The organism is Vibrio sp. A1-1, assembly GCF_021728175.1.
In the GTDB taxonomy this organism is placed as follows: Bacteria; Pseudomonadota; Gammaproteobacteria; order Enterobacterales; family Vibrionaceae; genus Vibrio; species Vibrio diabolicus.
Genome location: NZ_JAKKCL010000007.1, coordinates 1 through 115,343 on the forward strand (window position 1 = coordinate 1; position 115,343 = coordinate 115,343).

The 115,343-nt window shown below is 44.9% G+C and carries 106 protein-coding genes and 3 pseudogenes (1 of these 109 running past the window's edge); 48 read left to right on the plus strand and 61 right to left on the minus strand.

Annotated elements, in window-relative coordinates; genetic code table 11:
* Window positions 1–345 precede the first annotated feature (345 nt).
* Complete coding sequence (locus L3V30_RS11730) at window positions 346–594, plus strand: hypothetical protein (protein WP_046873682.1); 249 nt, start codon at window positions 346–348, stop codon at window positions 592–594.
* Between the two features lie 139 nt (window positions 595–733).
* On the opposite strand, the gene L3V30_RS11735 is transcribed toward L3V30_RS11730, so the two are convergent.
* Together L3V30_RS11735 and L3V30_RS11740 are read right to left on the minus strand one after the other, a co-directional pair.
* Entirely contained in the window at window positions 734–979 is a 246-nt protein-coding gene (locus L3V30_RS11735; protein WP_237308978.1) for a hypothetical protein, read from the minus strand.
* Between the two features lie 40 nt (window positions 980–1,019).
* A complete protein-coding gene (locus L3V30_RS11740; protein WP_005375557.1) occupies window positions 1,020–1,235 on the minus strand; it encodes a DUF3820 family protein in 216 nt (71 codons plus the stop codon).
* Between the two features lie 143 nt (window positions 1,236–1,378).
* On the opposite strand from L3V30_RS11740, the gene L3V30_RS11745 reads away from it, so the two are divergent.
* Entirely contained in the window at window positions 1,379–1,687 is a 309-nt protein-coding gene (locus L3V30_RS11745) for a cysteine-rich CWC family protein (RefSeq protein ID WP_082244968.1), read from the plus strand.
* Window positions 1,688–1,725: 38 nt separating this feature from the next.
* Here L3V30_RS11745 and L3V30_RS11750 read toward each other — a convergent pair whose 3' ends face one another.
* Complete coding sequence (locus L3V30_RS11750) at window positions 1,726–2,070, minus strand: HopJ type III effector protein (protein ID WP_046873686.1); 345 nt, start codon at window positions 2,068–2,070, stop codon at window positions 1,726–1,728.
* A gap of 199 nt (window positions 2,071–2,269) precedes the next feature.
* Here L3V30_RS11750 and L3V30_RS11755 point away from each other — a divergent pair, with 199 nt between their 5' ends.
* Window positions 2,270–4,039 (plus strand): choice-of-anchor I family protein, encoded by a 1,770-nt coding sequence (locus tag L3V30_RS11755; RefSeq protein ID WP_237308979.1) that lies wholly within the window; start codon window positions 2,270–2,272, stop codon window positions 4,037–4,039.
* Between the two features lie 71 nt (window positions 4,040–4,110).
* On the opposite strand, the gene L3V30_RS11760 is transcribed toward L3V30_RS11755, so the two are convergent.
* Window positions 4,111–4,449 carry a 4a-hydroxytetrahydrobiopterin dehydratase gene (locus tag L3V30_RS11760; protein WP_005375563.1) on the minus strand — a complete coding sequence of 113 codons (339 nt, stop codon included), beginning with the start codon at window positions 4,447–4,449 and terminating at the stop codon, window positions 4,111–4,113.
* The gene (gene phhA / locus L3V30_RS11765; protein ID WP_053807799.1) at window positions 4,439–5,233 is read right to left on the minus strand and encodes a phenylalanine 4-monooxygenase; all 795 of its coding nucleotides are present in this window, start codon (window positions 5,231–5,233) and stop codon (window positions 4,439–4,441) included. The genes L3V30_RS11760 and phhA overlap by 11 nt, the downstream gene beginning before the upstream one ends.
* A gap of 222 nt (window positions 5,234–5,455) precedes the next feature.
* On the opposite strand from phhA, the gene L3V30_RS11770 reads away from it, so the two are divergent.
* The gene (locus L3V30_RS11770; protein ID WP_237308980.1) at window positions 5,456–7,429 is read left to right on the plus strand and encodes an acetoacetate--CoA ligase; all 1,974 of its coding nucleotides are present in this window, start codon (window positions 5,456–5,458) and stop codon (window positions 7,427–7,429) included.
* Between the two features lie 155 nt (window positions 7,430–7,584).
* Here L3V30_RS11770 and L3V30_RS11775 read toward each other — a convergent pair whose 3' ends face one another.
* Window positions 7,585–8,160: a class I SAM-dependent methyltransferase gene (locus L3V30_RS11775; RefSeq protein ID WP_006742039.1), complete on the minus strand. Its 576-nt coding sequence runs from the start codon at window positions 8,158–8,160 to the stop codon at window positions 7,585–7,587.
* A 171-nt stretch (window positions 8,161–8,331) separates the two neighbouring features.
* On the opposite strand from L3V30_RS11775, the gene L3V30_RS11780 reads away from it, so the two are divergent.
* Both L3V30_RS11780 and L3V30_RS11785 read left to right on the plus strand, forming a co-directional pair.
* Window positions 8,332–9,210, plus strand: coding sequence for a LysR family transcriptional regulator (locus tag L3V30_RS11780; protein WP_006742040.1), 879 nt, complete (start codon window positions 8,332–8,334; stop codon window positions 9,208–9,210).
* 176 nt (window positions 9,211–9,386) lie between these two features.
* Window positions 9,387–10,283 carry a cation diffusion facilitator family transporter gene (locus L3V30_RS11785; RefSeq protein WP_046873689.1) on the plus strand — a complete coding sequence of 299 codons (897 nt, stop codon included), beginning with the start codon at window positions 9,387–9,389 and terminating at the stop codon, window positions 10,281–10,283.
* A 112-nt stretch (window positions 10,284–10,395) separates the two neighbouring features.
* Here L3V30_RS11785 and L3V30_RS11790 read toward each other — a convergent pair whose 3' ends face one another.
* From L3V30_RS11790 to yddG, 3 genes are all read right to left on the minus strand, one after another.
* Window positions 10,396–10,725, minus strand: a complete 330-nt coding sequence (locus L3V30_RS11790; protein ID WP_237308981.1) for a hypothetical protein — start codon at window positions 10,723–10,725, stop codon at window positions 10,396–10,398.
* 24 nt (window positions 10,726–10,749) lie between these two features.
* Window positions 10,750–11,079, minus strand: coding sequence for a hypothetical protein (locus L3V30_RS11795; RefSeq protein ID WP_080936685.1), 330 nt, complete (start codon window positions 11,077–11,079; stop codon window positions 10,750–10,752).
* Between the two features lie 777 nt (window positions 11,080–11,856).
* A complete protein-coding gene (gene yddG / locus L3V30_RS11800) occupies window positions 11,857–12,759 on the minus strand; it encodes an aromatic amino acid DMT transporter YddG (protein WP_237308982.1) in 903 nt (300 codons plus the stop codon).
* 120 nt (window positions 12,760–12,879) lie between these two features.
* Here yddG and L3V30_RS11805 point away from each other — a divergent pair, with 120 nt between their 5' ends.
* The 5 genes from L3V30_RS11805 (at window position 12,880) to L3V30_RS11825 (ending at window position 17,152) form a co-directional block, all read left to right on the plus strand.
* Window positions 12,880–13,029: a hypothetical protein gene (locus L3V30_RS11805; RefSeq protein WP_006742043.1), complete on the plus strand. Its 150-nt coding sequence runs from the start codon at window positions 12,880–12,882 to the stop codon at window positions 13,027–13,029.
* A 12-nt stretch (window positions 13,030–13,041) separates the two neighbouring features.
* Window positions 13,042–13,692 (plus strand): isoprenoid biosynthesis glyoxalase ElbB, encoded by a 651-nt coding sequence (gene elbB, locus L3V30_RS11810; protein ID WP_104972772.1) that lies wholly within the window; start codon window positions 13,042–13,044, stop codon window positions 13,690–13,692.
* Between the two features lie 333 nt (window positions 13,693–14,025).
* Window positions 14,026–15,174, plus strand: a complete 1,149-nt coding sequence (gene yiaY, locus L3V30_RS11815; RefSeq protein ID WP_237308983.1) for an L-threonine dehydrogenase — start codon at window positions 14,026–14,028, stop codon at window positions 15,172–15,174.
* A 138-nt stretch (window positions 15,175–15,312) separates the two neighbouring features.
* Window positions 15,313–16,389 (plus strand): PQQ-dependent sugar dehydrogenase, encoded by a 1,077-nt coding sequence (locus L3V30_RS11820; RefSeq protein WP_237308984.1) that lies wholly within the window; start codon window positions 15,313–15,315, stop codon window positions 16,387–16,389.
* Between the two features lie 142 nt (window positions 16,390–16,531).
* Window positions 16,532–17,152, plus strand: a complete 621-nt coding sequence (locus tag L3V30_RS11825; RefSeq protein ID WP_237308985.1) for an HAD-IA family hydrolase — start codon at window positions 16,532–16,534, stop codon at window positions 17,150–17,152.
* 99 nt (window positions 17,153–17,251) lie between these two features.
* On the opposite strand, the gene L3V30_RS11830 is transcribed toward L3V30_RS11825, so the two are convergent.
* The 9 genes and pseudogenes from L3V30_RS11830 to L3V30_RS24010 form a co-directional block, all read right to left on the minus strand.
* Window positions 17,252–17,731, minus strand: coding sequence for a Dps family protein (locus L3V30_RS11830; RefSeq protein ID WP_237308986.1), 480 nt, complete (start codon window positions 17,729–17,731; stop codon window positions 17,252–17,254).
* Window positions 17,732–18,031: 300 nt separating this feature from the next.
* A complete protein-coding gene (locus L3V30_RS11835; RefSeq protein WP_237308987.1) occupies window positions 18,032–20,032 on the minus strand; it encodes a methyl-accepting chemotaxis protein in 2,001 nt (666 codons plus the stop codon).
* 144 nt (window positions 20,033–20,176) lie between these two features.
* Window positions 20,177–21,385, minus strand: a complete 1,209-nt coding sequence (locus L3V30_RS11840) for a hypothetical protein (RefSeq protein ID WP_237308988.1) — start codon at window positions 21,383–21,385, stop codon at window positions 20,177–20,179.
* The gene (locus L3V30_RS11845; protein WP_237308989.1) at window positions 21,375–22,091 is read right to left on the minus strand and encodes an ABC transporter ATP-binding protein; all 717 of its coding nucleotides are present in this window, start codon (window positions 22,089–22,091) and stop codon (window positions 21,375–21,377) included. Before L3V30_RS11845 ends, L3V30_RS11840 begins: the two co-directional genes overlap by 11 nt.
* Window positions 22,091–23,326 carry an FtsX-like permease family protein gene (locus L3V30_RS11850; protein ID WP_237308990.1) on the minus strand — a complete coding sequence of 412 codons (1,236 nt, stop codon included), beginning with the start codon at window positions 23,324–23,326 and terminating at the stop codon, window positions 22,091–22,093. The genes L3V30_RS11845 and L3V30_RS11850 overlap by 1 nt, the downstream gene beginning before the upstream one ends.
* Window positions 23,316–24,545, minus strand: a complete 1,230-nt coding sequence (locus tag L3V30_RS11855; RefSeq protein WP_237308991.1) for an FtsX-like permease family protein — start codon at window positions 24,543–24,545, stop codon at window positions 23,316–23,318. The genes L3V30_RS11850 and L3V30_RS11855 overlap by 11 nt, the downstream gene beginning before the upstream one ends.
* A gap of 34 nt (window positions 24,546–24,579) precedes the next feature.
* Window positions 24,580–25,326 carry an outer membrane lipoprotein-sorting protein gene (locus L3V30_RS11860; protein ID WP_203342812.1) on the minus strand — a complete coding sequence of 249 codons (747 nt, stop codon included), beginning with the start codon at window positions 25,324–25,326 and terminating at the stop codon, window positions 24,580–24,582.
* Between the two features lie 117 nt (window positions 25,327–25,443).
* Window positions 25,444–26,886, minus strand: a complete 1,443-nt coding sequence (locus L3V30_RS11865) for a sensor domain-containing diguanylate cyclase (RefSeq protein WP_237308992.1) — start codon at window positions 26,884–26,886, stop codon at window positions 25,444–25,446.
* Window positions 26,887–27,028: 142 nt separating this feature from the next.
* A pseudogene (locus L3V30_RS24010) lies at window positions 27,029–27,369 on the minus strand (ribosome alternative rescue factor ArfA).
* Between the two features lie 365 nt (window positions 27,370–27,734).
* Between L3V30_RS24010 and L3V30_RS11875 the strand changes: the two are divergent.
* The 4 genes from L3V30_RS11875 (at window position 27,735) to L3V30_RS11890 (ending at window position 29,581) form a co-directional block, all read left to right on the plus strand.
* The gene (locus tag L3V30_RS11875; protein ID WP_005375625.1) at window positions 27,735–27,944 is read left to right on the plus strand and encodes a cold-shock protein; all 210 of its coding nucleotides are present in this window, start codon (window positions 27,735–27,737) and stop codon (window positions 27,942–27,944) included.
* Between the two features lie 91 nt (window positions 27,945–28,035).
* On the plus strand, window positions 28,036–28,581 hold the full coding sequence (locus L3V30_RS11880; RefSeq protein WP_150917911.1) for a YaeQ family protein: 546 nt from the start codon (window positions 28,036–28,038) through the stop codon (window positions 28,579–28,581).
* On the plus strand, window positions 28,568–29,110 hold the full coding sequence (locus tag L3V30_RS11885; protein WP_046873701.1) for a hypothetical protein: 543 nt from the start codon (window positions 28,568–28,570) through the stop codon (window positions 29,108–29,110). Before L3V30_RS11880 ends, L3V30_RS11885 begins: the two co-directional genes overlap by 14 nt.
* A 111-nt stretch (window positions 29,111–29,221) precedes the next feature.
* Complete coding sequence (locus L3V30_RS11890; protein ID WP_053809555.1) at window positions 29,222–29,581, plus strand: glutaredoxin; 360 nt, start codon at window positions 29,222–29,224, stop codon at window positions 29,579–29,581.
* Between the two features lie 192 nt (window positions 29,582–29,773).
* Here the strand turns inward: L3V30_RS11890 and L3V30_RS11895 are convergent, their stop codons facing one another.
* Window positions 29,774–30,400, minus strand: coding sequence for an OmpA family protein (locus L3V30_RS11895; RefSeq protein ID WP_150917908.1), 627 nt, complete (start codon window positions 30,398–30,400; stop codon window positions 29,774–29,776).
* 278 nt (window positions 30,401–30,678) lie between these two features.
* Between L3V30_RS11895 and L3V30_RS11900 the strand changes: the two genes are divergently transcribed.
* Both L3V30_RS11900 and L3V30_RS11905 read left to right on the plus strand, forming a co-directional pair.
* Window positions 30,679–31,311: a thiol:disulfide interchange protein DsbA/DsbL gene (locus L3V30_RS11900; protein WP_150917905.1), complete on the plus strand. Its 633-nt coding sequence runs from the start codon at window positions 30,679–30,681 to the stop codon at window positions 31,309–31,311.
* Window positions 31,312–31,324: 13 nt separating this feature from the next.
* The gene (locus tag L3V30_RS11905; RefSeq protein ID WP_005391162.1) at window positions 31,325–31,798 is read left to right on the plus strand and encodes an FKBP-type peptidyl-prolyl cis-trans isomerase; all 474 of its coding nucleotides are present in this window, start codon (window positions 31,325–31,327) and stop codon (window positions 31,796–31,798) included.
* Window positions 31,799–31,879: 81 nt separating this feature from the next.
* On the opposite strand, the gene cyoE is transcribed toward L3V30_RS11905, so the two are convergent.
* The 4 genes from cyoE to L3V30_RS11925 are packed head-to-tail and all read right to left on the minus strand — an operon-like array spanning window position 31,880 to window position 35,172.
* Window positions 31,880–32,779, minus strand: a complete 900-nt coding sequence (gene cyoE, locus L3V30_RS11910) for a heme o synthase (RefSeq protein WP_150917902.1) — start codon at window positions 32,777–32,779, stop codon at window positions 31,880–31,882.
* Window positions 32,772–33,791 carry a COX15/CtaA family protein gene (locus tag L3V30_RS11915; RefSeq protein ID WP_046873705.1) on the minus strand — a complete coding sequence of 340 codons (1,020 nt, stop codon included), beginning with the start codon at window positions 33,789–33,791 and terminating at the stop codon, window positions 32,772–32,774. Before L3V30_RS11915 ends, cyoE begins: the two co-directional genes overlap by 8 nt.
* Window positions 33,792–33,803: 12 nt before the next feature.
* On the minus strand, window positions 33,804–34,340 hold the full coding sequence (locus L3V30_RS11920; protein WP_237308994.1) for a cytochrome oxidase biogenesis cluster protein: 537 nt from the start codon (window positions 34,338–34,340) through the stop codon (window positions 33,804–33,806).
* Window positions 34,330–35,172: an SURF1 family protein gene (locus tag L3V30_RS11925; protein WP_237308995.1), complete on the minus strand. Its 843-nt coding sequence runs from the start codon at window positions 35,170–35,172 to the stop codon at window positions 34,330–34,332. The genes L3V30_RS11920 and L3V30_RS11925 overlap by 11 nt, the downstream gene beginning before the upstream one ends.
* Between L3V30_RS11925 and L3V30_RS11930 the strand changes: the two genes are divergently transcribed.
* The gene (locus tag L3V30_RS11930; RefSeq protein ID WP_237308996.1) at window positions 35,120–35,356 is read left to right on the plus strand and encodes a DUF2909 family protein; all 237 of its coding nucleotides are present in this window, start codon (window positions 35,120–35,122) and stop codon (window positions 35,354–35,356) included. The genes L3V30_RS11925 and L3V30_RS11930 overlap by 53 nt on opposite strands.
* Before the next feature lie 13 nt (window positions 35,357–35,369).
* Here L3V30_RS11930 and L3V30_RS11935 read toward each other — a convergent pair whose 3' ends face one another.
* The 4 genes from L3V30_RS11935 to coxB are packed head-to-tail and all read right to left on the minus strand — an operon-like array spanning window position 35,370 to window position 39,657.
* Complete coding sequence (locus L3V30_RS11935) at window positions 35,370–36,254, minus strand: cytochrome c oxidase subunit 3 (protein WP_005391171.1); 885 nt, start codon at window positions 36,252–36,254, stop codon at window positions 35,370–35,372.
* A gap of 51 nt (window positions 36,255–36,305) precedes the next feature.
* Window positions 36,306–36,845, minus strand: a complete 540-nt coding sequence (locus L3V30_RS11940; RefSeq protein WP_005391173.1) for a cytochrome c oxidase assembly protein — start codon at window positions 36,843–36,845, stop codon at window positions 36,306–36,308.
* A gap of 20 nt (window positions 36,846–36,865) precedes the next feature.
* A complete protein-coding gene (ctaD, locus tag L3V30_RS11945; RefSeq protein ID WP_005391175.1) occupies window positions 36,866–38,497 on the minus strand; it encodes a cytochrome c oxidase subunit I in 1,632 nt (543 codons plus the stop codon).
* Complete coding sequence (gene coxB, locus L3V30_RS11950; protein ID WP_006742066.1) at window positions 38,494–39,657, minus strand: cytochrome c oxidase subunit II; 1,164 nt, start codon at window positions 39,655–39,657, stop codon at window positions 38,494–38,496. The genes ctaD and coxB overlap by 4 nt, the downstream gene beginning before the upstream one ends.
* Window positions 39,658–39,987: 330 nt before the next feature.
* Between coxB and L3V30_RS11955 the strand changes: the two genes are divergently transcribed.
* Window positions 39,988–41,682 carry a phospho-sugar mutase gene (locus L3V30_RS11955; protein ID WP_047008374.1) on the plus strand — a complete coding sequence of 565 codons (1,695 nt, stop codon included), beginning with the start codon at window positions 39,988–39,990 and terminating at the stop codon, window positions 41,680–41,682.
* Between the two features lie 100 nt (window positions 41,683–41,782).
* On the opposite strand, the gene L3V30_RS11960 is transcribed toward L3V30_RS11955, so the two are convergent.
* Both L3V30_RS11960 and L3V30_RS11965 read right to left on the minus strand, forming a co-directional pair.
* Complete coding sequence (locus tag L3V30_RS11960; RefSeq protein WP_237308997.1) at window positions 41,783–42,205, minus strand: GNAT family N-acetyltransferase; 423 nt, start codon at window positions 42,203–42,205, stop codon at window positions 41,783–41,785.
* 79 nt (window positions 42,206–42,284) lie between these two features.
* Window positions 42,285–42,917, minus strand: a complete 633-nt coding sequence (locus L3V30_RS11965; RefSeq protein ID WP_053809567.1) for a LysE family translocator — start codon at window positions 42,915–42,917, stop codon at window positions 42,285–42,287.
* A gap of 230 nt (window positions 42,918–43,147) precedes the next feature.
* Here L3V30_RS11965 and L3V30_RS11970 point away from each other — a divergent pair, with 230 nt between their 5' ends.
* The 3 genes from L3V30_RS11970 (at window position 43,148) to L3V30_RS11980 (ending at window position 45,076) form a co-directional block, all read left to right on the plus strand.
* A complete protein-coding gene (locus tag L3V30_RS11970; RefSeq protein ID WP_006742070.1) occupies window positions 43,148–43,975 on the plus strand; it encodes an AraC family transcriptional regulator in 828 nt (275 codons plus the stop codon).
* Between the two features lie 79 nt (window positions 43,976–44,054).
* A complete protein-coding gene (locus L3V30_RS11975) occupies window positions 44,055–44,765 on the plus strand; it encodes an AzlC family ABC transporter permease (RefSeq protein ID WP_046873712.1) in 711 nt (236 codons plus the stop codon).
* Window positions 44,765–45,076, plus strand: coding sequence for an AzlD domain-containing protein (locus L3V30_RS11980; RefSeq protein ID WP_006742072.1), 312 nt, complete (start codon window positions 44,765–44,767; stop codon window positions 45,074–45,076). The genes L3V30_RS11975 and L3V30_RS11980 overlap by 1 nt, the downstream gene beginning before the upstream one ends.
* On the opposite strand, the gene L3V30_RS11985 is transcribed toward L3V30_RS11980, so the two are convergent.
* Together L3V30_RS11985 and L3V30_RS11990 are read right to left on the minus strand one after the other, a co-directional pair.
* Window positions 45,073–45,687 (minus strand): fumarylacetoacetate hydrolase family protein, encoded by a 615-nt coding sequence (locus L3V30_RS11985; RefSeq protein WP_005391187.1) that lies wholly within the window; start codon window positions 45,685–45,687, stop codon window positions 45,073–45,075. The two genes, L3V30_RS11980 and L3V30_RS11985, sit on opposite strands and share 4 nt — an antisense overlap.
* 221 nt (window positions 45,688–45,908) lie before the next feature.
* Window positions 45,909–46,967, minus strand: a complete 1,059-nt coding sequence (locus L3V30_RS11990) for a porin (RefSeq protein ID WP_237308998.1) — start codon at window positions 46,965–46,967, stop codon at window positions 45,909–45,911.
* Between the two features lie 610 nt (window positions 46,968–47,577).
* On the opposite strand from L3V30_RS11990, the gene L3V30_RS11995 reads away from it, so the two are divergent.
* The 3 genes from L3V30_RS11995 (at window position 47,578) to L3V30_RS12005 (ending at window position 50,537) form a co-directional block, all read left to right on the plus strand.
* Window positions 47,578–48,555, plus strand: coding sequence for a porin (locus tag L3V30_RS11995; protein WP_046873714.1), 978 nt, complete (start codon window positions 47,578–47,580; stop codon window positions 48,553–48,555).
* A gap of 465 nt (window positions 48,556–49,020) precedes the next feature.
* Complete coding sequence (locus L3V30_RS12000; protein WP_237308999.1) at window positions 49,021–49,878, plus strand: DMT family transporter; 858 nt, start codon at window positions 49,021–49,023, stop codon at window positions 49,876–49,878.
* Window positions 49,879–49,922: 44 nt separating this feature from the next.
* Window positions 49,923–50,537, plus strand: coding sequence for a glutaredoxin (locus tag L3V30_RS12005; RefSeq protein ID WP_053809571.1), 615 nt, complete (start codon window positions 49,923–49,925; stop codon window positions 50,535–50,537).
* Window positions 50,538–50,663: 126 nt separating this feature from the next.
* Here the strand turns inward: L3V30_RS12005 and L3V30_RS23960 are convergent, their stop codons facing one another.
* The 3 genes from L3V30_RS23960 to L3V30_RS12015 form a co-directional block, all read right to left on the minus strand.
* Window positions 50,664–50,798, minus strand: coding sequence for a hypothetical protein (locus L3V30_RS23960; protein WP_005391196.1), 135 nt, complete (start codon window positions 50,796–50,798; stop codon window positions 50,664–50,666).
* Between the two features lie 133 nt (window positions 50,799–50,931).
* Complete coding sequence (locus L3V30_RS12010) at window positions 50,932–51,279, minus strand: hypothetical protein (protein WP_005391198.1); 348 nt, start codon at window positions 51,277–51,279, stop codon at window positions 50,932–50,934.
* Between the two features lie 177 nt (window positions 51,280–51,456).
* Window positions 51,457–52,650 (minus strand): multidrug effflux MFS transporter, encoded by a 1,194-nt coding sequence (locus L3V30_RS12015; RefSeq protein WP_085344335.1) that lies wholly within the window; start codon window positions 52,648–52,650, stop codon window positions 51,457–51,459.
* Window positions 52,651–52,755: 105 nt separating this feature from the next.
* On the opposite strand from L3V30_RS12015, the gene L3V30_RS12020 reads away from it, so the two are divergent.
* Complete coding sequence (locus tag L3V30_RS12020; protein WP_005391202.1) at window positions 52,756–53,643, plus strand: LysR family transcriptional regulator; 888 nt, start codon at window positions 52,756–52,758, stop codon at window positions 53,641–53,643.
* Window positions 53,644–53,826: 183 nt separating this feature from the next.
* Complete coding sequence (locus tag L3V30_RS12025; protein WP_074189912.1) at window positions 53,827–55,647, plus strand: GGDEF domain-containing phosphodiesterase; 1,821 nt, start codon at window positions 53,827–53,829, stop codon at window positions 55,645–55,647.
* Between the two features lie 107 nt (window positions 55,648–55,754).
* On the opposite strand, the gene L3V30_RS12030 is transcribed toward L3V30_RS12025, so the two are convergent.
* Window positions 55,755–57,038: a peptidoglycan DD-metalloendopeptidase family protein gene (locus L3V30_RS12030; RefSeq protein ID WP_031780190.1), complete on the minus strand. Its 1,284-nt coding sequence runs from the start codon at window positions 57,036–57,038 to the stop codon at window positions 55,755–55,757.
* A 124-nt stretch (window positions 57,039–57,162) separates the two neighbouring features.
* Complete coding sequence (locus tag L3V30_RS12035; RefSeq protein WP_237309000.1) at window positions 57,163–57,792, minus strand: hypothetical protein; 630 nt, start codon at window positions 57,790–57,792, stop codon at window positions 57,163–57,165.
* 203 nt (window positions 57,793–57,995) lie between these two features.
* On the opposite strand from L3V30_RS12035, the gene L3V30_RS12040 reads away from it, so the two are divergent.
* From L3V30_RS12040 to L3V30_RS12055, 4 genes are all read left to right on the plus strand, one after another.
* Window positions 57,996–58,397 carry a GFA family protein gene (locus L3V30_RS12040; protein ID WP_012842460.1) on the plus strand — a complete coding sequence of 134 codons (402 nt, stop codon included), beginning with the start codon at window positions 57,996–57,998 and terminating at the stop codon, window positions 58,395–58,397.
* A gap of 152 nt (window positions 58,398–58,549) precedes the next feature.
* Window positions 58,550–59,221, plus strand: a complete 672-nt coding sequence (locus L3V30_RS12045) for a YoaK family protein (protein ID WP_006742080.1) — start codon at window positions 58,550–58,552, stop codon at window positions 59,219–59,221.
* 455 nt (window positions 59,222–59,676) lie between these two features.
* A complete protein-coding gene (locus L3V30_RS12050; RefSeq protein WP_041853121.1) occupies window positions 59,677–61,041 on the plus strand; it encodes a YjiH family protein in 1,365 nt (454 codons plus the stop codon).
* 447 nt (window positions 61,042–61,488) lie between these two features.
* Window positions 61,489–63,360 carry a methyl-accepting chemotaxis protein gene (locus L3V30_RS12055; protein ID WP_048625268.1) on the plus strand — a complete coding sequence of 624 codons (1,872 nt, stop codon included), beginning with the start codon at window positions 61,489–61,491 and terminating at the stop codon, window positions 63,358–63,360.
* A gap of 153 nt (window positions 63,361–63,513) precedes the next feature.
* Here the strand turns inward: L3V30_RS12055 and L3V30_RS12060 are convergent, their stop codons facing one another.
* The 3 genes from L3V30_RS12060 to L3V30_RS12070 form a co-directional block, all read right to left on the minus strand.
* Window positions 63,514–63,867: a hypothetical protein gene (locus L3V30_RS12060; protein ID WP_237309001.1), complete on the minus strand. Its 354-nt coding sequence runs from the start codon at window positions 63,865–63,867 to the stop codon at window positions 63,514–63,516.
* 235 nt (window positions 63,868–64,102) lie between these two features.
* Window positions 64,103–65,260 (minus strand): aromatic amino acid transport family protein, encoded by a 1,158-nt coding sequence (locus tag L3V30_RS12065; RefSeq protein WP_237309002.1) that lies wholly within the window; start codon window positions 65,258–65,260, stop codon window positions 64,103–64,105.
* A 696-nt stretch (window positions 65,261–65,956) separates the two neighbouring features.
* Entirely contained in the window at window positions 65,957–66,268 is a 312-nt protein-coding gene (locus L3V30_RS12070) for a hypothetical protein (RefSeq protein WP_048625269.1), read from the minus strand.
* A gap of 141 nt (window positions 66,269–66,409) precedes the next feature.
* Here L3V30_RS12070 and L3V30_RS12075 point away from each other — a divergent pair, with 141 nt between their 5' ends.
* The gene (locus L3V30_RS12075) at window positions 66,410–66,745 is read left to right on the plus strand and encodes a helix-turn-helix transcriptional regulator (RefSeq protein WP_005391220.1); all 336 of its coding nucleotides are present in this window, start codon (window positions 66,410–66,412) and stop codon (window positions 66,743–66,745) included.
* 215 nt (window positions 66,746–66,960) lie between these two features.
* On the opposite strand, the gene L3V30_RS12080 is transcribed toward L3V30_RS12075, so the two are convergent.
* From L3V30_RS12080 to L3V30_RS12110, 7 genes are all read right to left on the minus strand, one after another.
* Window positions 66,961–67,707 (minus strand): phosphatase, encoded by a 747-nt coding sequence (locus tag L3V30_RS12080; RefSeq protein ID WP_237309003.1) that lies wholly within the window; start codon window positions 67,705–67,707, stop codon window positions 66,961–66,963.
* 25 nt (window positions 67,708–67,732) lie between these two features.
* On the minus strand, window positions 67,733–68,467 hold the full coding sequence (locus tag L3V30_RS12085; protein WP_005391222.1) for a nucleoside/nucleotide kinase family protein: 735 nt from the start codon (window positions 68,465–68,467) through the stop codon (window positions 67,733–67,735).
* Window positions 68,468–68,476: 9 nt separating this feature from the next.
* A complete protein-coding gene (locus L3V30_RS12090) occupies window positions 68,477–68,995 on the minus strand; it encodes an MltR family transcriptional regulator (protein ID WP_104972797.1) in 519 nt (172 codons plus the stop codon).
* Window positions 68,996–69,054: 59 nt separating this feature from the next.
* Window positions 69,055–70,326: a zinc-binding dehydrogenase gene (locus tag L3V30_RS12095; RefSeq protein ID WP_237309004.1), complete on the minus strand. Its 1,272-nt coding sequence runs from the start codon at window positions 70,324–70,326 to the stop codon at window positions 69,055–69,057.
* Between the two features lie 47 nt (window positions 70,327–70,373).
* Complete coding sequence (locus L3V30_RS12100) at window positions 70,374–71,798, minus strand: PTS mannitol transporter subunit IICB (RefSeq protein WP_081442488.1); 1,425 nt, start codon at window positions 71,796–71,798, stop codon at window positions 70,374–70,376.
* A gap of 12 nt (window positions 71,799–71,810) precedes the next feature.
* The gene (locus tag L3V30_RS12105) at window positions 71,811–72,254 is read right to left on the minus strand and encodes a PTS sugar transporter subunit IIA (protein ID WP_104973848.1); all 444 of its coding nucleotides are present in this window, start codon (window positions 72,252–72,254) and stop codon (window positions 71,811–71,813) included.
* A 431-nt stretch (window positions 72,255–72,685) separates the two neighbouring features.
* Entirely contained in the window at window positions 72,686–74,443 is a 1,758-nt protein-coding gene (locus L3V30_RS12110) for an SgrR family transcriptional regulator (RefSeq protein ID WP_237309005.1), read from the minus strand.
* 394 nt (window positions 74,444–74,837) lie between these two features.
* Here L3V30_RS12110 and L3V30_RS12115 point away from each other — a divergent pair, with 394 nt between their 5' ends.
* Together L3V30_RS12115 and arsB are read left to right on the plus strand one after the other, a co-directional pair.
* Window positions 74,838–75,179: a winged helix-turn-helix domain-containing protein gene (locus L3V30_RS12115; protein ID WP_005391232.1), complete on the plus strand. Its 342-nt coding sequence runs from the start codon at window positions 74,838–74,840 to the stop codon at window positions 75,177–75,179.
* An 84-nt stretch (window positions 75,180–75,263) separates the two neighbouring features.
* Window positions 75,264–76,319 (plus strand): ACR3 family arsenite efflux transporter, encoded by a 1,056-nt coding sequence (gene arsB / locus L3V30_RS12120; protein WP_237309006.1) that lies wholly within the window; start codon window positions 75,264–75,266, stop codon window positions 76,317–76,319.
* Between the two features lie 42 nt (window positions 76,320–76,361).
* Here the strand turns inward: arsB and L3V30_RS12125 are convergent, their stop codons facing one another.
* Together L3V30_RS12125 and L3V30_RS12130 are read right to left on the minus strand one after the other, a co-directional pair.
* Entirely contained in the window at window positions 76,362–77,141 is a 780-nt protein-coding gene (locus tag L3V30_RS12125) for a helix-turn-helix transcriptional regulator (RefSeq protein WP_015312999.1), read from the minus strand.
* Window positions 77,142–77,162: 21 nt separating this feature from the next.
* Window positions 77,163–77,696: a YbhB/YbcL family Raf kinase inhibitor-like protein gene (locus tag L3V30_RS12130; RefSeq protein WP_078558056.1), complete on the minus strand. Its 534-nt coding sequence runs from the start codon at window positions 77,694–77,696 to the stop codon at window positions 77,163–77,165.
* A 188-nt stretch (window positions 77,697–77,884) separates the two neighbouring features.
* Here L3V30_RS12130 and L3V30_RS12135 point away from each other — a divergent pair, with 188 nt between their 5' ends.
* The gene (locus tag L3V30_RS12135) at window positions 77,885–78,676 is read left to right on the plus strand and encodes a PhzF family phenazine biosynthesis protein (RefSeq protein WP_062852206.1); all 792 of its coding nucleotides are present in this window, start codon (window positions 77,885–77,887) and stop codon (window positions 78,674–78,676) included.
* A 92-nt stretch (window positions 78,677–78,768) separates the two neighbouring features.
* Here the strand turns inward: L3V30_RS12135 and L3V30_RS12140 are convergent, their stop codons facing one another.
* Window positions 78,769–79,797 carry a lactonase family protein gene (locus tag L3V30_RS12140; protein WP_237309007.1) on the minus strand — a complete coding sequence of 343 codons (1,029 nt, stop codon included), beginning with the start codon at window positions 79,795–79,797 and terminating at the stop codon, window positions 78,769–78,771.
* A 406-nt stretch (window positions 79,798–80,203) separates the two neighbouring features.
* Between L3V30_RS12140 and L3V30_RS12145 the strand changes: the two genes are divergently transcribed.
* From L3V30_RS12145 to L3V30_RS12155, 3 genes are read left to right on the plus strand one after another with little or no spacing between them, the layout of a single operon-like run.
* A complete protein-coding gene (locus L3V30_RS12145; RefSeq protein WP_005462020.1) occupies window positions 80,204–81,151 on the plus strand; it encodes an HlyD family efflux transporter periplasmic adaptor subunit in 948 nt (315 codons plus the stop codon).
* A gap of 4 nt (window positions 81,152–81,155) precedes the next feature.
* Window positions 81,156–82,082, plus strand: a complete 927-nt coding sequence (locus L3V30_RS12150) for an ABC transporter ATP-binding protein (protein ID WP_015312993.1) — start codon at window positions 81,156–81,158, stop codon at window positions 82,080–82,082.
* Window positions 82,082–83,179, plus strand: coding sequence for an ABC transporter permease (locus tag L3V30_RS12155; RefSeq protein WP_237309052.1), 1,098 nt, complete (start codon window positions 82,082–82,084; stop codon window positions 83,177–83,179). Before L3V30_RS12150 ends, L3V30_RS12155 begins: the two co-directional genes overlap by 1 nt.
* Window positions 83,180–83,289: 110 nt before the next feature.
* Here L3V30_RS12155 and L3V30_RS12160 read toward each other — a convergent pair whose 3' ends face one another.
* The 3 genes and pseudogenes from L3V30_RS12160 to fdhF form a co-directional block, all read right to left on the minus strand.
* Entirely contained in the window at window positions 83,290–83,661 is a 372-nt protein-coding gene (locus L3V30_RS12160; protein WP_005487881.1) for a hypothetical protein, read from the minus strand.
* Between the two features lie 176 nt (window positions 83,662–83,837).
* Window positions 83,838–84,779, minus strand: a pseudogene (locus L3V30_RS12165) (endonuclease/exonuclease/phosphatase family protein).
* Window positions 84,780–84,857: 78 nt separating this feature from the next.
* Window positions 84,858–89,134: pseudogene (fdhF, locus tag L3V30_RS12170) on the minus strand (formate dehydrogenase subunit alpha).
* 244 nt (window positions 89,135–89,378) lie between these two features.
* On the opposite strand from fdhF, the gene L3V30_RS12175 reads away from it, so the two are divergent.
* The 5 genes from L3V30_RS12175 to L3V30_RS12195 all read left to right on the plus strand — a co-directional run bounded on the left by L3V30_RS12175 (window position 89,379) and on the right by L3V30_RS12195 (window position 97,044).
* Window positions 89,379–89,798: a hypothetical protein gene (locus L3V30_RS12175; RefSeq protein WP_237309008.1), complete on the plus strand. Its 420-nt coding sequence runs from the start codon at window positions 89,379–89,381 to the stop codon at window positions 89,796–89,798.
* Window positions 89,799–90,016: 218 nt separating this feature from the next.
* Window positions 90,017–91,438 carry a TolC family protein gene (locus tag L3V30_RS12180; RefSeq protein ID WP_237309009.1) on the plus strand — a complete coding sequence of 474 codons (1,422 nt, stop codon included), beginning with the start codon at window positions 90,017–90,019 and terminating at the stop codon, window positions 91,436–91,438.
* Between the two features lie 102 nt (window positions 91,439–91,540).
* On the plus strand, window positions 91,541–93,256 hold the full coding sequence (locus tag L3V30_RS12185) for an efflux RND transporter periplasmic adaptor subunit (RefSeq protein WP_237309010.1): 1,716 nt from the start codon (window positions 91,541–91,543) through the stop codon (window positions 93,254–93,256).
* 2 nt (window positions 93,257–93,258) lie between these two features.
* The gene (locus L3V30_RS12190; protein ID WP_237309011.1) at window positions 93,259–96,399 is read left to right on the plus strand and encodes an efflux RND transporter permease subunit; all 3,141 of its coding nucleotides are present in this window, start codon (window positions 93,259–93,261) and stop codon (window positions 96,397–96,399) included.
* Window positions 96,400–96,462: 63 nt separating this feature from the next.
* Window positions 96,463–97,044, plus strand: coding sequence for a cupredoxin family protein (locus L3V30_RS12195; RefSeq protein WP_237309012.1), 582 nt, complete (start codon window positions 96,463–96,465; stop codon window positions 97,042–97,044).
* A gap of 96 nt (window positions 97,045–97,140) precedes the next feature.
* Here L3V30_RS12195 and L3V30_RS12200 read toward each other — a convergent pair whose 3' ends face one another.
* Window positions 97,141–98,490, minus strand: a complete 1,350-nt coding sequence (locus tag L3V30_RS12200) for a ferric reductase-like transmembrane domain-containing protein (protein WP_237309013.1) — start codon at window positions 98,488–98,490, stop codon at window positions 97,141–97,143.
* A 239-nt stretch (window positions 98,491–98,729) separates the two neighbouring features.
* Between L3V30_RS12200 and L3V30_RS12205 the strand changes: the two genes are divergently transcribed.
* Window positions 98,730–99,581 (plus strand): carbenicillin-hydrolyzing class A beta-lactamase CARB-57, encoded by an 852-nt coding sequence (locus L3V30_RS12205; RefSeq protein WP_005391263.1) that lies wholly within the window; start codon window positions 98,730–98,732, stop codon window positions 99,579–99,581.
* A 339-nt stretch (window positions 99,582–99,920) separates the two neighbouring features.
* Entirely contained in the window at window positions 99,921–100,922 is a 1,002-nt protein-coding gene (locus L3V30_RS12210; protein ID WP_226977544.1) for a sensor domain-containing diguanylate cyclase, read from the plus strand.
* A 118-nt stretch (window positions 100,923–101,040) separates the two neighbouring features.
* Here L3V30_RS12210 and L3V30_RS12215 read toward each other — a convergent pair whose 3' ends face one another.
* Window positions 101,041–101,193: a hypothetical protein gene (locus L3V30_RS12215; RefSeq protein WP_005375418.1), complete on the minus strand. Its 153-nt coding sequence runs from the start codon at window positions 101,191–101,193 to the stop codon at window positions 101,041–101,043.
* Window positions 101,194–101,438: 245 nt separating this feature from the next.
* On the opposite strand from L3V30_RS12215, the gene speG reads away from it, so the two are divergent.
* On the plus strand, window positions 101,439–101,978 hold the full coding sequence (gene speG, locus L3V30_RS12220; protein ID WP_041853120.1) for a spermidine N1-acetyltransferase: 540 nt from the start codon (window positions 101,439–101,441) through the stop codon (window positions 101,976–101,978).
* 48 nt (window positions 101,979–102,026) lie between these two features.
* On the opposite strand, the gene L3V30_RS12225 is transcribed toward speG, so the two are convergent.
* From L3V30_RS12225 to L3V30_RS12255, 7 genes are all read right to left on the minus strand, one after another.
* Complete coding sequence (locus L3V30_RS12225) at window positions 102,027–102,824, minus strand: hypothetical protein (protein ID WP_237309014.1); 798 nt, start codon at window positions 102,822–102,824, stop codon at window positions 102,027–102,029.
* A gap of 175 nt (window positions 102,825–102,999) precedes the next feature.
* Window positions 103,000–104,100, minus strand: a complete 1,101-nt coding sequence (locus L3V30_RS12230; protein ID WP_237309015.1) for an outer membrane protein transport protein — start codon at window positions 104,098–104,100, stop codon at window positions 103,000–103,002.
* Between the two features lie 120 nt (window positions 104,101–104,220).
* Complete coding sequence (gene vmeQ, locus L3V30_RS12235; RefSeq protein ID WP_237309016.1) at window positions 104,221–107,361, minus strand: efflux RND transporter permease subunit VmeQ; 3,141 nt, start codon at window positions 107,359–107,361, stop codon at window positions 104,221–104,223.
* Between the two features lie 10 nt (window positions 107,362–107,371).
* Window positions 107,372–108,514 carry an efflux RND transporter periplasmic adaptor subunit VmeP gene (gene vmeP / locus L3V30_RS12240; RefSeq protein ID WP_046873740.1) on the minus strand — a complete coding sequence of 381 codons (1,143 nt, stop codon included), beginning with the start codon at window positions 108,512–108,514 and terminating at the stop codon, window positions 107,372–107,374.
* Between the two features lie 90 nt (window positions 108,515–108,604).
* Window positions 108,605–109,396: a hypothetical protein gene (locus L3V30_RS12245; protein WP_237309017.1), complete on the minus strand. Its 792-nt coding sequence runs from the start codon at window positions 109,394–109,396 to the stop codon at window positions 108,605–108,607.
* 530 nt (window positions 109,397–109,926) lie between these two features.
* Window positions 109,927–112,086: a prolyl oligopeptidase family serine peptidase gene (locus tag L3V30_RS12250; RefSeq protein WP_237309018.1), complete on the minus strand. Its 2,160-nt coding sequence runs from the start codon at window positions 112,084–112,086 to the stop codon at window positions 109,927–109,929.
* 206 nt (window positions 112,087–112,292) lie between these two features.
* Window positions 112,293–113,864: an ATP-binding cassette domain-containing protein gene (locus L3V30_RS12255; protein WP_237309019.1), complete on the minus strand. Its 1,572-nt coding sequence runs from the start codon at window positions 113,862–113,864 to the stop codon at window positions 112,293–112,295.
* 392 nt (window positions 113,865–114,256) lie between these two features.
* Here L3V30_RS12255 and L3V30_RS12260 point away from each other — a divergent pair, with 392 nt between their 5' ends.
* Complete coding sequence (locus tag L3V30_RS12260; protein WP_005392539.1) at window positions 114,257–114,682, plus strand: universal stress protein; 426 nt, start codon at window positions 114,257–114,259, stop codon at window positions 114,680–114,682.
* 167 nt (window positions 114,683–114,849) lie between these two features.
* On the plus strand, window positions 114,850–115,343 hold the 5' portion of the coding sequence (locus L3V30_RS12265) for an NAD(P)H-dependent oxidoreductase (protein WP_005392538.1). 124 nt of this gene lie beyond the right edge of the window; 494 of the gene's 618 nt are visible here — the first part of the coding sequence; the start codon lies at window positions 114,850–114,852; its stop codon lies beyond the right edge, outside the window.

Below are 115,343 nucleotides of genomic sequence, written 5' to 3' on the forward strand. Positions count from 1 at the left end.
CTCACTGCTTTATAAGTTGCTGGGTGCCATCAGGTGCCTTTGTGAAGGCTTGAGCTTAGTGCGGTGAAAGTTGCACGCTGGGTTCTTAGAGGGACGACACTTGGTAACAGGTGTCGTCTACTCGACAAAAACGTTACAAACCATACAGACACGCCACTGATATAAGTGTTCTAGTCCTTTTCTATTAAATTATTAATAACTAAGTATATTGTAAAGAGAGTTGTGGTCAGTTAGCACGAGCAGTAGGCTTGTGCTAGCCAGGGCGCCTGACATTGGGAGAGCACTAAACATAAACCTTGGATTCTGCTACCGTAAAGCCCATATTTAATTTGAGAGAGATGGATAATGAACGACAGTTGGGCTAACTTCTTTCCGTACTTTGCTGGAGCTTTTAAGCTTATTGTACTAGGTATTGGAGCCTACTTAGCTATTAAATGGCATTTTGATGAAGAGCGAAGAGTAAGGGAGGCCGAAGGCGTGGTATTCGATAAACCAAGCTTCAAGAAAAAGTTCGCAATGATGCTAACCTTCCCATTCCTTCTAGGTCTTCTAGTCCTTCTCGTTATTTATGCAACTAACTGGTTTCTCTACTGACGGAATTTATTGATACGATCAATGTTTAAGCTCTCAACGGGTTTGGAGCAAAAAAGAGTCAGCCTAACGGTCTGGCTCTTTTGATGAAAACACATGGTATCGTGGAATAACTAGGGAAGCTGTGGCAGGTTACACTCACTTACTCCTTAGGCAGGTGAGCAGTTTCCTTCGCAAGCTTTTGCATCGCCTCGGCAAACGTTGTTGTCCCGCCTTTAGCTTTAACCTGTATTACCTTATACCCCATTTTTTCCAACGCTTGGCGCTCTGCCAAAACAGCTTTGTCATCTTGCTGGCTACCTTGAGCTGGCTGATGAATGTAACATCCCTCTAATTTACCATCTTCGACCAATTGGTGGTGTTTCAGTGCATCGATATCAAAATTCATAATAAGTCTTTTCATTAAAAGTGGGAGTTTCTGTGGCTAGTTACATACGCTTCAAAGGCTTCACGACACTATCTAAGCCTTCAATTTTGAGCGCTAAACACAGCTTGAGCAAATCCCCTAGTTCGCCGCTTGGCCAGCCCTTTTTATCGAACCACAGTAAGTATTCTTCAGGTAGGTCGATTAACACTCGCCCTGCATATTTCCCAAATGGCATTTGCATTCTAGCGAGTTTAATGAGGTTTTCTTTTTCTAACATAAGTGACAAAGATTTTAGGTAACTCGTCCAAGAATATCACTGCCGTCCTCTCCTCACCAGCAAATCGCACTCACGTTTATTTTGGCGGCTTTGACTCGCTTTGTGCTAGAGTACGCGGCATAAAAAATGAGAACGAGAAAGCAATGAAGTCACCTTGTCGAGCAGCATGTAAAAATAACGCCGGAATATGCTCTGGTTGTCACCGAACGATGGATGAAATCATCCAATGGAAAGACAAAACCGATCTCCAACGAGATACGATTATCGAACAAATCGCAGGGGAAGATTCAACGCACAATTGTCCTGAGTGCGGGACTCAAGCCCATTGTGATATCGCCGCAGGCAAAGAAACCTGTTGGTGCTTTACTATTGAAACCCGTGATTTACCCAAGCCAAGCGCCAACCAGCTGTGTTTGTGCCGAAAATGTCTAGAAAAAAAGCCAGTCGCATAATACGACTGGCTTACTGTTCTGCGTTTTCTGACTGGTGTTTATTTAGCGGTTAAAGCGGGTGCTTCAAACTTAATACCATCCCACCCTGTTACCATAAAATTACGAATATTCTGGTGATCGCTATTCTCTGGATGCTGCAATACATCTTCACGATAAAAACGGCCAAAGCAGGCTAGCGTCGCTTCTTTGTCTAGGTTATTTAGCAAGCCGAAAGCGAAGATCTTACACGAACCGTTGTTCTCACCCGCGTTGTTTTGCGTCTCACCATTAACAAAAGCGGTTGGCTCAAACGTATAGTTTTCTTCGATCACCGCCATCGTTGCTTCAAATTCGACCTGCTCTGGTGAAGCTGCCAACAAATCTAAAAACGATTTTAATTCCATTATTCCTCTATCCCTACTTCATCATTTTGATGACACATTAGTTTCATAAAAAGCCAATATAAGAGTCATCAATCATACATATATTCAGAGCCTTACCAAATCACACGTCATTCAGCGTTCCATCATTCCAATTGCGGAAATGGACAGAAGCATAAACCCCATGCTGATTGACAACGTATCGGATTGATAAGGAGATATCATGATCACCCCTTTAAAGGCAATCGGTGCACTCGCATTGTCATCACTTGCCATCGCGTGTTCATCACAACCCGAAGATACCGTGGCTTCATTCGCTACACAATGCAAACCTACCACTGCGCCCGTTGCTGGGGAAACTTCAATTCAAGGGTTAACGTTTATCGGGACATCCGTTGCTGATGCCCCATTCGACACATCGGCAGCTGAAATCGTCAGTTATGACGCCTGTACGGATAAGCTCTATGTGATCAATGCTGAAGCAAAACGTGTCGATGTACTTTCTATGGATGACAACGGCGTACCAACGCAAACCGCATTCATTGATCTCAACAGCGCTGGCGAAGCAGCTGGCGTTGAAATTGGCGCTGCAAACAGTGTCGCTGTATTCAATGGTTTGGTCGCGGTTGCGATTGAAAACAGTAATAAACAAGCGAATGGTATTGTTGGTTTGTACCGCTCCGACGATTTGTCATTAGTCACGACGTTCCCAACAGGCGCATTGCCAGACATGGTGGGCTTCTCGAAAGATGGCCGATACATCGCAACCGCTAATGAGGGCGAACCAAACAGCGATTACAGCGTCGATCCTGAAGGTAGCGTCACTTTGATCGATCTGAACCTTGGCGTTACTCAAGCAGAAGTGACACAAATTGGCTTTAATGAGTTTGATGGTTCACGAAAAGCAGAGCTCCCAATGAATGTGCGTATTTCGGGGCCAAACGCCACTATCGCTCAAGATCTAGAGCCTGAATACCTCACTTTTGCAGATAACGGTAAAATCTATGTCGCGCTACAAGAAAATAACGCCATGGCAATCGTCAATCCAGTGAGCAAATCGGTAGAAAAAATTGTTGGCTTAGGTGAGAAGTCTTGGTCGGACGCTAAACTCGATGCATCTAACAAAGACAAAATTATTGGAAACTTGAAAAGCTACCCACAACTGGTTGGCTTATTTATGCCTGACACCATCGACAGCTACTCAGTGAATGGGAGTACTTACATCGTATCCGCAAATGAAGGCGACGGGCGTGAGTACGGATTCAAAACCACTCAAGAACTGTGCGACAAAGCTGGCTTTATGTGGGATGAAGACGATTACCTTGGTACAGATGAATACACATCTGAGCAAGGGAGCTGTTTAAGCCATATTGATGAAGTGCGCGGTAAGAAGCTGAAAGTAGCAGCAGAACACCCATTGGCAGAGGCACTAAAAGACAACAAACAACTCGCGCGTTTAAAAGTGATTAAGCCGGCACAAACGCTTTCTGCACAAGATAAGGTTCAAGCATTTGGCGCACGTTCATTCTCGATTTGGGATGAAAACGGCAAGTTGGTGTTCGATAGTGGTGACGATTTCGCGACCATCGCGCTGCTGAATGAAGGTAAAAACTTCAACAGTACCAACGATAACAATCACAGTGGCGATGACCGAAGTGATGATAAAGGCATTGAGCCAGAGGCGATTGAAGTAGCACAAATTAACGGTCGCCATTACGTGTTCATCGGCTTAGAGCGCCAAGGCGGTATTATGATTTATGACATTACCGATCCGAAACAAGTGCAGTTCCTACATTACGTAAACCGTCGTGATTACAATCAGCCAGTGTGTACACAAGTGGAAGATGGAGAATGCACCAACGACACATACAATCCAAAAGCAGGCGATTTAGGCCCAGAATCCATTAATTACTTTATCCGTAATGGTAGTCATTTTATCGCCGTTGGTAATGAGGTATCGGGCACGACTTCCGTCTTCCGAATCAATCTATAAAGCAATGTAAAAGTCATACAGAAACACAACGCCCGGCATAAAGCCGGGCGTTTTTTGTGTGAGGTAATGTCCTACTCTGCCGATGCTAGTGCGTCACACTTTGATGCGCAGATAAAATCGTTTTTATGCAGACCTTTGATCGAGTGACTCCACCACGTTACGGTGACCTTACCCCACTCCAACAAAATAGAAGGATGGTGGAACTCATCTTCTGCCAGTTCCGCGATTTTGTTACTGAAAGCCCATGCTTGTTTGAAGTTCTTAAATTTATACACCTTTTCTAGTTGAGGTATGTCTTCTCTTTCAATGATCTGCCAATCAGACAATTGCAGCAACAGAGATTGTTGTTCTTCTTTGCTTAGTGCAATAGCATCGATACTACAAGCTTCGCATTTTTGTTCATTCAACATGAGCAGGTTCCTTTGGTTCAAAAAGTGGAGGAAGCAGTCCAGCTTCAATCGCTAGATCAGCTTGTTTCAATAAATTTAACTGACTGATTTTAAAGAGCTGAGAAAAGTCATCAATCACGTAGTACTTCGGTTGCATGATGTCGATACGATAAGGCGTTCTCAACACAGTTTGTAATTCAAATGGGTCGCGAATTGCTACATCACTCTCTAATGCGTAGAGGGTTTCGCCAGGAGATGAGAGAATACCACCACCGTAAATTTTGGTTTTGTCCCCTTCTTTCACCAAGCCAAACTCTACGGTAAACCAGTAGAGACGAGCGAGATAGGCTCTTTGTTTTGGTGTAGCGGCTTGCCCTAGTTGACCATAATGTTCGGTAAATGCAGCAAAATCTGGGTTGGTTAACATCGCACAATGACCAAATATTTCATGGAAGAAATCCGGCTCCTGTAAGTAATCGAACTCATCTCTTGTACGCAAGAATGTGGCGACTGGAAAGCGCTTATTACCGAGTAGATTAAAAAATCGGTCGAAATCAATAAGCGCGGGAACGGGCTCCACTTGCCAACCTGTTGTCTCCATCAAGACACGATTAATTTCTGGCAATTGAGGAACGCGGTCTTGAGGTAAATCAAGCAGCGTTAAACCGTGTAAGTAAGCCTTACAAGCTCTGTTTTGGATCACACCCATTTGTCGTGTTACCAAATCTCGCCAAATGGCGTCTTCTTCACGGCTCCATTCAACCCTGCCTTCCTGGTTTACGGGTTTAGAACGATACTGAGTCATGGCACATCTCCATTAACAAATCCTTTACATTAAGCCTATCTGCAGTCTTAAGAGCTTCCAATCCCCACACGATTTTCTCAGTATCAACCCGATGTAACATATTGTTTACAACACGTCGTAACTGCATGATTTTTATGACACGATATAATATCTAGCTTGTTTGACTTTATCGTGTATTCCTCTCAAACTAAAATCTGTTACCACTTTGTTATAGAGGGACCTATGCGCGAGAGCAGCAAAGTATGGCAACCGAGCGAAAGTCGTATCGAAGAAGCCAACATCACACAGTTTATTGAACACATTAATCGACAAGGAAATACCATTGAAAACTTCGCCGATCTGCATCAATGGTCGCTCGATCATGTGGAAAAATTTTGGCAAGAAGTCTGGTTATTCTGCGACGTCATTGGTACTCAAGGAGAGACCGTAAAGGAGCAAGCAGAAAGTCGCTGGCAGCAACCCGTCGAAAATAGAGACATAAAATGGTTCCCAAGCGCACAAATTAACTACGCCGAAAACTTGCTAACCTACGCGTGTCACCAACCCGATGATCTCGCGATTTGGTTTGAAAATGAACGTGAAGAAAAGCAAACCTACACATGGAAACAACTGTGTGAAGAAGTTTCGAGTGTCCAGCAATGGTTGAAAGAATGTGGAATCAAGCAAGGTGATGTCGTCGCTGGCTATTTGCCTCACTTACCTCAAACGGTGATAGCCATGTTAGCAACCACCAGTTTAGGGGCAACCTGGACTTCTACCTCACCTGATTTTGGCGTTGAAAGCGTTTTAGAGCGCTTTGGTCAAGTGAAACCTAAAATCCTGTTTACTTGTGATGGCTATACATTCAATGGCAAAACTTTCGATATGTCTGAGAAAAACCAGCATATTGCGGATCATCTTGATGGTCTTAAACAGGTTTGCCAAATTAGCTACCTTAAACCACACATTTTTGAATGCGACGTCTGCACTCAAGATTGGCAAAACGTCCTGAATCAATACACACCCGAAGCGCTAACTTTTACTCGTGTTAATTTTAACGATCCGCTATTTGTGCTCTATTCTTCAGGCACGACAGGCAAACCGAAATGCATCGTTCATTCCGTCGGTGGAACAGTGCTTAACCATTTAAAAGAGCACCAACTGCATTGCGACATTCAACCTAACGACAGAGTGTTTTATTACACGACCTGCGGTTGGATGATGTGGAACTGGCACGTTTCTTCACTCGCGAGCGGCGCATGTTTAGTAATTTTTGATGGTAGCCCTGTTTATCCCGCTCATAACGTGCTTTGGGACCTCGCTGAACAAGCCGAAGTGACGCTGTTTGGAACTTCGGCGAAATACCTAGAGGCATTGGAAAAAGTTTCTTTTTCTCCGCCGAAAAATGATGCATTTCCAAGTCTGAAAACCATTTGTTCAACGGGCTCGGTTCTGTATCCAGAACAGTTTGATTATGTCTATCAGCACATTAAAGAAGATGTACACCTCGCCTCTATTTCAGGCGGGACAGACATTTGTGGCTGCTTTGTGTTAGGCAACCCTATTTCTCCCGTTTATCGAGGAGAGTGCCAATCAGCAGGGTTAGGGGTCGATGTCAGAGTCTTTAACCCGCAAGGTAATAGCGTAATCGGAGAGCGCGGTGAGTTGGTTTGTGCCAATTCATTGCCCAACTTTCCTGCTGGCTTTTGGAACGACACCGGGGAAAGATATCATCGTGCTTATTGGGATAAGTTCGACAATATTTGGCACCACGGCGACGATGTTGAACAGACCAGCGTTGGTGGATACGTGTTTTATGGTCGAAGTGATACCACGTTGAATCCCGGTGGCGTAAGAATCGGCACGGCCGAAATCTATCAGCAAGTGAACAGTATAGACGGTATTCTAGATTCCATCGCAGTAGGAAAAGAAGTCGATCGCAACGAACAAATATGGCTGTTTGTCCAATTAATGAAAGGGATAGAGCTCAACGACGAGATGATCGCCTCCATCAAAGCACAGCTAAAGTCTGCATGTTCTCCAAGGCATGTACCTAGTGCGATTTACGCAATAAGCGATATTCCTAAGACCCGTTCGGGAAAACTGGTTGAGTTAGCCGTTAAGCAAGTCGTTAACAACCGGAGCGTAGAAAATTTAGGTGCAATAGCCAATCCTGAAGTGTTGGAGGAGATACGCAGGATAGTCGCCCCAAAATAACTTCAGAACACTTGGTTGTTAGGGAACCACTTTGCTTACACACGCAGCGACAGGTTGAAGAACAAGTGAGATTAACTTGGGTACATACCCTCAACCGATAAGAAAAAAGCGAGCTAGGTAGCTCGCTTTTATCATGTGGTGTTCTTTATTCAGTCTTAACGGCGACCAAGCCCCATTAATACCGACATCGTTTTACCGTCAGATGTAATGTCAAAAACGTGTTGTGATTCCACTTCAGTAAAACCTGCATCTTTCAAAGCACGTTTAGACTTCGCAAGGGTAAAACCGTCTTGTTCAGATTCTGCAATCCAATCAAAATGAACAAAGTAACCGCCGTGGTTAAGTAAAGAATGCGAGATTTTTAATGACGCGTCTAAGTCTTCCACAAACGCTAAAACTGACGATGCAACTACTAGGTCAAACTGTCCACGAAACGCTGGATGCTGAGCGACCAAGCCGCGAGACAATGCATCTACGACAGGTTCTACATTGGCAAGCTCTTTTTTATCGAGTTCTTCAATCATGGCTTCCGATGCGTCTAATGCTACGATGTCTTTAACCATCGGTGACAATCGTTGACTTAACTGCCCTGTTCCGCATCCAAAATCTAGTACTTTAATGCCATCAAGCTGAGTTAGCTGTTGTAACTGCTCAAACACCGACTGCGCAAATTGCTCTGTTGCTGGATTTGATTCCCAGTTTTTTGCTAAGCCGTCCCAATCTTGTGCCATCGTGGCCTCCATGTTCACTTTTTGTAACCCACATAGATTACCGCAAAACCGTTAAAAGACCATAGACTTATCTGGCGGATTCGCGTTTTTTTCGATAATCTTTCACGGCTTTGGGAGCACATCTGCATAATACCCAAATTATTTGAATTCATTTATTGGTTGTGTCAAATCATGAACTTAACTCAAGTAGAAGCCTTCTGCACCATCGCTGAGTGTGGTTCTGTTTCTGAAGCAGCAAGGCAACTCGATTGTAATCGCACCAAACTCAGTATGTCGATTAAGGCTTTAGAGAAAGATCTCAACGTTGAGTTGTTTACCCGAACTGGCAACCAGCTTACCCTCTCTGAAGCTGGGAAAGCCATTTACAAAGATTGCGAACACCTACTTATCATCGCACAGCGGATAAGAAAAACCTGTGCTCAAATCTCGGAAGGTTTTAACGCGGAAGTTTGGGTAGCACGTGACGACTCCTTACCTGATGATCTCTGGCAAGAGCTTTCTCATACATTGAATAACCGCTTCCCTTCCACTACCTTCAACTTAATCCTGGCATCCAGTGGCGACTTGGCCAACTTAGTCAGTACCCACCAAGTGGATTTTGCCTTTGGTGTTGATTATGAGCGCGTCGACGATCCTCGTATCGTGTATAACCCGCTAGGCAAGATACGTATGATGTCAGTATGCAGTGCAGAACATCGCCTAAGTAAGATGCGCCGAGTCTCAGACGAAGATCTACGCAGTCAGATGCAAGCGTTGATGGTGTACCTAAATGAGAAAGATAACCCTGAACTGCAGCCTTTCTCGACTCGATACATTGGCTTTTCGAGTTTTGACTACATGCTCAACACCATCTTAGAAGAAGACGCTTGGGGTGTACTGCCAGAACCATTAATCCGCCATTACCTTCGCCAGCAAAAGCTCGCCGTTATCAAGCATACATACGGATTGACACAAGAAGACTACTGTATGTTTTCACCTAACGGTCAAACTGAGCACCCAGCAATGACATGGTTAGCGGATAAATTGAGCGAGTATTTATTTGACTTCTAAACATTTTATCAGTGAGCGCCAATTTTATTGGCACCAAGATCATACAGCAAGTCATTGTTTTATAAGAGTATAAATAAAAACGCAACTTTTTAGATTAGAACCTGCTCACTTAGTGGTTGCCTAAATTACCTTATGCGAGAAGAATAGTAAGGTATTAAAATTTAAAGGCATCTTTTATGTGTGACAGGACAAGCAAAAACGAAAACCGTATTCTAACCATTTCAGCCCTTTTAGCATCTGGGTTCGCTGCTGGTGGTATGGTACTTGGCTTGCTTGTAGGATCAATTGTCATCGTTTTTGACGGTGTTTACTCTTTGGTCAGCTTACTGTTAACTTTATTGTCACTGGCCGCTTCCTACTATATTAACAAGCCCTCAAAATCTGTATTCCCATTTGGAAAAGCGGTCTTAGAGCCAATAGTTATTGCAATAAAAGCGGCTGTTATTTTAGTGGTTGTAAGCTTTTCTCTTTACTCTGCAATTTCAGCATTGATGTCCGGAGGCCGTGAAGTCGATGCTTCTATTGCCACTCTATTCGGCATCGTAAACGTCATCGGTTGTGGTTACGCTTGGTGGTTTATGGCTAAACGCAGCCGTCGCTTCTCATCAGGCTTGATTGAAGCAGAGAAAAAACAGTGGCAGATGGATACGCTATTAAGTGTGGCAGTGACGGTAGGATTTGTTGCAGCTTGGGCTGTATCACTAACGCCATTCGCTGAATATGCGGTTTATGCCGATCCTATGATGATGGTGCTAATGGGCTTCTACTTTCTGAAAGTTCCTTTTGATATGTTGGTTGGTGCACTACGTGAGCTACTAATGATGACACCAAGCAAAGAGCTATGTCAGGTCGTTGGCAATGATGTACTAGAGATAGAAAAAACATCTGACCACCAGCTAAAGTTAGCAGGTATCACTAAAGTGGGCCAAGAACTTCGCATTAACATCGATTTGCACGTCGATGACGACACCATTGCATTGGATAAGTTGGAACAAACTCGTACTCAGTTAACAAAACGTCTGTCGAAGCACAGATTTAAACTGCAACTCCATTTAAACGTCGCAAACTGTTAGAACACGAAAGAAAAAACCAAGTATGTTTCTATCTCAAAAGCACCTAAATTGAATGTTCAGTCTTTACTAAAATGAAAAAACCGCCGATTACGACGGTTTTTTTATATCTGGATTAAACTATACCTTTGAAGTCTACTCGGCCAATTACGCGATTTACGTATTGGAAAATTTGGATTGGAGCCGAAGCTTGTTCTAGGTGGATTGGAATGTTGGCAGCTCGATAACTTACATCATTCTTAAAACCATACTTTTCAACTAACTCGTTATCGATAAGCCGATGAATGAGAGCCGTTGCAGAGTGAATATTTAACCCTGTTTTCTTGGAAATATCATCTGCATTGAGCCCAAAGTGCTTACCCTCGTATATCCGGCCACGAACCAATTCGTGATATAGAGCGATCGTCGTGTTCTTCAAAGTCTTTGTGTCTAATAAGCCAAGCATGTATAACCTTATCTAGTATTCGGATTAAGTTAGACCTTTGAAGTCTACTCGGGCAATTGCTCGTTTTACGTATTGTAAAATGCTGTTTGGAGAAGATGTTTCATCTAAATAAATCGGGACATTAACAGCTCGATAGCAAACCACATCCAAAAAATCATATTCTTCGACCAATCCGCTTGCGACAAGCCGATGAATGAGGCTGCGCGATGAGAACAAGTTGAGTCCTGTCTTTTCTGATATATCATCTGCGCTGAGTCCGTAATGCGTTCCCTCATGTATGCGTCCACGTACCAATTCTTGATATAGATTCGTCGCTATATTCTTTAAAGCTTTTCTTTTGAAGAAGCCAAACATATCCACCTCTTGCGTTGTTGCATCAAAACTTTAAGGACTGCGATTGTCCACACAATTGCATATCCAATCCTTGCAGTTCGTCACTATTTGCAATTGGTCGCAATAGAAAATAATGATCCTCGGGAATAGCAATTTTAGTTGCGTTTTAAGGGGAGTAAGTCGGTATTATTTTTTGATAATCTGGATTCAATGAGGTGAAAAAATCTTGAACTGAATCACTGTTTTAAAAGCCGAAATTGTGAAAAATCCCGCTCCGTCAGTTGGCCGTTGTAGGAATGCCACCCATCCGAAACAACGCTAACAATAATAAAAACTGACTCCCGCTTCTCGTAGGCAATACTGGCTGTATGAAATATTTTCAAAAAGTTTCACGGCATGAGCAAAAAGATAGCGGGAGTTAGCACCCCACCAGCAAAACCCACTGATTTCATTAAAGTAGTAGAGCTAATCGAAAAGTTAGATCCAATTAAGTATGGGTTTGATAACCGTGGTAATAGTTAGCAGTGTTAAACCACCAGAGCGGTGGATTTTTTGTGCCTAATTTTTTGCTAACCTAACATCATAAATCAGTTACACCTCAGAACGGCCGGAGCGTTTTCAGTTGCAGATGCGACTTCCCCTAAGACAGCTATCTCACCTTGGTAACTGATGCTTACTTTAGGAAAATGGCTGGATGCCCGTCTGATAACAACATGAAGGTTCAATCAGTCCAGCCGGGAGGCATCTATCAAAGCCTTCAAGAGCAGTAAGAGCATTAATCACTCAGATAATTTTGGTTTAACCTGCAGCTTCACGCTTCTCCTTGGTGACTACCCAACAAAGCAAAGAGCCCACCGTAACCATCACAACCCCCTGCCAAAAGCTCGGGCTCAACGTCACACCAAGGATAAGCGACGAAAACAGCGCAGAGAAAATCGGCGTGAAGTAAGACAAAGTCGCCAAAAAGACCATGTTTCCGCCAACAATCGCGATGTTCCACAAACCATAACCACCAGCCATCAGTGCCGCAGAAGCCAAAAGGTAGCCCATTGCTTCCCATGAAAAAGTCATCTCTGGCTCATCGGCAAACGCATATTTCACCCATAACGAAACAGCAGTAGCAATGAAAAACAACGTAATCGCGTTATGTTTGGATTGCTGCCTCTGGGTTAAATTACAATAAAAAGCCCATATAACTGCTCCTGCGAAAGCCATAAAGTAAACCAAAGGGTTACTACTGACATTGAACATAATCTGAGTAACGGATAAGCCATTTTCACCACTCACCGTCCACGCGACTCCGATAAACGCCAGCGCAACCGCTGGATAAAGCAGCCAGTTTGTTTTTTTGTTACTGCCTAAAACCGCAAACAAAACGGTGAGTGCTGGCCAAAGGTAATTGACAATCGACACCTCAATAGCCTGCGCACGCGAGTTGGAATATCCCAGAGATAAAGCGAGAAATATTTCATAACAAACGAACATCGCGCCACCAAGCACGAGATATTTTGGAGAAAAGTACGATAACTTCGGAATGCCAACTACGATAAGAAGGAAAATAGAACTGAGAGAGTACAACATGGCTGCCCCGCCCACGGGACCTAGGCTCTCGGTTACCAACCTGGCAATGCCAAGTAAGCAACTCCAAGAGAGGATCGCAATACAACCATAAAGTGTGAAACGAAATTGCACTGATTTCATGTGACCTACCACTCACGAATGCCAAAGGAAACATCAGCTTAACTCAAAAATGATCAGGTTCAACGTACTGTTTTATAAAAATCAGTATAAAAATCACTCCATTACGCAGTTGGAGTCGATATGAAACATTTTCTGCCCTCGAGTGTTATGCTTACACCTTTTGTTGTGCGCTACTATGATGAAGAAGACGACGATAGCGAAATCGCCGAAACTGATTCGAGCACTCAACATCTAAAAGAAACAGAGCAACAAACGGAAACCTCAGACTAAAGGAATTCTCAAATGAAAAAAGTCGCAGTTATCTTCAGTGGTTCAGGTGTTTACGATGGCACAGAACTACATGAAGCCGTATTAGCACTCCATGCCATTGAAAAAGAAGGTGCATCATGGCATTGCTTTGCTCCTAACATCGATCAATTACACGTGATTAATCATCTAACTGGCGAAGAGATGGACGAAACACGAAATGTGTTGGTGGAATCTGCACGCCTTGCACGTGGCAATATTGATGATGTTGCAAGATTGAATCCAGATGAGTTTGATGCCCTACTCTTACCTGGCGGTTTTGGTGCCGCTAAAAATCTCACTGACTTCGCAGTATCAGGGGCTGAGTGCTCGATTAATACACACGTAGCTCAAGCATGTCGCGCATTCGCTCATGCCAAAAAGCCAGCAGGTTATCTGTGTATTTCTCCTGTCATTATTCCGATGATTTATGAGCATGGCGTGAAAGGCACCGTAGGCAACGATGAAGCGATCTCGATAGCATTTAATCAAATGGGCGGTGAACACATCACTTGCTCTGTCGAGGATATCGTTTTTGATGAAACACACCTCGTTCTATCAACCCCAGCTTATATGTTGGCAGAGAATATCTCTCAAGCGGCATCAGGTATCGAAAAGTTAGTATCAAAGCTGATTGAAATTGCCTAATTATTGATAGATAACTTATACACCTACCTCCCATCCCCATTGATAGTTAAGTTATTAATGGGGATTTTTTATACTTTAGTCTAATTTAGAGGTATATCCGTATTAGATATCAATTTTTGCCAATCGATTGCGTCACTGGTTTCATATTTGTTCTACTTTATATCTGTGTTGCACCTATACGCTGTGCAACAAGATCACTGTCACAGTTTTTCTCTTGCAAATACCTCTAAATAGGTAAACTTGCTTCAGATCAACTTCAATCTGGAAACGAGTGTGCGACAGTAAATGGCAAATTAAGAAAGATTATTAAAAATAACGACGGAGCTATCCAATATGACAAGTGCATTTTTTATCCCTACGGTAAACCTAATGGGCGCTGGTTGTTTAAAAGACGCAGCAGACAGCATCCAATCTCAAGGCTTTAAAAAAGGTTTGATCGTTACGGATAAGATCCTTAACCAAATCGGTGTAGTCAAACAAGTTCAAGACCTTCTCACTGAACGCGACGTAGCAACCGTTGTGTACGATGGCACTCAACCAAACCCTACTATCACCAACGTTAATGATGGCTTAGCTTTACTAAAAGAAAACGAATGTGACTTCGTTATCTCACTCGGAGGCGGCTCACCGCACGATTGTGCAAAAGGTATCGCTTTAGTGGCGTCAAACGGCGGCAAGATCGGCGATTACGAAGGCGTTGACCAATCCGCAAAACCAATGCTGCCTCTCGTATCAATCAACACAACGGCTGGTACTGCTTCTGAAATGACGCGTTTCTGCATCATCACAGATGAAGAGCGCCACATTAAGATGGCGATTGTGGACAAACACACAACACCATTGATGTCAGTGAATGATCCTGAATTGATGCTTGCTAAACCTGCGTCTCTTACTGCCGCAACAGGTATGGATGCGCTAACACATGCGATTGAAGCTTACGTATCTATCGCTGCGACACCAATCACTGACGCGGTAGCAATCAAAGCAATTGAACTGATTCAAGCTCACCTTCGCACAGCAGTGAAAAACGGTGAAAACCTTGAAGCTCGAGAGCAAATGGCATACGCACAGTTCATGGCAGGTATGGCATTCAACAACGCATCTCTTGGTTACGTTCACGCAATGGCGCACCAACTAGGCGGCTTCTACGACCTACCACACGGTGTATGTAACGCAATTCTTCTACCTCACGTACAACGTTACAATGCGCAAGTATGTCCAGAGCGTTTACGTGACGTTGCTAAAGCAATGGGTATTGATATTGAAGGTATGTCAGCAGAGCAAGGTGCTGCGGCGGCCATTGATGCTATCGTTGAGCTTGCTAAAGATGTCGGCATCCCATCAGGCATTAAAGAGCTTGGTGCGAAGCTAGAAGATATCCCAACCTTAGCGGACAACGCGCTAAAAGACGCTTGTGGTTTCACTAACCCGAAACAAGCAACACACGAAGAGATCTCTAAGATCTTCGAAGAAGCGATGTAGGCTCGCTAAGTAAACAATTCTCTAGTCTTAATTCAATCCCCGATCTCGTATTGGGGATTTTTTATATTCGCATACCCTGCCAAACGTCCTCTTTTAGTGTTAGCTTTTAAGTATCTTGGATTCATATTGGAAGGAACCATGAGAACTATCACTGCGACCCTACTCGCTTGCCTAGCTTTTTCTATCGATGCTGCGGACTATCGTGCCAATGAGGTTGCCAATGGGTTTCAAATCCCATGGGGAATTGAATTTCTCGATAAGCAACAAATGATCGTGAATGAAAAAAACGGCACCGTTTCATTACTTAATATTGCGTCGGGAAAACAGCAAACCCTCTTCAAAGTACCGAATGTGAACACCAGTGGGCAAGCTGGTTTATTAGATGTAGCTCTAGTGCCGAATACCGCTCCACAAAATCCACAACTTTTCTTTACTTACAGCAAACGTACCGATAAAGGAAATACTGTGGCCTTAGCGACCGCACAATTGAAAAACAATCAACTTGTGGATTGGAAAGACGTCTTTGTCGCCGACGCCATCACGGACACCAGTCGTCATTACGGCAGCCGTATTGCGTTTGTCGATGACAAGGTTTACTTCTCAATTGGGGACCGTGGCGCACGTGATAATGGGCAAGACACTCAAACCCATGCAGGCACTATTCTTCGCCTCAACCTTGATGGCTCGGTACCACAAGATAATCCATTCAAGACTTCTGAGGCTCGCCCTGAAATATGGAGTTACGGGCACCGTAACCCACAAGGCATGTTTTACGACGAAGCAACGAAACAGCTGTGGTCGATTGAGCATGGCCCTCGTGGTGGTGATGAAATCAACCTGATTAGGAAAGGTGCAAACTACGGCTGGGCAAAAGTCTCTCAGGGTAAAGAGTATTGGGGACCGTTAGACGTTGGAGAAGCGAAAAGCTTACCGAATATGGAAGACCCAAAGTTGGTTTATATTCCGTCTATCGCGCCAAGCAATATGGTGGTGTATCGTGGTGATAAGTACCCAGAGTTGGATGGAAAAATCCTCGCCGGTGCCTTGAAGCTGGCGCACATCAACGTGGTTTCTATTGAGAATGGCAAGCTCACCGAATCAAAAAGATTGATGGAGAATCTTGGCGAGCGAGTCAGAGATATCACCATCAGTCCGGATGGCTATGTCTATTTTTCAACAGATACAGGCAAAATTTTCCGTCTTGAAGAGAAGTAATCAAACACCAACATTATTGAGACTATTTAATTTGTGACGTATCAGTGATTTATTTTCGTACAAGTAACACGTTTGAATCTAAAATTAACAATAACCTTTTGTTTTTAGAAAGATAGCTTGGTTTAAGTCGTACGAGGTCATCATGGTTCCTTTTCCATTAAAACTTGAAAGAGTCAAAGCCGTTATTTTCGACTTAGACAATACGCTCGTCAGCTCCGATATGAACTTCAAAGATCTTCGTCAGCAACTAGGCTGTCCACAAAACGAAGATTTATTGGATTTTGTTGATAAGCTTGACCATCCACATCAGAGAGAGCATGCCCATAATGTTATCTTTGATCATGAAATTTCTGATGCTGAGCAGTCATCTCCGATGCTGAGTTGCCACGAGCTTTTGGCATACTTACATCAGCATAAAGTTAAAACCGCGATAGTAACGCGCAACTGTTTGATCGCTACGCAGCGTAAGTTAGAACATAACCGAATCAATGTTGAACATGTCCTCACTCGTGAATGCTACCCAGCAAAACCTGATCCTTTATCACTCCAAGTCCTCGCCAAAGAGTGGCGATTAATGCCAGATGAAGTACTTTATGTCGGCGATTTCCTTTATGACCTACAAGCCGCATACAACGCCCAAATGCCATCCTGCTTGGTTCACCACAATACGACTGCACAATTCCACGACTCCGCCTCTCTTGCTGTAACAGAACTGACCGATTTACTCGAACATTTTCAGTCTTTTAAGCACATTCACGACTAACTAGGTACTTTCATAAACAAAAGGAGCACTCGCGTGCTCCTTTGACTTATTCCCGATTTATTTATGCGTCCCCAAGTGAGTGCTTGGGTGATGCGTCGCTTAGCCTTGTAGGTAAGCGTTAAGCATCCACATTAATTTTTCTTGCTCACGGATGTAGTCACCCATCAATGCCGCGGTACCTTCATCGCCTGCTTCACCCGCGTTTTGTAGAATCTCACGCTGTTTTAGAAGTAGAACGCTAAAGCTTTGGACCAGACCTTGTACACACTCCTCACCAGAAGTCGCGTTTTGATGTTCTTTAATTTCACTTGCTTCCAAGTAGTTGCTGAATGCGTGCGCTGGTGTATGACCCAAGGTTAGAATCCGCTCTGCAAGCTCATCGATTTTTGTTTGTAGATCCGTGTAGATCTCTTCAAATTTTACGTGCAGTTCGAAGAATTGCGCACCTTTGATGTTCCAGTGGTAACCGCGAGAGTTCATGTACAACACTTGGTAATGCGCTAGCAGTTGATTTAGCTGTTGAGCTAGTTGTGCTGATTGTTCGCTGTCTAGACCAATTAGGCTTACTTGTTTGTTCATAATCTTGCTCCTAGAAGGATGATACCAATCGTAGTAACGAACGATTCTCTTACCGGGATTGGTATAAAGTTTAAAAATTCTTTTGCAGTATTTGCTGCCGATGGAGTCATATTACGACTCCGGCTCGGTGAAGAAAATTTGGTTTTAGCTATGATTTAAATAGCTAAATCCAATGAGCAAGTAGACAAATATCGGCGTATCATCCAACAAAAAGCCCCAACCCTTTTTGTGTGAAAAAGATTGGGGCTTTTTTACTATTTGGTTAACAATCAAAAGTTGATGAAAAGATGCAAACCTTATCTACGCCATCTTGAAGGTCGCCATCTGTTGATTCAGCTCGGTAACTTGCTCTTTTACTTGCAATGATGTCTCTGATGCACGTTGGCTGTTATTCGAAACTTCGTCCACTGATTGTGTAATATCAGACATCAATCCAGTGATCGAATTGGTCGCATGCGATTGCTGCTCTGCCGCTGCCGCAAGTTCTGCCATTTGCTCATTCAAAGAACCGATTTGCTCAGTAGTAGCGAGCAAACGAGTTACCGCTTTTTCAATGTGCTCTGCGCCCTGCTCTGCAAGTGATTGGCTGTGTTCAATTTCCTCAACCACTGAATTAGTCGAACGTTGAATGGCATTGATGATGCCGTTGATTTCTGTCGTCGACTGAGTAGTGCGAGTCGCCAACATACGCACTTCGTCCGCCACAACCGCAAAGCCTCGCCCTTGATCACCCGCACGCGCTGCTTCTATTGCCGCATTCAATGCCAGTAAGTTGGTTTGCTCTGCCAAGCCTTCAATCACTTCAGTCACTCGACCAATGGCTTCGCTCTCTTTGCTTAACTGCGTCACTTGTGTACTCGCGGTTTCAATGCTGCCATGCAAGCTTTCCATGGTAACTTTGTTTTGCTCTAAAGCATCACGACCTTGTTCAATCTCGCCTTTTGAATCAGAAAGCTTCTGCACCGATTGATTGGCTTGATCTAAGGTGTTACGCGCGGCTAAAGCGATTTCATCCAATTGGCTTCCCATTTCAACAATGCTGGTCTGTTGCTGTTCCACATTCGATGAGGTGACTTGCGCCGATTCCAACAAAGCCCCCATACTGGTATCCACTTGGTGCGCTTTCTCACTCACCCCTGCCACAATGCTCGCTAACGATTGGTTCATGCGGTTAATCGAATCGGTAAGGTCTGCCAATTCATCTTTCCCAACAACAGTGAGCGGAGGTTGAGAAACGTCCCCTGAAGCGATCGTCTTTGCTCGTTCCGATAAGTTTTTCAATCGGCGACCAATGGTGTTGCCCATGTATTTTGAAATCGCTACTGCGGCAAACAAGACCAATGCCGCTGCAATCAACATAGTGGTGAGTACGTTCTTGATCGACTGATTGATACCCTGTCCGCTTTGATCAGCACGACTTTGTTGAGCCAATACGATCGTTTCTAAACTTTGGTCTAGGGCATCCGCTGCTGGCAACAGTTCGTTCGCCATCAGCAAGTTTGATTCGTTCCACTCTGGCGACTGACGCAATGCAATCACCTGCTCTGCTAAAGGAAAGTACAGTTGCTGCATTTCTTTAAACAGTGACCACAGTGATTGGTCGTTATCAGTAAGTCTGTCGAGTTTGCTGTCGATTTCCGCCACAGACTGATTGTGGTACTTAATCAAGTCATGGTATTTGTCTAGGTGATCTTGCTGCCCGTACAACAGGAAATCTCGCAAGGCGGACAGAGCATTGGCGAGCGAGGTATAGCTGTCGGCGTAAACTTTAAACAGACGTTTTCTGTCTCCACCAAATGGGTTTCCTGACTCTTCATTGATTAAGCTTTGAAGCTGATCAAGTGCCACTTCTGCAATGGGTGCCGCTTCGTTAATAAAGAGGTTATGCGCGGGTAAGTTCTCATCACTGTGACTGAGCTCAATCAACTTGTTTAGAGAGACTTTTACCGCGTCCCACTGGCTTTGAATCGCTTGAAAATCCTGTTCAGAGATCAAAGCCTGCAAAGTCGGAAGCGACTCGTCAGTAGACATCATGATATTACGCACGTCCTCACTCAAACGTGCGCTCGCCTCTTCATCGCCACCTAACAACATGTAGGCTCGAATAGAAGACAACGACGCTTGAACGGACTGTTGGATACCGCGACTGGTGTCTACGGTCGGTAAATCGGATTTAAGTAGCGAAGAGGCGTATTGCTCTACGGTGGTGACGTTGCGATACGTGAATACCGCTGATGCCATAAAAAGTACGGCTAGCAGCACAAAACTGAGCTGCAACTTCCCTGATATCGTAAGGTTCATCCATAAACTCCTGACAACGATGAGCCTTAAATATAACGATGTTTACAAAAATGTTAAATGCTTGTATCAAAAACAACTTCAGAACAAGGCATTATTTGTGATTGATTGCATTATTTAGGGATAGCAGCTAAATGAAAGGCGTCTCTAGTAACTATACCGGATATTAGCAAACACCAAAGTTGCAGGTGTTTCTCCAAATAAGCTGCCGTCCGTACCGTTAAAATGTTGAACTACAGTTAGCAGTTGCCAATTATTACTGAGCGAATAGCTGCTGGATAATCCAGCAAAGTAAGAGCCATCATCATAGTAACTAGCCGATAAGGTGACACGGTTGAGCGCCGTTAAGTCGAAGCTAGCATCGGCATAAACAGTATGCTCCGTGAAGCTCAAGGTTTTCGCAGAGAGAGGGAGGTTTAGGTAAGTTAATGCGCTGCTCGCTGGCTTTGGTTCAGAAATAAACAACCAAGCACCTCTCACCATCCAGTTACGCACACCACCAAAACTGTAGTCTGATTCCAAACTAGCGACTGTCGTATCCTCAGTAGGCTGACCTTGATGCTTTGTATCAATAGGATCAAACCAGCTTAACTCGCCTCGAAACCCGGCTTGATAGATATCAGTCGCGAACCCTGCTCCAAGAACATAGTCTTGCCGAGATCGACCCGCAATGATTTGATAGTCCCAACCAGAAACGTTGGAGAAATATCGTAGTGACGTGCTGTTTTCTTTAGACTGCTTTGACGGAGAGAAAACGAGATCTAACCCATCGGCAAACCCAAGTTTTTTACTCACCATGACAGCGTCGGTGCCCGCCCGCTCTTCGTAATCAAAGTCGTAAATAGAATAGGCGTTGTAGATGTCGTTTGGGTTCCAAATGGTGTTCATTGACCAATTGACCCGGAACCGCCCTAACCTTGCACTCCAATCTTGGTTACTCCAAGAGACGTAGAGTCGATCCAGTTGGGTATTGAGGATTACATTATCTTCTCGCCAGTTTTTGCTTAGATCAAAATACCCATTATCAAGCGCCACGAGTTCCGCATATTGAGGAATCTCAAGCGCATCCCCCCACAATGCTCTATTCCTGATACCAAGATTTATTCGCCATTCAGGAGAAAAGCGATATTCAACGTTAATCCGGTTATGGAGTAGATGGTCAAGGGTATTACTCTGCTCGTCAGGCATACTATAGGTCGCCATGTATTTCACATAGCCATTGATATCCCATGCTTTTTCAGGCTCCAAACCCGGTATGCTGGCATTAGTTTTAATGCAAATTACCGCAGGACTTAACGCAAAAAAAAGCCGCAATAACTTGGATAGTAAGCTTACGCCCTCTACTCTACCACGCATGGCTCTTCTCTATGGTGTTATCAATGTTGGCAAAATCTCGTGCCAAACGCCCGTCCTCAAATACTATGATTCGATGTGCGCGCTTAATAACTCTAGGATCATGGGTAGAAAAGATAAATGTCGTGCCTTCTTTTTCACTGAGTTGTTCCATGATATCAAGCAGCTCGGCTGTATTTTTTGCATCTAAGTTGGCGGTAGGCTCATCTGCCATTACAAACCTTGGTTTTGGTGCCAATGCTCTTGCAACCGCAACTCTCTGTTGTTGGCCTCCAGACATTTTACTCGGACGTTTATGCATCTGCTGTGATAATCCAACCTGTTGCAGTAGCGCGCTGGCGCGTTCACGACATTCCCTTTCTGTTTTCCCTTGCAATTGCATAACAAACTCGACGTTTTCAAGAGCTGTCAGTACGGGGAGCAGGCTATAATCTTGGAAGATAAAGCCAATGTTATCGCGCCGATAAGCGATCAACTCTTTTTCTGACATATCAGAGATTAAGCATCCATCAATTTCCACGCGTCCTGATGTAGGCGAATCGATCCCGCCCAACATGTTTAGTAGCGTCGTTTTCCCTGAACCAGAAGGTCCCATAATAGCGACAAACTCACCTTGCTTGATCTCCAAATCTACGTTCTGAACCGCATGTACCGGGAAGTCACTCTTTGGGTTGTACGTCTTGGATAAGCCTTCCAATTTAATCGTCATTACGTTTTCTCCGCCATGGCATCCGTAGGTCGATGTTTGAGAATTTGCCTTGCTGGATACAGAGCCGCAAATAAGCTCGCGACAAAAATAGCCACAATAATCAATTGATATTCATAAAACGACACTCTTGGATAAAGCAAGGTATCGACGCCATAAGCACCTAATCCATCAGCAAGTGCGCCAAGCGATAAGCCAGTAATACTCAGTATTTTCAGCATGACTGCGCTTCCTAATAACCCTAACGCGCAACCACTCAAACCAAGGAATAGCGTTTCCAAAATAATCAGTGTGCGAATTTTATGCTGCTGCATGCCAACCGCCATTAACACACCAAACTCTCTCGTTCTTTCAAAAACTGACATCAGCATGATGTTGATGATTCCGAGAGTCATGGCAAGTACGAAAACGACCAACATAATTTGGTTAGAGATATCCATTGAGCTCATCATTGTTGCGAGTAAAGGCTGTATGTCTTGCCATTTTCTCACGACCAATTGTTCACGGTTGGCTTGTGGCAATATTGATAACGTAAATGCCTCTGCACTTTCTAGCTGTTTAGTCTCGTTGGAGTTCAACAAAACGCCAATTTCATGCGCACCCGACAAGCCTGCGATTGTTTCGAGATCGACTTTACGGACGTAGACATTACCGTCATCAAACGTGGTGGATGGCGTTTTAAAAATACCTCGAACGCGAAAAGCTGCGCCAGATACATCACCCTTGATGTCAGATAATGTTAAAACCACTTTCGATCCAACACGCAGCTTCAACCGATTTGCGGTTTTTTGCGAAATAAGAATGGGGTTTCTTCCCACTTCGTTTAACCATTCTCCGTCTATCACATGGCTTTTAAGCGGTGTGATACTTTGCTCTTGTTCAATATTGATGCCATTGATCCGAACGCCTCTCGTACTACGCGCAGAAGCAATCATGCCATCAGCAAGAAATCGCGCCGATACCGCTTTAACATCTTGATGTGCAGCCAAAGCGGCCGTTATCGTTTGATAATTCGTTATTGTGTCACTAAGGTCAGGATTATTAAGGTAGGATTTCTGATGCACTTGTAGATGACTGGTTTGCCACGCAATCGCGTTTTTGATCATGCTGTCGACCAAACCGTTCATGAATCCAATCATGGCAACAACGCCCATTAAGCCGAACACCATCGCTCCCAGCATAATGGAAGTTCTGAGCTTATTCCGCCATAAATTACGCCACGCCAATTTAATCAACATGCGCGCCTCCTTTTAGCCCACTAGCAATGGGCAAGCGAAGAAGTCTAGCCATCGGATACATCAGACATAACGATAAAATAACGAGAACGACAAGAATTTGATCCATTAACAAATAAGGGTCTAGCGAAACAGGTACGATTGGTTCAAAGCCACTCTCCAGCATCACTTGTGCAGCATCGCCAGTAATCTCAATCGGATTGATATAGAAATACGCAAGCACAGGCGCGCTGATCAAGACACCGAGCACAAGACCAATAACGGAGATAAACATCGATTCAATGGCGACGAGCCCCATAAGCTTGCTGCGCAACATACCCGTCGCGAGCATCACCGCAAATTCACGCTGGCGCTCTAACGTCATCATCAAAATCGTGGCAAACAGGCCAAAACCAACAATGCCGTACAAGATATAGATCAAAAAGATCCCACCCGCTTTGTCCAAGGCTATCTGTTGAGAAAGTTCTGGCGACAGCTCCTGCCAGCTTTTTACTGCGACGCCATTCCCGTAGTGGCGCTTTAGTTGTTTAACAATGTCAGGCAACACGCGTAAACTTTGAGTGTTAAGGACCCATGCGGTGACTTGGTTATCAAGCGAATACAACGCTTGTGCGGTATCAAGAGGCATGTAGACCAACTGAGAATCTAACTGCTGCAAAGGAAAGTGCAAAATACCGGACACCTGATACAGTCCAGCCGCCGTTTGACCACGATAACCCGAACCATACAACACCAGTTCATCACCAACGTTCAAATAAAGGTAGTTTGCCAAACCCTCACCAACAAGCACCGAGTTTTGTCCAGATGCAATAAAGCGCCCTTGTACGATTTTGTCACTAATGCTGGAGTAGCTATCTTCAGCGTCAGGCTCAACGCCGAGCACCATCACGCCTTTGGATCGTTCGTCTTTGGCGGCAAGCGCAAATGACTCAATTCTCGGCAGAACGATGTCGATATCAGGATTATTTTTGGCAGATGCAATGAACGCAGGCGTTTGTGGAAGGACATCATCAATGCTAGAGGAGTCCCCAAAATCGGGATGTTGTAGCTGAATTAATCCCGTATAGAACTTCGCAGCGTTTTTAATATTTGAGGAGTAACTTCCTTCTTGGAACGCTCGAGTCAGTAAGGAGAGAAACAGAACAAGAGCTAACGCAGAAGCGGTTAACAATGTCCGCCGTTTTTGCCGCCATAGATTTCGCCATGCGAGCTTGATGAGCATCCGATCTCACCTCTTATCTAAACCAAAATCCACCCTAATCTCGCAGAGCCTTCATTTGCTGCTGGGAGAAAAAGTCATCATCGATATCAAAATCAAATTGCGCTTCGTGCGTAATCAAAACCGTTTTATTTCCTGGTTTATCTATCGGCTGCATCTCCATGCGAGTCGCAACGTCTCGCCCACCCAACGTTTGCACATCGTAAGTCGTCAAAACATTTACCAGTTCATCAAATTCATCGTAAAACTCGACTTTGCGCTGTAAAAAGCTCGTTTGAGAGATCCACAGTCTGACTTTGCTCCAAACCACTGGGGCGTCAGGCTTGGCAAGTGCATCAATTACCCAAACTTTGTCACCATCAAAGGTTTCACTTTGAAGCAGTTGATGTTGATAATCGACAACAATAGAAGATTGGTTAATTAAATCATCATTCGTGAAGTCTGATCCCATCCAAGACTGACTGAGCATGGATGGCGCAATTTTAATCACTCGCTCGATACTCGGCACCCAATTCCACATTTCTCTATGACGTTTTAACGAGGCGCTACCTTTATCTTTCGCCGGAGCAGTCACCAAGACCAAAGATAATTCCGTACCTTTCGTCCAACTCTTCATGGTCATTGAACGTGACCAGTCAGGGCGAACAATTTTCATGGTGGCTTCGCTATAACTGGATTTTCCGCGCATCGCTTGATCAGACTTTTGGACTATATCGAAAGCGCTCTCAGCGTAAGAAAAAGAAGAGAGAAGTACACAAGCGAGAACACAAAACGTTTTATACATACCTTCCCTTTGTACCGACACGACCTAGAATTTGAATCGAAACGGGTATAATAATTTTAAATTCAATTGAGTATAGCAAGTGAGGTTTTAGAAATAGCGATTGGTGACTCAAAAATGCTAAGGGACTTGACGAAGCTCAGGTTGAAACTGGCTGTCTGTTATGACTTGAAACACCGCGCGATTTTTACCTTCAGACTTACCTTGATACATCAGTTGATCAGCGTCTTGTAAATTCACGATATGAGTAAATTCAGGGTAGTATGCGCAGCCTAAGCTAATGCTCAAATGAATCGCTTGCCCACCAAGGATAATAGGTTGTTCGTACACGGCTTTGCAGAGCATTTGAGCAAAGTTGCGCGCTTCTCGCTCAGAGAGCGATGCCGTCACGAGTGCGAACTCTTCTCCGCCAATTCTCGCCAATGTCATACGTTCATCAGTCATTGATTTTGCTGTTTCAGCCACGGCCACTATCGCTCTATCTCCGACAAGATGACCGTATTGGTCATTAATTGATTTAAAATCATCAATATCAAATACCATTACCGTCAAGCTTCGCTGCAAGTGATTCAAGAGCGCCAATTGTTCAATCAAGTGTCTACGGTTGTAGAGTTTTGTTAGGGAATCCGTTAACGTCATCTCCAGCAATTGCTGGTTAGCAATCGTCAATTGTCTTGTGCGCAGCGCAACCATGCGTTTGAGTGCGAAGATATGATACAGCGTCGCGACCGTCATAACGAAAATCGCAATAGGTAGGAGATAAAGAGGATAGACCGTTTTCACCACACTCCACCGATTGAGGATCCTTTCTCGATCTGTATCGATAACTTTTTCAAACGCTCGAGAGACATCCAAAATGGAAGCAGAACTATGCAACCCTGCTGCAATCCGAAGGTCTTTACTATATAAATTTATTACAGGAACAAACATGCCTGCTCCCGGCATAGTTGCCATATAAAAGTTAGCTACTTGAAGGTCCGCGACGAAATACAGCACCTTCTTATCGACAGCGGCCTGTATCATCGTGTCGTTATTAATGTACTCTGCAATAGGCGCATTAGGATAATTCGTCTTAATAAACTCAGACTCGTAACTTCCTTTAACGACACCAATTGGCAACGTCATTTCACCAGCTAAAACACTTTTGACATCAATCGAAAGCACGTCTTGATTGACATATAATTTAGTTTGAATGGGCATGATAACTGCGCCAAAATCCAAGTAATCGGCTCTTTCCGATGAGTAAACCAATCCCGCGTGAAAGTCAGCACGCCCCTCTTTTACGGCCTGTAAAGAAGCCTCCCAATCAAGAAGCAGAAACTGAACATCAATTTGGTTGTCCGCCGCATACGCTTTCCAGAAGTCGATCAAAATGCCTTTGGGTTCACCGTCTGGGCTAAGGTAAGAGAATGGCTTCCAAGCTTTGGAGTTAGCAACTATTAAAGAATGAGACTCTGACTTGTGCGCATACGTCATCGGGCAAATAGACAGCCATAGTAGTAACAAAGAAGCACACGCTTTTGTACACTTGCAACCATAAGTACCATAACTCGTCGATGACATACCTACTTCTCACCAGTCTTTTTAAACCATAATCTCGGCTGTTTTGTCTGATCTAAAGATATAGCAGAGCGGTGTCGGACAGGAAGTGGCTCCTATTGATATGAATCTAACTTAGTAGGTTTTAGTACTTATTTGGTACTTTTCAGCGTCTAGTTTTAAGAAGAAAGCTAGCCAGTATAAGGTGAGATAAGAGTGATTTAACTAACACTAAACCATTGAATTTGAATAGGTTGATAAAAAGCAGCATCAATAAAAAAGCCCTATTCAAAATCCACATCGGGAGAACTTTGAATAGGGCTCTTTGCCTCTATGCTTCATTTTCCGACTGAAGCTGCCTTTACCTTTTTTCGCTTTTACGACTCGTGTTCTGAACAATTGACTGGTGACAACCGCTTTTAACGCATTGTCCTTGATTTCACCTCTGCCGAAATCGGTCTCGTGTTGTAACTCATTCGGCTGAGGACTGGTTTTAGGTTTTGCCATAAATCCTCCTTAATGGTCGAACCAGATTGGACAATAATTATATAAATAAGTCAAATTTATAGATTTAGTTGAATTTTATGCTGAAAAACTTCACATCACCGTCATTTATTTGAAATTTAATCAAAAACATGCTGGTTAAATAGTGACTAAATACAAATATTTGTCCATAAAGCACTAATATATGTTGACTCTTCGTGGAATTAACCTAGACTCAAACACGGCTAGAAAGAAAGTTCTTTGTTTTCACATTTCGTTGGATTACTTGTAACCCGTCGTCCTGTGGTACGCAATAGCAATTTATTTTTCCACGCTATAAGCGCCGTTGAGGCGAAAGATTACATTATTTAGATATTTAGGAAATAGACATGTCTAACACAGCTACTGGCACAGTTAAGTGGTTCAACGAAACTAAAGGCTTCGGTTTCATTCAACAAGAAAACGGTCCTGACGTATTTGCTCACTTCTCTGCAATCACTGGTGACGGCTTCCGTACTCTAGTTGAAGGCCAGAAAGTAGAATTTGTTATCTCTCAAGGTCAAAAAGGCCCTCAAGCAGAGCAAATCAAAGTACTTTAATTCTTAAAGAATTTGATACGATAGCCAGCTTCTAAAGCTGGCTATTTTTTTGTCTATAACTTATTTTTGCCAACAAAAACGATATAAATCCATGGCTCTTAAACCGACTATTTATAAATTTCGTATCGCCATTTCCGATATGAATAACGACTATTACGATTCTAAAAATCTAACTATCGCCCTTCACCCTTCAGAAAAACCTCAACGAATGCTGGCTCGTGTTTTAGCTTACTGCTTAAACGCTCAAAGTAATTTAGAGTTTACGAAAGGGCTTTCTACAACTGAAGAGCCTGATTTATGGCATGTTGGCGATGATCAAAGCATTACTCACTGGATTGAAATTGGCGAACCAGAACCAGAAAGAATCAAGAAAGCCTCTCGCCTAGCAAAACACGTAAAAGTCTACACTTATAACACTAAAGCGACGGTATGGTGGGATAAAATGTCAGGAAAGTTCTCAATGCTTCCCGTCAACGTAGAAAGCTTTGACTACGACGCTATCGACTTGATTTGTCAGCACCTTGACCGAGGCACTAGCCTTTCTGTTATGATTACCGGCAGCTCTATTTTTGTTGATATCAACGATCAACACGTCGAAGTAACGGTGAAGGAACTAAAAAGCCATGACGTCTCTTAGTGAACTGAGTCAAGAGATGGGATTCAAAGAAATTCCCTTCGTTAAAGAACATAAAGCGGCAAAGCGACGTTGGTTAAAAGAACAGTCACAACTGTTTACAAAAGTTTGTGAGAACAAACCCGCCACGGCGCCTACTCTTCACCTGCTTGGTCTTTTGACTAAGTCGCATATTGAAGCCAGCGCTAACTATGAGCAACATGCGCATTCTGCCCAGCAAATGCAGCAAGTGCTGACTGACTCCTTGGGTGATGAGCACGCGGATAAGTTCACTAACCAGTCCGCAGAAGACCTTATCTTGATAACCCACCTTTGGCTTTATACTCAAGGCTATTTGAATATGGACTTTAGCTTGGCGCACGATCATGCCGAGCAAACTCAGAATACATTGCAACACGAGCTTGTTGTAAAACGCATGGATGTTGATGCATTCAGAACCGAACTGATGCAAAGCTTTTATCTAGGTAGAGAAGCCAGTCCAGCTTCGACTAGCGGCTTTTGGGGCAAGTTAAAACGCTTATTTTCCGCATAAAATACATGGTTTTATCCATTTCAAACAACTGATAGACTTCACGCTCAATGCAACAAGCATCATGATTGCATTTTTAAAGGACAATTACCCAATGAACATCAAGGGATCATTATGAAGTTTATCCGTTGGATTTTAGGCAAGGTTATCTTATTGTTGAACGCCGTGTTCTCACCTCGTGGTATTAAACGCAGTGCAGAAGAACAACAACGTATTGATGAAAAAGCAAAACAATACGCACTTTACCAATTTGAAGCTTGCCCTTTTTGCGTAAAAGTCCGCCGTGCAATGAAGCGTCAATCGGTGAACATTGAGCTACGTGATGCAAAAAATAACCCGACTCATCGAGCTGAACTAGAGCAAGGTGGTGGACGAATTAAAGTCCCTTGCCTGCGTATCGAAAAAGATGGCGAAACACAGTGGCTATACGAGTCATCTGACATCGTCGCTTACGTTGAAAAAGAATTTGCCTAAGTTCCCCCTATGAACATTGGCGGATGTAAAAGAGGCACCATACAGGTGCCTCTTTTCTATTCAGTCTAGCTGCTCGTTGCTATGCCTAGCCTTTGGGTTCACTCTTCTTGCTCATTCCCAGACGGAAACGCCAGTAAACACATAAGGGCTCAGTGAAAACGACACGACGTAGTTTATCGACCAGCCACCGCCTTACTCATCAACGATCAGCGTTAGCTCTACGCGTCGATTACAAGCTTTGCCACTGGCTGTCGCATTGCTGCACTGCGGTACATACTCGCCAAAACCTCTAGAAAACACGCGTTGACGAGGAATACTCGTCGCCAGCAGTTGCTTTTCCACTTCACGAGCTCGCTTTTCTGACAACGTGTCATTAAAGCTGGCAGCTCCCGTGCTATCGGCATGGCCATCGATCACGACATCCACATCCGTTCTTCCTGCTAGATAGTGACCAATGTTTCGAATCCAGTCTTGAGATTGCGCTGATAACTGAGCAGAGCCAGTTTGAAAATGCACTTGCTCTTTCAAACGTATCATTAAGTGACCGCCACTGAGTGTCTCATGAGGAATATTGTGCCTGTTCAGAAACATTTCCAGAGAGGTCACATTTTGCGACTTTTTTACTGATGCCCTCTCAGTCTGATACGTACGAGGTGAAGAAGCCACACTGGAGGCGCTCGGATAGCCCCACTCAGGATGTCTCAGCTCGGTGTTTGTTCTAGGAGCTGTATCTAAAATGTTCCCGCCAGGAACCATGTCTTGATCAAGGCTACTGCACCCAGTCAGAATGCCGCAAACAATTAAAAACCACTGCTTCATACCATTACCAACGTAGAAAAACTCTTGTCCATTGTGTCGACAAAACACGCCAAATCTTTAGCGCTTTTATCCACCGATTGGTTTGTATATGCAGCGTTCATGCCACTGGAATCAATATCAAGTATCTCTCAAATAAAAAGCGATGCCAAAATACCTCCCTGCAGCCTACACATCAGGAAAAGTCTGTTACCAATCGTCTCACTTTATTGTTATTTAATGGTTTTAGTCACTATCGTTAACCGATAAACTAACGCAAATTTCTTACTTAGAGCATTATTATGTTAAAAACCATATCGAAAGGCTTTGCTGTGATTGCCGCCATGATGGCCTTGTCGGCATGCGATAGCGGCAACACTCAGCCTCAGCAAGGCAAACAATACGAAGTTTTGCCTGTATCTCTTCAAGAATATGATTTGGCGCCATTGACAGAAGCTTTTGCCCTAACTTGCGGCCACTGTCGCTCAATGGAAGAGTTTGTCCCTCAAATTGAATCATTGACCGAGCAAAGCGTTGAAAAAATGCATGTAACTTTCAATGAAAGTGCACAAGTAAGCGCCATCATCTTCTACACTGCAGTAATGCAACTAGAGTCGACACCTGACAAAGCATTTATGGCGGATCTTTTTGCTGCCGTACAAATGGGTCCTGATGCGACTGCTGAGGAACGTCAAATCGCCGTAGAGAAAGCCTTTGAGTCTCGCAACCTTATCAGCCCTTACCATTTAGATGAAGCACAGCAAAAAACGCTGTTTGAGTACATCACTAAGGCAGAAGCGATCACGACTCGCGGCCAAATTAACTCCGTTCCAGCCTTTATCGTTAATGGAAAATACCAAGTCATTACTAGTGGTCATGACAGCGTCGAAGCCATGGCAGAAACCATTAACTATTTGCTAAAACAACCTAAATAGACAAGGAGCTTACGTGTCTAAATTTTTGTTTCCTCTCATTATTTTCATTCTGGCGGGCTTTTTCATTTACCGTACTTGGACAAACCATAAAGTAGCGGATGAAAACTTTGCGAAAGGCCAAGCATTCTTGCTCGAGAATGCGAAGAAAGAAGGCGTCATTACAACAGAAAGTGGTCTTCAATATATTGTTCTTGAAAAAGGCGAAGGTGAGGTTCACCCAACCGCGACAAGCAAAGTCAAAGTGCACTACCACGGCACGTTGATTGATGGCACTGTGTTTGATAGCTCCGTTAATCGCGGTGAGCCAATTTCGTTTGGTCTTAACCAAGTCATTAAAGGCTGGCAAGAAGGCCTACAATACATGGTCGAAGGTGAAAAAATCCGCCTTTTCGTACCAAGCACGCTCGGTTATGGCAAAAGTGGCTCAGGCCCAATTCCACCAGCAAGTGTTTTGATCTTTGATGTTGAATTGTTAGAGATTCAATAACTCTAGAAACTTTGCATTAAAGCCCAACTATCAAAACCAAAAACGCCGCGAACCACGCGGCGTTTTCTGTTTAAAGAGAGGCTACAAACCAATATAGTGATCCGAAAGCAATGCAATGAACAACGCAAAAAGGTGATAGATAGAAAATTTAAACGTCTCCATCGCGGTATTGGGCTCTGGCGCGTATTTTAGCTTCCATGCATGGTACATAAAGCCAGCGTTAAGTAGTAACGAGGCAAAAAGATAAACTACGCCGACCATTCCAACCAACACCGGCAGCACACAAACCAACGTCAACAATACTGTATACAACAGAATGGAAGTTTTGGTGTACTCGATACCATGTGTCACTGGCAACATTGGAATATCCACCTTACGATAGTCCTCTACGCGATGAATTGCGAGTGCCCAAAAGTGTGGTGGCGTCCAGATAAAAATGATCATCACAAGCAGCCAAGCATTCGCATGCAACTGCCCTGTTACGGCAGTCCAACCGAGAAGAGGTGGCATCGCACCCGCAATACCTGCAATTACGATATTTTGCGGAGTAGCGCGTTTGAGGTACATGGTGTACACCATCGCATAGCCGAGTAAACTCATCAAAGTCAGCCATGCCGTCAGTGGGTTAACCAGCGCATACAAAAGAACAAATCCTATGACGCCTAAAGCCGTCGCAAAGGTTATCACCGATAACGGCTTAGCTTCACCCGATGGCAACGGACGTTTGTGTGTCCGAGACATTCTCGCATCAATGCGGCGGTCAATCAGGTGATTAAACGCTGCCGCGGAGCCTGCCATCAAACCAATGCCTGTTAGGCCAACCGCCGCCTGCAACCAAGGAAACTCAGTAACAGGCGCTAAACTCATCCCGACAACGGCCGTCACCAGCATTAATGCGACTACTTTAGGCTTCGTTAACTTCAAATAAACGGAACTTAGTCGCTTTCGATCATTTAACGACAGTGCGATTTCTTTACTCATAGCGAACTCCTTTCGCGGTGTAACTCCAAGCTTTTTTGCCCTGCCACAAATAAAACTGACTCACACAAACAAGACTCAACATAATGGCGGCACCCAAGTTATGTGCCACGGCGACATAAATAGGAAGTTGGAATACAACGTTGCTCACGCCCAACATAATTTGACACGCTAAAGTGAGTAGTAACCATCCTCCAATGCGCTGTGAATGATGGGAATCTTGCCTCATGAGCATAATGCTATAAGCCAATACGACAGTGGCGGTGACAATCGCACCGAGGCGATGCGTAACATGTATGGTCATTCTTGCGGGATACTCTAATACACCAAACTCGTAATTCTCGAATCCGGTTTGCCAGAAAGAAAACGCCTCTTTCCATGAGAGATGACTCATCCAATCTCCCTCACAAATCGGCAGTGAGGTGCACATGAGCGCGGCATAGTTTGACGAAGTCCACCCTCCTAGCAGCACCTGCATAAAAACAACCAGAAAAACCAATAATGAGAAGCCTCGCAGCGAGCTGGAAGATGGAGAGAAATAGAGATTATTTTGCGCTTTTAACTGGCAGTAAAAAATCGCCTGCAGAACCAGTAAAGTAAATCCACCAAGCAGATGAAGCATTACGATGACTGGCATTAATTTGAGCGTCACGGTCCACATCCCCAAAAGTGCTTGCCCGACCACCAGTACACTGAGCAGCATCGGAATAGTAGGATTCACGCGCTCAGACCTCATTGATATCACTGTCATGGCAAAAATGACCAAACCCAACGTTCCTGCAAAATAGCGATGAATCATTTCAAGCCATGCTTTCTCATGCTCGACAGCCCGTTCAGGGAAATTAAGATTGGCACGTATTACGTCTTCTTCTTGATGAGGCACACCAAGGTGCCCATAGCAGCCGGGCCAATCAGGGCAACCTAACCCTGCATCAGAAAGGCGAGTATACGCGCCTAACATGATCACCACGAAAGTTAGGAGCAAACTGAATTTAACCAACTGAATTAACTTCATATACGCCCCTTTCTAACCAACTCGTGACAATTTTAAGAGCTTGCGTAAATCCGCCAACATACCTTTGTTGAACGAGACTAAATCTTCATTCGGTTTTAGCGAGTAAGACATCACCAATTGCCCCAGAGGATCAACGATTAACATTTGTCCGGGTTTCACTTTGGCGGTAACCGATTGATTCATTTGCATTGTCGTCATCGATATATCTACGGTACCGGACAACTCTGTCTGCCAAAGCACCGGCACCACACGCTCTTGATATTTTCCTAAAGCGACATGGCTTTGCTGAAGCAGGTAAAGCTGCTGCCTGCATTGTTCTGTGCACTCATTAGGTAAAACATAAGCGAGTTGCCACCTGTACTCCTTGAGTGGGGACTCTTGACCAAGTAGCTCTAACGTTGTGTATGGTTCAACTAACACACCTCTATTGGTCACACCGCTTTGATACCACCCTTGGGTGAGAATGACCTTAGCGATGACGGCAGGAAGCGCAAACGTACACACCAACGCAATCAACATTAGCCGCCCTTTGGTTACTCTAGATGTCATGCTTCACCTCCATGTGACGCAACTTTCTTTGCCAACGAACAAAAACAATTAAGGTCAATAATAAGAAAACGCCCGCCATCGAAAACCACTGAATCGAATAACCGAAATGCTTGGCGCTGTTGAGCGGCAATGGGTTCCAAGGAAAGTCGTAAGGCCAATTTTTTAGATTGTCTGGCTGCAAGACTGCGGGCATAAGTTCAATATTAAGTAGCTGATTCAGTTGCACGATATTCAGGTTCTGCACACGAATGGCATCGCCAACTTCTGGCATTAATTCAGAGCTCAACGGGTTAGCAGATTTTCGGTACATACGTCCCGAGATAAAGGTCGACACTTCGAGTGTTGTGACGGTTGGTAATATTGAACGATCTGCTATTCCCTCCACAAAACCAAGCTCTAATAATGCATAGGTTCCTGATTCATCACTCATAGAGACAATCTGAAATGCTAAATAGCCCACATTGCCCTGATGCGTTTGGTTATCCAGTAAAATCACGGGAAACGCCTGAGGAACAACATTAGCTTCCACTTTTTTCCCGAGGATGCTGCCTTCTCTCCAATCGTTTTCTTCAAGAACTTCGCCTAATGTTTGGTACGCACTATCCGCTCGCGCAAGAATAGCTTGTTCCAAAGCCTGTTTCTCTTGCCCTCTTTCAAGCTGCCAAAAACCCAGTTTGACCAAAAGAGAAAACACAACCACAGTTAAACCAACTGCAACCCAAAACCGTTTCGATAGCCATAATTGTCTTGATAACAACAACGATGAAACCGGAGGTTCTATGTCCACCGTATTTCTATTCAAACTGACGCTTGTCCTTTTGCTGCTTTTCATTATCTTCAACCTCGCAAAAGCGCTTATCGAAATGGTTCGTGAAGACCCAGATAATCCCGAAAAAAGAGACAAACCTATGAGTCATTACTTAGGCCGTCGAGTCATGTTCTCCGCTTTAATTGTTATCCTTCTACTTATTGCGCTCAGTTCAGGCTGGCTAGCTCCGAATCCCCGTCCTTACTAATCGCCCAATGCACCTACAGCACGTACACAAACACAAACAGACATAACCAAACCACATCCACAAAGTGCCAATACCAACTACCTGCTTGGAAGGCAAAATGGTTCTTAGACGAAAAATGATCTTTAGCGATTCGGAGCAATAATACGATTAAGAAAATCGTCCCAAGACAAACGTGCAAACCGTGAAAACCCGTCAACATAAAAAAGGTGTTTCCGTAGATACCAGATTGCAACGTGAGCCCCATTTCTTGATAAGCATGAGCGTACTCGACCGCTTGGTAATATAGGAAAAAGCCCGCAAGCACGATGGTGATTTCCAACCAAACAATTAGTGCCGTTCTTTTGTCTTTTTCAAGGCTTATGTGCGCCATATGTAGCGTAATCGACGACAATAGCAGCAAAATAGTATTAGTAAGGGGAATGCCCTGCCACGGCATAGCTTGTGTTGTTTCTCCACCCGGAGTCAGTGTGAGTGGCCACATCGCTTCGAAGGTTGGCCACAAAACCTCGTTGGTCATGAAGTTGTTATCTGCCCCACCTAACCAAGGCACAGAAATCATCCTGGCGTAGAATAACGCACCAAAAAAGGCACCAAAAAACATCACTTCAGAGAAGATGAACCAGCTCATCCCTTGGCGAAAAGAACGAGTAATTTGCGAGCTGTACTTTCCACTCAGTGACTCAGTAATCACATTACTAAACCAGCCCGCCAACATGTAAAGCAAGAACAGAAAACCTACCGCTAGCACAATACTGCCAATGGTTCCCACAGCCCCTTCACTTTGTGTCCCCTGAACGGTCATTCCTGCACCAACGGCAACTAAAAATAGAGCAAACGCACCGATGATCGGCCAGCTACTTTGAGCGGGAACATAATATGTTCCTGGCTTGTTACTCATAATTTCTCTCCTTACTGACCAGCCTTGGTCTGTATCTCTCTCCTTGAGTGGCTAAGAACCTGTAGGAGGGGGAAGTTTATAGAGTGTGTAAGACAGCGTTAACGTGTGTATCGACTCCGGTAAGTCCGGTTCGATATAAAAAATCAACGGCATTTGAGCTTGTTGTTTGCCATCCAAAGGCTGTTGGTTAAAACAAAAGCACTCAATCTTATTGAAATAAGCGGCACCATTCCCGGGAGAAACAGAGGGAACGGCTTGCCCTACCAACTTCTGCCCGCTTTCATTAAATGCAAGGTATTCGGTTTGCACGACTTCACCGGGATGAACGTCCATCGAAATCACTTTGGGTTTAAACTCCCAAGGCATATCGGGGCTTACATGCGCCATAAACTCCACGCGAATGGTTCGGCTCATATCCGGTTGCATACCAGTTGGTTGAATGGCGGCCACTTCACTTGTTTTTCCATTGATACCCAGTGCGTCGCACATTACGTCATACAATGGGACAAGTGCGTAGCCAAACCCAAACATCAAAAGGGTCGCTAAAAGCAACTTCACTGTGAGCTTTTTGTTTGATGGATTCGGTTTCATCTCACTCACCCCGTTTGTTTCTAATCGACTTTAGGCGGCGTAGTAAACGTATGATGGGGCGCCGGGCTTGGCACCGTCCATTCTAAGCCCTCCGCACGTTCCCACGGTTTTGCAGCGGCCTTTTCACCGCCACGAATACACTTAATCACCACCCATAAAAAGATCAATTGTGACAACCCAAACGCAAATCCACCAATGGAGACGATTTGATTGACATCAGCAAACTGAATAGCGTAATCCGGGATACGTCTTGGCATACCCGCTAAACCTAGAAAGTGCATCGGGAAAAACAAAACATTAACTGAAATAATCGAGCACCAGAAATGCCACAAACTCAGCTTGTGGTCGTACATATTGCCTGTCCACTTAGGTAACCAATAGTACGCTGCCGCCATAATCGAGAATACGGCACCAGATACCAACACATAGTGGAAATGCGCAACCACGAAGTAAGTGTCATGATATTGGAAATCCGCCGGCACAATTGCCAGCATCAATCCCGAGAAACCGCCAATCGTAAAGAGCACAATAAAGGCAATGGCAAACAACATTGGCGTTTCAAATGTCAGAGCCCCACGCCACATGGTGGCGACCCAGTTAAAGACTTTCACCCCTGTTGGTACCGCAATCAGCATGGTGCAATACATAAAGAAAAGCTCTGCAAAAACTGGCATCCCCGTTGTAAACATGTGATGCGCCCACACAAGGAAAGACAACAACGCAATGCTGCACGTCGCGTAAACCATCGAATGATAACCAAACAGCTTCTTGCCACTGAAAGCAGGAAGGATGGCAGAAATGATGCCAAACGACGGTAAAATCATGATGTACACTTCTGGGTGACCAAAGAACCAAAAGATGTGTTGAAACATCACCGGATCGCCGCCACCAGCTGCATCAAAGAAGCTAGTCCCGAAATATTTGTCAGTAAGAACCATCGTCACCGCACCCGCTAATACCGGCATAACCGCGATCAATAAGAAAGCGGTGATTAACCAAGTCCAAACAAACATTGGTAACTTGAACCAAGTCATTCCCGGAGCTCGCATATTTACTATCGTCACGATAACGTTTATCGCGCCCATGATGGAGCTGATACCCATGATGTGAACAGAGAATACAAACAGCGCGGTGCTATCTGGGCCATAAGTCGTGGACAACGGAGCATAGAACGTCCAGCCAAAATCGGGGCCGCCGCCAGGTAAAAACAACGAGCTCAATAAAATAAGAAATGCAAAAGGTAGAATCCAAAAGCTCAAGTTGTTCATGCGAGGTAGCGCCATATCTGGAGCACCGATCATCATTGGAATCATCCAGTTAGCAAGGCCCGTAAATGCTGGCATCACAGCACCAAACACCATCACCAAACCGTGTACCGTAGTCATTTGATTAAAAAACTGTGGATCAACCAGCTGAAGTCCAGGCTGGAATAATTCGGCACGAATGACCATCGCCATCGCACCACCAGTCAGAAACATCGCAAAACTAAACCAAAGGTACAGGGTGCCAATATCTTTATGGTTTGTGGAATACAGCCAACGAGCAATACCTTGGGGAGCATGATGATCATGGCCATCATCAATCGCAATGGTACTGTTTGCACTGGCTTCCGCTGGAGCAGACTTCACTGCCTTTTCTATTGGCTTACTCATATTTCCTCCTTAGCACTGCCTTGTGCCTTAAAGGCATTCACATCGGATGCTTGCACCCTATCACCAGTGTCGTTGCCCCATGCGTTTCGCTGGTATGTGATGACCGCAGCAATTTCTTTGTCACTTAACTGGTTCGAAAAAGACTGCATTGCAGTGCCCGGACGGCCATTCACAATCACATCAATGTGCTCTGAAATTGGGCCTGTTGCGATAGGGCTGCCCTTAATCGCGGGAAATGCACCCGGAATCCCCTCACCATTAGCCTGATGGCACACAGCACAACGCGCCGTGTATATAGATTCGCCCTGCGACATCAACTCATCCATGGATAAGTCTTGAGAGAGCGCCTCTTGTGCCGCCGCTTTTTGAAGTGCGATTTCTTCCTTCTTACTCGCTAACCATTCATCAAACTTTTCTTCTTCCATCGCATGCACCACCACCGGCATGAACCCGTGTGCACGACCACATAGCTCCGCACATTGACCGCGATATACGCCTGGCTCATCAATTCTTGTCCATGCTTCATTAATAAAACCAGGGATGGTGTCTTTCTTGACAGCAAAATCCGGCACCCACCATGAGTGAATGACATCATCAGAAGTCATCAAAAAACGCACTTTGCGATTCACAGGCAACACCAAAGGGTTGTCTACTTCCAATAGATAATGCGCGCCTTTTGTCTCGATACCATCAATTTGCTTTTGGCTGGTGGCAAGCAAACTGAAGAACTCAACATCTTCACCAAAATAGCTGTAATGCCATTTCCATTGCGAGCCTGTGATCTTGACCGTGATATCTGATTGGCTTGTGTCTTCCATTGCGACTAAAGTTTTCGTTGCGGGAATCGCCATGGCGACAAGAATGATGATGGGTATAACCGTCCAAATAATTTCCACTTTTGTACTTTCGTGGAAATGTGCGGCAACTGCTCCTTTTGACTTGCGATGACGAAAGATGGAATAGAACATGACACCAAATACAATCAAAGCAATTACGCAGCAGATATAGAAAATCAGCATATGTAATTCATACACTTGCCCACTTATCGCTGTGACCCCTTTGGTCATGTTGTAGTCACTTTCCTTTGACCAACTGAAAGAGGAGAATGTGATTAAAATCACATTCAGTGATAAGGCTAGAGTAGTCGTTAATCTTTTCAAAAGATCTCTCCTCTGCTCAGCCGCTACGCTTGCGCGAGCTTCCTTGCGTCCCGATGCAAATATCGAACAACTTTACGAAAAATCACAAAAACTACGATTTCGACACGGTTTGTTATATTTATGTTAAAAGGCTAGTTATAGTTCCAAGGTTCTTCAAGAAATTAAATATGATTAAATTTTGTTCGGATAAGAAAAATTAATTCGGTTTATCGATTGCCCTCTTTGAAATGTAATTGAGAACCATTTACATTAATTTAAAAGAAAACATTGAGATACTTACAAAACGAAGTGTCCAAGAAAGTAGGCGCCCCCTACTAAGGAATGATTGATATGACAGCACTAATTACTCAATGGCTAGAACGAGACCCTGATCCTAAGACTCGCGAAGAGCTACAACACCTCGTCGATACAAATAATGAACAAGAGCTTACTGATCGCTTTGGATCACGCCTTGCCTTTGGTACAGCAGGGTTACGCGGCAAAGTGGGCGCAGGTCCAAACCGAATGAACCGTTTGGTGATCCAAGAGACAGCCACTGGCCTAGGAAACTATTTGCTAGAGCAAGTCAAAGATGCCGCAAGTCGTGGTGTCGTTATTGGCTACGACGGTCGTCCTGATTCGAAACAATTCGCGCATGATACCGCTTCCGTACTGACTGCCCTTGGTATCAAGGTTTATCTAACATACGATGTTGCAGCAACCCCAATTGTTGCATTTGGGGTCCGTACATTGAATGCTGCAGCCGCTGTTGTTGTTACCGCTAGCCACAATCCACCAGAGTACAATGGCTTTAAAGTATATTGGGAGAATGGCGCACAAATCATTCCTCCACACGACTCTGGAATCGCAGCGAAAATTGATGACGCAACAACGAAGCCATTACCTTTAATGTCTCTCGATGATGCAAAACAGCACGGTTTGTTAGTTTGGTTGGAAGACGACTACTACCAAACTTACCGTAAAACGATGAACGAAAACGCGCTGCTTACTCCTGACAACAACACCGATATTTCTATCGCTTACACTGCGATGCATGGCGTTGGGGCGAATATGGCGGAAACGCTCCTCGCAGACGCTGGCTTCAAAAAAGTGGCAAGTGTTAAGGAACAGCGCGAACCTGATGGCAGCTTCCCAACCGTCAACTTCCCAAACCCTGAAGAAGCCGGTGCAATGGATATGGTGATGGCATTAGGTAAGTCCGTAGATGCTGATATCGCTTGTGCTAACGATCCAGATGCCGACCGTTTTGCAGTGGCGGTCAAACGCCCAGATGGCGAATACCAAATGTTAACCGGCGACCAAGTGGGGTCACTGTTTGGCGATTACTTGCTAGAACAGCAACCTAACGCTCTGGTTGGCAACACCATCGTATCATCAAGAATGCTGAGTAGCATTGCCAAAGCGCATGGCGCCCAATACTACCAAACGTTAACAGGCTTCAAATGGCTCACTAACGTTGCCATGGAGCAAGAGACAGAAGCCAATCCATTCTTGTTTGCTTATGAAGAAGCGCTCGGTTATACCGTAGGTAACAAGGTGTGGGATAAAGATGGTTTATCTGCAATCGTCGCATTTGCCCAGCTAACAGGTAAACTTAAAGCTCAAGGCAAAACACTATGGGATAAACTGGAAGAACTGTACCGCGAGCACGGTTTCTACTTTAACGCGCAGCGCAGTATCGCTCTCGACCCAAACTCTCCACCAATCGGTGACAAACTCCGTGCAAACCCACCAACAGAGATTGCTGGTAAAAAAGTCGCAGTAACTGAAGATCTAAAAACATCAGTTCGCATGTTTGACGACGGCTCTGAAGAATCCATTGACTTACCAGCAAGTGACGTATTGATTTATCACCTAGAAGATCAGTCTCGTGTGATTGTTCGCCCTTCGGGTACTGAGCCAAAACTAAAATGTTACTACGAAGTCATCAACCTTTTCCCTGCGGATATGAGCTATGCACAAGCACAGCAAGCGGCAGAGGCGAAGATGAACGAACTTATCGACGCGCATCAGACAAGTTTGTAAGTCAAAGAGAAGCCGAGACATCTGATACGATAAGAGGCGCAAATTCGCGCCTCTTTTTTTGATTTTGACTAGAACAAGTCAAGCTAACCAGTGCTTTTCCCTAGCTTACAATTTCCTTTTGTAGAAAGTACTTGTGGATGCCCTCTGCAGGATAGCCTGAGTACTGCCCTACTTTTTCAAAACCTAATTTGAGGTAGAACTCAAGAGCTTGGAAGCTGTAGGTATCCAAATAAACATGGGTAACCCCGTGAGGCTTTACTTTTTCTTCTAGCATTGACATTAACTGGCTACCGAGACCAGATGTCCGACTTTCAGCATCTACCCACAAAAACTCAACAAACACCGTGTTTTTAAACATTTCGCCAGTCAGACCACCCATGGTCTTGCCATTCTCATCTTTAGCAAAACAGCCCACAGCATGCACTTCCCCTTCAGGCAAATGCATCCGGTTATAAGATCGAATACCTTGACGAACAGAATCAAGGTCTGTTTGATCTGGATTTAAACAAAATTCAAGCTTCATACATCCTCTCCTTAGGAAACACCAATATCCTAAAACAAAAAGCCAGCAATTGCTGGCTTTCTGATGGAATATGATAACTTTATAAGGCGAAACTGCTCAGCATCCACAACGCGAGAATAACGAACACTAAACCCATTAGTTTATGTTGATAAGTGCGGAATTTTTCGTTCTCGATCAGCCCCTTACCCAATGTGCCTGCCAGCGCAACAAGCAATAAATTGAATGATAAGCCAAGGACGTTTAACAATAACCCTAGTGCTAGCATCTGCTCACCAGAAGACGCTGTGATATTGCTTGAGACAAACTGCGGCAAAAACATCACAAAAAATACCAACGCTTTAGGGTTAAGCAAATTACTCATCAAAGCACGTTGATAATAAGTTGACGCCATTTTGTTTTGACCATCAAGCTCTGGAGCCGAAGATGCCTCAGCTCGTAAGCAGTCCCAGCCCATTTTTAGCAAGTATGCGCCACCTAATAGATGAAGGACTTTAAGGGCGATTGGGCTCATTGCAATCAGGGTAGATACTCCCATTGCAGCAAGCAAAGTAAGAATAACACCAGACGTCGCATTGCCTAAGCTAGCAAACAGACCGACCTTCTTACCGTAACTCATACTAGAGCTCGCGATAAGCAACATATCGGGCCCTGGTAACAGCAACAAAGCCACTACTGCGGTGAGATAAACAGGAAGTACAGATAAATCAATCATGATGGAACCGCTTTTTCTACAACAAAGCGGCGAATGTTATACCAACAAAATAACAACAGCCAGCCCAAAATCACCAAGATAATTCAGAAAATAAAAATCATAGTTTGCTAGGACGAAAAATAACAATCAATTCGCCTATTTATAAAAATCGAATAGCAATTTTGTACAAAAATAAGCACGATGGATCCGTTACACTTCTAAGATGATTTTCTTGAGCAGACCGGATAAAGATGAAAGAAAAGAATAAGGAAATCGCTACCTTCAAGATAGCTCAAGAGCTCGGCGGTTTAGAACTTCTCGATGCAAAGTATGAGAAGCAGAATTTTTCACGCCATAGCCACGAAGGTTACACTATTGGCGTCATCGAGAAGGGAGCACAGCAGTTCTTTCGAACAGGCGGAAATCATATCGCGCCACAGGACAGCATCATCCTTGTAAATGCAGATGAAGTACACAACGGGCATTCGGCCTCAGAAGGCGGTTGGGAATACAAAGCAATGTACCCCGTACCACAGCAGTTTCAGACCTTGGGGCAAGAGCTTGGTTCACCAAATGTAGCTCTGCCCTATTTTCCTCAACCTGTGGTTTACGATCCTGAGCTGGCTAGTCAGTTGCGATTGGTGTTTGAAACGCTAGAAAAATCAGACAACCGACTACTACGAGAAACTTTGATTTACGGCACGTTGATCAAACTAGCCAGCAAACACAGCACCCACCGGGCACCGCTCAAAGAATCAACCAGAGCTCAGCGACAAATACAGTTGGTCAAAGAGTTTTTGGAAGACTTCCCGCAAACGGACGTCTCGCTAGAAGAGCTCGCAAAACTGGCTGGGTTAAGCCCTTTTCATTTGCTAAGAGAGTTTCAAAAACAGTTTGGCTTCCCTCCCCATGCTTATCAAATTCAGCAACGTTTACGTATGGCGAAGAAGCTACTAAAAATGGGACAAAAAATTTCAGATGTGGCACAAGAATGTGGCTTCCATGATCAAAGCCATCTGCATCGACACTTTAAAAAAGCCATGGGCGTCACTCCCGGTCAATACGTCCGTCACAGCTAAAGCAGCAATATTGTACAAGGCGTTATGCGACTACCGAGCTATCTTGGTAGCCTGATTTAGGAATAACTAAGAAGAAACTATGGACCACACTTTGCCGTTACAAGAAGAATCAAAAGCCACGCTATTTTGGCAAGGCACACTTGCGATGATGCCACTGAGTATCGCGGTGTTGCCTTGGGGTTTGCTCGCAGGCTCATTCGCGATTGATACTGGGCTTCACCCTTTGGAAGGACAAGCACTATCCGCCATTCTGTTCGCAGGTTCCGCGCAGCTCGTCGCGATGGGGATGATTAAATCGGGGGCAGGCCTAGTAACCATGTTACTAACAACGTTTTTTATCACCTCTCGACACTTCCTCTACAGTGTATCGATGCGCAGTAAAATTGCACCACTTCCTCTTAAATGGCGGTTATCACTCGGATTCTTACTCACTGATGAGCTGTTTGCGATTGTAGGTCATCATTCCGATAAACAATTTAATCGCTGGTATGCGCTTGGGGCTGGTCTGAGTTTTTACCTGTTTTGGAATATCGCGACATTGACGGGCATTATTGCAGGAAGCCTGATCCCTGAACTGAACGAAATGGGATTGGAATTTGCTGTGGCCGCGACTTTTATCGCAATTGTAGTTCCGACTATTAAAAATATGGCGGTGCTCGCGAGTGTTGTCGTGGCATTAGTGAGCTCGGTCGCCCTAACCTATTACCAAGTGGAAGGAAGTTTGATGATTTCGAGCATTTTAGCCATGCTTACAGGCTACTTTGTGGAACAAGTACAGGAGAAACACTAATGATCATGTTGTCTATTTTACTGATGACGGGACTTGTTTTCACCAGCCGCTACTTGTTTTTAGAACCCAAGCTACCACTGCGATTAGGGACACGTACACAAAAAGTGCTCAACTACGCCAGCCCTGCGGTACTCACTGCGATCTGGGCGCCTATCGTTTTCATTCCCGATGGAGCACTCAGCGTGAATGTGCACAACCCATTTTTATTGGCTGCCTTGCTGGCTGCGTTAATCGCGTACTTTACTAAAAATGTTCTTTTAACGACGGTGATCAGCATGGTGGTATTTCTCGTTCTGCGAATTTGGCTTTAATTCGCCACCCACTCAATCTCCAACAGGGTGACATCACCACACTTTAATCGTCCAAGGAAGATGTCACCTTGATGCACCTCACCAACTCCTTTTGGTGTGCCGGTCATTACCACATCGCCATCTTGAAGTGTTGTGTAACTCGTTAATTCATCCAAAATGGTTAGCGGCGGATAGAGCATCTGGTTAACGTGACCTTTTTGTACACGAACGCAGTTAATCAAGAGCTCTAGGTTAAGATCATTAATATCAATGTTATCCAAAGAGACAAATCGACTAAACACTGCGGAGCCATCAAACGCTTTAGCACGCTCCCAGGGCAACCCTTGTTGTTTAAGTGAAGACTGCAAACCGCGCTTGGTCAGATCCAATCCCAAACCGACCGCTGAATAACGTCCATCTTTGATCAGAAAACAGATTTCAGCCTCGTAATGAAGAGGCTCTTGATGAAATGAACGCAGAGTCGTCGATACGGAAGTCGCGGGTTTATTAAATACCACCATTTGCTCAGGGATCGCATTATCAAGCTCATGAATATGTTCAACGTAATTTCGCCCAACACAAAGCACTTTACCCACTTCTACTTTCTTTTCTTCAACTTGAATAACGCTCATCGCTCTTCCCTGCAAAACAAAAACCTCATCATAATCTAACCTATTGACTTAACGACACTAAATCCCATCCTCTAGTGTGAAAAATAAGACATTCACCCCGTTTTGAGTTTTGTATCATCTAATTGAAACATCACGGTATTTACAAAACAAATAGACAAAAAAGCCAGCACGAGGCTGGCTTTAAATCAATAAGGGTGAATGATTGTTCTCGCTAAATCCTATTATAGGTAGTAACGAGCACCTATCGCCCATTTGTCATCAGTTTCACGACCATGGTCATCATTTAGGTCAAACTGGTAACCCGCGTAACCAACAAATTTAGGCGTGAAGTTGTACTCTGCCTGCAGTGCCATTTCCTCACGAGCGGTTTCTGTTTTAGAATTTTTGAACTCTTTACCTTCAACCATCTCGTAGTTAACGCTCAAGTTTAAGCTGTTCGCTAGAACGTATGCGATGATCGCTTCGTACGCATCACTTTCCGCCAAACGGTCGCCATTTACACTGAAGTTCATATTTTCATTTGAACCATATACCGCGGCAAGGAACAGACCTTGGCCGTAAGCGCCGTAAGATGCAGACACAACATGTGATTCTGCGGTGTGTTTACCTGTGTAAGCAGGGTGTTGGAAGTCACCACCGTTGTATGAGTAGCCAATTTTCGCGCCCATGATTGCGTAAGAAAGCGCAACTTGCATGCGGTCATCGTATTTAAGACCACCAGTGATAGTACCTGCGTCGTTACGCGTGTATTCATCATTTGCGCCTTGCCATCCAAGACCAACGTTAATCGCACCTGCTTCGCCTAAATCAAAGCCATTTCGATAAGACAGCATTTTATCCGCACGACCTGTGCCTAGGTTTCCGTGATCGTCGTAAATGAAGTCATTCGCAAACGCAATTGGCATATCCGCGATGCCTGCTACATCATAGTAAGGTGACCATTGCGTACCACCTACTGCACGACCGTAAACCTCATGTGTTAAACCTAAGTAACCTAGACGAGTTTTAAACGACTCTTCACCGCCATCTAAGTAGTTTAGAGCCCATTCACCACGTGCGTCTGCGGTGAAGCCATTGCCTAAATCTTGTGTCGCAGAGATATTGATACGAGGAGAGTTAGTACCAACATCCGTGTCACCTTGCTCTGAACCATTTAAGTTAACAGAAACGTGGCCGCCCATCGAAAATGTTGTGCCATCGTTATTATAAAGTTCCACTGCCACTGCTTGAGTGCCGAAAGTTGCTGCTGCGATTGCCGCTGCTAATAATTTTTTATTCATTTCTAAATCCATTACTTATTAGTTGGTTAGTCAGTTTTAGACCCAGCTCTGATTCACTTTCGTAAGACGAAATGATGAACACAGAAAGGAATACAAAGGCCCTCTGGGGCATCTTTTCCGCCAGAATGGATTTACCTTTGTGTAACAACTGCCGACACTTTATTTGATTAGTTCCTGATAACCGAGTGAAAAATTCTCAGCAAAAAACTAAAAAGCAAACGTTTACTTATCCGAAAAAAAATCCAGGCGTAAAAACCTTACAAAAAGAAATGCTTTAACGAGATAGTGCTCACAAATACTTGATGAACCCCAACTTTTAAAAATAACTTTCCCGTCAAAATGAAATATTTACTTACATTTTGGAACAAAAATAGGTTCAGGAACTTTTTGAAAAAAGCACGGTCTCCAATAGAAGGCAGAAAAACCTCAAAAAAGATAAAACCTTTCTTTTTATAAGAGATATAAGAAGGGGCACTTATTCTCGCCAGCAATAAAAGTGCAATCAAATCATAACTTAACAGAAATCTATCTTTCATTTTCAGCGTTTACCTTAACGTCATCAACACATCGGGCAAGAAAGCCCATCGATTACAACTAGGGTAATAAGAAAATGAAAAAGGCAGCACTAACTACTGCAATTCTTACAGCATTGGTATCAGCACCATCATTCGCAGCAACAGTATACAAAAACGACGGTACTGAATTAAAAGTTGGCGGCCGCGTTGAGTTCCGTGGTGACTTCATCGGTTCAGGTGGTGCTGAAGTTGAAGGCTCAATGGAAGATAAAAGCCGCGCTCGTCTTAATCTAAAAGGTAAAACGGACATCGGCAATGGCCTTTCTGCATTCGGTGTTTACGAAGCCGAGCAAAAAACGGGCAAGAGTGAATTCAAAAACCGCTACATGTATGCAGGTGTCGACTCTGATATCGGTGCCTTCTCTGTAGGTCGTCAAGACATGGCTGCAGTCATCATCTCTGACATGACGGATATCACTGAGTTCTCTGGTGTTCAGCAAGTTATCGATTCGTCTTCTGATAAGCAAGACAGCGTTTTCGCATACCGTGGTGCGTTTGATGCGCTACAACTGCAAGCAACCTACCAAGCAAACTCTAGCGATAACGAAGATAAATACGGCATCTCTGGAATGTACTCACTACCAATGGGCCTCGACTTTGGTCTTGCATATTCTGGTGGCGACGTAAATAAAGACAACTCTGAAGATCAAATTCTAGGTGGTATCGCCTACTCGATGGATAACCTATACCTAGCAGGTACTTATTCTCAAGGTTCCCTGACTGACGCTGAAGACTTTACGGCTTACGAGCTAGTCGCAAGCTACAAAGTAGCAAGCAAAGTGACACTTGCAGCTCTATACACAGCTCAAGAGAATGATCCAGACAACAGTTCAAAGTACGACACCGTTGAAGGTATCGAGCTTGTTGGTTACTACAAACTAAACAGTAACTTCCGTACTTACCTGTCTTACTACATCAACCAACTCGATGAAAAGAAGGATGTAGTAGATGGTAAAGTGAAAGTGGTTCAAGGTGAAGACACACTACGTCTAGGCGTACGTTACGATTTCTAATTCACTCTTGTCCTAAGAGCGAGTCCAATTGGCCAGCATGCTTGCTGGCCATTTTTTTGTGTAACCCAACATAACTCGATAAATTTTCACACTATCCAAACGTCGCTCAGCAATGAAAAACGAGCGTAGTGACTCCTGCCTCTGCCCTCTTTTAATGCGATTTGTCACTAAGTTAGTGCATTTCTCCTAATAGCCAACCGAACTAAAATAAAAAGACAATTAAAATCAAATAGATAAAAATTGGCACGCGTTCTGCAATATTATTTATGCAAATGCATGGCAGCGTTTGTGCTTCTCGTTCTTTGTACCTGTTATAACAGGCACGTCCTTTGAATTGGTAATGTCGCCTCCCTCTGGGAGGCATTTTTTTATTGGCGCGAAAAACAATAGGACGTATGATCCCGCCACCTCTATCAAACTGGAATTTTTCAATTGAATCATCATCCTGTTCAAGGTGCGTCCTGGATGCTAACAGCTGGCTTGGCATTCGCCATAGTGAACAGCTTCGCCCAAATTGCTTGCATCAACTTTGGTGTCTCTTCCACCACATTCGCATTATTCCAATACGCTATTGCCTTATTTGTCATTCTGCCCTATCTGCGTACACTTGGAATTAGACGCTCACTAAGAACCCAACACTTTGGTTGGCATGCCTTCCGTATTTTTCTCTCTGTTATCGGGATTCAGCTTTGGCTTTGGGCACTCGCTTATCCAGTTCCAATTTGGCAAGGCATTGCGCTGCTGATGACCTCTCCGTTATTTGCAACGGTTGGATCTGGCTTGTTACTCAAAGAGAAAGTAGGTACTGCACGCTGGTTAGCAACATTAACAGGGTTTGTTGGTGCTATGATCATTCTTGAGCCGTGGGCAGATTCATTTACATGGGCGACCCTGCTTCCTGTTGGCGCCGCATTTTTCTGGGCAGCGTATTCTCTGATGGTAAAGAAAATGTCGGTCAACGATCCGCCCTCAACCATGGTTGTCTATTTATTACTGCTGATAACGCCGTTTAATATCTTATTGGCAATACCGACATTTACGATGCCAAATACCTGGACGATATGGGGCGTACTTTTAGCCGCAGGTGCACTTACAGCACTCGCTCAATGGGCTATCGTTAAAGCATATGCAGTAGCAGACGCCTCGTTTGTGCAACCATTTGATCACGCAAAACTGCCTTTGAATGTCGTTGCTGGCTGGTTGGTGTTTGGCTGGGTACCACCTGGTCGTTTATGGCTAGGCGCCGCGATTATTATTGCCTCCATTGCGTTTATTACGCACTGGGAATCGAAAAAGACAAAGCTAGTTGAAAGAAAAGTCTAATTTCAAGGTTCTATATTTTCAGGAAAGGAAATGAGGAACACCATATGAGTCAACCAATCAAAATTACACTGTACCGCTGGGCTGGTAGTTGGGGTCCATTCAAAGTCAATATTCCTTGTGGTGAATGTACGTTAACTAAAGATATTTTGACGGATACTTTTAAAAACGAACTCGCTGATGTCCCCGTTGAACTGGAAGTAAAAGATTGGTTATCACATTGGTGGGAACCATTAAAAGCAGGGGCCTGGCATGCACCGATTCTTATTGTCGAAGGAAAAGTGGTCAGCCAAGGAGAAGCGCTAAACCGGGGCGTGCTTGTGCAATCAGTTATCGCTGAATGGGTCAAACGCGATGAGCTAAAAGGCAACATTGTTTATGGTAAAGCCACCTGCCCTTACTGTGTCAAAGCGAAACAACTACTTGACGATGCTGGTGTTCAATACGAGTATCATGACGTGGTTAAAGACAGCGCCGCTTTGTATCGCATGATCCCCGAAGTAAAAGCCATCATTGGAGAAAAAACGCCGGTAACAGTGCCGCAGATCTGGTTGGATGGAAAGTATGTTGGAGGCGCTGACGATTTAGAAAAGTGGTTAGCAGCAAAGGGGCTAGATAAAGTGCCTAATAATGTCGTGGAGATACCAAGCCAATCCGCTTAGCGTTTGATTCAAATGCCATCCGTCTTTGAGTAGTGGTTTACCAATGTTGTTCAATATGTAGGCTGCCACTAAAAACAAGACAGATAAAAGCAAAAAGCCCTGATTCTTCAATCAGGGCTTTTTAAATTATTTCGCCAGTTTTTTCATAACACGAGCAAAAACAGAAGCTTTTTTCTTCTTCGCTTTACCGTAAAGCGCTTTGTGCATCGCGTCTTTTGCAATCATCTGGCCAATATAAGCACCACCAAGTTCGTTACCCATGACCTTCTCCTGAATGTATTGACTTAACTATGTTGTAATTTTACACCACAATTAGATAAAAACAAGACTGGCGTCACATTTATTTTGTAATTAACTTTCAGGTTTGTTCTGATTACTTTTTCGAAACGGGCGCCTATCGCTTAGGTTGCTGGTATGTTTTACCCGCTGCGACGTACGTATCTTTCTGTTTGATTTCAAAGAATGTTTCAAAGAACCACGCAGCAAATTTGATCAAGTGATCGCCTTCATTCATGACGTGCTCCACGTATTCTTGCTCTTCTCCGGACTCGTCTTCTTGAGTGGTAATATGGTAAATACGTTTCTCGCCATCAACTTCTGCAAGACCAAACTGACCCGTTAGGGATTGTGCCGCTTGTGCAACTTCTTCTTCCTCACACGCCTTCAAGACTTCGAGTGCCTTTGGCATGCTTTCTTGCTGAGTAATTTCTTTTACCAGTGTTTCAAATTCGTTTTGTTGCATTCTTTCACCTAACGATTAGAGATCGGATAGTCATTTGGGCAGAAAGGTATCCCCAAGCTGAGAGGAGCATCAGGCATTGCCCTCTTCCTCTCAAACTGAGTCATTCAATATACACAATGATCCTGACTTAATTTAGCAGCGCATTTTAGAAAGCTGCCTCTTTCGTTGCAAGTATATTCAGGTGGAAGTTTCTGCTTGAATCGTCCCTTCTGGCACTTTACGAAATTGGCTTAGTACGAGAACAAAGCAAGAAAGTAACGCAATAAACAAATAAAACACCCCAAGCTGGTTTTGATTCGTGACCCAAGAATCTACCAAGTATCCGCCAAACAACCCGGCTAAACACATTTGAATTGATCCAGATAGCGCAGAAACCGCTCCGGCCTGTTGCTTATGTGGCGACAGCAACAAACTAATTGATACCGGAAACGACATGCCTTGGGCAAAACTTAAACACGTAAATGCCACTAGTAATGAAAATACACTGAAGGGTGTAACCAACAATATGAAGCCAGCAATAGCAACAATCGCGAAACTCATCAGCAAGATTTGCTGAGCTTTGTAACGAGCGTTGATCAAATTAAGCACCAAGCTGCCCGTCAGCAAACCAACTGACGGTATGATCATCAAAGAACCGTAATCTGCCGCCGTTAAGCCTAACTCTTGTTGCATTAAAAATGGATACAAGGAAAGCGTTACCAGAGCCGACAAATAACTAAGCCAGTTGTAGCTCGCACTACCAATCACTTGAGTATTCGTTAACAGGCGCAAATAATTTGCACTCACCTGGCCTACTTTAAATTTTCGCTTCGGGTAAGGCAGCGTTTCTGGCAGCACCAATAAACCAAGCGTAAAAATTGCCATTAAGTAAATCAGCACAAACACAAAGACAGCATGCCAGCTCAGGTGAAAAGCAATCCAACCACCAAACAGCGGAGCAATAATTGGCATCACAGATGCCGTGACTGAAATATAAGATAGCGCTTTGGTTAATTGCATACCGTCATAACTGTCACGCAATACGGAGCGACCAAGCACCGAGGCACTGCCCGCTCCCAAACCTTGAAGTAACCGCCCCGCTTCAAGAGCAATAATGTTGTCCGAAAAGGCGATACAAATAACCGTACCAACTAGGTACACACTTTGGCCCAGAATAAATACTGGTCGACGACCAATCGCATCAGACAATGGGCCATAAAAAAGCTGAGAGATACCGAAACCAACGAGAAATAGTGTGACGAGATTCTGAATCGAATGTTGCGGCAAATTCAAGTCATGACCAATCAATGGTAAAGAAGGAAGATAAATACTAACGCCAACTTGGCCTGTGGCAATGATCATCATCGCTAATAACAATGGTGTTTTACGCAAACGTTCCTCCTACTTTGTGACAGATTGATGGCAAACAGTGTATATTTGATACTCAAAGATGATAATCAGCTAAGTTGGAAAGGAATTAATTCCCAAGGAGACACAATGGACTGGATTCAAAGCGTGAAGAGTTATATTCGTGTGGTCGAAGAAGGTAGCTTTAATGCTGCAGCGCGGAAACTCAATACCACCAGCTCAGCTATCAGTAAACGAGTTCAATGGCTAGAAGATAAAATTGGCGTTCAGCTACTCAAACGCACGACCCGCTCTATTAGCCAAACCGAAGCTGGTGCGCTGTTTTATCAACGAGCAAAAAATCAGTTGGATTCATGGCAATCAGTATTAGATGAAACTCGCTCAGTCAATCAATCACCAGCGGGGTTATTGAAAATTGGCGCGACACTGGCGGTTGGTTCTAAGTTTTTGGTGCATTACCTAGATGATTTTCTTGAGAAATATCCAGACATTACGCTTCAATTAACGACAACGCTACCGGGCCAATTGCCAGAGCTAAGCTTAGACCTGTTTATTAGCCGGGAATTAGAGCAACTTAATTCGCTAAGTTTCAAAGCCACCGCACTTTTCGAACATAAAGCCCAGTTTTACGCCGCGCCTAGTTACCTAAAAAAATATGGCACCCCACAATGCGTTGAGGATCTGACAGAGCATAATGTCCTGATTTGGGGTGAAAAGCCCTCACGAGAAATCAAAACCAATCGAGGCAAACGTATCAGCTTGTCCGGTAACTTTGCCACGACCAACCCAGAAGCGCTGTTTCATGGTGCCAAAAGAGGCATGGGTATTCTGATGACGAATAACGTCATGATCAAAGATGATCTCAAATCCGGAGCTTTAGTGCCTATCTTGCCCGATATCACAGCGGATAAAGCCACTGTATATGCCTACTATCCAAAGCTGGATTATCAGCATACCCGAACTAAGCTGTTCCTCGATTATCTCAAATCGCGATTAGAAGAGGAGAAGCGCGCCTAGCTTAGCGTTTTTATCGCTATACCTTTAAAAGGTTCAAGCATAAAAACATGAAAATAATGATTTGTTCGTTCACAAAATTTGAAAAATTCGCCTTAGTAACCGATAGTTTATTTGATGCATATCAAATAATAATTCTTCGTGTCTCACACGATATGGTAATCACAACGCTAGGTGAAATGCTCAATGGGTCAGGTACAAATCAGTTTCCACAAAATTGATGAAATATTGAAGCTAAACGGCACGGCTCAGCTAAACCGAGTCACGTTAGATATTCATCAACAATTGCAGAGCCATTGCACTTGCGTTGTAGAAGTTGCGCATCTTCAACATTCGGCTCATACCATCTCCTTCGCTAGCAATGGAAAAATTACAGACAATCTAAGCTACCACCTTTCAGGCACCCCCTGTGAAAAAGTGGCAAAAGACATTGGCGAACATATTTTCTATCAGGACCAAGTTTACAAACGCTTTCCTGAAGATCAGATGTTTCAAGAGGATGGTATTCAAGCTTACATTGGTCTGCCATTAAAGACACAAAATGGCGAGGTTCTGGGAATTTTATTGTCCACCTTTACCCGAAGCATCCACGCTAAGGAAGCGCAAGATATCCTCGACTTCCACCGCTTTTATGCCAATGTCATTATTCACAGCTTACGTGAAAAGTGGGTCAGTGAACGTTCAGATAAGCTTCTTAATCAGCTTAGCTATGAAGTATCGCATGATAACCTAACTGGACTGCTCAACCGTAGCTGCTTAGCTGATACCTTGGAGACATTGACGCAACAGGCCACTCGTCCATTCAGTTTGGCTTATCTAGACATCGATAACTTTAAATCGATCAATGATATCAACGGAAACTACATCGGCGACCAAATTATTAAGTTTACGGCAAACGCCATTCAACAGAGCTTGTCATCGCCAAACAACGCTTTTCGTGTAGCAGGAGATGAATTCGCCTTCATTACTTACGACGAAGATCCTGTCGCCGTGTGTCAGGAAGTACTCGACAAAATTGAAAGCGGCTACAGCGACAAATCTAACCGAATTTCTTTCACTGTTAGTATTGGTATCGCGCGCGCACCAGTACATATGTTGAACAGCGATGAGCTAATTTTGAATGCCAGTCTCGCTCTCAAAGACTGTAAAAAACATCGCGATACACGAATTCAGCATTACGACACACACCTTAGCGCCCTTTATCACCGTAGAACGCAGCTTATTGAAGCTATGCGCATTCAACTAAGCGCTAACATACATGATAGCGAAGAGTTGTATGTCGTTGTTCAGCCAATCGTAGATATCACAAGCGATCGCTGGAATTACTTTGAAATCCTAGCCCGCTGGAACAGCAATGTTTACGGAAACATCTCCCCTGCGGAATTCATTGAAGCTGCCGAACAATCAGGCCTGATTATCGAGTTGGGTGAACGTATTATTGAACTCGCATGTATCGCGAAACAAGAGCTAGAAGCCAACTTAGGATACAAAGTCAAACTCTCTATCAATTGCTCTGCCTATGAGCTGGTCGACTCTAACCGCTATATTAACCACCTAACTAACATGGTTGAAAAGTATCAGCATGAAGCAAAAGACTTTGTTATAGAGCTCACCGAGACCGTTTTACTCTCGCAAAGTGGCCGTGAACAGATGGTACTTAACTCATTGCGGTACTTAGGTTTTAAAGTCGCGTTGGATGATTTTGGTACGGGATACTCCAGCTTGAACTATATACACAATTATCCGATTGATAGCATTAAAATCGATGCAACCTTCGTTCAAAACATGCTCTCAAATACAACCTCTGAACAAGTGGTGTTTTTGATAGCGCAATTAGCAGAACTGCTTGATGTGGATTTGATTGCCGAAGGCGTAGAAGACGATAGAGCACTACAAAAGTTAATTGAAATGGGCTGCCACTACATTCAAGGCTATTTCTACTCTCGCCCACACAGTGTTGATGAAATCGTACACCTGATAAATGAACGTGAAGTGCGGAGCGCCTAAGAGCTCTAAACAAGCGACGGTCATGGAATGTAAATCTAGTTAATGCACAAAGTAAAAGAGACCAAGCTATACTTAGTCTCTTTTTATTTTTTGAGCGAAGTACTTTGTTACAGCACTGCTTTCTCTTTATCGCGTAATAGCTTATCCATTTCATCTCTGTTCGCGACAAAGGTTGCCATCTCTTTCTTAGGAACAGAGCTCGCCATTGGGATGTTTGCTCGCATGGCGTTAACTGGACGGCCGTATTCAATCAATTCATAGTGAAGGTGTGGCCCTGTCACTCGACCTGTTTTACCTGAAAGACCGATACGCTGGCCTCGAGAAACCTTTTGCCCTTTCTTCACCAGAATCTTACTTAGGTGTAAGTAACGGGTTTTGTATTTGCTGCCATGCTCAACAACCACGTAGTTACCCGCATAAGGGTGTTTACGAGTCATGATCACTGTACCGTCACCAGTAGAAACGACTGGTGTACCGGTTGGCACGGCAAAGTCAGTACCGTTGTGCGGTGCGACACGCCCCGTTACTGGATGTAAACGATTGGGATTGAAGCCAGAACTGATACGCCAACGGCTACTTACAGGATAACGCTGGAATGCGCGCTGCAAGCTTTCGCCTTTGGCATTGTAGAATTGACCATCGGTATGAAGGTAAGCCGTGATTTCACGTCCGCGATTGTAGATCTTAATCGCCTCAATTTCGTTCTTGCCCGTTGGCACACCATTGATGCTTTGCGAACGACGAACGACTTCAAATCGATCACCTGCACGAAGATCACGCCCAAAGTTGAGTTGCTCTTTGAGTAAGCTCACAACTTGACTCACTTCTGCCGACGTTAGACCTAGTCGACTTGCAGAAGAAGAGAAACTGCCTTGAATAACACCAACCAATGGTTCTTGGCTCCACACGCCAGGAATCGAGATATCGGTAAAGTCATAGCTACCATCACTATTTAGTTGGTAGACCACTTTATCTGCAATAGAAAATTGCAGTTCCATTTTCTCTAACTCGCCTGTCGCATCATCACGCCAAAAGCGGAGCGTGTTGCCCGGCTTTAGTGTATCAAGTGCAAGGTAGTTCAAATCCGTTTCCATTACTTTCATTAACGAGCTGTAACCGAAACCGAGCTGGCTAAAAATAGTGCTTAGGTTGTCACCTGCTTGGATTTGATATTCGAAGTTCGGGGGAGTGACAACTTCGGCAGTTGTCGCATCAAGAATTTTTTCAACGACCTGAGATTCAGGCAGGTTCAATGCGATGGTTTTGGTTAAAGATGACTCTTTGAGAGAGTGAGAAACACCAATCGCAACTAAAACTGGCAAGGAGTATAACAGCAGCGCTCTACGACTTGTCAGATTCGGCAACCGTCTTGTAATTTCATTTGTAGACACGGGAATTACTATCTCCTTTCAAACAAGGCTCATAGCTTATGCATTCCCGTATAAGAAATCACTATGAAATTTCGAGATCTAGCGCAGAAAACACTGAATTTTTACAGAACTCAAAAAAAATTCATCACTGTTGCATATGTAAGTTATTCCCTACACGCTTTAATGTGGATGAATTTAATTGATTTGGCGTATCTGCCATTGTTTGATCGTCACCATGCGCTAAATATGAAAGCGCGATAATGGCATCACTTTCCCATGTAATTTGGGTAAATTTAACGCGGTCACCGACAAAAATACTGTCTAAAAGGATAACTCGGCTCGGCACGGGGTCAAACTTAAACAAGCCAACATAGTTAAACGAACCGCTACCTTGTGTCGTTACAATCATCGGTGTAGCAATCCATGAAACACTCTCAATCTCACGCTGACTAATAAACGCAGTTGGAACAAGTACCTGACCTTTTGTCGCACCTGCATCATAATCGCCTATCAAATAGCCGTTTTCTTTATCCCACTCATCAAGAAAAGTGACCGCTCCCTGCTCTGGTACTTGAATCGTCCATGGGTTGCGTGAAGTAATTCCCAGCGTCTCTTGCACAATAACATTGGTTTCTGCTTCCGTTTGAGGGAACTTAGCCATGATCTCTTCATCAGACAAACTAAAGCGATAAACACCCGCGATCACAACCACGACCAATAATACGATCGGAATAAGAAGAATAAGTGGTATCGGCAGGATTCTTTTGTGAGCCATGAAGACTTCCTTGTTTAAAGGGATAAATGAAAAAGCGAGTATAGCATTGTATACTCAAATGATTTCATCCCTTCAAGTGTTTCAAAATTAAACTAAACTGACTGTATCCAAATGATTTTCAAGCCCAGAGTTCATAACTTGCCACTGACACTGCTCTCAGTGTTCCAAATTCATTGGTGTATTGGGAAGAATAGGTAATCACGATGACAACAACCATTCATACATGCGAATGCGCTTGCGGTTTAGTTGAGCTCCGTTGTAAGGGAGAACCCATCCGTACATCTGTCTGCCATTGTTTTGAATGCCAAAAGCGGACAGGCAGTGTGTTTGGGGTACAGGCTCGCTTTGATAAAGAGCACGTAACCTTAAACGGTGAAGTCACCTGCTATACCCGAATGGGGGATGATGGCAGCGAGGTTCAGTATGAGTTTTGCCCTTCTTGCGGCACGACAATGCGCTTATTGGTCTCTACATTTCCTGAAATCATGATCATTCCCGTCGGTCTTTTTACTGATAAAGAGTTCCACCAACCAACGGTTTCCATCTATGAGCAGAGGAAACATGGATGGGTGAGTTTCGAATGTACAATGGAACACATCAGGTAGGGGAAATCCCCCTCTATGTCGTTATCACGGTCAACGCAAAAGCTCTATAAATGAGATTTTTTTGAGAATGATCAACCGAGTTTTACTGTAAGGGGTTTCGTAACGCGGTGTGAGCGTTATAATCGGCTCCTAACATTTGGTGGGGTTTTATTGTGATTTCCAGACTTCCTCGTTGGGTGGAATATGGCGCGTTTCTACTTGCCCTTCTCGCGGGCTGCGTCAATGCCGTTGGTCTTCTCGGCTTTCAACATCAAGCGATAACACATCTTTCGGGAACCGTAACTCAGCTAGGGAACAGCTTGCTAACAGGTGTGGATAGCTCTATTCACCTGCTCTTCATCGTATTTAGCTTTTTGATCGGTGCTGCCTTTAGCGGCTTTTTTATTGAGAGCAGTGCGTTAAAACTAGGGCGAAGATATGGTGTTGCACTGTGCATAGAAGGGAGCTTGCTCCTACTCAGTTTGGGCTTTTTGGTCCAAGGGGATTTGTACGGCCAATATCTAGCGTCAGCAGCATGTGGATTACAAAACGCAATGATCACTACATTCAGCGGCGCAGTAGTCAGAACCACACATATGACTGGAATCATCACCGATCTGGGGATTATGATTGGAGAAAGCTTAAGAGGTCGTCAATTTGATCGACGTAAAGCAAAGCTATTCCTATTCATTTTCTTCGGATTCTTGCTTGGCGGTGTCGCAGGAGCCGCACTTTTCGTGGTGTATGGATTATATACGCTCGTTTTCCCTGCAATATTGGCTTTCGCTACGGCTCTGATCTACTGGAGTTACCTTTACATGCTTAGTCGCCAACAAAAAGCATAAAATCTCGAACCGATTGAGGCCGAATGCTTCAATCGGTTGTAGATCAACTCTCTCACCACTGCACATCATAATAAACGTTTTATCGTGTTGTAACGCAGCTAAAAAACCTTATAACAGCTAGGGCTAACAGGGCTCCCGGCAAAAAGTTAGTTAGATCAAAGTCACATTTGTTTACCGTTTTATTATTCCAGTCACAATGCGCCCCATAATTCTCTGCGCTGCCCGCGCTCCGTGCTACAATTTTCTAACACAAGCAACATATTCGTATACACTTATACGTTATTTGACCAATTACCCGACAAATCGGCTGAATAACTAGATGTATTTAATGAATAGTATTGCAATGGATGCAGTTTGCGGGTACCCTCCGCAAAACTGTGATTAAATACGGATGTTTAGTGAATATTTATGTCATGGAAATGGCAAGTATTGACTAGTAGTAACACGAGACAACTATGCATAACACCACTAATGCTACTGAAGCTCCTAAGGGCAACTTTTGGATGTTTTTCATCCCTTCCCTAATCGGTCTTCTACTCTTTATGGCTCCGATCTCATACGATGGCGGCCTAACTATCCCTGTTGCGGTTATGGCAAAAGTCATCCCGGCAGTATTAGGCGATACCTTGATCGCTATCGTCACCAGTATCATCGCTTTCATGGCAGTCGCTTCTGTTCTTTGCAAAATTTTCAAGCCTGCAGCGATTTTACGTAATGGATTTTTAAACGGTCTTTTCAATCCATCGCCACTTTGGCTTGTTGTTCGCTTAATCGGCGGTGCAGCCGTATTAATGACATTCTTCCAAGTGGGTCCAAAAGCGATTTGGGAAGAAAACACAGGTGGCCTTGTTCTTACCGGTCTTCTACCAACTTTGTTTGCGGTGTTCATTTTTGCGGGCCTACTCCTTCCGCTTCTTCTGAACTTTGGTCTTCTTGAGCTGTTTGGCGCATTACTGAGTAAAATCATGCGCCCGGTATTCAACCTGCCTGGCCGTAGTGCAATTGACTGTATGGCGTCTTGGTTAGGCGACGGCAGTGTTGGTATCTTGCTAACCAGCAAACAGTACGAAAATAAATTCTATACTCAGCGTGAAGCCGCTGTTGTCGGGACAACGTTCTCAGCAGTATCGATCACGTTTAGCTTAGTGGTTATCGCTCAGGTACAGTTAGAGCATCTGTTCCTACCTTTCTACGGCGCAATCTGTTTAGCAGGTATTGTCGCTGCGGTTATCATTCCTCGCTTACCGCCGCTAAGCCTGAAGAAAGATCGCTACATTGATGGCAGCAACCCAGATAAAGATGCTGACGCCGTACCAGAAGGCCACACCACATTCTCATGGGGTATGGATCTAGCACTTAAGCGCGCGGGTCAGGTAACATCTGTTCAGTCGGTATTTAAAGAGGGCGTACATAACGCAATCGACATGGTGTTTGGTGTACTGCCTGTGGTTATGGGTCTGGGTACCGTGGCATTAGTGATTGCAGAGTACACTCCTGTATTTGAAATTCTAGGTCAGCCATTCATTCCATACCTAGAGCTACTGCAAATCCCAGAAGCTGTCGCCGCATCACAGACTATTGTTGTTGGCTTTGCGGATATGTTTATCCCGGCAATTTTAGCGGCATCAATTGATAATGAAATGACACGTTTTGTTATTGCAGCAATGTCAGTAACTCAGCTTATCTACATGTCAGAAGTTGGCGCCCTACTACTAGGCAGCAAAATTCCAGTAAACATTGTAGAACTGTTCGTTATTTTCATTCTGCGTACGCTAATCACATTACCTGTGATTGCTGGTGTTGCTCATCTGATTTTCTAAAATCAAAGCATCAATCAACAAAGGCTCCGCATTGTCGGGGCCTTTTTTATGTCTAAAACTCTATCTACAGCTCTATTCAGATCACTTAATTAGCAAACGCTCATAACTTAAAACGAACAGCTCCAATCACGCCCCCTTTTACGACAGTTAAGTCGCTCTCATCTCACCAATAACGCCAACCTGAATCACTATGCTTTACGCAATTCTTTTCATTATGACGCTTTCATTAACAGAGCGCACAAATCTGATCAAACTCACGGTTTTTGTCGTAACTTACCGTTTTGTTTAAATTTGGTTAAAAAAGACAACAAATAGACTCATGTTTTTGACAAAGATGTCGATAAAAAAGATAACCAAACACAATAGGTTTCTCTTGATGCCGAATTCGCCCGTTCAAAAAGAGGTGAAAGCATAGTGAAGCCAACCGGGAGAATCAGAGGAAAGCTCATGAAATTTAGACATAAGGTTGTCACAGCCTCGTCATTTTTGCTGCTAATTACCGTGTCACTACTGTCGACGCAACAAGTTATGACGATCCGCTCCCAAACGCAGGAGCACATTGACTCGAGTGTGAACGAGATATTGACCAGTGTTGGAAATACCGTGCAATCAGAAATGAATGCTAAAAAGGATCTCGCTCGTTCTATTACTGAAGTTATCGAACTTAATCCAAGTTCACACAACTACGTTCAGAACATTCTTGAGCGACCAACACCAAAAGCCAGCTTTCTTGCGATTGGCTTTGGTTATGAAAGCAATGGCTTCGTGATTGAAAATGACGACGGCTGGGAAGCAGGACCAGACTACGATCCGCGTCAACGTCCTTGGTTCATCGCAGCTAAAAACAAAGGCGATTTGGTCGTAACAGACCCATACGTCGATGCGTCTTCAAAAAACGTCATCATCTCTGTTGGTACACCAGTAAAAGAAAACGGCCAGTTCTTAGCTGGTATGTTTTATGACCTCGAGCTCACTACCCTTTCAGACCTCGTCAACCAAGTGAATCTGTTTGACGCTGGTTACTTATTTTTGGTCACCGCTGATGGAACAACCATTGCTCACCCTCAAAGCAAATACAACGGTGAAAAAGTTGGTAGCTACCTACCACAGGTCGATCTTACACAATCAACGCAACACATTGAGATCGATGGCGATCGTTATATGATTAACTTGACTCACATCCCGGGCGAGAACTGGTACGTGGGTTCAGTTATTGATGAAGCTATCGCCTACTCTGCCGTAGGAGAGCTTCGCAACAGCGCTATTATTTATTCAATCATTGCCGTGATTGCTTCTGTTATTGCACTGACTCTGCTCATTCGCACACTCATGCGTCCGCTAGACACATTAAACAACGCGATTAAAGGTGTTGCGTCTGGGAAAGGCGATCTTACACAGCGCCTTGAAACTGATACTGACCAAGAATTCTCAGAGCTTGCTACAAACTTCAATACGTTCATGGAAAACTTGCAACAGCAAATTATTGAGTCGAAGAGTATTTCTGATCAAATTTTGAATGGCACTCAAATCACCGCTGAGGGTGCAAAAGATTCGGCTGGTGCTATTCAAACTCAGCTACAAGAGCTAGAACAATTAGCCACCGCGATGCACGAAATGTCTGTTACCGCGACTGAAGTTGCCAATAATGCGCAAGGCGCAGCAAGTGCAGCCAAAGAAGCTGATCAAGCAACGGTTGAGGGCTCTTCTGTGGTCGGTGAATCGACACAAACGATCAACATGCTTTCCGATAGCATTGACCTTGCTGTCGAAGAAGTGCAAGTGCTTGAATCTGCAACCGCCAACATCGAAACGATTCTAAAAGTCATCAACGATATTGCGGACCAAACGAACTTACTCGCGTTGAATGCCGCAATTGAGGCTGCACGTGCGGGAGAATCTGGCCGAGGCTTCGCCGTCGTTGCTGATGAAGTTCGTACACTGGCGCAACGAACTCAAGAATCAACAACAGAAATTCGTACTATGATTGAGCAGCTGCAATCTGGCGCATCATCTGTGGCAAATGCTATGCATCAAAGCAAGGGTAGCGCTGTAGAAGCCGTAGAAAAAGCAGACTTGGCAAACAACGCGCTACAACGTATTCGTGATGCGATTCAGCGTATTTCTGATATGAACTTACAAATCGCCTCAGCGGCGGAAGAGCAAAGCTTAGTTGCGGAAGAGATCAACAACAATACGGTGAATATTAAAGACCTATCGACTCAAGTCGCCGAATCTGCAAATCGAACTAACGATGCTATGCAGGCACAGCAAGAAGATGTGCATAAACAAGATCAAATATTAAACCGATTTACAGTCTAGTCTCCACCTAAACAAAAACAGCGAGCCAATGCTCGCTGTTTTTGTTTTTAGCCCTCTATCGCAGTGGTATCTAGACTTAGAACACCTAGTTTTTAGTGTTGTTGCCACTCGGCTCAAAACTGTTATCACGCTTGCTATACTGCCTTTCCCACTCTAGTTGAATTCAACATGGATATAGCGGTCATTGGAGCGACGATAATAACGATCATCCACTTTTAAATAGGTGAAATCTCCAATCTTTATGTAGGTACTATTACGAGGAATTCGGTCGTGGTAGTAGTAACTGCGTCTTGGTCGTCGAGACTCCACATAAATAACGTCACGATGTTTATACTTATGCTTATGTTTATGCTTGTGCTTGTGCTTGCGTTTATGATGATGGTGATGCTCATGATGGTGATCATATCGATGACCATGCCTATGTTTCGGGTCAGCCATCACTTCTGTACTAAACACACCTAAAGACAATATAACGCCAACCATGGCAAAAGATAATTGCTTTGACACAACAGAGCCTCTTATTAATATCAATAGCAACATAATAGGTAGGTGAATCACTGCACATGTCAGTCTTTCGCCAAGGAGTTTTACTACAAGGTCAAAGCTTATCGTGATTATCAGAGAAAGGTTAAGCATCACTGATATTGATAACTTTTTAAGTCCTCTGTGTTTGGGTTATAAACACAAAAAAGCCGCCCGTTATACAACGGGCGGCTCAGTTTTTAAATAAGCTAGCGTGATTTTATACTGCTTGGGCAAACAGCAAGAAACAGCCGAATAGGAAGATCATGCTCATTCCCATTACGCCGCCACCAGCTTCATAAATACTGTCATCTTCTACTGGCACTCGACGCACTTTCATTGTCATTGATAATGGGACAAAGACCGCGAGAAACACAAGAATAATCCCCGCGTAGCTAAGAATAGCCAAGAAGTGTTCTGGCGCAAATACAGCACCTAGTAGTGGTAGCACAAACGTGGTAACAAAAATCATCGGCTTGCTTGCTTTCAGTAGGTCTGCATTTTGATCGTATAGCGCCATTGCCACACCTAAGAACGATGTTAACAGTGCTAACCCAGTGAACATGGATAGGATAAACTCCAAACCCTCGTATTGCTGACCTAATACCGAGATCAACTCCGTTACGTTGGAGTATTGAACAAGCTCATGAGGTGGTAGGTTACCGACAACTGCTAACAACCATAATAGGTAACAAACAAGCGGAATAGTTGAACCCACGATAATCATATTACGCAGTTGTGTTTTGCTCGCTTCTTTGTTGTAAGTTACGAGCGATGGGATCACGACCATAAAACCGAAACTGGTGAAAAGCACCGAGCTTGTCTTAATTAGCGCCATCTTATCGTCACTCACGACTTCATCAAGTCCCTCAAACGAGACGCTTGGTGCAAGCGCAAAAAGTGTCAGAATCAGCGCCACGATCATGCCTAGGAACAAACCGCGATTAAGCTTATCTACAACCCCTGTGCCTGCCGAAACAATGATACCGACTAAAAGAGTAAAACCGACTTGGCTTGCGATCGTAGATGTTGGCAGCCCAATTGAGGCTGTTACTTTTTGTACGAGATCACCCGCCCCAATGATATAAGCCATCAATAGACAAACTAACAGGGCGTAAAGCAAGCTGTTGGTTACCAACTGGCCACCTTTACCTAGCGTTTCGCGAGCAATTGCATTCATGCTCACGCCGCCGCCTACTTTGCAACTGGCCTCAAGAAGGAGCAGCGCAGCGTAAGTCGTCCCAGCCCAGATGAATAACATAAGAAGAGTGCCCCAAAGGAGGCCAAATTGAGCAAGCACCATTGGTATAGCAAGCATACCAGCGCCAAGAGCAGTACCTGCAACGATCAGGGAGCTGCCGACAAGTTTTAGGTTCACGGTTAATACCTCTAAATTCAATCCGTTTATTTCTCGCCGGTTGTGCTACATCCAAAGCACACCCAACAAAACGCTCTACTCAGCCAAAATTTGGTTACAAGAACCCTATATGGCTAAGAAAACATGCAGCAAAAGGTGGTTAATTCAATTGCACATGAACACTTGAGAGTCGTTTTGGGCGATGTCATCGTTGATGAAATGCGCACAACTTTGGGTTCGAAGCAAAATTGTTCATCTTAATTCATCAACGCCATTCGTTATGAATGGATTTGGTTCGAAAAGATTGTAAGGCATAAGCAGGACGATTGAAAAGCAAAAGGTCAATCTTATAGCGATATATTTTAACAACTCTCCTCATTCACCTAAGATGTGTCGTTATTTTCATCACTAATCAGTCTTTTATCGCCTAATGAGAGTAAGAACGTGCTCAACCGCTCAATTCTGGATAGGTGTACAAATTAGTTTACAGTTCAAGTGCAGGTGTTAGATTCCAGGGGCGTAGCCTAGATCGGACAATATCGCTATTATTCGCTGCGTACCGACACTGTTCGGTTCACATACCTCTAAACACTGATTTACGGTTCGAAACTATAGGTAAATGAGTGTCCGAATGCTGGGTGTGGTTCCCCAGCATTTGCATCCTTTCTTTTTGGTGTTATCCAAACTGTCTAAATCTAAGCTAGCTTGCCCATTCTATTAATAGGCTTTATCTAACGCTCCGATGATATAAGTTAATGCTGAAACGCCCATATCCGCGACCTGTTTCTCAGTCACACTCATATTTTCATACGCAATCTGCAACTCTACCTCACCTATCGATTCTTTATGAAGATAAAGCTCTTTGTAGTTCATCAACCTCTGTTGAGACTGTCGAGTCAGAGCGACAACATTTTCTTTAGTGACACGATGCTGCTCATCAAGCTCGCTAAATAATTGATCTAAAATGCGTTGCATTTTTCGAATTGAGGATTTCGTCTCGATTGATTTGTATGATTGATACTTTTCCATTGAGTTTATAACTGACTAAAATATGTACATTTTTATTAGGTAGCTATTCTTATACTGATTGCAAAACAGGTAAATATGAGATGGTTAAACTGGTCCACTTCTTGCTTTATTTAGGCCAAAACTGTCCTTTCAGGAGAGCACATGCAGGTCGATCCTATTATTGAAGCACTGATTGCGAGAAGGAAAGCGAGTGGCCTCTCCCGTGAACAAATGGCAAACATCGCAGGGATGAGCGTGAAAACGTATCAACGGATAGAGCGTGGAGAATCCGACCTGAAACTTTCCCAATATCGCTCCATACTGCGCTCTCTGCATTTGACCGATCTCGACATCGCATTGGATATAAGAGACGTTCAACACGTAACAGCAGATGATCTAATGGCCGTTGCACGCTTGCTGTCTCCTGAAGCTCAGTCCCTACTTGTTCGCCTGTTATCGCTCGTTATTGAACAGCGGAACACAAAAAGCGGCTCATAACCTTATGACTGATTAAGAGCAATAAAATTCCCGCTCGGCCTATAATATTCTCGAATTATGGCCTTCGTTCCCTTTTTCATTGATTCCTCTTTTCACGCTTTATATGACAGTCGCGTTGTCTGTTCTACGCCTCCCCAAAACGAATAAAACCCGCAGCTTGGCGGGTTTTAGGGCTGTATAAGAAAATACTTCGTTTAATGTGTTTGGGATTTTACTTAGTAAAAATCCTTAAACTCTGGAATCCTCGCCTTACCTCTCAGCAATAAGAAGTTCAAGAATCGGCTCGTCGACGTAGTGAGTATCTTCTCTTCTTCCACACCGTGTTTTTCCAGCAAAGCAATCGCCAAATCTAACTTAGAGATCTCTTCACAGAAGTGCGCATCAGATCCGGTACTGAAGTAAACGCCAATCTCTTTGCCCAGCTCGACAATGCGATCACAACGGGAATCACTACCCTTACGGCTTTTGCCTGTCAAAGATGTATTGTTAACTTCAACCGCAACATTGTGCTCTTTAGCACAGCACAGCACCTGTTCCATATCGAATGGGTAATTTGGGTTGCCTAAGTGACCGAGAACATCCACCCTGCCGCTTTTAATCGCATTTATCAGAGCGGCAGTATGCTCAGCTTCGGTTGCGGGCTTGAATACGGGTTCATGGAAACTCGCAATCACCCAGTCAAGATGTTGGTCAGAGGAAGGTGGTAAGTCTATCTCCCCTTTCACATTCAGCGTGTTGGCTTCGACACCACGGAGAATACCTACATCGTGTAAAAAGCGGGGCAAAATTCTTTGATTATTGAAATGCCAGTAGTGAGGGGCTCCTGGCATTTCGGGAGCATGATCGGTGGTACAAAGAAGTTTTAGCCCCTTATTCTTGGCTGCCAATGCGTTCTCTAAAATGGTGCTATAGGCATGTCCACTGGCAATAGTATGGGTGTGGCTATCAACGACGATATCCATGGTGACCTCCTAAATTGTGGACGAATTATCGAATTTCGAACGAACCGTTTTGATTGAGAAACAGCGTGAGATCCGCTGGAATTGAGTGATTTAAAACCTTATCTACATTTACGGCATCTGAGTTCAAATAAAACTCCAATGCAGCTTCTGGCTCAGTACCACCACGAATCTTACGATTGACTAAACGCTCTTGTAGAAACTCAGGCTGTGTATCTACAAAGACGGTAAAATCGGCCAAACGATGCAGTTCATTCCACACCGGTTCATTAAGCAGTAACCAATTCCCCTCAACGACAACCACATTCCGATTTACCAAAATGGCGTCGTCGACTGGATCATGCAAATTGCGGTCGTAGTATGGCCATTTTGTATCTTTCATTTTGAGCTGTTTGAGCTTGTCGATAAGCTCCGTCAGATTAAATGTTTGATAGGACCCCTTAATACTGCGCAGAGGCACGAGCTCGCCATCTCGTTCAATCGTATTGTTGTCGAGGATCTCATTTGGATAGTGGAAACCATCAAACGGCAGCACTTGTAAAGGCTCTTGGCTTTCATCATGTTCAGAGAGATATTCCCAGAACGCAGCAAGGGTTGACTTACCGCTGCCCGGAGGGGCACACAAGAACACCACAATGCGTTCCTGCTTCTCATGATAAAGACGGGTAAATTTTTCGATAAGAGGTTGATGGATTCGCTTTACGTCGGCATCAGGAAAGGTAGCTTCGGTTTCAAAACCACTGACATTTAAATTCACTTTCATGGTGAACCCTTATTGATTGATCTCCCCTTCGATTCTTTCTATCAACATTTCACATGACAGCTTCAACACTGTTTTGATGAGAGATTCGTATCTCATTTGCGAAAAGGACTCAAACGAAGAGAACTTAAGCTGATTGATCGACTCAAGATAAAAGCTGTCTTGCTGAGAAGAGAGTACCGCTTGGTTTTTGATGAAGTCGTAAATCACGTCATCCGCGAATTCGACTTTCTCCGGTTGGCTAAACACATACTCCAAGACCTGATCGTACAATCCGATATCGGCGTAAGTTTCTAAAGAGATTTTGCCCATCGCAAACATCAGCTTCGATACCACATCGGTCGTCACCAACGGACCATCTTCTTTCAATAGAGGATCCACAGCATACTCCTTCACTAGATCGTCTTGGACGAACACGCTCGGAAGTAATGCTTTTAACTTGAGGTTAATTATTTTGTTAGAAACCTGAAGAAACGCAGTGGCATTTTCGCACTCGTCCAGTTTCTCCAGTAATTCATCTTCACGTGACAACGTATTATGACCTCTCCATTATGTGGCAGCGCAAAGGCTACCACACAAATTCGTTGCAACTAAACCGTTAAGCTCACGTCATAAAACTCAAGTAACGCTTTTTCTGCATGTGCGTTCCACACATAGTTATTAGCGTTCAAAATTGCGTCTAATTCGGCGAAGAACGGGTCTTGGTCTACCAACGATAAGAAATCATCAATCGCGGTCAATGGCAGGTCAATATGCGGGTAAATCAACTTCTTACCGCCCGGAATATCCAACTGATTCAAAATCGTATGGGGTGCAGCTTGTAAGCCACCAACATGCGTGATCATGAACGATGGATTGATCTTACCTTGTGAGGAAAGCTCTATAGATTCCACCATGTCACCCTTTGAACCACCGGACGTCCCTACAATATGGGTTGATTCGTAATGCACGTTGTAAAAGTTAAACGGCACTTTGAAGTTCTTATCCGTTGGGCCAGCAAAGAAATTCAAGCAACCATCATTGCCAAGTAGCTCATCCGCTTGCTCAAGCACTTGAGCAACCGCCGCGTAGACCATTACATCGTCATAACCATTGCCACCGTTGAGTGCTTTGAGATACGTGACCGGGTCGTCGATTTGAGCCGTGTTCACGTAGTGCAGTTCTACGCCCTGCTCTTTGGCTTTTGCAACGGGAATGAGGCTTTCAGCTCGGTCTAAACGCGCGGCGTCGATGTCCGTCACCACGATCAGTTTTGGCTTTACAGGGCCGTTGATCGCATAGTCAATCGCACCAATGCCCATTGGGCCAGCACACGCAAGTAGCGCTAATGCTCCGCCCTCTTTGATGCCCATATCGTGCTCGTACACGTATTGCGTGGTGTGGTAGCTCGCATGGTACGCACCGATAATGCAAGACATTGGCTCAGCCAGCGACGCATCAGCAAAGTAATCGCCGTGGTAAGGCAGCACGCAGCCTAGGTCGATAGCGATTTTAGGAATAATGGAATACGTCGCGTTGCCGCCAAATGTCTCATAACTGTAGCCCGCCGAGTAGCCTGTTGGCAAGCCCATGGCAGGTTGCAGAACAAAGTAATCGCCTGCTTTGTATTGATCTTTTAGGTTCTCACCAACTTCAACAATCACACCTGCATATTCATGACCAGTCATCACTGGCACTTCATCAATGTTTTCAGGAACGCGTTTGTGTTTGCTACCTAACAATGCTGCTTTGTAAGTGGATAGACAAATGCTGTTTGAAATGTTTTTAACCAGAAGTTCGTCGGCTGAAATGTTTGGTAAATCAAAAGTTCTTAGTTGAACGTTTTTCTCACCACAGATAACCGCTGCCGTTGTTTGTACCATGATTTATCTCCTAAATGGGGCGATACCTGCCGCCCCAAACTGCATTGTTAGGCTGGTTGCTCAGTCGCGACCGCTTGTTGCTTAATCTTGTCCATCAGCTCGTCAAGCGCTGGGTCGTTGAGGAAGTTCTTGATCGTTACGACTGGTAAACCTGTCGCGTTGACTGCGCGGCTTTCTAAGCTCTCGTGCGTCACGACGATGTCGGCTTCACTCGGGACTTTCTCGATGGCAAAGTTCTTCACTTCAATCTCTATCCCAGCTTGTACTAGCTTGCGTTTGAAGGTCGAAGCGCCCATTGCACTAGAGCCCATACCTGCATCACAAGCGAATGCGACGAATGAAATTGGTTTGCTTAGTTCTTGCGTCGTAGCAGCTGCAACTGGCTTAACTGCGCCTTCCGCTTTCATCTCTTTCATGTCAGAAACTGACTTCTCAAACTCGCTTTCTTTTTCTTCTGATTTGCTCACCTTCAGAATCGCACTTGCTACCAAGAAAGAGACAATCGTTGCACTTGTCACACCTGCGATGGTCGCGATGAAGCTACCTTTCGGAGTAAGAGCAAGGTAAGAGAAGATAGAGCCTGGACTTGGACCCGCGACCAAACCGGCATCAAATAGGTTGAAGGTTGCGATGCCTGTCGCCGCACCAGCAATCATTGCCACAATCATGATTGGTTTCATGAGTACATATGGGAAGTACAGCTCATGAATGCCACCAAAGAAGTGAATGATGATGGCACTTGGCGCAGAGCGTTTAGACAAACCCTGACCAAACTTTGCGTAAGCCAGCAGCATACCAAGACCTGGGCCTGGGTTAGACGCCACCATAAAGAAAATGGACTTGCCCGTTTCTGCGGCCGCTTGCAGGCCTAGTGGGTAATAAATACCTTGGTCAATGGCGTTGTTCAGGAACAACACTTTTGCTGGTTCGTTAATGATCGCTAACAGAGGCAGGAAACCCGTCGCAACCAACGCTTCGATGCCTGATTTCACAAACAAGTTTGCTGCGGTGACTGAAGGGCCAACAATCTCGTAGGCGAACAAACACAACAACATACCGACGATACCCAACGAGAAGTTGTTGACCACCATCTCAAAACCAGAAGGGATGCGGTGTTGAATACGTTTATCCACTTGCACCACAACCCAAGCACTCAGTGGGCCCATGATCATTGCGCCAACAAACATCGGTATGTCAGCCCCGACAATCACGCCCATCGTACCGATAGCCCCCGCTACCGCGCCGCGTTTTTCACCAACAATCTGACCACCAGTGTAACCAATTAAAAGTGGCAGCAAGTAAGTGATCATTGGCCCCACGAGTTCGCCAAAGGCTTCGTTTGGCATCCAGCCCGTAGGAATAAAGAGTGCAGTAATAAAGCCCCAAGCGATAAAGGCTCCGATATTTGGCAGCACCATGGCGGTCAAATGACCTCCGAAGGCTTGCACATTGGCTCGCATGTTTGCTTTCACGTTATGTTCCTTTTAGTATGCTTTTATTATGTCTAGCACTTGTTCTTTGGAAGAGGCTTGTGCCAGTTTTGCAATGTTCTCTTCATCCACAAACATCTCGCTCAACGCTTGAATCACCTCAATGTGGGTATCAGAGTCTTTCGCAGCTAAGGTAATAAGAATATTGGCCGGACCGAGATCCGATCCAAAATCAACAGGTGATGGGAAAATATGAATGCCTAAGCCTGTTTTTAAAACACCAGTTTCAGGTCGGGCATGAGGCATTGCCAATCCAGGGCATAACACATAGTAAGGACCGTTTTCTTCCGTTGAACGGATGATTGCATCAGCATAATACTGGGAGACGTAACCTTTATTTTCTAGGTATTGAGTGGTCTTTTTAACCGCATCTTGCCATTGGTAAGCGCGATCATTAATTACATCTACTAGTTCGTGGTCGATTAACTCGTACAACATATTTAACCCTATCAACAGTTCGTCATCTGATGGGTTAATTATCAATAACAGAGTCCCAACCGCGCAACCGAGCTACTTTTGCGCTTCGAGTCACACTTTAAAGCCTGTCAATTTGTTTAAATGGACAGAGCTCAAAAATCCCACACGTAAAAAATCTACAAATTTTATTTGAGCAACAAGTCAATAGACGAATTTTGAATACAATCACCTTCTCGAAAATATTCTTAAAGTTACATTATTTAAATCAGATCACATTAGACCTATTGACTCGATATAATTCGTGATTAATTTCAAAGTTCATTTCGGGCTGTTTCTTGATCACTCGCGCTCAAACGTAGATAAGCATCACACTTGTTGGCTAGAAAAAATAAAAACGTCACTGGCTTTCACCAAATTGCAGACACAAAAAACCGCCATTCAGGCGGTTTTGATCAGTCCGCAGACCAAACGGATCGTATGTCTGGCCATCCCCAGTTTGTGAGTGCGACATCTTCCAAGACCCCTTGAAAACGTAGCGTCTGAGTATGGTGAAACATCGGTGCAATCCAATATTCGCTAATCAATGTGGACGCAATCGGCTCTAACGCGCTCAGATAATCTTCAAGCGGTGAGAATGCGCGGACATTTTCCATTTGAGCATCCAACCACGCCGCATTTTGCGCCCCTAAGGTGTGGTAAAGCACGGCATTGCTAAAGAAGTTGCTAAACGCAGACGCATGACGGTTATCGTCCAAGTTAATATTTGTGACAACCAGAGTCTCATCAAGCGTACCGTTTTTGGCTTTCTCGCTCAGTTCACGGTAGGAGTACATAACGATCTCGACTCGGCTGCCCGCATGTTTTAGACGCGAAGAAATCGCTCGTGCACACCGGCGTAGTGCCGTGTAATTGTACCCTGCGATGGTGATCAGCTTTGGCAACTTGACCGCTTCTCCAAAGGGGCGCAACACTGGCTTCCAGTTAGGCAATAAGTTATAAGCAGGTATGCTCCCAAATATAATGTTTTCATTACGCATCACGTCAGCTAGCTGTTCAGGTTGAATCAATTCACTGATGTATCGGCGCTGGGCCTGAGACAAAGCGTGCTTCGCATGATGGTTAAACAGTGCGAACAAACAACCGTCTTCCGTTCGACTGCGTTTGCTCGCTGGGGACGTTTCACTGTTCGGTGTAGACATGTAGTGACCGCACATGTCATCAACAAGGACTGGCTGTGGTTGCAGAGTATTCGCAGCGAGCGATGGGTTCTCCATCTTTTCATCGTTGACGATCCAGATCGTCACCAAATCCGTTAATACTCGACACGCGTAATAGCCATCAAACGCTTGCAGTTTCAAACGGTTTTCACTGTGCTCAACGACGGAAAATGGACCACTCCCCACCACCAACTTGTTGTTCGCAACGTTCACCTGACTCACGGGCTGAATGCCATATTTCACGCCAGAAATAAGTCCAGCAAAACCCAAGTCAGGTCGGTTAAGCTTAAAAACAACCTTCAATGGATTAAGTGCCGTAATGTTGGCAACATGCGCCAGCTCTTTTTCGTAGTATTCCAAAGAGCTTAATTTGGCGAACAAACTGACAACCGTTTCAGCATCAATTGGGTTGCCATTATGAAAAGTCAGACCCGGACGAAGATAAAATGTCCATTCGTACAAGCTGTCATCATAACGCCAATGATGAGCCAACTCTGGCTGCACCTGTCCGTTGTAATCGCTCGAAACCAAACAACAATAAATTTGGCGAAGCAAAAAACGTTCACTACTTCGCTGCAGTTGATGCGGAACCACACGCTCGAACATACGTTTGTAGGTCAGTTGAATGTTGAGCTGACCTTCTTGAACCGATGCGCCTGACGTTGTTTTCAATAAACGTCCAAACGCAACTTCATCCTCATCTAATATCGCGAGCGCTTTCTCATACTTACCTCGCTTAATACGCGCGAGAGCTAAGCTTTCTTTTAAAGCCTCTAACTCGATATTGAGTACGAGGGTCGAACGCTGATTTCTTCCTGCTTTCGGATACCAACTCAACCACATTTTATCCTGCATTTGCGACAACAGGCTGCGCGCATGCCGAGGAGAGGTAAACAATAAATCGGCGATTTCTTGCAATGTAGTTTTCGTTTCATCACCAACATTAAACGAAAGCAAGCGTTGGTAATAACGAAATAAGTTGAGATCAGACACCGCACGCACCTTAACTTTAGGAGGCCATTCAATAGGCGTATTTTACTGAACTTGGCGGCAATAAAATAAGAAAACTTCCAAACACTTTGTTCCCCTTTTACTAACATTTCGTGCCTATATTGTAGGAAAACCCCACCAATTCGGTCTTATCAGGAATAAAGCGAAGAAATCTACTCTCTTTTTTGCCTCCCCTTTTTTCACCATACTGATTTGGCGAGCAGGAAATATAGAGAATTGCTCATAACCTAACCCCCAAGCAGAACTTAGCTCCTGATACCACACCCCCAATTCGTCGTATCTTTAAGTTCTGCTTTTTTACTGCCAACAGTTGCGCCTTAGAAAAAGCACACGTACACTTAATCGTAATTCGACGATTAACTATAAAGGTCTGCTCATGAGCAACAAATGCAGCGAAACATGCGAAATTGCTTTTGAAGCCACGCAAAAACAACTGGATAAAGAGCAAGCACTCGCAGCTCAAGCAAAAGCGCTGTCTCATCCTGCTCGCTTACGCATTCTGCATATTCTTCACACTTTAGACACCATGGGCGGCTGCTTAAATAGCGATTTAGTCTCTGAGTTAGGTTTAGCGCAATCGACCGTATCAGAACACTTACGTATTCTAAAACAGGCAGGGTTTATCAGTGCAGAACCTAACCCGCCAAAGGTTTGTTACCGCATTCAACGTGAAAAACTGAACGCATTTAACGCTCAATTTTCCGGTTTATTTAGCTAAGACACGTTGCGCGCTTTCCATGCGCGCAAAGATAAACTATAACCTTATACATCGTCTTTCGACGATAAACGAATAGAGACCACTATGACGACTGAAGTTTTCAATAGTGCCAGCGAAAAAATGAGCTTTCTTGACCGCTACTTAACGGTTTGGATCTTTGTCGCAATGGCCATCGGCGTGGGGATAGGCGCAGCCTACCCGCAAGTAGCAGAATGGAACGAAGCAATGTCCGTTGGTAGTACGAACGTACCACTCGCCATTGGTTTGATTTTGATGATGTACCCACCACTCGCCAAGGTGAACTACGGTCTATTAGGAACGGTAACGAGAGATAAAAAAGCCATCACGCTGTCTCTGGTTATGAACTGGATCATCGGCCCAATCCTGATGTTCGTTCTTGCTTTAACCTTTCTTGGTGATCATCCAGGTTACATGGTCGGTATTATTTTGATTGGCCTTGCACGCTGCATCGCTATGGTTTTAGTGTGGAATGATATTGGCGGCGGCAACAAAGAATATGGCGCGGCCTTGGTGGCATTAAATAGCGCATTTCAAATTCTGACTTACAGCGTTATGGCTTGGCTATTTATCACAGTACTTCCACCGTTCTTTGGCTATGAAGGTTTTGTGGTTGATATTTCCATGGGAGACATTGCGGAAAGCGTATTGATTTACTTAGGTATTCCGTTCCTCGCTGGTTTTCTCAGTCGTAAATGGTTAGTCGCTGCAAAAGGTGAGAAGTGGTACAACGATGTGTTTATTCCTCGAATTTCACCCATTACTTTGATCGCTTTGCTCGCCACCATCGTGCTGATGTTCAGCCTCAAAGGAGAGATGATTTTACAACTGCCAATGGATGTGTTCCGCGTGGCAGTCCCACTAGCGATCTACTTCGTATTGATGTTTTTTGCCAGCTTCTTTATCGGGAAGAGAATGGGCATTCCTTACGATAAAAATGCCTCCATCGCATTTACGGCAACGGGTAACAACTTTGAGTTGGCAATTGCGGTTTCCATTGCTGTATTTGGTCTAAATTCCGATCAAGCATTCGCTGGCGTAATTGGCCCGTTGATCGAGGTTCCGGTTCTGATTGCTTTGGTTAACATCGCACTGCGGATGAAAACCAAATACAAAAGCTAAAATGGGAAACATTGAGACCGAGCCAAATAGCAATGTTAGGTACTAACTGGCAACGGTTTTGATGTACTCGCTGGGCGTTAAACCAAACTTGCCTTTAAAGCGTTGGCTAAAACGCCCTTCCGATTGATAGCCACACAACTGCGCGAGCAACGCTACGTTATACGCACCATTTTGCATCAGGTAGAGTGCGTGATTTAAACGCACTTCTGCCAGCACTTCGCGATACTGAGTACCCTCTTGCTTGAGTTTGCGTATCAACGTTGCTCGGCTCATAGCAAAACGCTCAGCTACCCGTTCCAAAGGATGCTCATCGCCCGGAGAGCGTGACAAATAGCGACTGAGTTTTTCGCTAAAAGAGGTGTTCGAGCTGGTAAAAAGTCGATGCAACAATCCCCTTTCCGCTAACTGCTGATACAACCCCAAAACCCAATAACGTTGCGTCGCTTCACTCAAGCTTTCTTGCTCAAAAGAAAACAGCGCATTCAGCGTCGCTTGCAATGCTTTATCTGTCTCCACCGCAGGTACATGTTCGCCAAGCGCATTGCTCATACTCAGCTCCAGCATGTCATCACTCGGCACACAGTGAAAACTGAACATTCGAGAGAGAAAACGCCCTTGCTGAGGAAGGTTTTCAAAATTCAGCGAAGCGTTTGCTTCACAAAGCATGATATTAGGATGAAGAATATCGAACGCTTCGTCTTTCCAAAATAGACGCTTACTCCCTTTAATGATCTGGATAATACTCGGGGAATGAATCCGAACGTTACGCAGCTTTTGCTGCTGCTCCGCACGAAACAACGTGACTTGATATTGGTGGCTCATCTTCTCCCCTTTCTTATTCAATTATCGTGTGTAAGTGGCGGTTAACTTCGCTTTGTCCAATGCGACACTATTCAACGTGAATCCCACAACCGCCGCTGGCGTGTTCTTATCCAAGTTCAACTTGTCACTTGGCAAGGCCCAAACGGTAAACTGGTAGCGGTGCATACCATCTTTTTCTGGAGGACATGCGCCGCCAAAACCAGTAGTACCGTAATCGATACGAGACTCCTTACCGCCGAGCTTGCTGATATCAACGCCACGAGGCAATTCGTTAACTGAGGCTGGAATATCAAACACTATCCAATGCCAAAAACCACTGCCTGTTGGTGCATCAGGATCGTACGCGGTAATCGCAAAACTTTTCGTACCCTTTGGAACGTCTTTCCACATCAGTTGTGGAGACTGGTTCGCACCATCACATCCCCAACCTGAATATTCAAATGTCTTCGCCATTGGATGACCTTCTTGAATATCTTTGCTCTTTAGTTCAAAAGCATGGGCAGAGCCGATAACCAAAACGCTAAGGGCCAAAACAGACTTGTGAATCGCTTTCATGTGTTTCTTCCTTTCAATGAGTTCAAATCAAGTCTATTCATCAACACAGGCCAAGACACATCAATAAGTATCACAAAATATAAAATAATCGTCTATTTTGACACTTTAAGACTCAAGCATAAATTTCTTATTCTCTGAGTTGCATCTGGTTTATGCTAACTAATTGCTCAGAAAACAAGGAAGACAGAATGGAACTGGATATCTACGTCGTTGACGCATTTACAGACACGCAATTTAAAGGCAACTCAGCAGCAGTCGTACCCTTGCAAGAGTGGTTAGAACCAGAGCTGATGCAAAACATTGCAGCGGAAAACAACCTCTCTGAAACCGCGTTTGTTAAAACGATTGGAACGAATCAATATGAAATACGCTGGTTTTCACCACTTACAGAAATCGACTTTTGTGGACACGCAACGCTCGCCGCTTCTATGGTGTTGTTCGATCAACTCGGCGTTACAGGAAGTATTGAGTTTCACACATTAAAAGTGGGCACCTTAACCGTAATTAAGAACGCACTTGGCAAGATTGAAATGACATTTCCGACAAGAGCGCCACACCCCGTCAACGCCATTCCTACGCAATTGATTGAGGGATTAAACTGCGAAATAACACACGTACTGCTTAGCCCACAAGCTTACTTCGTCATCGTGGAAGATGAGCAAACCGTTTTTGATGTTCAATATCGCTCCGACCAACTGAAACAACTCGCCCCTTACGATGTCGTCGTCACATCAAAAGGCAGTCAATACGACTTTGTATCTCGCTACTTTTGGCCAGCGAACGGCGGAGATGAAGACCCTGTCACAGGATCAATCCACGCAGGCTTAGCACCATATTGGGCGCGAGAGCTCGGCAAAGCATCTTTAGTGGCGTATCAAGCATCAGCGCGAGGTGGCGTTCTGTACTGCGAAGTCAAGGAGGATTGCGTCAATGTATCTGGTGATGGTGTGTTGTATATGAAAGGCAAAATTTACGTCTAACTGCGCGTTGAAGATTGGCGTTAACTGTTTTTATCCTGAAAGCCTAGCCGCCCGCTAGGCTTTTCTATTCCCTGTTGTTTCAGCGTTAATCGTTACAAAGGTTGTTCGACAATACACACTGGAGAGCCTATCTCACAGTCATAACCCGTTGCAGTAATTTCCCCTGTTTGAGGATTGCGACGAAAGCTCACCACATTGTTGGAATGTTGATTGGCAACCAGCAACCACTTTTGATCATGAGACAACACAAAATCTCGTGGAAAAGCCCCTTCACAGTGAATGGCTGCTCGCCTTTTGGGCGTATCACCAGACACATCAAACACACTGATTTTGTTCTGAGCTCGGCAAGAGACATACAAAAACGTTTCATCTAACGAAAGACGAATCGCCGCCGCCGCTTGCTGATTATCTTCCCCTTCTAATAATTCTGTTTGATTCGAGATAAGCCATTTATCTTGGTGCTTAACCAGAACAATCAAGGTTTCTGACAGTTCGCAAGCCACATACGCTGTCGACTCTTGTTGGTTAAACACCACATGGCGCGGTCCCGAACCTGCGGGTAAATGAATCACTTGCGACAGTGCAAAATCCGACTGTTGAGCCTCGTAATCATAAATAAGGACGCTATCGCTGCCTAAGTCTACGACAACCAATTGATCACTGTGCTTTAAAAACGTGACTTGATGAGCGTGAGGAGAAGTTTGGCGCTCTAAATTCGGCCCGCACCCATCAACGTATAAATCCGTCAACAAACTAAGCGGTTTACCATCGTGATCCAATTGAAATACGCTAACATTTCCAGAGCCATAATTAGCAACCGCCAAAAACGGTTTTTTGATATCCAAATGACACGGATAATCGCCATTAATCCGCAAAGAGACGGATTCACTACCGCGAAAAAACGCGAGCTCTGCACCTTCATTTCTATCCATTTCGCTAAACGTATACAGCCCGTGTTCGGTGGTCGTGAGATAGGACGGATTACGTTGAACTACAACATCGTCAAGCCGAGTCAGTTCACCCGTTTCAGTGTTCAGCGATACACGCGCAATGCCCGTGCTCGTACTCGGTGGGTTGGTGTAAGTGCCAATATAAAAATGCACGTGACCAGTTGTTGTCATGGATGGCCTTATATGAGTGATTCGTATTATTCAACACCTTGCCTATTGTCATGGCAGACCGCAATCCATTTTACGAATCAGCCACTTAAAATGTGAAGTGATTTCTAATTCAGAATCAAGTGACAACTTGCAGCCCCAACTAGCCTAGTGTTTATCGCTGGGCATTTAATTTTACTTATCAGGAAAAACCGGAGCTTGGTCAAGGTTCTTTAAATTGAGGCCTTCATAGCCCTCTTCCAACGCTAAGCCTCTCTATTTAAAAAGAATCGCTTGTAGATAAAATGCTAAGCTCTAAAAAGAAATCGTTATGGATGGCGGTTAGCGACGGGTTGGCGGGCTCAATCAACACGCTCCCGTTCGCAAGTTATCTATTCATGCATTACTTCTTCAAAGGAAGCACCGCACTATGAAGCGAATCATTTTTGGCACATTGATTATTGCCCTTTTAAGCGCCTGTTCGAAAGATAATACGCACCAAGCGCTTGGCACCTTAGAACGTGACCGCGTAACGTTTACCGCCACATCTAATGAGATAATTAGAGCCCTTCCTGTCAAAGAAGGCAGCTTGGTCAGTGAAGGGGAAGTGTTGGTTCAGCTCGATACCAAGAATCAACAAGCAGTTCTTGCGCACGCCGTTGCCGAGCAAGCCAAAGCGGGAGCGTATTTGCTTAAATTGACCAATGGTGAACGCCCAGAAGACATTGCTGCTGCATCGGCACGCGTAGCCCGAGCGGAAGCGCAGCTCACCGAAGCGCAGAAAAACTATCAACGCAAAGCAGAACTGGTGCGTAAAAAGCTCATCAGCCAATCCGAAAAAGATTCAGCTCTTGCGGCAAGGGACTCGGCGAGAGCCGAATTAGACTCAGCAAAAGAAGAGTTCAGTAAGCTCACCGCAGGTTCTCGCCTCGAAGACATCGAACAAGCTAAAGCCGCTTTAATGGCGGCAAAAGCCGAAGTAGCATTGCAAGAGCAAAAACTGGCAGAACTCACCATCACGGCCACGCGTGACGGTACGCTCGATAATTTGCCTTACAATCTTGGCGAACGCGTACCAGTGAACGGTGTGGTTGCCGTGATTCAAGCCAACCGCGTACCGTATGCGCGAGTGTATGTTCCTGCCGATTATCGAATCGGGTTTATTCCTGGGAAAACCGTGACGGTAAATGTCGATGGACTTGAGAGTCCATTACAAGGCACCGTTCGTTGGGTGGCTAGTGAGCCTTCATTCACACCCTACTTCGCACTAACCGAAGAAGAACGTTCACGATTGATGTATCTAGCAGAAGTTGATTTACCTGAGTCTGCAAAAACGTTGCCGTCCGGTGTGCCTGCCCAAGTAGATTTGGTGGAGTAAACCAATGACCGAGTATGCAATTCAAGCTCAAAATGTGGTCAAAAAATTCGGCGACTTTACTGCTATCAATAACATCACACTCAACGTGCCCAAAGGCAGCATTTACGGATTTTTGGGGCCAAATGGTTGTGGTAAGTCGACCACCATTCGTGTGCTCACCGGCCTTCTCAGCCCAAGCGAAGGCAGTGTGGATGTGCTTGGATTAGAAATCCCAAAACAATCCGAACAACTGCGGCTCAAAATTGGCTACATGACACAAAAGTTCTCGTTGTACGACGACCTATCCGTTCAAGAAAACCTCGAATTTATTGGGCAAATTTTTGGTTTAAGCAGCCAGTCGCTGAAAGAGCGGATCGAAGAGCAGCTCACCACTTACGGGTTGGATCAATTGCGAAAACAGCGCGTAAGCGGTATGAGTGGCGGTCAAAAGCAGCGCCTTTCACTCGCCGCCGCGACCATGCACAAACCCGAACTGCTATTTTTGGATGAGCCGACATCCGCCGTTGACCCCGAAAATCGACGCGATTTTTGGGAGCAATTGTTCGACTTGTGCGATCAAGGTACGACGATTTTAGTCACCACGCATTACATGGACGAAGCGGAACGCTGCCACCGTCTGGCGATCATGGAATCGGGCGAAATTCGTGCTGATGGCGAACCCGAACAGTTAATGGAACAGATGGGCGTTAATATTATTGAGGTGAAAGCCGACAAACTTCGTGAACTCAAAGAAAAGCTGATTCAACGTGACGAAGTTCGCTCTGCGGCGCAGTTGGGGATTCGTTTACGCATCCTTATCCACCAGCATGTCGAGCAGCCGATTGAATGGTTAAAGCAGACGTTTCCTGAACTTCAAAACGCTGAAATGAACCACGCTCGCCCAAGCTTAGAAGATGTTTTTGTCAGCGTGACAGGGAAAGGCCGCCAATGATGAAACCTATCGCTCGCATGAAAGCCGTCATGATCAAAGAGATTCGCCAACTTTCCCGTGACCGAATCACGTTTGGCATGGTGGTGATGATCCCGCTTATCCAGCTTTTGCTGTTCGGCTTCGCAATCAATACGGACATTCGCAACATTCCGGTAGGTGTTGTCGACCAAAGTGGCAGTACCGCCGGGAGGATCATTACCCAGTCCGTCAAAGTCACTCAAGTGGTGGATATCAAAGAAACCTATGCCACCGCGCAAGAGGCTGAACAAGCGATTCAAGATGGTATTGTGCGCGCCGTGCTGATTTTGCCAAGCGATCTCACACAACGCATGATGCAAGGTCAAGAGCTTGGGCAATGGATTGTGGATGGGTCAGATACCATGATCAGCTCGGCAATATTGTCGTTGCAAACCATGCCATTGACCGATTTTGATTTCGAAATTCGCCCAGCGCCAAGCAAAACATTCGAAGTCGCACTCTACTACAACCCAAGTCGGCGTTCTGCGGTCAACATCGTACCCGGCTTACTCGGTGTGATTCTCACCATGACGATGATTTTGTTCACCAGTGCCGCGATTGTACGAGAACGTGAACGGGGAAATTTGGAGCTATTGATCACCACGCCCATCCACTCGATAGAGCTAATGGTGGCGAAAATCGTGCCGTATATCTTTGTCGGCTTAATTCAGGTTTTCATCATTCTAGGGTTGGGACATTGGATTTTCGGCGTACCGATTAACGGTGCAATCAGCCAAATTCTGTTTGGAACCTTGTTGTTTATCGCCGCCAGCTTAACTTTAGGATTGGTCATCTCCACCATCGCCACAACACAGCTTCAAGCCATGCAAATGACGGTGTTCATTCTTCTGCCTTCGATTCTACTGTCTGGATTTATGTTCCCTTACGAGGGCATGCCAGTCGCAGCACAGTGGATTTCAGAAGCCCTCCCCGCCACTCACTTTATGCGCATGATTCGAGGCATTGTGTTGCGAGGAGCGGATCTGATGGACTTATGGCGAGATACCCTTTGGTTGCTCGGGTTTACCGTATTTGGATTGGTCGTCGCGTCACTAAGGTTTAAGAAATCGCTCGATTAAAGTTGCCCATTTTTCTCTTTCGCAAAAACAAAAATAGCCTCGACAAAGAGGCTATTTTTTGTTTGGAAATTTGAATGCCTTACTGACAATGCTCAATGGCACGATTCGGTTTAGTAATATTCACCAAAAGAACAATCGCGTAAGTCAGAAATGCTGTAATTCTTCAACGAGTTAATTTTGAAGTTAAAAACCACTTCTTTACATACCATCCCGTCTCGGTCGGTATAGGTGATGAACCCTTCACTGTAAGCACGCTTGCCATCAGAGGATTTAACATGCGCTGCAAGCTCTAAATGCCCTTTGTGAGCTTCTACGCGGTTCATCATTTCAAACACATCCATCCACTCTTCGCGATTTGCCATTTGTATCAACATGGATTTGGCCTGTGTTTCCAACTGCTGCGGATACACGTAATAACGGTTGTAACCAAAGTATGCGCACATCAGTAATAGAACGAGTGCAAATGAGGTTGTTCTTGTCATGCAAGCTGCCTCTTGTTGTTATAAAAACTCTGCTTCGTTAATTCAGTATAGGAAGCGAGCAAAGTTTAGGTTATAGAACTTGCTCAAATAACAGAGGATCGTCAGAGACAGTCAATTCTATGACAAGCTCAGCACCGGTTTTACTTATGAAACATGACAAATTCTAAAAGCTTGAACTATGGAATATGCACACCGATCTGGGTTGTCACCATGCGGTGATCTGAGCCTTGTGGAAAAGCAGAGGATTCACGAGAGCAAATGATTCGCTGTCCTTGCTCGGATTTTAGCCACAAGTGATCAATACCTATCATCATCGGCTCTGGCACGTTTATGCCTTTGATGTTAGTTGGCTAGCTCGTCACTGGCGCGGTTTGAAAACTCGGGAACAGCGCAGAAAAACGAGGGCTAACCGAGGAGAGATTGAAATCCCCCACAACCAACACCTCTGGCTCGGGATAAAGCGCGGTCAGAGTTTCTATGGTTCGCACCAGCGCATTTCTTTGATGCCAAAGCTCGCTGGTTCTTGGTGATGGCGGATGAGCCGCAAACAAAGTGATCGGTGCTTGACCTTTAGGCAACCAAACCGCTCTGATGACTTCTTGTCCATTTGGCGCACGATAAACCGAAACCTCCGTGATGGGGTGTCGGCTAAGAATCATCAAATTTGAAGGGTACCCTACGTCACGTTGGCCACCATAATAATGCGGATAGACATCATCCAACATGTGCAAAAGGCTGCCAACTCGCGGCGTCAGTTCTTGCATCACCACCAAATCAGCAGGATGCCTCAACAGATAGTTGATGAACTGATTGATGTCTGAGTTTTCGTAAAAAAGATTGAATTGAATGACGCTCAAAGACTGCGAGCAAGACGCCACATGGCTGCGCTGCGGCGGAACAAGTAACGAGACAAACAAAATAGCGACAAAGGCAGAAAATGCACTTTGCAACCATCGGCGAGCAATAAAAAACGCCGAGGCTAAAACAACGTAAGTGAACACAATGAGGGCGGGAATCGAGGTAAGATTCTCCGCCCACCAAATATGTTCAATTTGCCTGACCGCCAGCCAAATAAGAGCGGGTAGAAGCAATATGATCCACTTAAAAACGCTCGACACACGCACTGCTCGTTTCGCTATTACATATCATAAGCTTAAATGCAATTTCTCAACTCGCCAGTGCGTGAAGCGTTGATGTTAGACGTGGTGTACCGCCTCCTCGACAGGCTCTGGTTGAGCGGCCGTTTCACTGATTTCAATCTTAACCGCTGCGACTTTGAATTCAGGAATTTTCGCATGCGGGTCCGTTGCCGTAGTCGTCAAGCGGTTAACTGGCGACTCAACGAAATGGAAAGGAATAAACACGACGCCTTTTTGCATTCGCTTAGTCACAAACGCATCAATTTCGATGCTGCCACGACGGGTCGACACTTTTAGGCGCTGACCATTATGGATACCAATTGCTTCAGCATCTTCAACGCTGATCATCGCTCTTGGCCCAGCAAGGTTATCCAACCCTTTCGTTTTGCGTGTCATCGTACCGGTGTGGAATTGTTCTAGCACACGCCCTGTTGTAAGCACCAAAGGGTACTCTTCATCAGGCAACTCAGCTGCATAGCGGAACGGCACGCCCACCATTTGCCCTTTCCCTCGGGTAAATTGGGTTTGGTGCATGATACGAGTACCGTTTGGATTATTCTTGTTACTTGGCCATTGAACACCGTTCGGCGTGATCGCGTCCCAACGCAACCCTGCATATTGCGGCGTTACACGCGCGATCTCGCTAGTGATTTCAGAAACACACTGGTAATGCCAATCGCTGCCCATCGCGTTTGCGATCGCTTGAATGATCCACCAATCTTCTTTCGCCTCACCCGGCGCTTTCACTGCCGCATTAACGCGCTGCACGCGTCGCTCAGTATTGGTGAAGTGACCGGATTTTTCCGCAAATGAACAAGAAGGCAATACCACATCGGCGTACTGCGCCGTCTCGGTGAGGAAGATGTCTTGCACGACCAAGAAGTCGAGTGCTTCCAACCCTTCAATCACGTGTGCTTGGTTTGGATCACTCAGTACTGGGTTTTCGCCCATGATGTACATCCCGCGAACTTCTCGTTTGCACGCCGCATCGATGATTTCCGTTAGGGTAAGCCCTTGCTCAGAAGGTAAGTTCGGCGCATCCCACTCAATCGCGAATTTCTGACGAACAATCGGGTTATACACCTTTTGATATCCCGGATAGCAGTTCGGCAAAGCACCCATATCACACGCACCTTGTACGTTTGATTGACCGCGCAGTGGGTTAATACCACCCCCCTCAATACCGATGTTGCCACACAACAATTGCAGGTTTGCAATCGAACGAACGTTGTCGTGCCCTGTTGTATGCTGGGTAATACCCATTGAGTAATACACCGCCGTGCGTTTTGCCGTACCAATCATTCGTGCCATCGCGAAAATATCGTCCGCTTTTACGCCCGTCACTAACTCAACTTTGTCGAGGTTGTACGCTGGCGACATCACCTCTTGAAGCAAGGTATCAAAGCCGTCGACGCGCTCTTCGATGTATTCTTGATCGTACCAACCATTTTTGATGATTTGCTGCATCACGCCGTTGAGCAACATAACATCCGTGCCCGGACGATGCGCTAAGTACAGCTCTGCATGTTCAGCCATGTCCACTCGTTTCGGGTCTGCCACAATCAAGCGCGCCCCGTGATGACGAATCGCCTGTTTGATGTGCGAAGCGATGATCGGGTGCGCAGATGTGGTGTCAGAACCGATAATAAAGATCACATCGGAATGCTTAATGCTCGGAATGTCGTTGGTCATCGCACCACTCCCCAACGATGCTTCAAGCCCTGTCACACTTGATGCGTGACACAAACGTGCGCAGTGATCAACGTTGTTCGTACCAAGTTCACGACGGATGAATTTTTGAAACGCGTAGTTATCTTCGTTAGTGGTTTTCGCTGAAGAGAATCCGGCCAGTGCGTTGCTACCAAAATCTTGCTTGATGGTCGAAAGCTTCGAAGCCACTAGCTGAATCGCTTCGTCCCAACTTGCTGGCTGCAACCAACCATCTTTACGAATCAGTGGTGTCGTTAAACGCTCTTCGCTGCTAATGAAATCAAAACCAAAACGGCCTTTCACGCACAGCATACCTTGGTTAACCGGCGAATCCGCCCCTTTTGCATAGCGGATTTTGTTTTGTTGCTCATCGACAAACATGGTCAACTTACAACCCACACCACAATAGGTACAAATGGTATCGACGGCTTTTAGCTGTTCGGTTCTGCCTTGAGAGCGGTCACGGCTGTCCACCATCGCGCCCGTTGGACATGCCTGAACACACGCCCCACATTGCACGCAATTTGAATTGCCCATGAGCGTCAAACCACTGCAACTTGCGCCTTTTTCATCGGAGCGGAATCGTGGACGATCATCTGGTCGTAAAGCTGGTCGGCCATTTTTATCCGACACAAAACTCAACACACCATGTACCGCTTGCTCGCGGCATGCTTGAATACACTGACCACAACTGATGCAGCGGTTAGCATCAAATTCAATGAACTCAGAACTGCGGTCTACTTCGTATTTATGACGAAGATCTTTCGCACGTAAATCGAGCCAATCTTGATGACCAATCACGCTAGCAGAGGAAACGTCCACGGAAACATCGAAATGTTGCTCGGCATGATATTCCGTTGAGTAATCTCGCAAGGCACAGTCGGTATTCGCTTGGCAACCACACTCTAAGCAGCGCGCCGCTTCTTTCATGGCCTCTTCGTTATCAAAGCCCAGTTCCACTTCAGCAAAACTCTGCTCACGCTGCGCTGGGGTCAACTCTGGCATGATTGAACGAGCAACTTTTTGGATATTTTCGAAATGAAGTGGGTCTACCTGCGCCAATTTTTTCTCTTTACGAGAGTTGAACGCAGGTTTCGGCATATCCGCCATATCGCCATATCGCCATTGAGGAACAGATCAATCGCTTTTGCCGCAACTCGCCCATCTCCCACCGCTTCAACCGCTGTCGCAGGACCACGACGAAAATCACCGATACTGAAGATATTTCCCGTACCCGTGTGCATGGTTTGCGCATCGGATTCAGATGTGTTCCAACGCGTTAGAGGAATGGACAGCTCATCGTTTTCTAAGAAGCTGAGATCCGGCTTTTGCGATACCGCTGCAATCACGGTATCAAATGCTTCAGTAAAGAACTCACCCGTTGGTTTCGGGCTACGACGACCAGACGCATCTGGCTCACCTAACGCCATTCGTTCTAATCGAATTTCCTTCACGCGGCCGTTTTCATCCGCAATGTTTTCCGCCGGATTCGTTAAGAAATGGAACTTCACGCCCTCATGTTCAGCTTCGACGATTTCGTAGTCCTCGGCCGGCATTTCGTCGCGAGTTCGACGATAGATCAAAGTGGTATCGGCACCCGCACGACGCGCCGTACGCGCACAGTCGATCGCAGTGTTACCACCACCAATCACGGCAACTTTTTTGCCCGTAACGTAGTTTTGTTCTGTAACGTAATCTTTCAGATAATCAACACCGAGGTAGCAACCGTCCAAGTCGCTACCAGGATAATTCATTTCTACCGCTTGAGACGCCCCCACAGCCAAACAGACAGCATCGTAGTCTTCACTCAATTGAGACAGGGTGAAATCAACACCAAGCTTTTTGTTGGTTTCAACTTGCATGCCGTTGCGGCACATCAGTTCGATTTCTTTGTCTAGAATGTCTTTGGGTAGGCGATATTCAGGAATGCCGTAGCGTAGCCAACCGCCTGCTTTTGGCATGGACTCAAATACGGTGACGTCATAACCTTCATTCGACAAGTAATAACCTGCCGTTAAGCCACCGGGGCCACTACCAACAACGGCGATCTTGCGATGCTTCGCTGGTTTTTTCTCTGGGACATACGCTTCATGCGCCGCTAAATCTGCGTCTGCGGCATGGCGTTTGAGTTGGCGAATGGCAATCGGCTCATCCACCAAAGAACGGCGACACTCACTTTCGCAGAATGCCGGACACACGCGCCCAATCGACAACGGCATTGGCAGTGTGCGTTTAATAACTTCAATCGCTTTTTGATGATCGTTTTGCGAGATATGGTAGAGGTAAGATTGGATGTCTACCCCAGCAGGACACGCCGTTTTGCATGGAGCTTCACAGTCGGCGTAGTGGTCCGTCATGATTCGGTTGAGCGCTTTTCTGCGGTGCTCGCTCAGTTGTTCTGATTGTGTGACGACATTGAGACCGCGGTACACTTTGAGGTCACAGGCGCGCTTAGTTCCGCCACTTTCCACTTCGACAACACACAAATCACACGGAATTTTCTCGTTACTTTTGTTCATTCCGCACAGTGAAGGGATTTCGACCCCGCACACTTTGGCTGCTTCCAGAAGGGTTAGCCCCTCTTCTACAATTCTATATTTTCCATCGATGACAATTTCTATCATACAACCCCCGAAGCAGGCATACTAAACCTTACATTCTATAAGGATAAACCCTACCATGGAAAGTTCGTGTGACAAAAAACTCACTAGCGAGATATTTCTTAGCGATTAATATGTCCAATTGACTTTAAGATGTAGAACTCATTATCTCGAAGTGGGTTCGGTATAATCCTTGACTTTACCCCTAGGGTAACCTTTATTATTTAAGGGTTACTCGATATATAAGCTCATTTTGACTGGAAACCGTATGCGTCTGAAATCATTGCATACAATTTGGCTAACGTTATGTACAACGCTGATACTGCTGGTATCTAGCGTGGTTAACAGCGCGCCTTTAATGAGCCTAAAAATGATGTCGAGTGATGCCATGATGTCTGTTCACATGACGGAAATGGCAAGCGAGAACGATCACTGCGGCTCCCCGAGTATGAGCATGGAGATGGCCTCATCGTTGAGCTCCGACTCTGCAGAGATTACCATGAGCTGTGTTGATGGCTCCGGTATGATCCACAATTGCTGTACAGCATCTTGCTCATTCGTTTTTGTCCCATTACCAGTCACTGACAGCCAGCTCTCCCCATTGGCTTGTCGCGCATCCATTGCCTCAGAAATTACCGCACCAGTGGTACAAGTCACCCATGATTTGTATCGGCCTCCGATAGTTTAATCCATACAAAGCATTCGACCCTGCATCGCTTTGCAGGCAGTTTCTTTGCGCCCAACTGATAGCGTGCTCACCTCAGCTATTCGCTCGTAACTCCATTTGTTACCTGCTATTTAGCGATAAAAAAGTGCGTCATCCGTTTGGCAAATACCAACGCTCTCCCGCTCGGTTCAATCGATCCCGAAACGCAAAAGAGCTTGGTATCAATTTGGATGTAAATTATGGAATTCAACCCAAATCGCTTAGTGGCACCAGTATGCTCACTGGCTCTGGTTGCCCTACCTGCTTTCAATGTGGTGGCACAATCGCCAGCCAATACGAAAGCACAACAAGAAGCGCAAGCTCAATCAATCCAAGCTCAGTCAACCAATGAGCTAGCAAACCTCATTAGCGTTGCGTTGAGTAACGATGGCAACCGTAAGCAGTTCTATGCTCAATCGGAAGCAATGCGTGAAACAGGCGTAGCCAGCGCAACCTTGATGGACCCGAAATTGAAAGTCGGTTTTGGTGGTTTGCCTGTCGATAGCTTCAAATTTGACGAGGATCCGATGACCAATATCTCCGTCGGTTTGATGCAACAGTTCGAACGTGGCTCGACGCTCAATCTTCAACAAAAGAAAGCCAATCAACAAGCCGATGGTTTGTCGTTGCAAGTTCACGCACGGGAGCTTGAAGTGGCAAACAGCATGACTCAGCTTTGGTTGGAGCTGGGCTATCAGCAGAAAGCAGAGCAAATTTTGCTAGAAAACCGTCGGCTCATGACGGAAATGGAAAACTTCATTCAAACCAATTACTCAATCGGCAAAAGCGAAGCGCAAGATTTACTGAATGCACAGCTTCAAGTGAGTAAGTTGGATGAAAAGCTGCAAGCCAACGCACAAATGCAGCGCCGTTTGGTCTCGCAACTCTCAGAATGGTTGGGCTCGGGCTGGCTCAATACCTATACCCAAAACGGACGCTCAACACTTCAAGCCAGCAACACACTGACTTGGGCGTCATTAAACCAAAAGTTGTCTGCAAATAACGAAACGACCAAGCACTACCAACAGTTGAGTGAGCACCCGATGGTGAAAATGGCAGACGTAAGTATTTCTGCCAATGAAACTCAAGTGGACATTGCAGAGCAAGCTTACACGCCTCAATTCGGTGTGGAAGTGATGTACGCCTATCGTCAAGCCAACAATATGAAAGGCGAACCTGCATCGGATTTGGTGAGCGCGTATCTCACAATGGACATTCCCCTGTTCACTGGCAATCGCCAAGACCGCAACTTAGCCGCCGCTCAGTATCAAGTGGGTGCTGCTCGCTCACAAAAAGATACGTTACTGACTCAGATGAACGCGAAGGTCAACACATTGCTGGTTGATCGCGCCAACTTGAGTCAGCGTTTAGAGCGTTATCAATCCACCTTACTTCCCCAAGTTCAAGCTCGTATTCACGCGGTAGAAAGGGGTTATCAAAACAACACCGCACAGTTTAACGACGTGATCATGGCAAGCACAGACGAGCTGGCGCTAAAGCTCGAACAGCAACGTCTTATTACCGATTTAAACATCGTAAACAGCAACTTAGCGGCTTTATTGGGTGGTTTCGAATATCAAGTATCCGCACCCAACATCACGACTGAAGCAAGCGCGAACTAAAACAAAACATGAGAGAACCCAAGTTTGGGGACGATGGCGAATGCACACCAATAAACAATCAACATCGCTGTCATGCCTCATGGGGAAAATAAGGAATTAGGAATGAGTTCAAATTCAATCAAGATAGCAACCATCGCTCTGCTTGTTGGCGGGGCACTAGGGTTTGGCGTTAATCAGTACCTATCTGGTGCAAACCACGACATGAGTGGCTCAGGCGCTAACGCTGCAAGCAGCTCAAACGAGCCACTCTATTGGGTTGCTCCAATGGATCCAAATTATAAGCGCGACAAACCGGGCAAATCGCCAATGGGCATGGACTTGATCCCAGTGTACGCTGAAGATCTCGCGGGTGAACAAGACAAACCCGGCACGGTAAAAATTGACCCATCAGTTGAAAACAACTTAGGTGTAAAAACTGCTCAAGTCTCTTTAGAGCAACTTTCACCTCGGATTGAAACTGTCGGCTATATCGCGTTTGACGAAAGTCATTTGTGGCAAACCAACGTTCGCGTGGCCGGCTGGGTTGAAAAGCTTTACATTAATGCCGTGGGTGAAAAGGTCAAAAAAGGCGATGTGCTGTTCACGCTGTACTCGCCTGAGCTAGTCAAAGCACAAGAAGAGCTGCTGAACGCCTACCGAACTGGGCGTAATGGCCTGGTGAAAGGCGCGACAGAACGTTTAGTGACACTGGGTGTTGATCGTTCTCAAATCAAAGCCATCACTCAACGCGGGAAAGCATCGCAAACTATTGAAATTAAAGCTCCGGAAGATGGCGTCATCGCGAGTTTGAACGTTCGTGAAGGTGGTTACCTATCCCCTGCTCAAGCGGTAATCAGCGCGGGCCCACTTGAAAACGTATGGGTGGATGCCGAAGTATTTGAGCGCCAAGCTCACTGGATGAAAGCAGGAAGTAGCGCCACTATGACGCTTGATGCTATTCCAGGCAATGAATGGAAAGGGGTTGTCGACTACGTATACCCTATTCTGGATCCTAAAACTCGTACCTTGCGTGTACGCCTCAAGTTCCCTAACCCGAATGGCGATCTTAAACCTAATATGTTTGCCAACATTGCCCTTCAACCAGTCACTGATAACGCAGTTATGACGATTCCTAAGTCTTCCGTTATTCGATCCGGCGGTATGACCCGAGTCGTGTTGTCTGAAGGCGATGGTAAATACCGCTCAACGCGCATCAAAGTTGGGCGTGAAGCCGACGACAAAATCGAGGTGCTACAAGGTCTGTCTCAAGATGATCGCATCGTAACCTCTGCACACTTTATGTTGGATTCGGAATCGAGCCAAACGGCTGATCTATCTCGTATTTCATCACCTACTGAAGCCAAAGTAGAAACAGTTTGGGCTAAGGGTGAAATCACCGATGTGATGAAAGATCACCGTATGTTGACCATTAATCATCAGCCCGTAGCAGAGTGGGATTGGCCGGGTATGGTCATGAACTTTACCCTCGCAGATGACGTTGATGTGGGCACTCTGCAAAAAGGCCAAGCTATCGAGTTTGAAATTCAGAAAACAGAGTCCGGTCAATATGAAGTCGTTGACTACAAAACCGATGACAGCGTTGTCGTGACTGACGTATGGATTACCGGAGATATCAGCATGTTGATGGCGGATTTTGGGATGATAACTCTCAACCACCTCCCAGTTGCAGAATGGAACTGGGAGGCAGGAGAGATGAACTTCTCTGTGGGTGATGAAGTGGATCTATCCGGATTCAAAGAAGGTCAGAAAGTACGGTTTTTAGTTGAAAAACAAGGAGCTGACTACGTCTTGAAGCAACTTGAAGCGGTTGAGGGCTAACTATGATTGGAGCAATAATCCGCTGGTCGATCAAAAACCGTTTCATGGTTTTGATCGCTACATTAGCGCTTGTTTTAACCGGACTTTACAGTGTAAAGAATACACCTGTAGACGCCATTCCGGATCTTTCTGATGTTCAGGTGATCATCAAAACAAGCTACCCAGGCCAAGCACCTCAAGTGGTGGAAGATCAAGTTACTTACCCGCTGACCACCGCCATGCTCGCCGTACCAGGAGCGGAAACCGTTCGTGGTTATTCATTCTTTGGTGACTCATATGTTTATATCATTTTTAACGATGATACCGACATGTATTGGGCACGTTCGCGCGTTTTAGAGTACCTAAGCCAAGTAGCACCTAAATTACCACTGAGTGCAAAACCGACATTAGGACCAGATGCAACGGGTGTGGGCTGGGTCTACAGCTATGTACTGCAAGATAAAACTGGCAACCATGATCTTGCTGATCTACGCAGTATGCAAGACTGGTTCTTGAAATATGAGCTGCAAACCGTCGATGGCGTCTCTGAAGTCGCAACCGTTGGCGGTATGGTGAAGCAATATCAAGTTCAGATTGACCCAGCTAAGCTACGTGCTTACAACCTGACACTGCAACAAGTGAACATGGCGATCCAAAACGGCAATCAGGAAACGGGCGCCTCTGTTGTTGAAGTAGCAGAAGCGGAACACATGGTTCGCACTACAGGTTACCTAACGAGTATTGAGGATATTGAATCACTTCCGCTCAAAGTGACAGAGAAAGGTACACCGCTCTTACTGGGCGACATTGCCGACATCAACTTAGGTCCGCAAATGCGTCGCGGCATCTCTGAGCTTAACGGCGAAGGTGAAGCGGTGGGTGGCGTGATCGTGATGCGCTATGGCGAAAACGCGAGTGAAGTCATCAGCAAAGTTAAAGACAAACTGGAAGATTTACAGCGCAGCTTACCGGATGGTGTAGAAATCGTGGCTACTTACGATCGCTCCACGCTGATTAACGCTGCCGTAGAAAACTTGTGGAAGAAATTGGCGGAAGAATTCATCGTCGTGGCGATTGTTTGTGCCCTCTTCCTATTTCACATCCGTTCGTCTTTGGTTATCGCGCTGAGCTTGCCCGTCGGTATTTTATCCGCGTTTATCGTCATGCATTCTCAAGGCATTAACGCCAACATCATGTCGCTCGGGGGGATTGCCATCGCCATCGGTGCTATGGTGGATGGTGCCATCGTAATGATAGAAAACGTCCACAAGCATATTGAACGAACGCCTCTCACGGATAAGAACCGCTGGCAAGTGATTGGCAAAGCCGCTGAAGAAGTGGGCGCGCCCCTGTTCTTCTCGCTGCTTATCATCACGTTAAGCTTTGTGCCAGTGTTTGCACTGGAAGGTCAAGAAGGCAAGATGTTCTCCCCTCTCGCCTTTACTAAGACTTATGCCATGGCGGCAGCGGCAGGTTTGGCAATTACCCTCGTACCTGTGCTCATGGGCTATTTCATCCGTGGCAACGTATTACCAGAGCATAAGAATCCAGTAAATAGAGGCTTAATTGCGCTGTATCGCCCGTTGCTGAATACCAGCCTCAAGTACCCTAAGAGTATGATCGTTATCGCTTTAGGCCTAATGGCGTCAGCTTACTATCCAACCAGTCAACTGGGTAGCGAGTTCATCCCACCATTGGATGAAGGCGACTTGATGTACATGCCGACTACGTATCCGGGAATCTCGATTGGTAAAGCACGTGAACTAGTTCAGCAAACTAACAAGCTGATCAAAACCGTACCGGAAGTTAAAACGGTTTGGGGCAAGATTGGCCGTGCAGAAACGGCCACCGACCCTGCACCACTCACCATGATTGAAACGGTAATTCAGCTCAAACCTCATGACCAATGGCGTGAAGGTGTGACCACTGAGTCATTGCGTAAAGAGTTCGACAATCTCCTGCAGTTCCCGGGGCTAACCAACGCGTGGGTAATGCCGATCAAAACGCGTATTGACATGCTGGCGACCGGTATTAAAACGCCAATTGGGATCAAAATCGCAGGCCCAGACCTGAAAGAGATCGAAAAAATTGGTGCTCAGCTGGAACCTATTCTTAATAGCGTTCACGGTACCTCATCTGTATATGCGGAGCGTGTCGCGGGTGGCCGTTACGTAACGATTGATATCAAACGCCGCGCAGCTGCGAGATATGGATTGAGCATCAAAGACGTTCAGCAAGTCATCTCAACCGCTGTCGGTGGTATGAATGTTGGAGAAACCATTGAAGGGCTAGAGCGCTACCCGATTAACGTCCGCTATCCGCAAGATTACCGTGACTCTGTGGTTAAACTGCAAAACCTACCACTGGTAACCCCCAACGGCGCACGCATCGCACTCGCAGACGTGGCAGATATTCGTTATGAGGATGGCCCACCGATGATCAAAACCGAAAACGCGCGTCCAAACGGTTGGGTTTTCGTGGATATCGAAGGTCGTGACCTAGGCTCATACGTAGTGGAAGCACAACAAGTAGTAGCAGATCAACTTGAATTACCTGCGGGTTACTCGCTGGCTTGGTCAGGTCAGTACGAATACATGGAACGCGCCAAAGACCGCTTAAGTGTCGTAGTACCAATCACTATTGCGATCATCATGATGCTGCTTTACTTCAGCTTCCGCCGTGTGGGTGAGGTGCTGATCATCATGCTGACGCTGCCTTTAGCAATGGTTGGTGGCTTATGGCTGATGCATTATCTGAACTACAACTTCTCTATTGCCGTGGGGGTTGGGTTTATCGCCCTCGCCGGCGTTGCGGTGGAGATAGGCGTCATCATGCTGGTGTATCTCAACCAAGCGTGGCACCACCGAAAACTGGATGCAGAAGAGAAACAACGACCACTTCAAGCGCGGGATCTTACAGACGCAATTCGCGAAGGCGCTGGCTTGCGTGTGCGGCCTGTCATGATGACCGTATTAACGGTAATCATTGGTCTTATTCCAATCATGTACGGCGAGGGGACAGGCTCTGAAGTGATGCAACGCATCGCTGCACCGATGATTGGTGGCATGGCTTCTGCCCTGCTGTTAACGCTGCTTGTGTTACCTGCCATCTTCAAGCTGTGGAAACAGCGTGAAGTGAAATCAACTCAACACCAAGATAAATAACAACGAGCGCCATTATTCAGAGAGTAATGGCGCAATAGCTAATTGATAGTAAAGGAAATCAACATGAAAAAGACTCTTATCACTCTTGCTCTAACCATGGTATCGGGTGGCGTATTTGCTCAAATGGATAACTCAAACATGAACCACGAAAATATGGAGCATGGTCAAATGGATCACGATTCCATGAACATGGATAAAATGCCGATGGATCATGGAAAAATGGACCACGGTAAAATGGATCATTCTGGTATGAGCGGCATGCCGGGCATGTCAGCGGTTGGTATGCCTGCAAATGGCGCAAAACCAGACAAAGTCGTTCATGTACTCTTAACGGATGATATGAAAATTACATTCAAAAAAGACGTGACAATAGAACCGGATGATGTGGTTCAATTTGTGGTAATGAATACAGGCAAAATCAATCACGAATTTACCATTGGTTCAGCAGAAGAACAGCTTAAACACCGTGAAATGATGAAAACCATGTCTGGCGATCACATGCATGACTCCGGCAATGCTGTCACAGTTGAACCAGGCAAAGCGAAACAACTCCTGTGGCACTTCCATGGCGATAAAAATGTAGAGTTCGCGTGTAATATCCCCGGTCATGCAGAAGCCGGCATGGTCAAAAAAGTGGAACTGTAGTGAGACCGGATTAACGCATTCATACGGTTCATAGACGTTAAATGTAAATACAAAAGGAGCTGATTCAGCTCCTTTTTATTCACCCCAAATACTAGATTATCGCATCAAAAACAGCTCTTCATGATAGTGGTGTTCTGTATCAAAACGATATGCCTCTAACTCTTTTTTCAGGGTTCGAGAGAATACCTCCGGCCCACAGAAATAAAGCTCATAACGCGATAAATCGCCGCATTCCTTCGCAATTTGTTCAACATTAAGTCGAGGTGAAATCGCAGTATCTATCACGTTCAGTTTCACTTGTGCCTGACGCGCGGCATTCCACAGTTCATCCACTAAATGACTATCTAAGCCACGTGTGCAATAAAACAAATGCACTGGCGGATGTCTTTTTAACGCTTTCAATGAAGATAAGATAGCAAAGAACGACGCTATCCCGACACCACCAGCAATCCAAACTTGCGGCTTGTTGACATCAAACTCTAAACGTCCATACGGCCCTTCAACAACAACCTCATTACCCGCTTTCACGCGCTGGTACAAATTGGTAGTGAAATCGCCTAGCTCTTTGATCAAAAAGCGAATCTCTGGATCGTGCTCACCTGAAACAATCGTAAACGGATGCGGATCTTCATTACCAAAGCGAACATAAGCAAACTGTCCGGCTTTGTGCTCTTGCCAAGGCTTCCCTTGGTCGTTGATGCCTGGCGCCAAAACCAGCTCCATCACGCGCGCTTGAGGGAAGTAGCGAGTCGACACCACTTTGGCGGGATAGCGATTCGCTCGTCCGACAAAGCCAAACAAGCTATAAACGGCAGCCGCAGAGCCCATCAATGCAAAACCAAAAGCGATAAAATGAATGGGATCGCCCCAGTACGCGTGCTTGATCAGCAAAACGGAGTGAACAGCAACCATCAAATACACCACAGCCATTAAACGATGGGATAACTTAAACGGTTTGTATTTAACAACAGTCCAGAGTGACACTGCCAGCAATACCAATAGCAAATAAAAGCCCCACTCACCTAAATCCAAGCCTATATCACGCAGTTCTTTAACCCATAACTCAAAACCAACGAAGTTATTGCCTGATGGCCCTGCTCCAGTGTGTTTTACTGGTTTTTCCAACCAACCAGCAGCAACGAGCCACTTCGGCACTTTATACATAAGCCAATGGATCACACCCAAACTGACGCCTGCTATACCTAACCACTTGTGTACTCGATATGCCTTGTCCATGCCATGAACCCATTGCTCTATCACAGGTAAGCGCAGCGCCAGCACCATCGCAATAGACATCAAAGCTAACGACAAAACACCAGAATATTGAATAAGCGCGGAGCGCCATTGGAAGAATTGGGTCGAGGAAAGCAGTTGCGGTTCACTCATCCACCACAACACAGACACGGCGGCAATTATCATCCATACAAAATTTCGTACAGTTTTCATGAACATCACTCTCAAATTGACGACAACTCTAGTTTAGTTTTTCTAGCGTAATGCAACGTCAATATTCGTAAAGTTGAGTAAACCCACAATAGACCTAAGGTCAATAACAAACTTGGAGGTATTGCGCAGAATCCTACAAAAAATCGACATGGATTTAACAGTGGTTAGAGTATTCGCTCGTTATAGTTTGCGTAACATCGCCACAGTGCGAACCAAAACCAAAATGAAGAACACGACGCATGAAAAAGTTATTTTTGTTGGCTGGGCTAATGGTTTGCTCAACCCTAAGTTACGCTTCCCAACTGAATGAAGACATTTCTCTCATCGAACAACAAACCTCAAGCAGAATTGGAGTCTCGGTTTGGGATACGCAAACCGATGAGCGCTGGGATTACCGTGGCGATGAACGCTTCCCACTCATGAGCACATTCAAAACCTTGGCTTGCGCCACAATGCTAAGCGATATGGACAGCGGTAAGCTAAGTAAAAATGCGACCGCGAAAGTCGATGAGCGCAGCATCGTTGTGTGGTCTCCAGTGATGGACAAACTCGCAGGCCAAAACACACGCGTAGAACACGCTTGTGAAGCCGCGATGTTGATGAGTGATAATACTGCTGCCAACTTAGTATTGAATGAAATCGGCGGTCCTAAGGCCGTGACAATGTTTCTGCGAACTATTGGTGATAAAGCGACGCGCCTAGATAGATTAGAACCACGTTTGAACGAAGCGACACCGGGAGACAACCGCGACACAACCACACCTAACGCCATGGTAAACACTCTGCGAACCTTGATTGAAGGAGAAACGTTGTCTTACGAGTCTCGCGTGCAATTAAAAATCTGGATGCAGGACAACAAGGTTTCAGACTCGTTAATGCGTTCAGTATTACCAACAGGTTGGTCTATCGCCGACCGCTCTGGTGCGGGTGGTCACGGTTCGCGCGGTATTAACGCAATCATATGGAAGGAAAACCATCGTCCTGTTTACATTAGTATCTATGTCACAGAAACCGAGCTATCACTTCAAGCCAGAGACCAGCTCATCGCGCAAATCAGTCAGTTGATTTTACAGAAATACAAAGATAATTAATTCACTGCTTACGTATTTACTTTCCTAAGTTCACCCTCTTTGCCCTTCTCTTCCCTGAAGGGCTTCTTATTCTTTGGTTCTACCTCAAAAACACCCCTTATTGAGTAATGACTTACTTATAAATAGGTATAACATTTATTCATTTAGGCGTGAGTTAACGCCCACATTAAGCAATTGAACACACATAGATGGCGATAAATAAACCATAATCTTACGTAGAAACGCATTTTTCTTGAAAATAGCTTCGTGTAACTTATTGTTGGTATTTGCAACATCGCAAGGAGATGTCTATTGAGACTTGAAAGAACTTTTAACCCTGATGACTTATCGATGCAGAACATGGAAAGTCCGATCTGTATGCCGATAGGGTTTGTTCACTTTTTAGCTCAATCGGAAACATTGCAGCAGGTGCTCGATACTGTCGCAGAATGGATAAATCGTATATTCAATTCTGACCGCGCGAGTATCACGCTTTATGAAAATGATGATCATCTAAAGGTCTACTCTTTCTCTGGTAATAAAGCGATTCCGGCTGAATTCTTGGTACCTATTCACCGAGCTTTTGTTGGCCGAGTGTTCAAAAAACAACAACTGATGATCTGTGACGATGTCACTCAATCTGATGAGGTCGATTGTGTGATGCTGGCATCCAATGGCATGGGGACGTGTATGGATGCGCCTTTAATGCACGGTAAAGTCTGTTTGGGCACGCTTAATGTTGCACATCACCAAACGCACACTTATACAAACGAACAAGCGGCACAGCTTCAGTGCATTGCTAACTGGATTGCTTTAAACATTGCTCTTCATATACAAATTATGAAAATGGAGCATCTTGCCACAACGGATGATCTGACTGGCATTCCAAACCGCAGAGAATTCATGCGACAAATCGAAAGCCGCCTGACTGAATACCGTACCCAAGGCATTGACTTCCATGTTGCTATTCTAGATTTAGACAACTTTAAGAGCCTTAATGATCGGTTTGGTCATGATGCTGGCGATAAATCGCTGATCCATGCAGTCAACACCATTCAAAGTCATCTACTTGACTGTGACTTACTTGCCAGAGTTGGCGGTGAAGAGTTTGCCATCGTACTAAGAAGCCGGTCATCGCAAGAAGCCCTAAACACATTAGAAACGATTCGCAATGCGCTAGAAACTACGACGATTCAACACTCAGGTCGTGATATGAGCTTTACCGCTAGTATTGGTGTAACTCAAGTCTGTAGCTTGGATGACTCGTTTGAACCACTCGTAAAACGCGCCGACTTAGCCCTTTACAAAGCCAAAGAAACCGGTAGAAACCGTGTTGAGGTTCATAAAACAGAAGAAAACTAGAAAAGAGAGTGATAAAAAAGGTAGCGACTTGTTGCGCTACCTTTTATAAATTCTAACCCGCCTAAAATAAGTAATACGAACTTTAAGCCAGTTTAGAAATAAGAGTGAGCAAATTTAATTATGCTTTCTTAAGATCTTTAGCTGGGTAAGTTAGCGTTTTCTCGCCTGCTTTTACGTGTGTGTAAAAACCGCCACTGCTTAAACCTGTAACAACCATTTCGCCAAGATCGATACCTTTAGTCGCTACTACTACGTCACCGATTGAAAACATATTGAATACCTTGTTTATTTAGATTAAGACACTAAGTCGTTGCGCGGTATTTAATATGATATTAGGCAAACCACCTAATCGAATTTTTTATCGTAAAGATTAATTTTTATTTGGCGTGAACTCTAAGTTTCCATATTGAAAAAACCACAATATTTCCCAAAAACAGATGCGCTATTCTTGTTAAATACGTTAAGATTTTCTAGCATCAATTGCGGAGGTTTACTCCGCCTCATTGGAGATAAATGATGAAGAAAGGCCTAAAAATGCGTGCACTAGAACGCTCTGATTTGCGCTTTATTCACGAACTAAATAACAACCGAAATATCATGGCCTACTGGTTCGAAGAGCCTTATGAATCTTATGATGAGCTCGAAGAACTGTACCGAAAACATATACATGATGACGCAGAAAGACGCTTTGTGGTTGAAGATGAAGACGGCATAGTGATTGGATTGGTCGAACTTATTGAGATCAACTACATTCACCGAAGCGCTGAGTTTCAGATAATCATCGCCCCAGAACATCAAGGACGAGGTTATGCGACAGAGATGATTAATCGTGCATTGGATTACTCCTTCTCGATTCTTAATCTACGTAAAATATACTTATTGGTCGCAGTGGATAATGAAGTCGCTATTCATTTATATAAGAAATGTGGTTTTATTGAAGAAGGCCATTTAGTAGAAGAATACTTTATTAACGGAGCCTATAGCGATGTTAAGCGCATGTATATATTAAAACACCAATATCAGAAAAAGATCGAAGAAAAGAACGCGATTCACTAATTTATTCCATCAAAGTAAAAACGCAGCCATCGTTGCTGCGTTTTCAATTTACTCAAATTGATATTGGTAAGATAATGCGACGCGCCTATCTGCCTCATCTAAATAGGTGTTGTTGTCCATGACAAACGTCATTACGTTAAACGAGTGACGTTTATTCACGAGATAACCAAGGCCGATACCACCAAAGAACCCATTGTAGTTCTCTCCTTCACTGTTTTCTGAGCCGTAAGTGCCTGCTGCGAAGCTGATTAACGTCAGCTCTTTGGTAAACGATTTCAGCGCAAATGCACCAACGTAACCGCTGCTGCCTGAAGAGCTCATCATATTGAAGCCATTCTCTGCACTTGGAGTGCCCGTAAAGTTAGGCTCGCTACAGTTGCTGCCTGCTGCACCGTCACATACGGGAACATCACCAGTGTTGTACGTATAGCCTGCCATTGGGAAAATTTGGAAGCCTGCTGGCTCAATCCCGAAATAACTTAGCGGCATAAAGGTACCAACGCTGTAGTTGGTTTGATCCGCGCCGTTTACGTATTCATTTTTACCGAAGTTGAAGTTCACGATACCGACCGGAAACAACCACGAGCCACCAATACGCCACTCGCTCGCATCATCATTGATACGCAGGTTAATTTTGCGCGCTTGGTCAAGCGCAAGTGAGCCCGAGAATGAGATGTTTTGATCATCAAAATCGTAGTTGTTTGCGTACGACGCGCCAAATTTCGTAATGACTTTTGTTGGGTCATCCGCCAACTTGTTTTTATTGTCTTTTACTCGGTGCTCGGCACCATGAGCCAGCGTACTGACCAACAAAGTCGTACACACTAACGCTAGTTTATTTTTCATTTTTAGTCCTTTGAGATGTTGAATACCCGCACTTAGCCGCGCAGATACTTTTTAAATCATCACTCACTGGGTGTGACAGAAGCGCCCTAACTACCTTAGATAGCGTGACAGCATCCAGTGCAGGTAGTTAGGGTAGAATGGCCTGTAAGGAAGGCGTTTTAGCGATTAGGAATGATTAGTTTTTCCAGTTGTAGCTCATGCTCATGAAGTACAGAGCAGGCTCATCAAAGCCAGCTTGTAAGCTTGGCGTTTCTGACGATTCCATCAAGATCGCTTCAAACGCGAAACCAATTGAGTTTTCTGAATCCAATGTGTAATCAATGCCTGTACCAATGCGGTACGCCTTGCCAGTAGGAACGGTAATATCACCGTTTGATTGGCTCTCATACATGCTGGTATCGAATGCAAAACCTGCATTCCACATCATTTTTTCATTCAGTTTGTACTGAGTACCCAATGCGATTTGGTAAGTGTCTTGTGTCTCTACGTTCAGCGTGGTTGTGTATTCGCTCCAGTCTTGCCAGTTCACGTTCCACATCACCGCTAGGTCATCATTCAATTCGTGGTAAGCACTGAAGATAAGTTGTTGTGGAGCAATGGAGTTGCTGTTGTCGAATTCAAATTCGGTTTCAGAAGAGTAAGACAGACCAAGACGCGTACCTGGTGTTGCCTCATAAAGCACACCTACTCGGCCATTAACCTGAGTATTTTGGTCTTCGTCTAAGTATTTTTTATGCACGCCAGAGCTAGCCAACGTCCCTTCTACTTCATACATACCGTACTGAATACCAAGCGCCGCACCCACAGACCAGTGATCATTGATGCGGTAAGAAGCGGAAGGTTGAATGGTCAAGGCTTGCGTCGTTGCTGTAGGAATATCTAAATGATTATCCAAAAGACCTTCGTACTCGAGGCCAAGACCGTAGTTGCCATATAAACCAATACCCAGCGTCCATTTGTCGTTCACTTGTTGGCTGTAAAATGCCGACGCCATAGGAACAAAACCAATCACGTTGCCAGCATCGCCAGTCATCGTGTCTAGTTGCGCGTCACCGTAAAGGCCAATCAGGTTACCAGAGAAAGATTTACCAGAAACATTCGCCAGACCAGCCGGGTTTGCAGCCATTACTGAGGCATCTTGCGCACGAGCCGCCATACCAGCGGATGCCAAACCAATATCCGATGCTGTTGTTTCGTAAAGGTATAACCCACCCGCTTGCGCAGCAGCACACGTCAGTAGAGAGCTCGCTACGACGATTTTTGAAAGATTTTTCATGCTAAAACCTATTATTGTTTGGGGAACCCACGCTGCGACGGTGGTTGTATATCAATGAAAGGCATTGGCCAATCGCACACAGCGTGGGGGTGTTGTGGAGTCAGTCAGTTGAAATCAGCGTTATTGCTCGCTCACCTCAAGTTCAGTGGGTTTCTTTCGCTTAAACTTCTCGCGCAGAGATTGCATCATCACGAAAAACACTGGCGTCAGCAACGTGCCTACAAACGTAGAAAGAATCATGCCGCCGAATACCGCAAAGCCCAGTGAGTGACGAGATGCCGCACCAGCACCCGATGCAATCACCAACGGGAATACCCCCCAGATGAAGGCGAATGCGGTCATCTGTACTGCACGGAAACGGATTCGAGCAGCTTCTTTGGCAGCATCAATGATGGATAAGCCCTTTTCTTCTCGCAGAACTTTGGCAAATTCCACGATAAGAATCGCCACTTTGGCGGACATACCGATCAAGATGACCACACCAATCTGCACGTACAAATCGAACGGTTGTCCCACCAGCAGTAGCGTGCCCATTGCGCCGAGAATCGCGACTGGAACCGCCATCATTACCGCAGCAGGAATGGTCCAACTTTCGTACTGAGCCACCAAGAACAAGTAGGTGAACAGCAAAGACAGTGCGAACGCGATTGGTGCCATGTTGCCTGCTTTCATCTCTTGGTAAGTCATGCCTGACCACTCGTACGAGTAACCACTTGGCAAAGATTCTGCAGCCAGTTTTTCAATGGCTTTTACAACATCACCCGAGCTGTAGCCTGGCGCTGGCGCACCGTTCACGGTTGCAGAACTGAACATGTTGTAGTTCGACAAAGTATCAGGGCCGAAGATCGGCTTCACTTTCACTAGCGTTGCCAGTGACACCATTTTTCCAGAGCTTGAGCGAACAAACAGATGGTTGATGTCGTCGATGTTGTCACGGTATTGCTCTTCTGCTTGCACTTTCACTTGGTACGAACGACCAAACAAGTTGAAGTCAGAAATGTAGGCACCGCCCAACTGTGCTTGCAGTGTGCTGAAGATTTCATTCAACGGTACGCCCATCGAAATCGCTTTATCGCGATCAATATCGATGTAACGTTGCGGAATGTTCGCACGGAAAATCGAGAACGCACGTGCCACTTCAGGCAGTTGGTTGATTTGGGCAACAAAATCAGCGGTTGTTTTTGCCAACTCTTGTGGAGAGCGGCCCAAGTTGTCCTGCAGCACAAGGTTAAAACCATCTACCGCACCCATGCCTTTGATTGCCGGCGTCGCGAAAACGAACGAAGCGGCATCTGGCGTTGAGTTCAGCATTTGGTTAACTTTATTCATCAATGCGCGTTGGTGTAACTCAGGGTCTTTACGTTTGCTCCAGTTATCCAGTTTGATGATCAACATGCCCGAGTTTGGAATCGACGCCATGTTAATTACCGAGAAGCCCGCAACCGAAACCACGTTCTCCACACCTTCCATCTGTTTTAGTTCATCAACGTACTTCTTCATTAATGGTGCAGTACGCTGCAATGCTGCTGCGTCTGGCAAACGCATTTCGACCATGAACACGCCTTTATCTTCGTTCGGTACGAAAGAAGAAGGTACGGTCATGAACGCAAACGCCAGCACCGCAATAAGCGCGCCATACACACCGATACTCAGTACAATGCGGCGGCTCAAGAAGCCAACTAAACCTTGGTATTTGCGCGTTATTGCTTCAAAACCGCGGTTAAACGCACGCAAAGGCGCAATAGGTTGCGAGTGAGTAGATTTCAACATCAACGCACAAAGCGCTGGCGTTAACGTTAATGCGTTGATCGCAGAGATCAGCACCGACACACAGATGGTGACCGCGAACTGGTTGAACATTCGACCAGAAATACCCGGCAATAGCGCAACCGGTACGAATACCGCCAACAAAATAAGCGTTGTTGCCAATACTGGCCCCGTCACTTCTTTCATAGCTTGGATCGTGGCCGGAATCGGGTCTAAATGCTCTTCATGGATAACCCGCTCCACGTTCTCTACCACGATGATCGCATCGTCCACCACGATACCGATGGCGAGGATCAAGCCAAACAACGAGATGGTGTTAATGGTCATGCCCATCACGCCCATGATTGCGAACGTCGCAATAATGGAAACCGGAATCGCTAAGGTTGGTATGATGGTCGCTCGCCAGTTCTGCAAGAAAACGTACACAACGAAGGTGACAAGAAGTACCGCAATCACTAGCGTCTCGTACACTTCATCAATCGATGTCTCTACGTATTCGGTAGAGTCATACGCGATGTCGTAGACCAAATCATCTGGGAACGATTTCTCGTACTCTTTCATGGCCTCTTTCACGCGTTCCATCACGTCTAGCGCGTTCGCTGTCGGCAACTGATACAAGGCCAGAACGGCGGCTGGTTCGTTATTCATACGACCATCAGCTTCGTAGCCTTGTGCGCCAACTTCGACACGAGCCACATCTTTCAAGCGAATCAAAGAACCTTTCTTGCTCGCGCGGATGATGATGTTCTCGAACTCTTCCGCAGAAGTAAGGCGACCTTTGGTTTGCAAAACATATTGATATTGCTGGTCACCCGGAGCTGGCATACCACCAACCTTACCCGCCGCCACTTGGATGTTTTGCGTTTTAATTGCGCCAATAACATCGCTAGCAGAAAGCTTCAAGGTAGCCAGTTTATTTGGGTTCAACCAAATGCGCATTGAATAGTCTTTCTTACCCAGCAGCGTAATGTCACTCATACCTTCGATACGTTTTAGCCGCTCAACAATATTGAGATCCGCATAGTTAGAGAGGTAGATACTGTCGTGAGACTGTTTCGGGGAACGCAGTGTGATAACGCCCAACATGTCGGAAGATTTCTTCTTAACCGTCACACCGATTTGGTTTACTTCTTGTGGGAGAGAAGACGTCGCTTGCGCCACCAAATTGTTCACACGAACCTGCGCCATATCGCCATCTGCGCCCACTCGAAAATAGATACGTAGTGTGTATGAACCATCGTTACCAATCACAGAAGACATGTAAATCATGTCTTCAACACCGTTGACTTTGGCTTCTATCGGCTGTGCAACCGTCTTTTTAACCACGTTCGCGTTTGCACCCGGATACATGGTGCTCACCGTAAGTACCGTCGGAGAGATTTGAGGATACTCAGAAATTGGCAAGACTTTCAGGGCGATCATACCCATCAATGTCATCGCCAGTGAGATCACCAAAGCAAACTTCGGCCGGTGAATGAAAAATTTACTTAACATCAGTTCTCACTCAGCCTTGTTCACTCTGTAGTTCAACGTCTTTCACCGTTGCACCCGGACGCACTTTTTGTAGACCATTGACGATGACTTTTTCGTTAGCCGCCAAGCCAGTCAGCACAGCACGTTTCACACCGTAGGTCTGACCGAGTTCAACGTTACGACGAGACACCACGTGATCATCACCAACCACCATGACGTAGTCACCCGCTTGGTCTTGCTGAACAGCCGCCGATGGGATAAGCAAACCATCAATAGTTTTGTTGCGCAGCTTGATGGTCAAGTTGCCATATTCACCCGGCATAAGCGCGTAAGTTGGGTTATCGAATTGTGCTTCTGCTCGAATTGAGCCTGTTTCTAAATCGATCTTGTTGCCAACGGCGTAGATCTTGCCATCAAGCGGGTACAATGAACCGTCTGAAAGCGTCAGTGTTAAATCAACATCCAGTTTGTCATCGTTACGATGAGCCACATCAATCGCACTTCTTACGCGGCGGTAGAGCTTCTCATCCACATCAAAGCCAAAGCGAATTGGATCGATTTGAGTGATCGAAACAAGAGGAACGAGTTGAATTTTCGAAATACGGTCACCCACTCGGAAGTTGCTGAAACCCACGCGGCCAGAGAAAGGAGCACGCACAGAGCTAAATTCAAGATCGAGCCTTGCTGAAACCAGCGTCGCTTTCGCCTCTTCTACCGAAGCAATCGCTGCGGCGTGCGCGGCAATGGCGTCATCGTATTGCTGCTCACTGATGCTTTTATCTTTGATGAGTTTCTTCACACGTTCTGCATCACGCGTAGTTTGAACGAGTTGTGCTTTTGCTTTTTGCAACGACGCTTTTGCATACGCCAGTGCCGCTTTATAAGGGCGGTCGTCGATTTCAAACAGCAATTGGCCTTTTTCGACCATATCGCCATCTTTAAAATGAATCGCGGTTAATTCGCCACCGACTCGAGGCATAATATCAACGTCATTTACCGCTTCAGTTCGACCGATAAAAGTATGATAAGGAGTGATTTTTGTTTCGGTTAGGGTAACGGTTTCAACAGAGGGTGCTTGGGCAGTTTTCGTTGCGATATCGCCAGTTTTGCATCCTGATAGTAATGCAGAAGATATAGCAATAGATATCAACGCAAATTTATATTTGGCTTTCATGATAAACCTACTTTATGTAGAAAGTGCCCTAGCCTAAATATTAAAATATATGGATAAACACACTTTCTATTCTGGAAATAAACGAGGAAGTTAGAATTGGTAGTTAAATTCGATACGGTGATCACCATCACCGAAATTAACGTGCTCATTCCAGTTTGCAAAGTAACGAATATTTGCGCGAGGATTAATTTGATAAGACAACGCAAACTCATGAGTTAAGATATTATCTTCACCCACGTAATAAGTATCTTTATATTGACTAGACCCTGACAATGTATGCATATACATTGGGTTGTAGTTAATCCAGATTTTATCGGTTAATTCAATTTTTGAGTACATACCGACAACGGTGAAAGTACCTGGAATTTCATAACCTTTGCCATCACCACTAAAATCATTAGCAATAGTGACACCTGCACCAGCCAAAGGAAATAACTGCAACATGCCAAACTTAGGTAGACCTTGAATAAAGCTATAAGATGCATCTAATTTATCGTTATCAACATCGTAGTTTACATCTAATTGACGGCCTAGACCTTTTGCGACTTCTACTTGGAAATTACGTAGTCGGAAAGAGTCAATGCTGTCATCAACATTGGCATACATTGGATCGTCATTGTCGCGAATACCAAATAGCTCACCACCAATGCCTTTCATTTCGATGATGTTCATCGCCATGGTGCCAGGCTGGCTAGATTGGTAAGTTTGACCGATTTTGATGTTCGCGCCTTTGTCAGTAATACCAAAGCCCGCTTGGGTGTAAACCGCAAGTGGGTCAGACATATCTTGTAGTTCTTCGTCATTATTTGTCTGAGCATAAGCAGAAGACGCGAGTTGAAGGGCTGCTGCCATGATAACAACAGACGGTTTCACTAAATTCATAAAACTGTATCCATTTTAATGATTATAAAATTATTCACGTCATGAGGTCATCATAAATAGCAAGCAACACAACTCGCTTTGGATAATATAAATTATCAAAGCAAATTTAATAATGACGAAACATTAGACGTTTTAATTAAAATAAAATAAAGCGTCGTAAAAGTTCAATCACTGCTACTTATATCTTATATAACTTGAAATTTGGTAAGCTTTACGAAGAAAGGAATATTAAAACTTATGAAGATTCAATTATCATTAGAACAAATGATTAATTAAATTTACCATATAAATAAGGAGTGCAATGGTGTTAGGTGATCGCGATCAAGTTTTATTTGTATCGTATATTACTCTTCAGGTAAAGAAGAGAGTTGTAATAAATTGCAAATACCTTAATTTAATTAGCCTTGCGGTAAATTTAGAATAGTTACTCCACAATAAAATAAAAGGAAATCACACTCTGTGATTCCCTTTTATTTTCGAGTGCAAAAGCACCAATGCATTTCGTTAACTAAAAACGCAAACGATTCGCACTATTGCAGTTTCTCTATCCCCATATTGAACAGTGCAAAGCTATAAATATCTGCATTTGTCTCAATTATTTTACGCGTTGGTGTGCCAGCACCATGCCCTGCATTGGTTTCGATGCGAATCAAGGTCGGATTTGAACCCGCCTGTTTTGACTGCAACTCAGCAGCAAATTTGTAAGAGTGAGCAGGAACAACACGATCATCATGATCACCCGTTGTAATCAATGTTGCTGGGTATTCCACCCCCGCTTTTACATTGTGCACCGGCGAATAACCTTTCAGATATTGGAACATCTCTTTACTTTGCTCTGCCGTACCGTAGTCATACGCCCAACCGGCACCTGCGGTAAAAGTATGGTAACGCAGCATGTCCAGTACGCCGACTGCTGGCAGCGCCACTTTAAACAGCTCTGGACGTTGCGTCATAACTGCCCCCACTAACAAGCCACCATTCGATCCACCGTTAATGGCTAACTTGTTTGATGACGTTACCTTTTCATCAATTAGGTACTCAGCCGCCGCAATAAAGTCATCAAACACATTTTGCTTTTGCATTTGAATGCCAGCGTTGTGCCACTCTTTACCATACTCCCCACCGCCACGAATGTTCACTACCGCGTAAACACCACCAAGCTCTAACCAAGCCGCACGTGTCGGGCTAAAAGATGGTGTGAGGCTAATGTTGAAACCACCATAACCATATAGGATGGTTGGTGCACTGCCGTCCATCGGTGTCCCTTTTTTATAGGTGATGATCATCGGCACTTTTGTTCCGTCTTTTGAGGTGTAAAACACCTGACGAGATTCATACAAAGCTGGATCAAATGGCGCTTTAGATTTGTAGTACACCTCGCTATCACCATCTTTGATGTTCAGACGATACGTAGTGCTTGGCATCTTGTAGTTGGTGAAAGAATAGTAGACTTCGGCTTCTTCTTTTTTACCTGAAAAACCGTACGCACTACCAATATCAGGCAGCTTGATTTCCCGGATGAGTTTGCCGTTCATGTCGTATTGCTTCACCATCGAGATCGCATCAACAATATAGCTCGCAAACAAATTGCCACCCGCGGTAGAAACACGTAACACGTTCTTTGTTTCAGGGATCAAATCTTTCCAGTTTTTGGGCTGCGGCTGACTCGCATCCACCGTCACGACGCGTTTGTTCGGCGCATTAAGGTTCGTAACCAAATACAATTTCGTGCCTTGGTTGTCTATTACCCAAGTATCAGAACTGGTGTTATCTAAAATGGTTTTAAGCGGGCTGTTTGGCTTACTCAGATCTTTAAAGAACAGTTTGTTACCCGATGTCGATATGCTGGCTGAGATAAACAAGTAGCGTTCATCTTCCGACGTATAGCCGCCAACATAACGGTATTTCTCTTCCTCAAAGCCGCCGAAAATCAGCTGGTCTTCACTTTGTTTCGTCCCAAGCTTATGAAAGTAGAGCTTGTGTTGATCCGTCTTCGCGGAAAGTTCACTCCCCTTTGGCTTGTCATAACTTGAGTAATAGAAGCCTTGATTGCCGAGCCAACTGATGCCGCTGAACTTAATATCCACCAGCGTTTCGCCGACGGGCTTTTTGGTTTCTGTCTCTAGAACTATGACTTTTCGCCAATCGCTACCGCCTTCCGAAATGCTGTATGCAACTAAAGATCCATCTCGTGAAAAGCTCACTCCCGCTAACGATGTGGTGCCATCTTCACTAAAAGTATTTGGATCGAGGAAAATTTCTGCTTCACCATCACCTAGCTGCCGATAAAGCACGTCTTGGTTTTGTAACCCGTCATTTTTGTAGAAGTAAGTGAACTTACCCTCTTTGAACGGTTGGCTTTGTTTTTCGTAATCCATGAGCTTAGTAATGCTCTCTTCAATCTGCTTGCGGTAAGGGATTTTCGACAGATAATCAAACGTCACTGCATTTTGTGCCTTCACCCATTCTGCGGTTTCTGGGCTGAGATCGTCTTCCAACCAGCGATAAGGATCACTCACTTTTGTACCAAAGTAGTCATCGACAACATCCACTTTTTGCGTGGTTGGATACGTGATGGCTTTCGGGTTTACCTGTTCAACCGACGACTGCGCCGCTTCATTTGCATGCGCCACAGACAACACACTTCCGAGTGCGAGAGCCGTTGCTAATGCTAGGGTGTTCTTTTTCATGAAATTCCTTTTTATTTTTCTGTTGTCTTTTTGTGCAATACATCAGAACTCTACTATATATCGACAAAATGAATCTAATTTCATTAAACGAGTTGTGAAAGCCATCCTAACTCCCTTATTTCCTGCCAATTCTACATATCGGTAAGTGGAGGTGTAGAGCTTAGGAACAACGCTGAAGAGCTACAATGGCGTTTACTCTCTTTCGTTTAATTCAGTTCGATTTGACGCAAAACCCCAGACTCAGAAGCGAAATCTTGGTCGTGACTAATCAGAACAAATCCACCTTTGTATGCATTTAACGCCTGACTAAGCATTATTTTTGAATCGAGATCGAGATGGTTATCTGGCTCATCAAGCAGCAGCAAAGGCTGGGAGTGTTGATGGCTGACGATCAGCATTGCGAGCTTCATCTTCTCGCCACCACTGAGTACGCATCCCAACCGAAACACAGCGTCTCGACGAAAACCGATCCCCGCCAATAAGGTTCTCGCTTCACTTTCCGTCATCTCTTGGCAGGTCTCCATTACGTTCTCAAGTAACGAAAGATTTGGATTCACTGCGCCAAAGTGTTGGTCGAGATAATACAAGGGAGTATTCACTTGCAGCTCACCACTCAGCAACGATAACTCGCCAAGCAACGTCTTTAACAAGGTTGACTTTCCGCAGCCATTTTTCCCTTTGAGATGGACTTTATCGTTCGCAAAAATCTGCAAAGTGATAGGAGTAGAATCTCCAAAAGGCAATATACCTTCTTGTATCGACAATACTTTTCGCGAACGGTTCGGATTATCTGCAAGATAAAGCTTTTGCGCTTTGAGCTGCTCATGTCGCGATAGCAACGCCCGCTCTTTGGCTTGTAAATGCGCTTGTCTGAGTTGCTCATTCTTATTGCGACTTGAGGTGCTGGCGGTCGCGCTATCCTTTTTGCCATCAAGCAAAATTTTGGGCTGACTGCCGTCTTTGCGCAGTTTGTTCCCTTGCGCGGCGCGTTGGTCTGCTTTTTCACGATTTTTCTGGGCTTGCTCAGCTAACCGTTTTTTGTGTTTATCGACCTGCACTAACTGCCTTTCGACCGCTTGCAGCTCAGTGCGTTTTTGCTCGGCATACACATCGTAATTTCCACCAAAAACCTGTAAGCCTAGGCCCGATAGTTCCCAAATTTCCTCCATCTCTCGCAGCAGCTCACGATCGTGACTGATGAGTAAAATCGCGCCACCGAAATGCCTCATAGACTCTATCAGCCATTGTTTCGCCTCGGTATCGAGGTGATTGGATGGCTCATCGAGAATCAAAAGCTCCGTTTCGTTTTCAAACAGTTGCCATAACTGCAAACACGCCAACTGCCCCCCGCTGAGCCGAGCACAAGAGAAATCAGGGTCTTGCGGTAAGCCCATCGCAGCAAGCTGCTGTTTGAGTTTCAGTTCAATATCCCACTGTTCGCCAACCAGTTCGAACCAATGCTCAGAAACATCACCTTGTTCAATCTGCTTTAAAGCATGCAAGACCGAGTCAGTTCCCAGAAACTGGGCGATCGATTGCTGACCTGAAAGCAAATCAGACGGCTGCTGGCGATACATCATGAAAGAAGAGGGAAAAGTCACTACACCGCTGGAAGGCTGAGTTTCGCCCGCCAAAATGGAAGCCAAAAGTGACTTACCGATGCCATTGCGCCCAACCAAACCAACACGTCGTTTAGTCATGGAACAAGAAATAGACTGGAATAGCGTATCGCCATTATCAAACTGATGGCTAACATTAAAAGCTTGTAAAACTGGCATAATTTGCCTCCTGTATGACAGGGACAACAGCCGTAGCTATGATTTGAGATTGCAACAAAACGCGTGCACAAACGCATTAAGCTCTATGTAAAGCTCGACGATAAACGTCAAATCAAAAATTTGTCTTGTTGCAAAGAAATATCGGAAAGTGAGCTACGCCTACTAACCCTGCAGATCCAAAAAATAAGTAAAAAATATGGATGACAGGTTTAGTTCTTCATGTTGGCGTAATCTCCTAGAGAAATGATTTGCGAAGTTTAGCGGGTTTTCTGACTAAAAAGCAAGCAGCATTATTTATCAAAACTTTGAACGATTTCGAGATCTTATCTACACAAATTTTGCCCAAGCCATACTATGCTTACAGTAAAGCTAATCCACATAAGGGCGTGGTAATGAAATACAAACATATCCTTGTTGCACTCGAACTGTCCGATGAAAGCACAGTTCTGATCGACAGAGCCGTAGCGATGGCTAACTATCTCGACTCCGATATTTCATTCATCCATATTGATGGAACTCACGGGGAAATTTATCGTGAGCTCGTAGACATTAAAGAGAACCCAGACCAAAGGCCGCTGAATGAGCACTCTATGGAATGTTTGAGAACATTCAGTGAGTACATGGATTATCCACTCAAACACTTCTTCGTGGGTACTGGTGATTTAGCCGATAAGCTCGAAATTACTATCAAAGAGCAAGAAGTGGACTTGCTGATTTGTGGCCATCACCAAGATTTCTGGAGCAAAATTATTTCCTACTCAAGACATCTTATCAATAAGTCACCAGTCGATATTTTAGTCGTTCCTATTCATGATTAATTAAAATTTGACGCTTGCCAAAACCACCAACTTATTTGGTGGTTTTTTATTGATATTGAAACAGCTTAAGCACTTTTCCAAGCTAGCTTGACGGCCATTTATGAGTTACATTTTCTAACCAACCTGCGCTCCTACTGGGCATGGTTATTTAGATAGCAAGGATCCTTATGGCGAATAAAAAAGTATTAATTCTCTTTGCTCATCCTTCCCAGCATCGTTCAGAAGTGAATACTCCACTTTTCAAAGAAGCTCAAAAAATTGAAGGCGTGACATGTGTTGATCTCTATGGTGAATACCCTCGTTTCGATATCAATATCGACCGTGAACAACAACGCTTGCGTGAGCATGATGTAGTGGTTTTTCAATTCCCACTATATTGGTATTCAACCCCAGCAATTTTAAAAGAGTGGCAAGATCTGGTTTTGGAGTATGGCTTTGCTTACGGCACTGAAGGAACCGAACTACAAGGTAAAACCATGCTGTGCGTGCTTTCGGCCGGCGGCAAAGAAGAAGCCTATAAAGCCGAAGGCTACAACCATTTTACGATTCGGGAACTGCTCGCTCCTATTGAGCAAATGTCAGCGCTCACGGGTATGCACTACATTGCGCCTCTTGCTTTGTTCGGTGCACGTACTGCCGAAGAAGAAGGACGAATACCCCG

What these genes read in the sequence shown, in the direction of transcription:
- L3V30_RS11730 (WP_046873682.1), top strand. Translation starts at nt 346, where the DNA reads ATGAACGACAGTTGGGCTAACTTCTTTCCGTACTTTGCTGGAGCTTTT.
- L3V30_RS11735 (WP_237308978.1), bottom strand. Translation starts at nt 979, where the DNA reads ATGAATTTTGATATCGATGCACTGAAACACCACCAATTGGTCGAAGAT.
- L3V30_RS11740 (WP_005375557.1), bottom strand. Translation starts at nt 1,235, where the DNA reads ATGTTAGAAAAAGAAAACCTCATTAAACTCGCTAGAATGCAAATGCCA.
- L3V30_RS11745 (WP_082244968.1), top strand. Translation starts at nt 1,379, where the DNA reads ATGAAGTCACCTTGTCGAGCAGCATGTAAAAATAACGCCGGAATATGC.
- L3V30_RS11750 (WP_046873686.1), bottom strand. Translation starts at nt 2,070, where the DNA reads ATGGAATTAAAATCGTTTTTAGATTTGTTGGCAGCTTCACCAGAGCAG.
- L3V30_RS11755 (WP_237308979.1), top strand. Translation starts at nt 2,270, where the DNA reads ATGATCACCCCTTTAAAGGCAATCGGTGCACTCGCATTGTCATCACTT.
- L3V30_RS11760 (WP_005375563.1), bottom strand. Translation starts at nt 4,449, where the DNA reads ATGTTGAATGAACAAAAATGCGAAGCTTGTAGTATCGATGCTATTGCA.
- phhA (WP_053807799.1), bottom strand. Translation starts at nt 5,233, where the DNA reads ATGACTCAGTATCGTTCTAAACCCGTAAACCAGGAAGGCAGGGTTGAA.
- L3V30_RS11770 (WP_237308980.1), top strand. Translation starts at nt 5,456, where the DNA reads ATGCGCGAGAGCAGCAAAGTATGGCAACCGAGCGAAAGTCGTATCGAA.
- L3V30_RS11775 (WP_006742039.1), bottom strand. Translation starts at nt 8,160, where the DNA reads ATGGCACAAGATTGGGACGGCTTAGCAAAAAACTGGGAATCAAATCCA.
- L3V30_RS11780 (WP_006742040.1), top strand. Translation starts at nt 8,332, where the DNA reads ATGAACTTAACTCAAGTAGAAGCCTTCTGCACCATCGCTGAGTGTGGT.
- L3V30_RS11785 (WP_046873689.1), top strand. Translation starts at nt 9,387, where the DNA reads ATGTGTGACAGGACAAGCAAAAACGAAAACCGTATTCTAACCATTTCA.
- L3V30_RS11790 (WP_237308981.1), bottom strand. Translation starts at nt 10,725, where the DNA reads ATGCTTGGCTTATTAGACACAAAGACTTTGAAGAACACGACGATCGCT.
- L3V30_RS11795 (WP_080936685.1), bottom strand. Translation starts at nt 11,079, where the DNA reads ATGTTTGGCTTCTTCAAAAGAAAAGCTTTAAAGAATATAGCGACGAAT.
- yddG (WP_237308982.1), bottom strand. Translation starts at nt 12,759, where the DNA reads ATGAAATCAGTGCAATTTCGTTTCACACTTTATGGTTGTATTGCGATC.
- L3V30_RS11805 (WP_006742043.1), top strand. Translation starts at nt 12,880, where the DNA reads ATGAAACATTTTCTGCCCTCGAGTGTTATGCTTACACCTTTTGTTGTG.
- elbB (WP_104972772.1), top strand. Translation starts at nt 13,042, where the DNA reads ATGAAAAAAGTCGCAGTTATCTTCAGTGGTTCAGGTGTTTACGATGGC.
- yiaY (WP_237308983.1), top strand. Translation starts at nt 14,026, where the DNA reads ATGACAAGTGCATTTTTTATCCCTACGGTAAACCTAATGGGCGCTGGT.
- L3V30_RS11820 (WP_237308984.1), top strand. Translation starts at nt 15,313, where the DNA reads ATGAGAACTATCACTGCGACCCTACTCGCTTGCCTAGCTTTTTCTATC.
- L3V30_RS11825 (WP_237308985.1), top strand. Translation starts at nt 16,532, where the DNA reads ATGGTTCCTTTTCCATTAAAACTTGAAAGAGTCAAAGCCGTTATTTTC.
- L3V30_RS11830 (WP_237308986.1), bottom strand. Translation starts at nt 17,731, where the DNA reads ATGAACAAACAAGTAAGCCTAATTGGTCTAGACAGCGAACAATCAGCA.
- L3V30_RS11835 (WP_237308987.1), bottom strand. Translation starts at nt 20,032, where the DNA reads ATGAACCTTACGATATCAGGGAAGTTGCAGCTCAGTTTTGTGCTGCTA.
- L3V30_RS11840 (WP_237308988.1), bottom strand. Translation starts at nt 21,385, where the DNA reads ATGCGTGGTAGAGTAGAGGGCGTAAGCTTACTATCCAAGTTATTGCGG.
- L3V30_RS11845 (WP_237308989.1), bottom strand. Translation starts at nt 22,091, where the DNA reads ATGACGATTAAATTGGAAGGCTTATCCAAGACGTACAACCCAAAGAGT.
- L3V30_RS11850 (WP_237308990.1), bottom strand. Translation starts at nt 23,326, where the DNA reads ATGTTGATTAAATTGGCGTGGCGTAATTTATGGCGGAATAAGCTCAGA.
- L3V30_RS11855 (WP_237308991.1), bottom strand. Translation starts at nt 24,545, where the DNA reads ATGCTCATCAAGCTCGCATGGCGAAATCTATGGCGGCAAAAACGGCGG.
- L3V30_RS11860 (WP_203342812.1), bottom strand. Translation starts at nt 25,326, where the DNA reads ATGTATAAAACGTTTTGTGTTCTCGCTTGTGTACTTCTCTCTTCTTTT.
- L3V30_RS11865 (WP_237308992.1), bottom strand. Translation starts at nt 26,886, where the DNA reads ATGTCATCGACGAGTTATGGTACTTATGGTTGCAAGTGTACAAAAGCG.
- L3V30_RS11875 (WP_005375625.1), top strand. Translation starts at nt 27,735, where the DNA reads ATGTCTAACACAGCTACTGGCACAGTTAAGTGGTTCAACGAAACTAAA.
- L3V30_RS11880 (WP_150917911.1), top strand. Translation starts at nt 28,036, where the DNA reads ATGGCTCTTAAACCGACTATTTATAAATTTCGTATCGCCATTTCCGAT.
- L3V30_RS11885 (WP_046873701.1), top strand. Translation starts at nt 28,568, where the DNA reads ATGACGTCTCTTAGTGAACTGAGTCAAGAGATGGGATTCAAAGAAATT.
- L3V30_RS11890 (WP_053809555.1), top strand. Translation starts at nt 29,222, where the DNA reads ATGAAGTTTATCCGTTGGATTTTAGGCAAGGTTATCTTATTGTTGAAC.
- L3V30_RS11895 (WP_150917908.1), bottom strand. Translation starts at nt 30,400, where the DNA reads ATGAAGCAGTGGTTTTTAATTGTTTGCGGCATTCTGACTGGGTGCAGT.
- L3V30_RS11900 (WP_150917905.1), top strand. Translation starts at nt 30,679, where the DNA reads ATGTTAAAAACCATATCGAAAGGCTTTGCTGTGATTGCCGCCATGATG.
- cyoE (WP_150917902.1), bottom strand. Translation starts at nt 32,779, where the DNA reads ATGAGTAAAGAAATCGCACTGTCGTTAAATGATCGAAAGCGACTAAGT.
- L3V30_RS11915 (WP_046873705.1), bottom strand. Translation starts at nt 33,791, where the DNA reads ATGAAGTTAATTCAGTTGGTTAAATTCAGTTTGCTCCTAACTTTCGTG.
- L3V30_RS11920 (WP_237308994.1), bottom strand. Translation starts at nt 34,340, where the DNA reads ATGACATCTAGAGTAACCAAAGGGCGGCTAATGTTGATTGCGTTGGTG.
- L3V30_RS11930 (WP_237308996.1), top strand. Translation starts at nt 35,120, where the DNA reads ATGTCCACCGTATTTCTATTCAAACTGACGCTTGTCCTTTTGCTGCTT.
- L3V30_RS11925 (WP_237308995.1), bottom strand. Translation starts at nt 35,172, where the DNA reads ATGAAAAGCAGCAAAAGGACAAGCGTCAGTTTGAATAGAAATACGGTG.
- L3V30_RS11935 (WP_005391171.1), bottom strand. Translation starts at nt 36,254, where the DNA reads ATGAGTAACAAGCCAGGAACATATTATGTTCCCGCTCAAAGTAGCTGG.
- L3V30_RS11940 (WP_005391173.1), bottom strand. Translation starts at nt 36,845, where the DNA reads ATGAAACCGAATCCATCAAACAAAAAGCTCACAGTGAAGTTGCTTTTA.
- ctaD (WP_005391175.1), bottom strand. Translation starts at nt 38,497, where the DNA reads ATGAGTAAGCCAATAGAAAAGGCAGTGAAGTCTGCTCCAGCGGAAGCC.
- L3V30_RS11955 (WP_047008374.1), top strand. Translation starts at nt 39,988, where the DNA reads ATGACAGCACTAATTACTCAATGGCTAGAACGAGACCCTGATCCTAAG.
- L3V30_RS11960 (WP_237308997.1), bottom strand. Translation starts at nt 42,205, where the DNA reads ATGAAGCTTGAATTTTGTTTAAATCCAGATCAAACAGACCTTGATTCT.
- L3V30_RS11965 (WP_053809567.1), bottom strand. Translation starts at nt 42,917, where the DNA reads ATGATTGATTTATCTGTACTTCCTGTTTATCTCACCGCAGTAGTGGCT.
- L3V30_RS11970 (WP_006742070.1), top strand. Translation starts at nt 43,148, where the DNA reads ATGAAAGAAAAGAATAAGGAAATCGCTACCTTCAAGATAGCTCAAGAG.
- L3V30_RS11975 (WP_046873712.1), top strand. Translation starts at nt 44,055, where the DNA reads ATGGACCACACTTTGCCGTTACAAGAAGAATCAAAAGCCACGCTATTT.
- L3V30_RS11980 (WP_006742072.1), top strand. Translation starts at nt 44,765, where the DNA reads ATGATCATGTTGTCTATTTTACTGATGACGGGACTTGTTTTCACCAGC.
- L3V30_RS11985 (WP_005391187.1), bottom strand. Translation starts at nt 45,687, where the DNA reads ATGAGCGTTATTCAAGTTGAAGAAAAGAAAGTAGAAGTGGGTAAAGTG.
- L3V30_RS11990 (WP_237308998.1), bottom strand. Translation starts at nt 46,967, where the DNA reads ATGAATAAAAAATTATTAGCAGCGGCAATCGCAGCAGCAACTTTCGGC.
- L3V30_RS11995 (WP_046873714.1), top strand. Translation starts at nt 47,578, where the DNA reads ATGAAAAAGGCAGCACTAACTACTGCAATTCTTACAGCATTGGTATCA.
- L3V30_RS12000 (WP_237308999.1), top strand. Translation starts at nt 49,021, where the DNA reads ATGCTAACAGCTGGCTTGGCATTCGCCATAGTGAACAGCTTCGCCCAA.
- L3V30_RS12005 (WP_053809571.1), top strand. Translation starts at nt 49,923, where the DNA reads ATGAGTCAACCAATCAAAATTACACTGTACCGCTGGGCTGGTAGTTGG.
- L3V30_RS23960 (WP_005391196.1), bottom strand. Translation starts at nt 50,798, where the DNA reads ATGGGTAACGAACTTGGTGGTGCTTATATTGGCCAGATGATTGCAAAA.
- L3V30_RS12010 (WP_005391198.1), bottom strand. Translation starts at nt 51,279, where the DNA reads ATGCAACAAAACGAATTTGAAACACTGGTAAAAGAAATTACTCAGCAA.
- L3V30_RS12020 (WP_005391202.1), top strand. Translation starts at nt 52,756, where the DNA reads ATGGACTGGATTCAAAGCGTGAAGAGTTATATTCGTGTGGTCGAAGAA.
- L3V30_RS12025 (WP_074189912.1), top strand. Translation starts at nt 53,827, where the DNA reads ATGGGTCAGGTACAAATCAGTTTCCACAAAATTGATGAAATATTGAAG.
- L3V30_RS12035 (WP_237309000.1), bottom strand. Translation starts at nt 57,792, where the DNA reads ATGGCTCACAAAAGAATCCTGCCGATACCACTTATTCTTCTTATTCCG.
- L3V30_RS12040 (WP_012842460.1), top strand. Translation starts at nt 57,996, where the DNA reads ATGACAACAACCATTCATACATGCGAATGCGCTTGCGGTTTAGTTGAG.
- L3V30_RS12050 (WP_041853121.1), top strand. Translation starts at nt 59,677, where the DNA reads ATGCATAACACCACTAATGCTACTGAAGCTCCTAAGGGCAACTTTTGG.
- L3V30_RS12055 (WP_048625268.1), top strand. Translation starts at nt 61,489, where the DNA reads ATGAAATTTAGACATAAGGTTGTCACAGCCTCGTCATTTTTGCTGCTA.
- L3V30_RS12070 (WP_048625269.1), bottom strand. Translation starts at nt 66,268, where the DNA reads ATGGAAAAGTATCAATCATACAAATCAATCGAGACGAAATCCTCAATT.
- L3V30_RS12075 (WP_005391220.1), top strand. Translation starts at nt 66,410, where the DNA reads ATGCAGGTCGATCCTATTATTGAAGCACTGATTGCGAGAAGGAAAGCG.
- L3V30_RS12080 (WP_237309003.1), bottom strand. Translation starts at nt 67,707, where the DNA reads ATGGATATCGTCGTTGATAGCCACACCCATACTATTGCCAGTGGACAT.
- L3V30_RS12085 (WP_005391222.1), bottom strand. Translation starts at nt 68,467, where the DNA reads ATGAAAGTGAATTTAAATGTCAGTGGTTTTGAAACCGAAGCTACCTTT.
- L3V30_RS12095 (WP_237309004.1), bottom strand. Translation starts at nt 70,326, where the DNA reads ATGGTACAAACAACGGCAGCGGTTATCTGTGGTGAGAAAAACGTTCAA.
- L3V30_RS12105 (WP_104973848.1), bottom strand. Translation starts at nt 72,254, where the DNA reads ATGTTGTACGAGTTAATCGACCACGAACTAGTAGATGTAATTAATGAT.
- L3V30_RS12115 (WP_005391232.1), top strand. Translation starts at nt 74,838, where the DNA reads ATGAGCAACAAATGCAGCGAAACATGCGAAATTGCTTTTGAAGCCACG.
- arsB (WP_237309006.1), top strand. Translation starts at nt 75,264, where the DNA reads ATGACGACTGAAGTTTTCAATAGTGCCAGCGAAAAAATGAGCTTTCTT.
- L3V30_RS12125 (WP_015312999.1), bottom strand. Translation starts at nt 77,141, where the DNA reads ATGAGCCACCAATATCAAGTCACGTTGTTTCGTGCGGAGCAGCAGCAA.
- L3V30_RS12130 (WP_078558056.1), bottom strand. Translation starts at nt 77,696, where the DNA reads ATGAAAGCGATTCACAAGTCTGTTTTGGCCCTTAGCGTTTTGGTTATC.
- L3V30_RS12135 (WP_062852206.1), top strand. Translation starts at nt 77,885, where the DNA reads ATGGAACTGGATATCTACGTCGTTGACGCATTTACAGACACGCAATTT.
- L3V30_RS12140 (WP_237309007.1), bottom strand. Translation starts at nt 79,797, where the DNA reads ATGACAACAACTGGTCACGTGCATTTTTATATTGGCACTTACACCAAC.
- L3V30_RS12145 (WP_005462020.1), top strand. Translation starts at nt 80,204, where the DNA reads ATGAAGCGAATCATTTTTGGCACATTGATTATTGCCCTTTTAAGCGCC.
- L3V30_RS12150 (WP_015312993.1), top strand. Translation starts at nt 81,156, where the DNA reads ATGACCGAGTATGCAATTCAAGCTCAAAATGTGGTCAAAAAATTCGGC.
- L3V30_RS12155 (WP_237309052.1), top strand. Translation starts at nt 82,082, where the DNA reads ATGAAACCTATCGCTCGCATGAAAGCCGTCATGATCAAAGAGATTCGC.
- L3V30_RS12160 (WP_005487881.1), bottom strand. Translation starts at nt 83,661, where the DNA reads ATGACAAGAACAACCTCATTTGCACTCGTTCTATTACTGATGTGCGCA.
- L3V30_RS12175 (WP_237309008.1), top strand. Translation starts at nt 89,379, where the DNA reads ATGCGTCTGAAATCATTGCATACAATTTGGCTAACGTTATGTACAACG.
- L3V30_RS12180 (WP_237309009.1), top strand. Translation starts at nt 90,017, where the DNA reads ATGGAATTCAACCCAAATCGCTTAGTGGCACCAGTATGCTCACTGGCT.
- L3V30_RS12185 (WP_237309010.1), top strand. Translation starts at nt 91,541, where the DNA reads ATGAGTTCAAATTCAATCAAGATAGCAACCATCGCTCTGCTTGTTGGC.
- L3V30_RS12190 (WP_237309011.1), top strand. Translation starts at nt 93,259, where the DNA reads ATGATTGGAGCAATAATCCGCTGGTCGATCAAAAACCGTTTCATGGTT.
- L3V30_RS12195 (WP_237309012.1), top strand. Translation starts at nt 96,463, where the DNA reads ATGAAAAAGACTCTTATCACTCTTGCTCTAACCATGGTATCGGGTGGC.
- L3V30_RS12200 (WP_237309013.1), bottom strand. Translation starts at nt 98,490, where the DNA reads ATGAAAACTGTACGAAATTTTGTATGGATGATAATTGCCGCCGTGTCT.
- L3V30_RS12205 (WP_005391263.1), top strand. Translation starts at nt 98,730, where the DNA reads ATGAAAAAGTTATTTTTGTTGGCTGGGCTAATGGTTTGCTCAACCCTA.
- L3V30_RS12210 (WP_226977544.1), top strand. Translation starts at nt 99,921, where the DNA reads ATGGAAAGTCCGATCTGTATGCCGATAGGGTTTGTTCACTTTTTAGCT.
- L3V30_RS12215 (WP_005375418.1), bottom strand. Translation starts at nt 101,193, where the DNA reads ATGTTTTCAATCGGTGACGTAGTAGTAGCGACTAAAGGTATCGATCTT.
- speG (WP_041853120.1), top strand. Translation starts at nt 101,439, where the DNA reads ATGAAGAAAGGCCTAAAAATGCGTGCACTAGAACGCTCTGATTTGCGC.
- L3V30_RS12225 (WP_237309014.1), bottom strand. Translation starts at nt 102,824, where the DNA reads ATGAAAAATAAACTAGCGTTAGTGTGTACGACTTTGTTGGTCAGTACG.
- L3V30_RS12230 (WP_237309015.1), bottom strand. Translation starts at nt 104,100, where the DNA reads ATGAAAAATCTTTCAAAAATCGTCGTAGCGAGCTCTCTACTGACGTGT.
- vmeQ (WP_237309016.1), bottom strand. Translation starts at nt 107,361, where the DNA reads ATGTTAAGTAAATTTTTCATTCACCGGCCGAAGTTTGCTTTGGTGATC.
- vmeP (WP_046873740.1), bottom strand. Translation starts at nt 108,514, where the DNA reads ATGAAAGCCAAATATAAATTTGCGTTGATATCTATTGCTATATCTTCT.
- L3V30_RS12245 (WP_237309017.1), bottom strand. Translation starts at nt 109,396, where the DNA reads ATGAATTTAGTGAAACCGTCTGTTGTTATCATGGCAGCAGCCCTTCAA.
- L3V30_RS12250 (WP_237309018.1), bottom strand. Translation starts at nt 112,086, where the DNA reads ATGAAAAAGAACACCCTAGCATTAGCAACGGCTCTCGCACTCGGAAGT.
- L3V30_RS12255 (WP_237309019.1), bottom strand. Translation starts at nt 113,864, where the DNA reads ATGCCAGTTTTACAAGCTTTTAATGTTAGCCATCAGTTTGATAATGGC.
- L3V30_RS12260 (WP_005392539.1), top strand. Translation starts at nt 114,257, where the DNA reads ATGAAATACAAACATATCCTTGTTGCACTCGAACTGTCCGATGAAAGC.